119 protein-coding genes, 4 tRNA genes and 1 rRNA gene are annotated in these 110,870 nt (G+C 58.8%); 88 read left to right on the forward strand and 36 right to left on the reverse strand.

Going from position 1 to position 110,870, the window contains the following annotated elements; all coding sequences use genetic code 11:
* From rrf to bfr, 50 genes are all read left to right on the forward strand, one after another.
* Positions 1-80: ribosomal RNA gene (gene rrf, locus HF257_RS33800) — 5S ribosomal RNA — on the forward strand; the annotation flags it as partial.
* A 166-nt stretch (positions 81-246) separates the two neighbouring features.
* Positions 247-1,206 (forward strand): bifunctional biotin--[acetyl-CoA-carboxylase] ligase/biotin operon repressor BirA, encoded by a 960-nt coding sequence (gene birA, locus HF257_RS21560; RefSeq protein ID WP_185710873.1) that lies wholly within the window; start codon positions 247-249, stop codon positions 1,204-1,206.
* On the forward strand, positions 1,196-1,945 hold the full coding sequence (locus HF257_RS21565; RefSeq protein WP_185710874.1) for a pantothenate kinase: 750 nt from the start codon (positions 1,196-1,198) through the stop codon (positions 1,943-1,945). The genes birA and HF257_RS21565 overlap by 11 nt, the downstream gene beginning before the upstream one ends.
* A 7-nt stretch (positions 1,946-1,952) precedes the next feature.
* A complete protein-coding gene (locus HF257_RS21570) occupies positions 1,953-2,399 on the forward strand; it encodes a hypothetical protein (protein WP_185710875.1) in 447 nt (148 codons plus the stop codon).
* Positions 2,400-2,541: 142 nt separating this feature from the next.
* Positions 2,542-2,626: transfer RNA gene (locus HF257_RS21575), tRNA-Tyr, on the forward strand.
* A gap of 24 nt (positions 2,627-2,650) precedes the next feature.
* Positions 2,651-2,724 (forward strand) — tRNA-Gly (locus HF257_RS21580).
* 26 nt (positions 2,725-2,750) lie between these two features.
* Positions 2,751-2,826: transfer RNA gene (locus HF257_RS21585), tRNA-Thr, on the forward strand.
* Positions 2,827-2,987: 161 nt separating this feature from the next.
* Positions 2,988-3,063: transfer RNA gene (locus HF257_RS21590), tRNA-Trp, on the forward strand.
* Positions 3,064-3,108: 45 nt separating this feature from the next.
* Positions 3,109-3,477 carry a preprotein translocase subunit SecE gene (gene secE / locus HF257_RS21595; RefSeq protein WP_185710876.1) on the forward strand — a complete coding sequence of 123 codons (369 nt, stop codon included), beginning with the start codon at positions 3,109-3,111 and terminating at the stop codon, positions 3,475-3,477.
* Positions 3,478-3,486: 9 nt separating this feature from the next.
* Positions 3,487-4,020, forward strand: a complete 534-nt coding sequence (gene nusG / locus HF257_RS21600) for a transcription termination/antitermination protein NusG (protein ID WP_003176436.1) — start codon at positions 3,487-3,489, stop codon at positions 4,018-4,020.
* Between the two features lie 117 nt (positions 4,021-4,137).
* Positions 4,138-4,569: a 50S ribosomal protein L11 gene (rplK, locus tag HF257_RS21605; protein ID WP_003176435.1), complete on the forward strand. Its 432-nt coding sequence runs from the start codon at positions 4,138-4,140 to the stop codon at positions 4,567-4,569.
* Positions 4,569-5,264 carry a 50S ribosomal protein L1 gene (gene rplA, locus HF257_RS21610; RefSeq protein ID WP_003232403.1) on the forward strand — a complete coding sequence of 232 codons (696 nt, stop codon included), beginning with the start codon at positions 4,569-4,571 and terminating at the stop codon, positions 5,262-5,264. Before rplK ends, rplA begins: the two co-directional genes overlap by 1 nt.
* A 199-nt stretch (positions 5,265-5,463) precedes the next feature.
* Entirely contained in the window at positions 5,464-5,964 is a 501-nt protein-coding gene (rplJ, locus tag HF257_RS21615) for a 50S ribosomal protein L10 (RefSeq protein WP_016969477.1), read from the forward strand.
* 78 nt (positions 5,965-6,042) lie between these two features.
* Entirely contained in the window at positions 6,043-6,408 is a 366-nt protein-coding gene (gene rplL, locus HF257_RS21620; protein ID WP_016969476.1) for a 50S ribosomal protein L7/L12, read from the forward strand.
* Positions 6,409-6,627: 219 nt separating this feature from the next.
* Entirely contained in the window at positions 6,628-10,701 is a 4,074-nt protein-coding gene (rpoB, locus tag HF257_RS21625) for a DNA-directed RNA polymerase subunit beta (protein ID WP_185710877.1), read from the forward strand.
* A 64-nt stretch (positions 10,702-10,765) separates the two neighbouring features.
* Positions 10,766-14,965 carry a DNA-directed RNA polymerase subunit beta' gene (rpoC, locus tag HF257_RS21630; RefSeq protein ID WP_185710878.1) on the forward strand — a complete coding sequence of 1,400 codons (4,200 nt, stop codon included), beginning with the start codon at positions 10,766-10,768 and terminating at the stop codon, positions 14,963-14,965.
* A 216-nt stretch (positions 14,966-15,181) separates the two neighbouring features.
* On the forward strand, positions 15,182-15,553 hold the full coding sequence (rpsL, locus tag HF257_RS21635; protein WP_002555494.1) for a 30S ribosomal protein S12: 372 nt from the start codon (positions 15,182-15,184) through the stop codon (positions 15,551-15,553).
* 118 nt (positions 15,554-15,671) lie between these two features.
* Entirely contained in the window at positions 15,672-16,142 is a 471-nt protein-coding gene (gene rpsG, locus HF257_RS21640; protein ID WP_002555493.1) for a 30S ribosomal protein S7, read from the forward strand.
* Between the two features lie 30 nt (positions 16,143-16,172).
* Entirely contained in the window at positions 16,173-18,278 is a 2,106-nt protein-coding gene (fusA, locus tag HF257_RS21645; protein WP_185710879.1) for an elongation factor G, read from the forward strand.
* Between the two features lie 30 nt (positions 18,279-18,308).
* The gene (tuf, locus tag HF257_RS21650; RefSeq protein ID WP_135291761.1) at positions 18,309-19,502 is read left to right on the forward strand and encodes an elongation factor Tu; all 1,194 of its coding nucleotides are present in this window, start codon (positions 18,309-18,311) and stop codon (positions 19,500-19,502) included.
* A gap of 158 nt (positions 19,503-19,660) precedes the next feature.
* The gene (gene rpsJ, locus HF257_RS21655; protein WP_003186070.1) at positions 19,661-19,972 is read left to right on the forward strand and encodes a 30S ribosomal protein S10; all 312 of its coding nucleotides are present in this window, start codon (positions 19,661-19,663) and stop codon (positions 19,970-19,972) included.
* Between the two features lie 81 nt (positions 19,973-20,053).
* Positions 20,054-20,689, forward strand: coding sequence for a 50S ribosomal protein L3 (gene rplC / locus HF257_RS21660; RefSeq protein WP_003194649.1), 636 nt, complete (start codon positions 20,054-20,056; stop codon positions 20,687-20,689).
* 12 nt (positions 20,690-20,701) lie between these two features.
* Complete coding sequence (rplD, locus tag HF257_RS21665; RefSeq protein WP_003176424.1) at positions 20,702-21,304, forward strand: 50S ribosomal protein L4; 603 nt, start codon at positions 20,702-20,704, stop codon at positions 21,302-21,304.
* Positions 21,301-21,600: a 50S ribosomal protein L23 gene (rplW, locus tag HF257_RS21670; RefSeq protein ID WP_002555488.1), complete on the forward strand. Its 300-nt coding sequence runs from the start codon at positions 21,301-21,303 to the stop codon at positions 21,598-21,600. Before rplD ends, rplW begins: the two co-directional genes overlap by 4 nt.
* 14 nt (positions 21,601-21,614) lie before the next feature.
* Positions 21,615-22,439, forward strand: a complete 825-nt coding sequence (gene rplB, locus HF257_RS21675) for a 50S ribosomal protein L2 (protein ID WP_003186055.1) — start codon at positions 21,615-21,617, stop codon at positions 22,437-22,439.
* Positions 22,440-22,455: 16 nt separating this feature from the next.
* Complete coding sequence (gene rpsS, locus HF257_RS21680) at positions 22,456-22,731, forward strand: 30S ribosomal protein S19 (RefSeq protein ID WP_002555486.1); 276 nt, start codon at positions 22,456-22,458, stop codon at positions 22,729-22,731.
* Positions 22,732-22,742: 11 nt separating this feature from the next.
* The gene (rplV, locus tag HF257_RS21685) at positions 22,743-23,075 is read left to right on the forward strand and encodes a 50S ribosomal protein L22 (protein WP_003103908.1); all 333 of its coding nucleotides are present in this window, start codon (positions 22,743-22,745) and stop codon (positions 23,073-23,075) included.
* A 13-nt stretch (positions 23,076-23,088) separates the two neighbouring features.
* Complete coding sequence (gene rpsC, locus HF257_RS21690) at positions 23,089-23,775, forward strand: 30S ribosomal protein S3 (protein WP_003176422.1); 687 nt, start codon at positions 23,089-23,091, stop codon at positions 23,773-23,775.
* A 12-nt stretch (positions 23,776-23,787) separates the two neighbouring features.
* A complete protein-coding gene (gene rplP / locus HF257_RS21695) occupies positions 23,788-24,201 on the forward strand; it encodes a 50S ribosomal protein L16 (RefSeq protein ID WP_003176421.1) in 414 nt (137 codons plus the stop codon).
* Positions 24,201-24,392: a 50S ribosomal protein L29 gene (gene rpmC, locus HF257_RS21700; protein WP_002555481.1), complete on the forward strand. Its 192-nt coding sequence runs from the start codon at positions 24,201-24,203 to the stop codon at positions 24,390-24,392. Before rplP ends, rpmC begins: the two co-directional genes overlap by 1 nt.
* A gap of 2 nt (positions 24,393-24,394) precedes the next feature.
* The gene (rpsQ, locus tag HF257_RS21705) at positions 24,395-24,661 is read left to right on the forward strand and encodes a 30S ribosomal protein S17 (RefSeq protein ID WP_003176419.1); all 267 of its coding nucleotides are present in this window, start codon (positions 24,395-24,397) and stop codon (positions 24,659-24,661) included.
* A gap of 23 nt (positions 24,662-24,684) precedes the next feature.
* On the forward strand, positions 24,685-25,053 hold the full coding sequence (gene rplN / locus HF257_RS21710; protein WP_002555479.1) for a 50S ribosomal protein L14: 369 nt from the start codon (positions 24,685-24,687) through the stop codon (positions 25,051-25,053).
* Between the two features lie 11 nt (positions 25,054-25,064).
* Positions 25,065-25,379 carry a 50S ribosomal protein L24 gene (rplX, locus tag HF257_RS21715; RefSeq protein WP_007896770.1) on the forward strand — a complete coding sequence of 105 codons (315 nt, stop codon included), beginning with the start codon at positions 25,065-25,067 and terminating at the stop codon, positions 25,377-25,379.
* A gap of 22 nt (positions 25,380-25,401) precedes the next feature.
* Positions 25,402-25,941: a 50S ribosomal protein L5 gene (rplE, locus tag HF257_RS21720; protein ID WP_003194642.1), complete on the forward strand. Its 540-nt coding sequence runs from the start codon at positions 25,402-25,404 to the stop codon at positions 25,939-25,941.
* Between the two features lie 13 nt (positions 25,942-25,954).
* A complete protein-coding gene (gene rpsN, locus HF257_RS21725; RefSeq protein ID WP_003176414.1) occupies positions 25,955-26,260 on the forward strand; it encodes a 30S ribosomal protein S14 in 306 nt (101 codons plus the stop codon).
* 206 nt (positions 26,261-26,466) lie between these two features.
* A complete protein-coding gene (gene rpsH / locus HF257_RS21730) occupies positions 26,467-26,859 on the forward strand; it encodes a 30S ribosomal protein S8 (RefSeq protein ID WP_010566853.1) in 393 nt (130 codons plus the stop codon).
* 12 nt (positions 26,860-26,871) lie between these two features.
* On the forward strand, positions 26,872-27,405 hold the full coding sequence (rplF, locus tag HF257_RS21735) for a 50S ribosomal protein L6 (RefSeq protein ID WP_003176412.1): 534 nt from the start codon (positions 26,872-26,874) through the stop codon (positions 27,403-27,405).
* Positions 27,406-27,415: 10 nt separating this feature from the next.
* Positions 27,416-27,766, forward strand: a complete 351-nt coding sequence (gene rplR, locus HF257_RS21740) for a 50S ribosomal protein L18 (RefSeq protein ID WP_003186037.1) — start codon at positions 27,416-27,418, stop codon at positions 27,764-27,766.
* Positions 27,767-27,769: 3 nt separating this feature from the next.
* Complete coding sequence (rpsE, locus tag HF257_RS21745; RefSeq protein ID WP_003176409.1) at positions 27,770-28,270, forward strand: 30S ribosomal protein S5; 501 nt, start codon at positions 27,770-27,772, stop codon at positions 28,268-28,270.
* 2 nt (positions 28,271-28,272) lie between these two features.
* Positions 28,273-28,449: a 50S ribosomal protein L30 gene (gene rpmD / locus HF257_RS21750; RefSeq protein WP_003186033.1), complete on the forward strand. Its 177-nt coding sequence runs from the start codon at positions 28,273-28,275 to the stop codon at positions 28,447-28,449.
* A 3-nt stretch (positions 28,450-28,452) separates the two neighbouring features.
* On the forward strand, positions 28,453-28,890 hold the full coding sequence (gene rplO, locus HF257_RS21755; RefSeq protein WP_003176407.1) for a 50S ribosomal protein L15: 438 nt from the start codon (positions 28,453-28,455) through the stop codon (positions 28,888-28,890).
* Positions 28,891-30,219, forward strand: coding sequence for a preprotein translocase subunit SecY (gene secY, locus HF257_RS21760; RefSeq protein ID WP_185710880.1), 1,329 nt, complete (start codon positions 28,891-28,893; stop codon positions 30,217-30,219).
* Positions 30,220-30,247: 28 nt separating this feature from the next.
* Entirely contained in the window at positions 30,248-30,364 is a 117-nt protein-coding gene (gene rpmJ, locus HF257_RS21765; RefSeq protein WP_002555468.1) for a 50S ribosomal protein L36, read from the forward strand.
* Positions 30,365-30,493: 129 nt separating this feature from the next.
* Positions 30,494-30,850 carry a 30S ribosomal protein S13 gene (rpsM, locus tag HF257_RS21770; RefSeq protein WP_003194635.1) on the forward strand — a complete coding sequence of 119 codons (357 nt, stop codon included), beginning with the start codon at positions 30,494-30,496 and terminating at the stop codon, positions 30,848-30,850.
* A gap of 30 nt (positions 30,851-30,880) precedes the next feature.
* Positions 30,881-31,270, forward strand: a complete 390-nt coding sequence (gene rpsK / locus HF257_RS21775) for a 30S ribosomal protein S11 (protein ID WP_002555466.1) — start codon at positions 30,881-30,883, stop codon at positions 31,268-31,270.
* Between the two features lie 18 nt (positions 31,271-31,288).
* Positions 31,289-31,909 (forward strand): 30S ribosomal protein S4, encoded by a 621-nt coding sequence (gene rpsD, locus HF257_RS21780; RefSeq protein WP_003176404.1) that lies wholly within the window; start codon positions 31,289-31,291, stop codon positions 31,907-31,909.
* A 22-nt stretch (positions 31,910-31,931) separates the two neighbouring features.
* Entirely contained in the window at positions 31,932-32,933 is a 1,002-nt protein-coding gene (locus HF257_RS21785) for a DNA-directed RNA polymerase subunit alpha (RefSeq protein WP_003176403.1), read from the forward strand.
* Positions 32,934-32,974: 41 nt separating this feature from the next.
* Complete coding sequence (rplQ, locus tag HF257_RS21790; protein WP_003176402.1) at positions 32,975-33,361, forward strand: 50S ribosomal protein L17; 387 nt, start codon at positions 32,975-32,977, stop codon at positions 33,359-33,361.
* A gap of 238 nt (positions 33,362-33,599) precedes the next feature.
* Positions 33,600-35,048 carry a catalase gene (locus HF257_RS21795; RefSeq protein WP_185710881.1) on the forward strand — a complete coding sequence of 483 codons (1,449 nt, stop codon included), beginning with the start codon at positions 33,600-33,602 and terminating at the stop codon, positions 35,046-35,048.
* 154 nt (positions 35,049-35,202) lie between these two features.
* The gene (gene bfr / locus HF257_RS21800; protein WP_017736661.1) at positions 35,203-35,667 is read left to right on the forward strand and encodes a bacterioferritin; all 465 of its coding nucleotides are present in this window, start codon (positions 35,203-35,205) and stop codon (positions 35,665-35,667) included.
* A 65-nt stretch (positions 35,668-35,732) separates the two neighbouring features.
* Here bfr and uvrA read toward each other — a convergent pair whose 3' ends face one another.
* The gene (gene uvrA / locus HF257_RS21805; protein ID WP_185710882.1) at positions 35,733-38,567 is read right to left on the reverse strand and encodes an excinuclease ABC subunit UvrA; all 2,835 of its coding nucleotides are present in this window, start codon (positions 38,565-38,567) and stop codon (positions 35,733-35,735) included.
* Positions 38,568-38,745: 178 nt separating this feature from the next.
* Here uvrA and HF257_RS21810 point away from each other — a divergent pair, with 178 nt between their 5' ends.
* On the forward strand, positions 38,746-40,140 hold the full coding sequence (locus HF257_RS21810; protein ID WP_185710883.1) for an MFS transporter: 1,395 nt from the start codon (positions 38,746-38,748) through the stop codon (positions 40,138-40,140).
* Positions 40,141-40,149: 9 nt separating this feature from the next.
* Positions 40,150-40,665, forward strand: a complete 516-nt coding sequence (locus HF257_RS21815; RefSeq protein ID WP_003232445.1) for a single-stranded DNA-binding protein — start codon at positions 40,150-40,152, stop codon at positions 40,663-40,665.
* Between the two features lie 66 nt (positions 40,666-40,731).
* On the opposite strand, the gene HF257_RS21820 is transcribed toward HF257_RS21815, so the two are convergent.
* Entirely contained in the window at positions 40,732-41,640 is a 909-nt protein-coding gene (locus tag HF257_RS21820; protein ID WP_185708666.1) for a LysR family transcriptional regulator, read from the reverse strand.
* 103 nt (positions 41,641-41,743) lie between these two features.
* On the opposite strand from HF257_RS21820, the gene tam reads away from it, so the two are divergent.
* Positions 41,744-42,505 carry a trans-aconitate 2-methyltransferase gene (tam, locus tag HF257_RS21825; RefSeq protein WP_185708665.1) on the forward strand — a complete coding sequence of 254 codons (762 nt, stop codon included), beginning with the start codon at positions 41,744-41,746 and terminating at the stop codon, positions 42,503-42,505.
* Between the two features lie 21 nt (positions 42,506-42,526).
* Here tam and HF257_RS21830 read toward each other — a convergent pair whose 3' ends face one another.
* Positions 42,527-43,087, reverse strand: a complete 561-nt coding sequence (locus HF257_RS21830; RefSeq protein WP_185708664.1) for a cysteine hydrolase family protein — start codon at positions 43,085-43,087, stop codon at positions 42,527-42,529.
* Positions 43,088-43,184: 97 nt separating this feature from the next.
* Between HF257_RS21830 and HF257_RS21835 the strand changes: the two genes are divergently transcribed.
* From HF257_RS21835 to HF257_RS21845, 3 genes are all read left to right on the forward strand, one after another.
* Positions 43,185-44,144: a GlxA family transcriptional regulator gene (locus tag HF257_RS21835; protein WP_185708663.1), complete on the forward strand. Its 960-nt coding sequence runs from the start codon at positions 43,185-43,187 to the stop codon at positions 44,142-44,144.
* A gap of 172 nt (positions 44,145-44,316) precedes the next feature.
* Positions 44,317-45,426 (forward strand): DUF3182 family protein, encoded by a 1,110-nt coding sequence (locus HF257_RS21840; RefSeq protein WP_185708662.1) that lies wholly within the window; start codon positions 44,317-44,319, stop codon positions 45,424-45,426.
* Positions 45,416-46,171: an alpha/beta hydrolase family protein gene (locus HF257_RS21845; protein ID WP_185708661.1), complete on the forward strand. Its 756-nt coding sequence runs from the start codon at positions 45,416-45,418 to the stop codon at positions 46,169-46,171. Before HF257_RS21840 ends, HF257_RS21845 begins: the two co-directional genes overlap by 11 nt.
* Positions 46,172-46,283: 112 nt before the next feature.
* Here HF257_RS21845 and HF257_RS21850 read toward each other — a convergent pair whose 3' ends face one another.
* The 3 genes from HF257_RS21850 to HF257_RS21860 are packed head-to-tail and all read right to left on the reverse strand — an operon-like array spanning position 46,284 to position 49,259.
* A complete protein-coding gene (locus HF257_RS21850) occupies positions 46,284-47,231 on the reverse strand; it encodes a lysylphosphatidylglycerol synthase domain-containing protein (protein ID WP_185708660.1) in 948 nt (315 codons plus the stop codon).
* Positions 47,221-48,483, reverse strand: a complete 1,263-nt coding sequence (clsB, locus tag HF257_RS21855; RefSeq protein WP_185708659.1) for a cardiolipin synthase ClsB — start codon at positions 48,481-48,483, stop codon at positions 47,221-47,223. The genes HF257_RS21850 and clsB overlap by 11 nt, the downstream gene beginning before the upstream one ends.
* Positions 48,480-49,259, reverse strand: coding sequence for an endonuclease/exonuclease/phosphatase family protein (locus tag HF257_RS21860; protein WP_185708658.1), 780 nt, complete (start codon positions 49,257-49,259; stop codon positions 48,480-48,482). Before HF257_RS21860 ends, clsB begins: the two co-directional genes overlap by 4 nt.
* Before the next feature lie 290 nt (positions 49,260-49,549).
* Here HF257_RS21860 and HF257_RS21865 point away from each other — a divergent pair, with 290 nt between their 5' ends.
* The 5 genes from HF257_RS21865 to HF257_RS21885 all read left to right on the forward strand — a co-directional run bounded on the left by HF257_RS21865 (position 49,550) and on the right by HF257_RS21885 (position 56,520).
* Complete coding sequence (locus HF257_RS21865; RefSeq protein WP_185708657.1) at positions 49,550-50,992, forward strand: OmpA family protein; 1,443 nt, start codon at positions 49,550-49,552, stop codon at positions 50,990-50,992.
* Between the two features lie 18 nt (positions 50,993-51,010).
* Positions 51,011-52,576, forward strand: coding sequence for a hypothetical protein (locus HF257_RS21870; RefSeq protein ID WP_185708656.1), 1,566 nt, complete (start codon positions 51,011-51,013; stop codon positions 52,574-52,576).
* Positions 52,577-53,407: a hypothetical protein gene (locus tag HF257_RS21875; RefSeq protein WP_185708655.1), complete on the forward strand. Its 831-nt coding sequence runs from the start codon at positions 52,577-52,579 to the stop codon at positions 53,405-53,407. It abuts the gene before it with no gap.
* A 59-nt stretch (positions 53,408-53,466) separates the two neighbouring features.
* Entirely contained in the window at positions 53,467-55,548 is a 2,082-nt protein-coding gene (locus HF257_RS21880; RefSeq protein ID WP_185708654.1) for a mechanosensitive ion channel family protein, read from the forward strand.
* 87 nt (positions 55,549-55,635) lie between these two features.
* Positions 55,636-56,520 carry a sugar nucleotide-binding protein gene (locus tag HF257_RS21885; protein ID WP_185708653.1) on the forward strand — a complete coding sequence of 295 codons (885 nt, stop codon included), beginning with the start codon at positions 55,636-55,638 and terminating at the stop codon, positions 56,518-56,520.
* A gap of 136 nt (positions 56,521-56,656) precedes the next feature.
* Here the strand turns inward: HF257_RS21885 and HF257_RS21890 are convergent, their stop codons facing one another.
* The 5 genes from HF257_RS21890 to HF257_RS21910 all read right to left on the reverse strand — a co-directional run bounded on the left by HF257_RS21890 (position 56,657) and on the right by HF257_RS21910 (position 60,557).
* Complete coding sequence (locus HF257_RS21890; RefSeq protein ID WP_185708652.1) at positions 56,657-57,355, reverse strand: OmpW/AlkL family protein; 699 nt, start codon at positions 57,353-57,355, stop codon at positions 56,657-56,659.
* Positions 57,356-57,449: 94 nt separating this feature from the next.
* Positions 57,450-57,962, reverse strand: a complete 513-nt coding sequence (locus HF257_RS21895) for a DUF3299 domain-containing protein (RefSeq protein ID WP_185708651.1) — start codon at positions 57,960-57,962, stop codon at positions 57,450-57,452.
* An 11-nt stretch (positions 57,963-57,973) separates the two neighbouring features.
* The gene (locus tag HF257_RS21900) at positions 57,974-59,239 is read right to left on the reverse strand and encodes an ABC transporter permease (RefSeq protein ID WP_010206853.1); all 1,266 of its coding nucleotides are present in this window, start codon (positions 59,237-59,239) and stop codon (positions 57,974-57,976) included.
* A gap of 1 nt (position 59,240) precedes the next feature.
* Positions 59,241-59,951 (reverse strand): ABC transporter ATP-binding protein, encoded by a 711-nt coding sequence (locus HF257_RS21905; protein WP_185708650.1) that lies wholly within the window; start codon positions 59,949-59,951, stop codon positions 59,241-59,243.
* Between the two features lie 6 nt (positions 59,952-59,957).
* Positions 59,958-60,557 carry a DUF2796 domain-containing protein gene (locus HF257_RS21910; RefSeq protein WP_185708649.1) on the reverse strand — a complete coding sequence of 200 codons (600 nt, stop codon included), beginning with the start codon at positions 60,555-60,557 and terminating at the stop codon, positions 59,958-59,960.
* A 131-nt stretch (positions 60,558-60,688) separates the two neighbouring features.
* Here HF257_RS21910 and HF257_RS21915 point away from each other — a divergent pair, with 131 nt between their 5' ends.
* Positions 60,689-61,030 carry a hypothetical protein gene (locus tag HF257_RS21915; protein WP_185708648.1) on the forward strand — a complete coding sequence of 114 codons (342 nt, stop codon included), beginning with the start codon at positions 60,689-60,691 and terminating at the stop codon, positions 61,028-61,030.
* Here the strand turns inward: HF257_RS21915 and trxA are convergent.
* The 4 genes from trxA to HF257_RS21935 form a co-directional block, all read right to left on the reverse strand.
* The gene (trxA, locus tag HF257_RS21920; RefSeq protein ID WP_185708647.1) at positions 61,027-61,899 is read right to left on the reverse strand and encodes a thioredoxin; all 873 of its coding nucleotides are present in this window, start codon (positions 61,897-61,899) and stop codon (positions 61,027-61,029) included. The two genes, HF257_RS21915 and trxA, sit on opposite strands and share 4 nt — an antisense overlap.
* A gap of 73 nt (positions 61,900-61,972) precedes the next feature.
* The gene (locus HF257_RS21925; RefSeq protein WP_332872226.1) at positions 61,973-63,181 is read right to left on the reverse strand and encodes an Abi family protein; all 1,209 of its coding nucleotides are present in this window, start codon (positions 63,179-63,181) and stop codon (positions 61,973-61,975) included.
* 55 nt (positions 63,182-63,236) lie between these two features.
* Positions 63,237-63,890, reverse strand: a complete 654-nt coding sequence (locus HF257_RS21930; RefSeq protein ID WP_185708646.1) for a class I SAM-dependent methyltransferase — start codon at positions 63,888-63,890, stop codon at positions 63,237-63,239.
* Positions 63,887-64,342, reverse strand: a complete 456-nt coding sequence (locus HF257_RS21935) for a YbaY family lipoprotein (protein ID WP_185708645.1) — start codon at positions 64,340-64,342, stop codon at positions 63,887-63,889. The genes HF257_RS21930 and HF257_RS21935 overlap by 4 nt, the downstream gene beginning before the upstream one ends.
* 138 nt (positions 64,343-64,480) lie before the next feature.
* Between HF257_RS21935 and nrdR the strand changes: the two genes are divergently transcribed.
* From nrdR to HF257_RS21990, 11 genes are all read left to right on the forward strand, one after another.
* On the forward strand, positions 64,481-64,945 hold the full coding sequence (gene nrdR, locus HF257_RS21940; protein ID WP_185708644.1) for a transcriptional regulator NrdR: 465 nt from the start codon (positions 64,481-64,483) through the stop codon (positions 64,943-64,945).
* A complete protein-coding gene (ribD, locus tag HF257_RS21945) occupies positions 64,942-66,078 on the forward strand; it encodes a bifunctional diaminohydroxyphosphoribosylaminopyrimidine deaminase/5-amino-6-(5-phosphoribosylamino)uracil reductase RibD (protein ID WP_185708643.1) in 1,137 nt (378 codons plus the stop codon). The genes nrdR and ribD overlap by 4 nt, the downstream gene beginning before the upstream one ends.
* 48 nt (positions 66,079-66,126) lie before the next feature.
* Positions 66,127-66,789 carry a riboflavin synthase gene (locus HF257_RS21950; RefSeq protein WP_185708642.1) on the forward strand — a complete coding sequence of 221 codons (663 nt, stop codon included), beginning with the start codon at positions 66,127-66,129 and terminating at the stop codon, positions 66,787-66,789.
* A 15-nt stretch (positions 66,790-66,804) separates the two neighbouring features.
* Positions 66,805-67,896 (forward strand): bifunctional 3,4-dihydroxy-2-butanone-4-phosphate synthase/GTP cyclohydrolase II, encoded by a 1,092-nt coding sequence (gene ribBA, locus HF257_RS21955; protein WP_185708641.1) that lies wholly within the window; start codon positions 66,805-66,807, stop codon positions 67,894-67,896.
* Positions 67,897-67,984: 88 nt separating this feature from the next.
* Positions 67,985-68,461: a 6,7-dimethyl-8-ribityllumazine synthase gene (gene ribH / locus HF257_RS21960; RefSeq protein WP_003176356.1), complete on the forward strand. Its 477-nt coding sequence runs from the start codon at positions 67,985-67,987 to the stop codon at positions 68,459-68,461.
* A complete protein-coding gene (gene nusB, locus HF257_RS21965) occupies positions 68,458-68,958 on the forward strand; it encodes a transcription antitermination factor NusB (protein WP_010206836.1) in 501 nt (166 codons plus the stop codon). Before ribH ends, nusB begins: the two co-directional genes overlap by 4 nt.
* An 18-nt stretch (positions 68,959-68,976) precedes the next feature.
* Positions 68,977-69,942 carry a thiamine-phosphate kinase gene (gene thiL / locus HF257_RS21970; protein ID WP_185708640.1) on the forward strand — a complete coding sequence of 322 codons (966 nt, stop codon included), beginning with the start codon at positions 68,977-68,979 and terminating at the stop codon, positions 69,940-69,942.
* Positions 69,943-69,996: 54 nt separating this feature from the next.
* A complete protein-coding gene (locus HF257_RS21975) occupies positions 69,997-70,725 on the forward strand; it encodes a substrate-binding periplasmic protein (RefSeq protein ID WP_185708639.1) in 729 nt (242 codons plus the stop codon).
* Positions 70,726-70,854: 129 nt separating this feature from the next.
* Complete coding sequence (gene ribA, locus HF257_RS21980) at positions 70,855-71,472, forward strand: GTP cyclohydrolase II (protein WP_185708638.1); 618 nt, start codon at positions 70,855-70,857, stop codon at positions 71,470-71,472.
* Positions 71,469-71,888, forward strand: coding sequence for an MFS transporter (locus tag HF257_RS21985; protein WP_185708637.1), 420 nt, complete (start codon positions 71,469-71,471; stop codon positions 71,886-71,888). The genes ribA and HF257_RS21985 overlap by 4 nt, the downstream gene beginning before the upstream one ends.
* On the forward strand, positions 71,885-72,673 hold the full coding sequence (locus HF257_RS21990; protein ID WP_185708636.1) for a cobalamin-binding protein: 789 nt from the start codon (positions 71,885-71,887) through the stop codon (positions 72,671-72,673). Before HF257_RS21985 ends, HF257_RS21990 begins: the two co-directional genes overlap by 4 nt.
* 156 nt (positions 72,674-72,829) lie before the next feature.
* Here the strand turns inward: HF257_RS21990 and dxs are convergent, their stop codons facing one another.
* From dxs to exaC, 16 genes are all read right to left on the reverse strand, one after another.
* Positions 72,830-74,728: a 1-deoxy-D-xylulose-5-phosphate synthase gene (dxs, locus tag HF257_RS21995; RefSeq protein ID WP_185708635.1), complete on the reverse strand. Its 1,899-nt coding sequence runs from the start codon at positions 74,726-74,728 to the stop codon at positions 72,830-72,832.
* A gap of 110 nt (positions 74,729-74,838) precedes the next feature.
* Positions 74,839-75,726, reverse strand: coding sequence for a (2E,6E)-farnesyl diphosphate synthase (gene ispA, locus HF257_RS22000; protein ID WP_185708634.1), 888 nt, complete (start codon positions 75,724-75,726; stop codon positions 74,839-74,841).
* Complete coding sequence (locus tag HF257_RS22005) at positions 75,723-75,965, reverse strand: exodeoxyribonuclease VII small subunit (protein WP_003176346.1); 243 nt, start codon at positions 75,963-75,965, stop codon at positions 75,723-75,725. The genes ispA and HF257_RS22005 overlap by 4 nt, the downstream gene beginning before the upstream one ends.
* A 170-nt stretch (positions 75,966-76,135) precedes the next feature.
* A complete protein-coding gene (locus tag HF257_RS22010; protein ID WP_185708633.1) occupies positions 76,136-78,559 on the reverse strand; it encodes a TonB-dependent siderophore receptor in 2,424 nt (807 codons plus the stop codon).
* 103 nt (positions 78,560-78,662) lie between these two features.
* Positions 78,663-79,595: a FecR family protein gene (locus HF257_RS22015; protein ID WP_185708632.1), complete on the reverse strand. Its 933-nt coding sequence runs from the start codon at positions 79,593-79,595 to the stop codon at positions 78,663-78,665.
* Positions 79,592-80,101, reverse strand: coding sequence for an RNA polymerase sigma factor (locus HF257_RS22020; protein WP_185708631.1), 510 nt, complete (start codon positions 80,099-80,101; stop codon positions 79,592-79,594). The genes HF257_RS22015 and HF257_RS22020 overlap by 4 nt, the downstream gene beginning before the upstream one ends.
* A 266-nt stretch (positions 80,102-80,367) precedes the next feature.
* A complete protein-coding gene (gene ycaC / locus HF257_RS22025; protein ID WP_122486070.1) occupies positions 80,368-81,000 on the reverse strand; it encodes an isochorismate family cysteine hydrolase YcaC in 633 nt (210 codons plus the stop codon).
* 429 nt (positions 81,001-81,429) lie between these two features.
* On the reverse strand, positions 81,430-82,203 hold the full coding sequence (locus HF257_RS22030) for a LexA family transcriptional regulator (RefSeq protein ID WP_185708688.1): 774 nt from the start codon (positions 82,201-82,203) through the stop codon (positions 81,430-81,432).
* A 213-nt stretch (positions 82,204-82,416) separates the two neighbouring features.
* Positions 82,417-82,944 carry an inorganic diphosphatase gene (ppa, locus tag HF257_RS22035; RefSeq protein WP_003219382.1) on the reverse strand — a complete coding sequence of 176 codons (528 nt, stop codon included), beginning with the start codon at positions 82,942-82,944 and terminating at the stop codon, positions 82,417-82,419.
* A gap of 109 nt (positions 82,945-83,053) precedes the next feature.
* Positions 83,054-83,869, reverse strand: a complete 816-nt coding sequence (locus tag HF257_RS22040; RefSeq protein WP_185708630.1) for a M90 family metallopeptidase — start codon at positions 83,867-83,869, stop codon at positions 83,054-83,056.
* A 6-nt stretch (positions 83,870-83,875) separates the two neighbouring features.
* Entirely contained in the window at positions 83,876-84,532 is a 657-nt protein-coding gene (locus HF257_RS22045; RefSeq protein ID WP_016978561.1) for a DedA family protein, read from the reverse strand.
* Between the two features lie 304 nt (positions 84,533-84,836).
* Positions 84,837-85,295: a GNAT family N-acetyltransferase gene (locus tag HF257_RS22050; protein WP_017735604.1), complete on the reverse strand. Its 459-nt coding sequence runs from the start codon at positions 85,293-85,295 to the stop codon at positions 84,837-84,839.
* Between the two features lie 92 nt (positions 85,296-85,387).
* The gene (eutC, locus tag HF257_RS22055) at positions 85,388-86,221 is read right to left on the reverse strand and encodes an ethanolamine ammonia-lyase subunit EutC (RefSeq protein WP_185708629.1); all 834 of its coding nucleotides are present in this window, start codon (positions 86,219-86,221) and stop codon (positions 85,388-85,390) included.
* Positions 86,218-87,612, reverse strand: coding sequence for an ethanolamine ammonia-lyase subunit EutB (locus HF257_RS22060; RefSeq protein WP_185708628.1), 1,395 nt, complete (start codon positions 87,610-87,612; stop codon positions 86,218-86,220). The genes eutC and HF257_RS22060 overlap by 4 nt, the downstream gene beginning before the upstream one ends.
* Positions 87,613-87,665: 53 nt before the next feature.
* Positions 87,666-89,099 (reverse strand): ethanolamine permease, encoded by a 1,434-nt coding sequence (gene eat, locus HF257_RS22065; RefSeq protein WP_185708627.1) that lies wholly within the window; start codon positions 89,097-89,099, stop codon positions 87,666-87,668.
* Between the two features lie 208 nt (positions 89,100-89,307).
* Complete coding sequence (gene exaC, locus HF257_RS22070) at positions 89,308-90,828, reverse strand: acetaldehyde dehydrogenase ExaC (RefSeq protein WP_185708626.1); 1,521 nt, start codon at positions 90,826-90,828, stop codon at positions 89,308-89,310.
* A gap of 272 nt (positions 90,829-91,100) precedes the next feature.
* Between exaC and HF257_RS22075 the strand changes: the two genes are divergently transcribed.
* Genes HF257_RS22075 through HF257_RS22090 form a run of 4 tightly spaced genes read left to right on the forward strand, consistent with a single transcriptional unit; the run spans position 91,101 to position 95,318 of the window.
* A complete protein-coding gene (locus HF257_RS22075; protein ID WP_185708625.1) occupies positions 91,101-93,008 on the forward strand; it encodes a sigma-54-dependent Fis family transcriptional regulator in 1,908 nt (635 codons plus the stop codon).
* Positions 93,009-93,065: 57 nt separating this feature from the next.
* Positions 93,066-94,415: a UDP-N-acetylmuramate:L-alanyl-gamma-D-glutamyl-meso-diaminopimelate ligase gene (mpl, locus tag HF257_RS22080; protein ID WP_185708624.1), complete on the forward strand. Its 1,350-nt coding sequence runs from the start codon at positions 93,066-93,068 to the stop codon at positions 94,413-94,415.
* Positions 94,412-95,041 carry a flavin prenyltransferase UbiX gene (gene ubiX / locus HF257_RS22085; protein WP_185708623.1) on the forward strand — a complete coding sequence of 210 codons (630 nt, stop codon included), beginning with the start codon at positions 94,412-94,414 and terminating at the stop codon, positions 95,039-95,041. The genes mpl and ubiX overlap by 4 nt, the downstream gene beginning before the upstream one ends.
* Complete coding sequence (locus tag HF257_RS22090) at positions 95,034-95,318, forward strand: YceK/YidQ family lipoprotein (RefSeq protein ID WP_185708622.1); 285 nt, start codon at positions 95,034-95,036, stop codon at positions 95,316-95,318. Before ubiX ends, HF257_RS22090 begins: the two co-directional genes overlap by 8 nt.
* Positions 95,319-95,467: 149 nt before the next feature.
* Here the strand turns inward: HF257_RS22090 and HF257_RS22095 are convergent, their stop codons facing one another.
* From HF257_RS22095 to HF257_RS22105, 3 genes are all read right to left on the reverse strand, one after another.
* On the reverse strand, positions 95,468-96,109 hold the full coding sequence (locus HF257_RS22095; protein WP_176998542.1) for an oxidoreductase: 642 nt from the start codon (positions 96,107-96,109) through the stop codon (positions 95,468-95,470).
* Positions 96,110-96,138: 29 nt separating this feature from the next.
* The gene (locus tag HF257_RS22100) at positions 96,139-97,857 is read right to left on the reverse strand and encodes a C13 family peptidase (RefSeq protein ID WP_185708621.1); all 1,719 of its coding nucleotides are present in this window, start codon (positions 97,855-97,857) and stop codon (positions 96,139-96,141) included.
* 104 nt (positions 97,858-97,961) lie between these two features.
* Positions 97,962-98,417, reverse strand: a complete 456-nt coding sequence (locus tag HF257_RS22105) for a MaoC family dehydratase (RefSeq protein WP_185708620.1) — start codon at positions 98,415-98,417, stop codon at positions 97,962-97,964.
* Between the two features lie 186 nt (positions 98,418-98,603).
* Here HF257_RS22105 and HF257_RS22110 point away from each other — a divergent pair, with 186 nt between their 5' ends.
* From HF257_RS22110 to HF257_RS22120, 3 genes are read left to right on the forward strand one after another with little or no spacing between them, the layout of a single operon-like run.
* Entirely contained in the window at positions 98,604-98,957 is a 354-nt protein-coding gene (locus HF257_RS22110; protein WP_185708619.1) for a CidA/LrgA family protein, read from the forward strand.
* The gene (locus tag HF257_RS22115; protein ID WP_185708618.1) at positions 98,954-99,670 is read left to right on the forward strand and encodes an LrgB family protein; all 717 of its coding nucleotides are present in this window, start codon (positions 98,954-98,956) and stop codon (positions 99,668-99,670) included. Before HF257_RS22110 ends, HF257_RS22115 begins: the two co-directional genes overlap by 4 nt.
* A gap of 21 nt (positions 99,671-99,691) precedes the next feature.
* On the forward strand, positions 99,692-100,282 hold the full coding sequence (locus tag HF257_RS22120) for an LON peptidase substrate-binding domain-containing protein (protein ID WP_185708617.1): 591 nt from the start codon (positions 99,692-99,694) through the stop codon (positions 100,280-100,282).
* Here the strand turns inward: HF257_RS22120 and HF257_RS22125 are convergent.
* Together HF257_RS22125 and HF257_RS22130 are read right to left on the reverse strand one after the other, a co-directional pair.
* The gene (locus HF257_RS22125) at positions 100,279-101,595 is read right to left on the reverse strand and encodes a bifunctional DedA family/phosphatase PAP2 family protein (protein ID WP_185708616.1); all 1,317 of its coding nucleotides are present in this window, start codon (positions 101,593-101,595) and stop codon (positions 100,279-100,281) included. The two genes, HF257_RS22120 and HF257_RS22125, sit on opposite strands and share 4 nt — an antisense overlap.
* Positions 101,596-101,809: 214 nt before the next feature.
* Positions 101,810-102,493, reverse strand: coding sequence for a DNA-3-methyladenine glycosylase (locus tag HF257_RS22130; RefSeq protein WP_185708615.1), 684 nt, complete (start codon positions 102,491-102,493; stop codon positions 101,810-101,812).
* A gap of 175 nt (positions 102,494-102,668) precedes the next feature.
* On the opposite strand from HF257_RS22130, the gene HF257_RS22135 reads away from it, so the two are divergent.
* From HF257_RS22135 to HF257_RS22170, 8 genes are all read left to right on the forward strand, one after another.
* Positions 102,669-103,934 carry a glutamate-5-semialdehyde dehydrogenase gene (locus tag HF257_RS22135; protein WP_185708614.1) on the forward strand — a complete coding sequence of 422 codons (1,266 nt, stop codon included), beginning with the start codon at positions 102,669-102,671 and terminating at the stop codon, positions 103,932-103,934.
* The gene (gene nadD / locus HF257_RS22140) at positions 103,934-104,578 is read left to right on the forward strand and encodes a nicotinate-nucleotide adenylyltransferase (protein ID WP_185708613.1); all 645 of its coding nucleotides are present in this window, start codon (positions 103,934-103,936) and stop codon (positions 104,576-104,578) included. Before HF257_RS22135 ends, nadD begins: the two co-directional genes overlap by 1 nt.
* Before the next feature lie 69 nt (positions 104,579-104,647).
* Complete coding sequence (gene rsfS, locus HF257_RS22145) at positions 104,648-105,142, forward strand: ribosome silencing factor (RefSeq protein WP_003237041.1); 495 nt, start codon at positions 104,648-104,650, stop codon at positions 105,140-105,142.
* Between the two features lie 9 nt (positions 105,143-105,151).
* The gene (rlmH, locus tag HF257_RS22150) at positions 105,152-105,619 is read left to right on the forward strand and encodes a 23S rRNA (pseudouridine(1915)-N(3))-methyltransferase RlmH (RefSeq protein ID WP_003176297.1); all 468 of its coding nucleotides are present in this window, start codon (positions 105,152-105,154) and stop codon (positions 105,617-105,619) included.
* Between the two features lie 15 nt (positions 105,620-105,634).
* The gene (gene mrdA / locus HF257_RS22155) at positions 105,635-107,533 is read left to right on the forward strand and encodes a penicillin-binding protein 2 (protein ID WP_185708612.1); all 1,899 of its coding nucleotides are present in this window, start codon (positions 105,635-105,637) and stop codon (positions 107,531-107,533) included.
* A 31-nt stretch (positions 107,534-107,564) separates the two neighbouring features.
* Positions 107,565-108,668 (forward strand): rod shape-determining protein RodA, encoded by a 1,104-nt coding sequence (gene rodA, locus HF257_RS22160; protein ID WP_174244894.1) that lies wholly within the window; start codon positions 107,565-107,567, stop codon positions 108,666-108,668.
* Between the two features lie 17 nt (positions 108,669-108,685).
* Positions 108,686-109,696, forward strand: a complete 1,011-nt coding sequence (mltB, locus tag HF257_RS22165) for a lytic murein transglycosylase B (RefSeq protein WP_185708611.1) — start codon at positions 108,686-108,688, stop codon at positions 109,694-109,696.
* On the forward strand, positions 109,696-110,691 hold the full coding sequence (locus HF257_RS22170; RefSeq protein WP_185708610.1) for a septal ring lytic transglycosylase RlpA family protein: 996 nt from the start codon (positions 109,696-109,698) through the stop codon (positions 110,689-110,691). The genes mltB and HF257_RS22170 overlap by 1 nt, the downstream gene beginning before the upstream one ends.
* Positions 110,692-110,870 lie beyond the last annotated feature (179 nt).

Below are 110,870 nucleotides of genomic sequence, written 5' to 3' on the forward strand. Positions count from 1 at the left end.
ATCCCGAACTCAGCAGTGAAACGATGCATCGCCGATGGTAGTGTGGGGTTTCCCCATGTGAGAGTAGGTCATCGTCAAGATTAAATTCCAGAACCCCTGATTGCTAACGCAGTCAGGGGTTTTGTTTTGGGCGATCGAAAAGCGTCTGCAGTAATCGTTTCTTCCTACACAGCCAAAGTCTAGCCTTTCTATGCAATGGCCTTGCGCATGGCTATCATGCCTGCCTCATTGTGAGGCGATACTTGTATGCTGACGTTGTTAAATCTACTAAAAGACGGCCGATTCCATTCTGGAGAAGCGCTTGGCGCCGCCTTGGGCGTCAGTCGTAGTGCTGTGTGGAAGCAGCTCCAGCATATTGAGGCAGAGTTGAATTTGCCTATCCATAAAGTCCGAGGAAAGGGCTATCAGCTTGCATCGCCATTAGTATTTTTGAATGCTGAGGCAATTGCATCGAATGCGCCTGCTTTGCCATGGCCTGCTCATATTTCCGACACTATTGACTCCACCAATGCTGAAGCCTTGCGTCTAGTTGACGCAGGTTGCGTACCGCCGTTTCTGGTGCTCGCGGAGCAGCAGACAGCGGGAAGGGGAAGGCGAGGTCGTAAATGGGTCAGTCCATTCGCGCAAAATGTGTACTACAGCCTCGTGTTGCGTATCGAAGGTGGTTTGCGGCAGCTGGAAGGGCTAAGTCTCGTGGTTGGGCTTGCGGTCATGCACGCCCTCCGTGACTTAGGTGTGCAAGGTGCTGCATTGAAGTGGCCTAACGATGTGTTGGTCGGGAATAAAAAAATTGCCGGTATCTTGCTGGAGTTGGTAGGAGATCCCGCTGATATTTGCCACGTTGTCCTTGGGGTTGGTGTCAATGTGAACATGCAGAAGGCGGAGGACGTTGATCAGCAATGGACTTCGGTTTGGCTTGAGACGGGCTTTGCAATTGACCGCAATCATCTGGTCGCGCAACTGGGTGTGCAGTTGCAAGACTATCTGAGTCGACATAAAACCGGTGGTTTCGCCGCGCTCCAGGAGGAGTGGGAACAGAATCACCTTTGGCAGGGGCGGGCTGTATCGCTAATCGCGGGAGCCAACCAGATTGACGGTGATGTACTGGGTGTCGATCATCAAGGCGCGTTGCGTTTGAGTGTTGATGGTGTCGAAAAAATATACAGCGGTGGAGAGTTAAGCCTGAGGTTGCGTGATGATTCTTGAGCTCGACTGTGGGAACAGTTTTATCAAATGGCGCGTGCTTGAGGTTGATGGCGCGCCTGCCTCCTCAGAAGGTGTCGTTAGTTCGGATGCTGCATTGATTGATGGCTTGATCGCCCTTCCTGGATTGTTGCTTACGCGTTGCCGATTGGTCAGTGTCAGGGCGCAGGAGGAGACGGAGCAGTTGGTTGAGGCCCTGGTGAGTGCTTTTGGGGTTTCTGTGTCCTGCGCGGTATCTGCGCGAGAAATGGCCGGCGTGCGTAATGGCTATGATGACTTTGAGCGTCTAGGGCTGGATCGCTGGCTGGCGATGTTGGGTGGGTATAAGTTGGCGTCTGGTGCTTGCCTGGTCCTGGATTTCGGCACGGCGGCAACTGCAGATTTTATTGCTGCCGACGGCGAGCACCTGGGGGGCTTCATCTGCCCGGGATTGCCGCTCATGCGCAATCAGTTGCGTACGCATACCCGGAAGATACGCTACGACGATGCGGCGGCTGAGCGAGCGCTGGAGCGCCTCTTGCCTGGTCATACAACCGTCGAAGCTGTCGAGCGAGGCTGTACTTTGATGTTGAGAGGGTTTGTGTTGACTCAGCTCGAGCTGGCTCGAAGCTACTGGGGGGATGATTTTACTGTTTTCCTGACCGGTGGCGATGCTGATTTGGTATCTGCGGCTGTGCCGCAGGCTCGAATTGTTCCTGACCTGGTTTTCGTTGGATTGGCGATGGCCTGCCCTTTGTTCTGAGGTTCTTATGCGCTGGCTGTTTTTGCTTTTACTCGTTCTGAATGTCTTCTACTACATATGGCATCAGCAAGAAGCGCCGTTGCGTGCCAAAGATGTCACGCCGCTTAGTCTCTACAAGGGTTCTCAGCAAGATATACGCCTTCTGAGTGAGTCGTCTGACGCGGTTGCCCGTAGGGAGCGTGCCAAGGCCTCTGATGGGCAAAATACCTGTCTATATATCGGTGGCTTTACTGATCAGCGTCAGGCACTGTCTGTCGAGCAGCGTCTTACCAGTTTGGATATCAAGGCCAAGGTTCTGTTGCTGAACACGACTGACGCTTCGGGTTATTGGCTTCGTGTGGCCCCTGAAAGCAGGCGCCTGGCTGATGATCTGCCCTTTGAAAACCTTGCTAAGGAATTCAATGAGTTAAAACATAAAATAATGTTGTGCGAAGGCGTTGCAACTCTCGAATAGTTTGCATAGAATGGCGCCCGCTCCGCAGTGATGACCAAGTAGGTCAGCAGCGCGAAGCAATCGTCAATGCAGCTAACCTCATAATTTAAATGAGAAAATGCTTGACAGAAGGTCGGCGTGATGTAAAATGCCGGCTCGCTTAGGAGGGGTTCCCGAGCGGCCAAAGGGATCAGACTGTAAATCTGACGTCTACGACTTCGAAGGTTCGAATCCTTCCCCCTCCACCATTTTTAGCGTGAGCTGCAAGCTCCGCGGGTATAGTTTAGTGGTAGAACCTCAGCCTTCCAAGCTGATGATGCGGGTTCGATTCCCGCTACCCGCTCCAAGTTTGCAGGTTGTGCAAGGTGTTTCGCTCTTGTAGCTCAGTTGGTAGAGCACACCCTTGGTAAGGGTGAGGTCAGCGGTTCAAATCCGCTCAAGAGCTCCATATAACAAGGCAGATATGAAAATATCTGCCTTTGTTTTAACAGCTGCCTCGGCTTGATGGTGTTGTGTCCGGTGTTGAAGTCGGGCGATTTCAAGTCTCTGGGGGTTGGTTGTTGTAAAGTCTTTTTCAGGCCTGCATAATGGTCGGCCTGATTTTGTTTTAGGTCAGTAGCTCAATTGGCAGAGCGACGGTCTCCAAAACCGTAGGTTGGGGGTTCGATTCCCTCCTGACCTGCCAGATTCACGTGGTGTATCTGGCTTTCTTTTCACAGGATCTTCATAGATGACTCCTAAGGCTGAAGCTCAAAGCTCTCGTTTCGATCTGGTTAAGTGGCTCGCAGTAGTCGCTTTGGTGGTCGTAGGCGTTGTTGGCAATCAGTACTATTCTGCTTCGCCGATCCTGTACCGTGTGCTCGCTTTGCTTGTCATTGCTGCTGTAGCTGCTTTTGTAGGCCTGCAGACCGCTAAAGGCAAGTCGTTCGCGGTCCTGGTAAAGGAAGCTCGCACCGAAATTCGTAAAGTCGTTTGGCCGACTCGCCAAGAAACCACGCAGACCACATTGATTGTGGTGGCTGTTGTTCTGGTTATGGCGTTGCTGTTGTGGGGGCTTGATTCCCTGCTCGGCTGGCTTGTTTCCTTGATTGTTGGCTAAGGGTGTCCCGTGGCTAAGCGTTGGTACGTTGTGCATGCTTACTCGGGTTACGAGAAGCATGTTATGCGCTCTTTGCTGGAGCGCGTAAAGCTGGCTGGCATGGAAGATGGCTTCGGCGAAATTCTGGTTCCCACTGAAGAAGTGGTTGAAATGCGGAATGGCCAGAAGCGTAAAAGTGAGCGTAAATTCTTCCCTGGCTATGTGCTGGTTCAGATGGACATGAATGAAGGTACTTGGCACTTGGTCAAGGACACTCCTCGTGTCATGGGTTTTATCGGCGGTACTGCTGATAAGCCCGCTCCTATCACTGACAAAGAAGCAGAAGCAATTTTGCGTCGTGTTGCTGATGGTAGTGACAAGCCTAAGCCGAAGACGTTGTTCGAGCCGGGCGAGGTTGTTCGTGTCACAGATGGTCCGTTTGCTGATTTTAACGGTACTGTCGAAGAAGTTAACTACGAAAAGAGCCGGATCCAAGTGGCGGTGCTCATTTTCGGTCGCTCTACTCCGGTAGAGTTGGAGTTCAGCCAGGTCGAAAAGGTCTAGCTGATCAAGCATCCCAACCCCACAGCCTTAGGCTGTGGGGTTTTGTCGTCACTGGGATAAACGCGCAAGTAACCGGGGAGCCTCTCGAGGCGTTTGAACCCGTAATTGGAGTGCCTCATGGCCAAGAAGATTACCGCTTACATCAAGCTGCAAGTGAAGGCCGCTCAGGCCAACCCAAGTCCACCCGTCGGCCCAGCACTGGGTCAGCACGGCGTGAACATCATGGAATTCTGCAAGGCCTTCAACGCCCGTACTCAGGGTCTTGAGCCAGGTCTGCCGACTCCAGTGATCATCACTGTATACAGCGACCGTAGCTTCACTTTCGAAACCAAGTCGACCCCGGCTTCGGTTCTGCTGAAGAAAGCTGCTGGTCTGACTAGCGGTTCCGCTCGTCCTAACACCGTTAAGGTTGGCACCGTGACTCGTGCTCAGCTGGAAGAAATCGCGAAAACCAAAAACGCGGATCTGACTGCAGCTGATATGGATGCAGCCGTGCGTACCATCGCCGGTTCTGCTCGTAGCATGGGCCTTAACGTGGAGGGTGTGTAATGGCTAAGCTGACCAAGCGCCAAAAGGCTATCGCCGGCAAAATCGAAGCAGGCAAGGCCTACAACTTTGTAGACGCTGCTGCCCTGCTGACCGAGCTGTCGACTGTCAAGTTCAGCGAGTCCGTTGACGTTGCTGTAAACCTGGGCGTAGACCCACGTAAATCCGACCAGGTCGTTCGTAGCGCTACTGTGCTGCCACACGGTACTGGCAAGACTGTACGTGTAGCTGTCTTCACCCAAGGCCCGGCAGCTGAAGCTGCTCTGGCCGCTGGCGCTGATCGCGTTGGCATGGACGACCTGGCTGCCGAAATGAAAGGCGGCGACCTGAACTATGACGTAGTTATTGCTTCCCCGGATGCAATGCGCGTTGTAGGTCAGTTGGGTCAGATCCTCGGTCCACGTGGTCTGATGCCTAACCCTAAAGTCGGCACCGTAACGCCAGACGTAGCTACCGCGGTTAAAAACGCCAAGGCTGGTCAGGTTCGTTATCGCACCGACAAAAACGGCATCATTCACACCTCCGTTGGCAAAGTCGGCTTCGACGCCGTCAAGCTGAAGGAAAACGTTGAAGCCCTGATCGCTGACCTGAAGCGTATCAAGCCAGCTTCCTCGAAAGGTATCTACGTCAAGCGCGTTACCCTGAGCACCACTATGGGCCCAGGTCTGGTCATCGACCAAGGCTCGCTGGACGTATAAGGCACAGATTGGCGTGAGAGATTGCGCCAGTTGAAAAAATTGGGGTCCCTGCCTGGCGGGGGCTATCCAAGACCGTAGGCGACGCAAGTCTTAAACCTCAAGCCTACGCAGATGGTGCTCCCGGTTCCTTACCGAATCAGACACCAAAACGACATCCGGCTCCGGCCAGATGAAACGGTAACAAGCAGGAGTTAAACCCGTGGCAATTAATCTCGAAGACAAGAAGGCCATCGTCGCTGAAGTCAACGAGGCTGCCAAAGCTGCTCTGTCCGCTGTCGTGGCTGATGCCCGTGGTGTGACAGTAGGCGCTATGACCGGACTCCGTAAAGAGGCTCGTGAAGCTGGCGTATACGTACGTGTTGTACGTAACACCCTGCTCAAGCGCGCTGTTGCTGACACTGAATACAGTGTCCTCAACGACGTGTTCACCGGCCCGACTCTGATCGCGTTCTCCAAAGAACATCCAGGCGCTGCTGCCCGTTTGTTCAAAGAGTTCGCCAAGAGTCAGGATAAGTTCGAGATCAAGGCAGCTGCGTTCGAGGGCAAGTTCCTCGCAGCTAACCAAATCGACGTACTGGCAACACTGCCGACCCGCGACGAAGCCATTTCGCAGCTGATGAGCGTGATTCAAGGCGCTACCAGCAAGCTGGCTCGTACTCTGGCCGCAGTTCGCGAGCAAAAAGAAGCTGCCGCAGCCTAAGGCTGAGCAACTTCTCTCGCGTATTTTTGTTTATTTCGATGGCCGAGTAGGCCGTCCCCCAATTCAGGAAATACAGCAATGTCTATCTCCCAAGACGATATCCTCAACGCCGTAGCTGAAATGTCGGTTCTGCAGGTTGTTGAGCTGATCAAAGCTTTCGAAGAAAAATTCGGCGTTTCCGCTGCCGCTGCTTCCGCTGGCCCAGCTGCTGCTGCTGCCGTTGTTGAAGAGCAAACCGAATTCAACGTCATGCTGACCGAAGCTGGCGAGAAGAAAGTAAACGTGATCAAGGCAGTACGTGAACTGACCGGTCTGGGCCTGAAAGAAGCCAAGGCTGTAGTTGACGGCGCTCCTGCCCTGGTTCTGGAAGCTGTTGCCAAAGACGCAGCTGACAAAGCCAAAGCAGTACTGGAAGAAGCAGGCGCTAAAGTCGAGCTGAAGTAAGCATCGACCTTGCGTCTCCAGCCCAAGCGTTAAGCTGAAGGCTGATGGCTGGTGGCTCTTGCCACCGGCCTTTTTCCGTTCTTGGCTGTCGACTCGGTCGCCGCCATTAACGTGCTGTAGCCACCCGATGCGGTGGTGCAAACCATGGGGTTTGCGAGATTTTCTGGCTGCTCCCGTCGGAGGGGCCAAACAAGCAGGTGACCAAGCTGGGGAACGCTGATGGCTTACTCATATACTGAGAAAAAACGTATCCGCAAGGACTTTAGCAAGTTGCCGGACGTCATGGATGTCCCGTACCTTCTGGCTATCCAGCTGGATTCGTATCGTGAATTCTTGCAGGCGGGAGCGACCAAAGATCAGTTCCGCGACGTGGGCCTGCATGCGGCCTTCAAATCCGTTTTCCCGATCATCAGCTACTCCGGCAATGCTGCGCTGGAGTACGTGGGTTATCGCCTGGGCGAACCGGCATTTGATGTCAAAGAATGCGTGTTGCGCGGTGTTACGTACGCCGTACCTTTGCGGGTAAAAGTCCGCCTGATCATTTTCGACAAAGAATCGTCGAACAAAGCGATCAAGGACATCAAAGAGCAAGAAGTCTACATGGGTGAAATCCCACTGATGACTGAAAACGGTACCTTCGTTATCAACGGTACCGAGCGTGTTATCGTTTCCCAGCTGCACCGTTCCCCGGGCGTGTTCTTCGACCACGACCGCGGCAAGACGCACAGCTCCGGTAAACTCCTGTACTCCGCGCGGATCATTCCGTACCGCGGTTCGTGGTTGGACTTCGAGTTCGACCCGAAAGACTGCGTGTTCGTGCGTATCGACCGTCGTCGCAAGCTGCCGGCCTCGGTACTGCTGCGCGCGCTCGGCTATACCACTGAGCAAGTGCTGGACGCCTTCTACACCACCAACGTATTCAGCCTGAAGGATGAAACCCTCAAGCTGGAGCTGATTGCATCGCGTCTGCGTGGTGAAATTGCCGTCTTGGACATCCAGGATGAAAAAGGCAAGGTCATTGTTGAGGCTGGTCGTCGTATTACTGCGCGCCACATCAACCAGATCGAAAAAGCCGGTATCAAAGAGCTGGAAGTACCTCTGGACTACGTCCTGGGTCGTACTACCGCCAAGGTCATCGTTCACCCGGCCACAGGCGAAATCCTGGCTGAGTGCAACACCGAGCTGAACACCGAGATCCTGGCGAAAATCGCCAAGGCCCAGGTTGTTCGCATCGAGACCCTGTACACCAACGATATCGACTGCGGTCCGTTCGTCTCTGACACCTTGAAGATCGACTCCACCAGCAACCAATTGGAAGCGCTGGTCGAGATCTATCGCATGATGCGTCCAGGCGAGCCGCCAACCAAAGACGCTGCCGAGACCCTGTTCAACAACCTGTTCTTCAGCCCTGAGCGCTATGACCTGTCTGCGGTCGGCCGGATGAAGTTCAACCGTCGTATCGGTCGCACCGAGATCGAAGGTTCGGGCGTGCTGTGCAAGGAAGACATCGTTGCGGTACTGAAGACCCTGGTCGACATCCGTAACGGCAAAGGCATCGTCGATGACATCGACCACCTGGGTAACCGTCGTGTTCGCTGCGTAGGCGAAATGGCCGAGAACCAGTTCCGCGTTGGCCTGGTACGTGTTGAGCGTGCGGTCAAAGAGCGTCTGTCGATGGCTGAAAGCGAAGGCCTGATGCCGCAAGACCTGATCAACGCCAAGCCAGTGGCTGCGGCGGTGAAAGAGTTCTTCGGTTCCAGCCAGCTCTCGCAGTTCATGGACCAGAACAACCCGCTCTCCGAGATCACCCACAAGCGCCGTGTATCCGCACTGGGCCCGGGCGGTCTGACCCGTGAGCGTGCAGGCTTTGAAGTTCGTGACGTACACCCGACGCACTACGGCCGTGTTTGCCCGATCGAAACGCCGGAAGGTCCGAACATTGGTCTGATCAACTCCCTGGCCGCCTATGCGCGCACCAACCAGTATGGCTTCCTCGAGAGCCCGTACCGTGTGGTGAAAGACGCTCTGGTCACCGACGAGATCGTATTCCTGTCCGCCATCGAAGAAGCTGATCACGTGATCGCTCAGGCTTCGGCCACGATGAACGACAAGAAAGTCCTGATCGACGAGCTGGTAGCTGTTCGTCACTTGAACGAGTTCACCGTCAAGGCGCCGGAAGACGTCACCTTGATGGACGTATCGCCGAAGCAGGTAGTTTCGGTTGCTGCGTCGCTGATCCCGTTCCTGGAGCACGACGACGCCAACCGTGCGTTGATGGGTTCCAACATGCAGCGTCAAGCTGTACCAACCCTGCGCGCTGACAAGCCGCTGGTAGGTACCGGCATGGAGCGTAACGTAGCCCGTGACTCCGGCGTTTGCGTCGTGGCTCGTCGTGGCGGCGTGATCGACTCCGTTGATGCCAGCCGTATCGTGGTTCGTGTTGCCGATGACGAAGTTGAAACTGGCGAAGCCGGTGTCGACATCTACAACCTGACCAAATACACCCGCTCGAACCAGAACACCTGCATCAACCAGCGTCCGCTGGTGAGCAAGGGTGATCGCGTTCAGCGCAGCGACATCATGGCTGACGGCCCGTCCACCGATATGGGTGAGCTGGCTCTGGGTCAGAACATGCGCATCGCGTTCATGGCATGGAACGGCTTCAACTTCGAAGACTCCATCTGCCTCTCCGAGCGTGTTGTTCAAGAAGACCGTTTCACCACGATCCACATTCAGGAACTGACCTGTGTGGCTCGTGACACCAAGCTTGGGCCAGAGGAAATCACTGCAGACATCCCGAACGTGGGTGAAGCTGCACTGAACAAACTGGACGAAGCCGGTATCGTTTACGTAGGTGCTGAAGTAGGCGCAGGCGACATTCTGGTAGGTAAGGTCACTCCGAAAGGCGAGACCCAACTGACTCCGGAAGAAAAACTGCTGCGTGCCATCTTCGGTGAAAAAGCCAGCGACGTTAAAGACACCTCCCTGCGCGTGCCTACTGGCACCAAAGGTACTGTCATCGACGTACAGGTCTTCACCCGTGACGGCGTTGAGCGTGATGCTCGTGCACTGTCCATCGAGAAGACCCAGCTCGACGAGATCCGTAAGGACCTGAACGAAGAGTTCCGTATCGTTGAAGGCGCGACCTTCGAACGTCTGCGTTCCGCTCTGGTAGGCCACAAGGCTGAAGGCGGCGCAGGTCTGAAGAAAGGTCAGGACATCACCGACGAAATCCTCGACGGTCTTGAGCACGGCCAGTGGTTCAAACTGCGCATGGCTGAAGACGCTCTTAACGAGCAGCTCGAGAAGGCGCAGGCCTACATCGTTGATCGCCGCCGTCTGCTGGACGACAAGTTCGAAGACAAGAAGCGCAAACTGCAGCAGGGCGATGACCTGGCTCCAGGCGTGCTGAAAATCGTCAAGGTTTACCTGGCAATCCGTCGTCGCATCCAGCCGGGCGACAAGATGGCCGGTCGTCACGGTAACAAAGGTGTGGTCTCCGTGATCATGCCGGTTGAAGACATGCCGCACGATGCCAATGGCACCCCGGTCGACGTCGTCCTCAACCCGTTGGGCGTACCTTCGCGTATGAACGTTGGTCAGATCCTCGAAACCCACCTGGGCCTTGCGGCTAAAGGTCTGGGCGAGAAGATCAACCGTATGATCGAAGAGCAGCGCAAGGTTGCTGACCTGCGTAAGTTCCTGCACGAGATCTACAACGAGATCGGCGGTCGCAACGAAGAGCTGGACACCTTCTCCGACCAGGAAATCCTGGATCTGGCGAAGAACCTGCGCGGCGGCGTTCCAATGGCTACCCCGGTGTTCGACGGTGCCAAGGAAAGCGAAATCAAGGCCATGCTGAAACTGGCAGACCTGCCAGAAAGCGGCCAGATGCAGCTGTTCGACGGCCGTACCGGCAACAAGTTTGAGCGCCCGGTTACTGTTGGCTACATGTACATGCTGAAGCTGAACCACTTGGTAGACGACAAGATGCACGCTCGTTCTACCGGTTCGTACAGCCTGGTTACCCAGCAGCCGCTGGGTGGTAAGGCTCAGTTCGGTGGTCAGCGTTTCGGGGAGATGGAGGTCTGGGCACTGGAAGCATACGGTGCTGCTTACACTCTGCAAGAAATGCTCACAGTGAAGTCGGACGATGTGAACGGTCGGACCAAGATGTACAAAAACATCGTGGACGGCGATCACCGTATGGAGCCGGGCATGCCCGAGTCCTTCAACGTGTTGATCAAAGAAATTCGTTCCCTCGGCATCGATATCGATCTGGAAACCGAATAACACGTGACGCGAATCGAGAGCGGGGCTGTTTAGCCCGCTCTCTGCTCCGCCAGGAGGAAAGGCCTTGAAAGACCTACTGAATTTGCTGAAAAACCAGGGTCAAGTCGAAGAGTTCGACGCCATCCGTATTGGATTGGCATCGCCTGAGATGATCCGTTCGTGGTCGTTCGGTGAAGTTAAAAAACCGGAAACCATCAACTACCGTACGTTCAAACCCGAGCGTGACGGCCTGTTCTGCGCCAAGATCTTTGGCCCGGTAAAGGATTACGAGTGCCTGTGCGGTAAGTACAAGCGCTTGAAGCACCGTGGTGTGATCTGCGAGAAGTGCGGCGTTGAAGTTGCGCTGGCTAAAGTTCGTCGTGAGCGCATGGCGCACATCGAACTGGCTTCGCCGGTTGCCCACATCTGGTTCCTGAAATCGCTGCCGTCCCGTATCGGCTTGCTGATGGACATGACCCTGCGTGATATCGAACGCGTTCTCTACTTCGAGAGCTATGTCGTTATCGATCCAGGCATGACCACCCTTGAAAAAGGTCAGTTGCTGAACGACGAGCAGTACTTCGAAGCGCTGGAAGAATTCGGTGACGATTTCGATGCCCGTATGGGTGCCGAGGCTGTCCGCGAACTGCTGCACGCTATCGACCTGGAGCACGAGATTGGCCGCCTGCGCGAAGAGATTCCGCAAACCAACTCCGAAACCAAGATCAAGAAGCTGTCCAAGCGTCTGAAGTTGATGGAAGCCTTCCAGGGCTCCGGAAACTTGCCAGAGTGGATGGTGCTGACCGTTCTGCCGGTTCTGCCGCCAGACCTGCGTCCGCTGGTACCGTTGGACGGTGGTCGTTTTGCGACGTCCGACCTCAACGACCTGTACCGCCGCGTGATCAACCGTAACAACCGCTTGAAGCGCCTGCTTGACCTGTCCGCTCCGGACATCATCGTGCGCAACGAAAAGCGTATGTTGCAAGAAGCTGTCGATGCCTTGCTCGACAACGGCCGTCGTGGCCGCGCTATTACCGGTTCGAACAAGCGTCCTCTGAAATCCTTGGCTGACATGATCAAGGGTAAGCAAGGTCGTTTCCGTCAGAACTTGCTCGGTAAGCGTGTTGACTACTCCGGTCGTTCGGTTATTACCGTAGGCCCGACCCTGCGTCTGCACCAGTGCGGTCTGCCTAAGAAGATGGCACTTGAACTGTTCAAGCCATTCATCTTCGGCAAGCTGGAAATGCGCGGTCTCGCGACCACGATCAAAGCGGCCAAGAAAATGGTCGAGCGCGAACTGCCAGAGGTTTGGGACGTTCTCGCTGAAGTGATCCGCGAACACCCGGTTCTCCTCAACCGTGCGCCGACCCTTCACCGTCTGGGTATCCAAGCGTTTGAACCGGTACTGATCGAAGGTAAGGCTATCCAGCTGCACCCTCTGGTCTGTGCTGCGTACAACGCCGACTTCGACGGCGACCAAATGGCCGTGCACGTACCGCTGACACTGGAAGCCCAGTTGGAAGCGCGTGCGTTGATGATGTCGACCAACAACATCCTGTCGCCAGCCAACGGTGAGCCAATCATCGTTCCGTCGCAGGACGTTGTATTGGGTCTGTACTACATGACGCGTGAAGCGATCAACGCCAAAGGCGAAGGTCGTGTGTTCGCTGACCTGCAAGAAGTTGACCGTGTGTTCCGTGCTGGCGAAGCCGCACTGCACGCCAAGGTCAAAGTGCGGATCAACGAAACCGTCAACGACCGTGATGGCGGCAGCGTGAGCGGCACCCGTATCGTCGACACCACTGTCGGTCGTGCGCTGCTGTATCAAGTTGTACCAAAAGGTCTGTCGTACGACGTCGTCAACCTGCCAATGAAGAAAAAGGCGATCTCCAAGCTGATCAACCAGTGCTACCGCGTGGTTGGTTTGAAAGAGACCGTGATCTTCGCTGACCAGTTGATGTACACCGGTTTTGCTTATTCGACCATCTCCGGCGTTTCCATCGGTGTTAACGACTTCGTTATCCCGGATGAAAAAGCCCGCATCATCAACGCTGCTACTGATGAAGTGAAAGAGATCGAAAGCCAGTACGCCTCCGGCCTGGTAACCCAGGGCGAGAAGTACAACAAGGTAATCGACCTTTGGTCGAAGGCGAACGACGAAGTTTCCAAGGCGATGATGGCCAACCTCTCGAAAGAGAAAGTCATCGACCGTCACGGCGTGGAAGTCGATCAAGAGTCCTTCAACTCGATGTACATGATGGCCGACTCGGGCGCACGGGGTTCTGCTGCGCAGATCCGTCAGCTCGCCGGTATGCGTGGCCTGATGGCCAAGCCGGACGGCTCCATCATCGAAACGCCGATCACTGCGAACTTCCGTGAAGGTTTGAGCGTACTTCAGTACTTCATCTCTACTCACGGTGCTCGTAAAGGCCTTGCGGATACCGCGTTGAAAACCGCTAACTCCGGTTACCTGACTCGTCGTCTGGTAGACGTTGCACAAGATCTGGTTGTAACCGAGATCGATTGCGGCACCGAGCACGGCCTGCTGATGACTCCGCACATTGAAGGCGGGGACGTTGTAGAGCCGCTGGGTGAGCGCGTATTGGGTCGTGTTATTGCCCGTGACGTATTCAAGCCAGGTACCGAGGAAGTTATCGTTCCTGCCGGCACTCTGGTTGACGAGAAGTGGGTCGAGTTCATCGAACTCAACAGCATCGACGAAGTGATCGTTCGCTCGCCGATCAGCTGCGAAACCCGCTACGGCATTTGCGCCAAGTGCTACGGCCGTGACTTGGCTCGTGGTCACCAGGTGAACATCGGTGAAGCGGTCGGCGTTATCGCTGCCCAGTCCATCGGTGAGCCGGGTACCCAGCTGACCATGCGTACGTTCCACATCGGTGGTGCGGCAAGCCGGACCTCCGCAGCCGACAGCGTTCAGGTGAAGAACGGCGGTACCGTCCGCCTGCACAACCTGAAGCACGTTGAGCGAGTGGATGGCCACCTGGTTGCTGTGTCTCGTTCCGGTGAGCTGGCAATCGCTGATGACTACGGTCGTGAGCGTGAGCGTTACAAGCTGCCGTACGGTGCTGTGATCTCGGTTAAAGAAGGTGACAAGGTCGACGCTGGCGCAATAGTGGCCAAGTGGGATCCGCACACCCACCCAATCGTTACCGAAATGAAAGGTACCGTGACCTACGTGGGTATGGAAGAAGGCATCACGATCAAGCGTCAGACTGACGAATTGACCGGTATGACCAACATTGAAGTACTCGACGCGAAAGATCGTCCAGCTGCCGGTAAAGACATCCGTCCTGCCGTGAAGATGGTTGATGACAACGGCAAGGATCTGTTGCTGCCAGGCACTGACGTAATCGCTCAGTACTTCCTGCCAGCCAACGCCCTGGTCGGTGTAGCGGATGGTGCGAAGATCGCGATCGGTGATGTTATCGCGCGTATCCCGCAAGAAACTTCGAAGACCCGTGACATCACCGGTGGTCTGCCGCGTGTTGCCGACTTGTTCGAAGCTCGTCGTCCGAAAGAAGCGTCGATTCTGGCTGAAGTCAGCGGCACCATCGCGTTCGGTAAAGAGACCAAGGGCAAGCGCCGTCTGGTCATTACCCCGAACGACGGTACCGATCCGTATGAAGAGCTGATTCCGAAGTGGCGTCACCTGAACGTGTTCGAAGGCGAACAGGTAAACCGCGGCGAAGTTATCTCCGACGGTCCAAGCGATCCACACGACATCCTGCGTTTGCTGGGTGTGAGTGCGCTGGCCAAGTACATTGTTAACGAGATCCAGGACGTTTACCGCCTGCAAGGCGTGAAGATCAACGATAAACACATCGAGACCATCCTGCGTCAGATGCTGCGTAAAGTTGAAATCGCTGAGTCTGGCGATTCCAGCTTCATCAAGGGCGACCAGATGGAACTGACTCACGTGCTGGTGGAAAACGAGCGCCTGACGAACGAAGAGAAATTCGTTTCCAAGTTCACTCGCGTGCTGCTGGGTATCACCAAGGCGTCGTTGTCCACTGAGTCGTTCATCTCGGCGGCCTCCTTCCAGGAGACCACTCGCGTACTGACCGAAGCAGCGGTAACCGGCAAGCGCGACTACCTGCGCGGCCTGAAAGAAAACGTAGTTGTGGGTCGTTTGATCCCGGCAGGTACCGGTTTGGCCTACCACAGCGAGCGCAAGCGCCGCCGTGATGCAGACAAGCCGCTGCGCGTAAGCGCCAGTGAAGTGGAAGCTGCACTGACCGAAGCGCTGAACTCAAGCGGTAACTGAGTTCTGCGATAAATAAGTCTGGGCCCTGGCAGCCCCATTCGTCGGATCGAGGCAGTTTTGTCCCGGTTCGACGAGAGGGGAGGTCGGGGCCTTGCCTTGACTGGGGACAAGATCCTCTTTAGACTCTTGTACCCCTAAATTTGGCGGGAATTCGTTCCTGCCATTTTGCTTTTCTTGCAAGACAATAGCGTCGCAAGACAACAGTGGAGCTAGTAGATGGCAACTATCAACCAGCTGGTACGTCAGCCGCGTAAGCGTATCGTCGAGAAATCCGACGTACCTGCGCTGCAGAACTGCCCGCAACGTCGTGGCGTATGCACCCGTGTGTATACCACTACGCCGAAAAAACCTAACTCGGCACTGCGTAAAGTATGCCGTGTGCGCCTGACCAACGGTTTCGAGGTTTCCTCGTACATCGGTGGTGAAGGTCACAACCTGCAAGAACACAGCGTGGTACTGATCCGTGGCGGTCGTGTAAAAGACTTGCCAGGTGTTCGTTACCACACCGTACGCGGCTCCTTGGATACTTCCGGCGTTAAAGGTCGTAACCAGGGTCGTTCGAAGTACGGTACCAAGAAGCCTAAGTAGTAGCGGCTTTTTGTAAAACTGAATCATCTTATTTTCTGAGTCGATAAGAGTAAGGTCGGAGGCGTCCCGAAAGGGCACCGATTCCGAGCGAACCTGAAGACCGTTTGAGGGCTTATCCATGCCAAGAAGACGCGTAGCAGCCAAGCGCGAAGTGCTTGACGATCCAAAATACGGAAGCCAAATCCTGGCCAAGTTCATGAACCACGTGATGGAAAGCGGCAAGAAAGCCGTTGCCGAGCGTATCGTTTATGGCGCGCTGGAAAAGGTTAAAGAACGCAAGAACAGCGACCCCCTGGAAATCTTCGAGAAAGCTCTCGACGCCATCGCTCCGCTGGTCGAAGTGAAGTCGCGCCGTGTAGGCGGTGCTACTTACCAGGTTCCGGTTGAAGTTCGCCCGTCCCGTCGTAACGCTCTGGCAATGCGCTGGTTGGTAGACTTCGCCCGTAAGCGCGGCGAGAAGTCTATGGCTCTGCGTTTGGCTGGCGAACTGTTGGACGCTGCTGAAGGTAAAGGTGCTGCTGTTAAGAAGCGTGAAGACGTGCACCGTATGGCTGAAGCTAACAAAGCTTTCTCGCACTACCGCTTCTAATTTTAGCTTCACTAATTTTGCGAGGGCTTTATGGCTCGTACTACTCCGATTAGCCGCTACCGTAACATCGGTATCGTCGCTCACGTGGATGCTGGTAAAACCACCACCACCGAGCGCGTACTGTTTTACACCGGCAAAAGTCACAAAATGGGCGAGGTGCATGACGGCGCCGCGACCACAGACTGGATGGTTCAGGAGCAGGAGCGTGGTATTACCATTACTTCTGCTGCTATTACCGCCTTCTGGAAAGGTTCCGAGAAGCAGTACAAAGATGAGCACCGCTTCAACGTAATCGATACCCCGGGCCACGTAGACTTCACCATTGAAGTAGAACGTTCCCTGCGCGTACTCGATGGCGCTGTCGTTGTGTTCTGCGGTACCTCGGGTGTTGAGCCTCAGTCGGAAACCGTATGGCGTCAAGCCAACAAGTACGGCGTTCCACGTCTTGTTTACGTAAACAAGATGGACCGTGCTGGTGCCAACTTCCTGCGCGTGATCGGTCAGATCAAGCAGCGTCTGGGTCACACTCCGGTGCCAATCCAATTGGCCATCGGTTCCGAAGACAACTTCCAAGGTCAGATCGATCTGATCAACATGGAAGCGGTCTACTGGAATGACGCCGACAAGGGTATGGTTCCTGTTCGCAAGCCTATCCCTGCCGAGCTTCAAGAGCTGGCTGACGAGTGGCGCAACAACATGGTTGAGGCTGCTGCCGAAGCCAACGAAGAGCTGATGAACAAGTACCTCGAAGGTGAAGAACTCACCAACGTGGAAATCAAGGCCGCTCTGCGTCAGCGTACTATCGCTGGTGAAATCGTCTTGGCTGTTTGCGGTTCTTCCTTCAAGAACAAGGGTGTTCCCCTGGTTCTCGACGCCGTTATCGACTTCCTGCCTGCTCCAACCGACATTCCTGCTATCAAGGGTACCAACCCTGATAACGAGGAAGAAGAGATGGAGCGTCATGCTGACGACAGCGAGCCGTTCTCGGCTCTGGCGTTCAAGATCGCTACCGACCCATTCGTGGGTACTTTGACCTTCGTCCGTGTTTACTCGGGCGTGTTGGCATCCGGCGACGGCGTGATCAACTCGGTTAAAGGCAAGAAAGAGCGCGTGGGTCGTATGGTGCAAATGCACGCAAACGCCCGTGAAGAGATCAAGGAAGTACGCGCTGGTGACATCGCGGCCCTGATCGGCATGAAGGACGTCACCACTGGTGAAACCTTATGCGACGCTGCCAAGCCAATCATCCTGGTTCGTATGGACTTCCCGGAGCCGGTTATCTCGGTTGCCGTTGAGCCTAAGACCAAGGATGACCAGGAAAAAATGGGTATCGCTCTGGGCAAGCTTGCTCAGGAAGATCCATCTTTCCGCGTTAAAACTGATGAAGAGACTGGTCAGACGATCATCTCCGGCATGGGCGAGTTGCACCTGGACATCCTGGTTGATCGGATGCGCCGTGAGTTCAACGTCGAAGCCAACATCGGTAAGCCTCAGGTTTCCTATCGTGAGCGCATCACGAAGAACTGTGAAATCGAAGGCAAGTTCGTTCGTCAGTCCGGCGGTCGTGGTCAGTTCGGTCACTGCTGGATCCGTTTTGCTCCTGCTGACGAAGGTCAGGAAGGTCTGCAATTCGTGAACGAAGTAGTTGGTGGTGTGGTTCCTAAGGAATACATCCCGGCTATCCAGAAGGGCATCGAAGAGCAGATGAAGAACGGTGTTGTTGCCGGCTATCCGCTGATCGGCCTGAAAGCAACCGTTTTTGACGGTTCTTACCACGACGTCGACTCCAACGAGATGGCGTTTAAGGTGGCTGCCTCCATGGCAACCAAGCAACTGGCCCAGAAGGGCGGTGGTGAGTTGCTTGAGCCGATCATGGCGGTAGAAGTTGTTACACCTGAAGACTATATGGGTGATGTCATGGGCGACCTTAACCGTCGTCGCGGCATGATCTTGGGTATGGAAGACACGGTTTCCGGCAAAGTGATTCGCGCCGAGGTTCCGTTGGGTGAGATGTTCGGTTATGCGACCGACGTTCGCTCCATGTCCCAGGGTCGCGCAAGCTACTCTATGGAATTCAAAAAATACAACACAGCTCCGGCGCACATCGCTGAAACTGTATCCAAAAAACAAGGCTGATTCAGTCCTTTAGGCAAGGAGTTAATTGTCGTGGCTAAAGAAAAATTTGATCGTTCCCTACCGCACGTAAACGTTGGCACTATCGGCCACGTTGACCACGGTAAAACCACTCTGACCGCAGCTCTGACTCGCGTCTGCTCCGAAGTTTTCGGTTCCGCAGTCGTTGATTTCGATAAAATCGACAGCGCTCCAGAAGAAAAAGCTCGTGGTATCACCATCAACACCGCGCACGTAGAGTACAACTCTTCGATTCGTCACTACGCTCACGTTGACTGCCCAGGTCACGCTGACTACGTGAAGAACATGATCACTGGTGCTGCCCAGATGGACGGCGCGATCCTGGTTTGCTCGGCTGCCGATGGTCCGATGCCACAGACTCGTGAGCACATCCTGCTGTCCCGTCAGGTAGGCGTTCCGTACATCGTGGTTTTCCTGAACAAGGCTGACCTGGTAGACGACGCTGAGCTGCTGGAACTGGTTGAGATGGAAGTGCGCGATCTGCTGAGCACTTACGACTTCCCAGGCGACGACACTCCGATCATCATCGGTTCTGCTCGTATGGCTCTGGAAGGCAAAGACGACAACGAAATGGGTACCACCGCTGTTAAGCGTCTGGTAGAAACTCTGGACAGCTACATCCCAGAGCCAGTTCGTCTGACTGACAAGCCGTTCCTGATGCCAATCGAAGACGTATTCTCGATCTCTGGTCGTGGTACCGTTGTTACCGGTCGTATCGAGCGCGGTATCGTTCGCGTTCAAGATCCGCTGGAAATCGTTGGTCTGCGTGACACCACCACCACCACCTGCACCGGTGTTGAAATGTTCCGCAAACTGCTCGACGAAGGTCGTGCTGGCGAGAACTGCGGCGTTCTGCTGCGTGGTACCAAGCGTGACGACGTTGAGCGTGGCCAGGTTCTGGTTAAGCCAGGTTCGGTTAAGCCGCACACCAAGTTCACCGCAGAAGTTTACGTTCTGAGCAAAGAAGAAGGCGGTCGTCACACTCCGTTCTTCAAAGGCTACCGTCCTCAGTTCTACTTCCGTACTACTGACGTGACTGGTAACTGCCAGCTGCCAGAAGGCGTTGAAATGGTAATGCCAGGCGATAACATCCAAATGGAAGTTACCCTGATCAAAACCATCGCAATGGAAGACGGTCTGCGCTTCGCTATCCGTGAAGGCGGCCGTACCGTTGGTGCTGGTGTTGTAGCTAAAATCATCGAGTAATTATCTCTTTTGAGATAGCTCGGTTTTTTGAGAAGGCCCCCGCTTAGCGGGGGCCTTTTTTATTGGGTTGACACCTATCTGGGGCGTCTATAGAATTGCGCCTCCTTTTAACGGGCGTATTGCGCTCGCTGGGAATAGCAGCCGGAGTCTGAAATCCAATGCAAAATCAGCAAATCCGTATCAGGTTGAAGGCTTTTGACCATCGCCTGATCGACCAATCCACCCAGGAAATCGTGGAAACCGCGAAACGTACTGGTGCTCAAGTGCGTGGTCCAATTCCACTGCCTACCCGTAAAGAGCGGTTCACCGTTCTGGTCTCTCCGCACGTCAACAAAGACGCGCGTGACCAGTACGAGATCCGTACTCATAAGCGCGTACTGGACATCGTCCAGCCAACGGATAAAACCGTTGATGCACTTATGAAGCTTGATCTGGCGGCCGGTGTGGAAGTACAGATCAGCCTCGGCTAAGACTTGGGTCTTAGTCGTGTAACGCTCTGAAATGGGCGGCCATAGCGGGTGAAAGCCCCGTACACTCATGAGGTTTACAACATGACTATTGGTGTAGTCGGTCGTAAATGCGGTATGACCCGTATTTTCACCGAAGAAGGTGTCTCCATTCCGGTCACGGTCATTGAGATCGAGCCGAATCGCGTCACCCAGTTCAAAACTGAAGAAACCGATGGCTATCGTGCAGTGCAAGTCACTGTCGGCGAGCGTCGTGCTTCGCGTGTGACTGCTGCTCAAGCAGGTCACTTCGCTAAAGCAAACGTTGCAGCTGGTCGCACTGTTATGGAGTTCCGTCTTGAAGATGGCGACTACCAGGCTGGCGATCTGATCAACGCTGAAATCTTTGCCGCTGGTCAACTGGTTGATGTAACCGGTCAGTCCAAGGGTAAAGGCTTCCAGGGTACGATCAAGCGTTGGAATTTCCGTGGCCAAGACAACACTCACGGTAACTCCGTTTCCCACCGCGTCCCGGGCTCTATTGGCCAGTGCCAGACTCCTGGTCGTGTATTCAAGGGCAAAAAAATGTCCGGTCATATGGGCGCTGAGCGCGTGACCGTGCAGTCCCTCGAAGTAGTGCGCGTCGACGCTGAACGCAATCTGTTGTTGGTCAAGGGTGCTGTTCCTGGCGCTACTGGCGGCAACCTGGTTGTACGTCCAGCGGCCAAGGCTCGCGGTTAAGGGGAAGCTGACATGCAATTAAATGTAAATGACGCTCAAGCGATCGAAGTTTCCGAACTGACATTTGGCGGCGAATTCAACGAGACGCTGGTTCACCAAGCAGTCGTGGCCTACATGGCCGGCGGCCGTCAAGGTAGCAAGCAGCAAAAGACCCGTTCCGACGTACGTGGTGGCGGTAAGCGCCCTTGGCGTCAGAAAGGCACTGGCCGTGCTCGTGCCGGTACTATCCGTAGCCCAATCTGGCGTGGCGGCGGTACCACTTTCGCAGCTCGTCCACAGGATCACTCTCAGAAGCTCAACAAGAAGATGTATCGCGCAGCTCTGCGCTCCATCCTTGCTGAACTCGTGCGTACTGATCGTCTGGTCGTGGTTCAGGACTTCGCTGTTGAAAGTCCAAAAACCAAAGATCTGCTGGGCAAACTGAACAACATGAGCCTGACCGATGTTTTGATCGTGTCTGAAGCTGTTGATCAGAACCTGTACCTGGCTGCTCGCAACCTGCCACACGTTGATGTGCGTGACGTGCAAGGTTCCGATCCAGTTAGTCTGATCGCATACGACAAGGTGTTGATCACCGTGTCGGCCGTGAAGAAATTCGAGGAGCTGCTGGGATGAACCAGGAACGCGTATTTAAAGTTCTGCTTGGCCCGCACGTTTCCGAAAAGGCTACGGTTCTGGCTGACAAGAAAGGCCAGTTCGTTTTCAAGGTTGCAACTGACGCAACCAAGCTGGAAATCAAGAAGGCCGTCGAAAGCCTGTTCAGCGTGAAAGTAGAGCGTGTTACTACCCTGAATGTTCTGGGTAAGAGCAAGCGCACTGCTCGCGGTCTGGGCAAGCGTAATGACTGGAAGAAGGCAGTTATCTCCCTTCAGCCAGGCCAAGATCTCGATTTCAGCAGCAGTGCTGAGTAAGGAAGGGGTGCATCATGGCAATCGTTAAATGCAAACCGACTTCCCCTGGCCGCCGTTTTGTGGTCAAGGTGGTCAACCAGGAGCTGCATAAAGGCGCTCCTCACGCACCGCTGCTCGAGAAAAAATCGAAGTCTGGTGGTCGTAACAACAATGGTCGTATTACCACTCGTCACATCGGTGGTGGCCATAAGCAGCATTATCGTCTGGTCGACTTCCGTCGCAACGACAAAGATGGCATCGCTGCCACTGTCGAGCGTATCGAATACGATCCAAACCGTACTGCTCACATCGCTCTGCTGCTGTACGCAGATGGCGAGCGTCGCTACATCATCGCCCCTAAAGGCGTGAGCGCTGGCGACCAGCTGATCGCAGGTGCCCTGGCACCGATCAAGCCGGGCAACGCTCTGCAACTGCGTAACATTCCAGTTGGTAGCACCGTACACGGCATCGAATTGAAGCCAGGTAAAGGCGCGCAAATCGCTCGTTCTGCTGGTGCTTCGGCTCAGCTGATCGCTCGTGAAGGTGTCTACGTGACCCTGCGTCTGCGTTCTGGTGAGATGCGTAAAGTGCTGGCTGAATGCCGCGCGACCCTGGGCGAAGTCTCGAACTCCGAGCACAGCCTGCGTTCGCTGGGTAAAGCTGGTGCCAAACGCTGGCGTGGCGTTCGCCCAACCGTTCGTGGTGTTGCCATGAACCCGGTTGACCACCCACACGGTGGTGGTGAAGGTCGTACCTCTGGTGGTCGTCATCCGGTATCGCCATGGGGCTTCCCGACTAAGGGCGCGAAGACTCGTGGTAATAAGCGTACCGACAAAATGATCGTCCGTCGTCGCAAGTAAATAGAGGGATACGACAGTGCCACGTTCTCTGAAAAAAGGTCCTTTTATTGATCTTCACCTACTGAAGAAGATCGAAGTGGCGGCGGAAAAGAACGATCGCAAACCAGTTAAGACCTGGTCGCGTCGTTCGATGATCCTGCCACAAATGGTCGGTCTGACCATCGCAGTACACAACGGTCGTCAACACGTCCCAGTTCTCGTTAACGAAGACATGGTCGGCCACAAACTGGGCGAGTTTGCCGGTACCCGCACTTATCGTGGGCACGTGGCAGACAAGAAAGCCAAGCGTTAAGGGGTTAGGAAATGGAAGTAGCCGCTAAGTTGTCGGGCGCTCGAATCTCCGCCCAGAAAGCCCGCTTGGTCGCCGACCAGATCCGCGGGAAGAAGGTGGGCGAAGCGCTCAACCTGTTGGCTTTCAGCAGTAAGAAAGCCGCCGAGATCATGAAGAAAGTGCTGGAGTCGGCCGTAGCCAACGCCGAGCATAACGAAGGCGCAGACGTTGATGACCTGAAGGTCAGCACCGTTTTCGTCAACGAAGGGCGTTCGCTGAAGCGCATCATGCCACGTGCCAAAGGCCGTGCTGATCGCATCGTCAAGCGGTCTTGCCATATCACTGTCAAGGTTGCTGACAAGTAACGGAGTCGAAGAGATGGGTCAGAAAGTACATCCCATTGGCATTCGCCTGGGAATCGTCAAGGAGCACACCTCCGTCTGGTACGCAGACGGTCGGACTTATGCGGACTACTTGTTCGCTGATCTGAAGGTGCGTGAGTATCTCCAAGACAAACTAAAAAGCGCGTCCGTAAGCCGTATCGATATCCATCGTCCGGCCCAAACTGCACGTATCACCATCCACACCGCTCGTCCAGGTATCGTTATCGGGAAGAAAGGTGAAGATGTTGAGAAACTGCGTCAGGACCTGACCAAGCAAATGGGTGTGCCTGTGCACATCAATATCGAAGAGATCCGTAAGCCGGAGCTCGACGGTATGCTGGTTGCGCAGAGCGTAGCTCAGCAGCTGGAGCGTCGCGTAATGTTCCGTCGCGCTATGAAACGCGCCGTACAGAACGCCATGCGCATTGGTGCCAAAGGCATCAAAATCCAAGTGAGCGGTCGTCTCGGCGGTGCTGAAATCGCACGTACTGAATGGTATCGCGAAGGTCGTGTGCCACTGCACACCCTGCGTGCCGACATCGACTATGCCAACTACGAAGCTCACACCACTTACGGTGTGATCGGTGTAAAGGTTTGGATCTTCAAAGGCGAAGTAATTGGTGGTCGCCAAGAAGAACTGAAACCACAAGCACCAGCGCCTCGTAAAAAAGCTGCTAAGTAAGGGGTACGCCAAATGTTGCAACCTAAGCGTACGAAGTTCCGCAAGCAGATGACAGGCCACAACCGTGGTCTGGCTCAGCGCGGTAGCAAAGTCAGCTTCGGCGAGTTCGCGCTGAAGTCTGTAGCTCGTGGTCGTCTCACCGCTCGTCAGATCGAGTCAGCGCGTCGTGCTCTGACCCGTCACGTAAAACGTGGCGGCAAGATCTGGATCCGTGTATTCCCGGACAAGCCGATCTCCAAGAAGCCTCTCGAAGTGCGGATGGGTAAAGGTAAGGGTAACGTGGAATACTGGGTAGCCCAGATTCAGCCAGGCAAAGTCCTGTATGAAATCGAGGGTGTTTCTGAAGAGCTGGCGCGTGAGGCTTTCGCCCTGGCTGCTGCAAAGCTGCCGCTCGCCACCTCCTTTGTTAAACGGACGGTGATGTGATGAAAGCGAATGAACTTCGTGAAAAATCCGCACAGCAGCTGAACGAGCAACTGCTCGGCTTGCTGCGCGACCAGTTCAATCTGCGTATGCAGAAAGCAACTGGCCAGTTGGGGCAGTCTCATCTGCTCTCGCAAGTTAAGCGTGACATCGCTCGCGTGAAGACTGTGCTCAACCAGCAGGCAGGTAAGTGATCATGGCTGAAGCCGAAAAGACTGTCCGTACGCTGACTGGCCGTGTTGTCAGCGACAAGATGGACAAAACCATCACCGTTTTGATCGAGCGTCGCGTTAAGCACCCGATCTACGGTAAATATGTTAAGCGTTCGACTAAGCTGCACGCGCACGACGAAACCAATCAGTGCCACATCGGCGACAAGGTCACTATTCGTGAAACTCGTCCGCTGGCCAAGACCAAGTCTTGGGCACTGGTTGATGTTCTCGAACGCGCTGTGGAAGTCTAAGGACTAGGGGTCGGAGAAATTATATGATTCAGACTCAATCCATGCTCGATGTGGCCGATAACAGCGGCGCTCGCCGTGTTATGTGCATCAAGGTGCTGGGTGGCTCCCATCGTCGTTACGCTGGTATCGGTGACATCATCAAAGTTACCGTCAAGGAAGCAATTCCTCGCGGTAAAGTGAAAAAAGGCCAAGTGATGACTGCTGTTGTAGTCCGCACTCGTCACGGCGTACGTCGTGCTGATGGCTCCATTATCCGCTTTGATGGCAACGCTGCTGTTCTTCTGAACAACAAGCAAGAGCCGATCGGCACCCGTATCTTTGGGCCAGTGACCCGTGAACTTCGTACTGAGAAGTTCATGAAGATCGTCTCGCTCGCCCCAGAAGTGCTGTAAGGAGATCCGACATGCAAAAGATTCGTCGTGACGACGAGATCATCGTGATCGCCGGCAAAGACAAAGGTAAGCGCGGTAAGGTGCTGAAGGTTCTCGCTGATGACCGTCTGGTCGTTGGTGGTCTGAACCTGGTCAAGCGTCATACCAAGCCTAACCCGATGTCGGGCGTACAGGGCGGTATCGTCGAGAAAGAAGCGCCACTGCACGCTTCTAACGTCGCCATCTTCAACGGCGAAACCAACAAGGCTGACCGCGTTGGTTTCAAAGTAGAAGACGGTAAGAAAATTCGTGTCTTCAAGTCGACCCAAAAAGCGGTTGATGCTTGAACACTGCTAGGTAGATAAGACCATGGCACGACTACAAGAGATTTACCGGAAGGAAATCGCCCCCAAGCTTAAGGAAGAACTTAAGCTCGGGAACGTGATGGAAGTTCCGCGCGTCACCAAAATCACCCTGAACATGGGTCTGGGCGAAGCGATCGGCGACAAAAAAGTCATCGAGCACGCTGTTGCTGACCTGGAAAAGATCACCGGCCAGAAAGTCGTTGTGACCTACGCTCGGAAATCCATCGCTGGCTTTAAAGTCCGTGAAGGTTGGCCGATCGGCGTCAAAGTGACCCTGCGCCGTGAGCGTATGTACGAATTCCTGGATCGTCTGCTGTCGATCTCCCTGCCTCGGGTCCGCGACTTCCGCGGCCTGAATGCCAAGTCCTTCGATGGTCGTGGTAACTACAGCATGGGCGTGAAAGAGCAGATCATCTTCCCGGAAATCGACTACGACAAGATCGATGCTCTCCGCGGTCTGGACATCACCCTGACCACCACTGCCAAGAACGATGATGAAGGTCGCGCCCTGTTGCGTGCTTTCAAATTCCCGTTCCGCAACTGATTGGAGTAGGACCATGGCCAAGATGAGCATGAAAAACCGCGAGCTGAAGCGTCAGCTCACGGTTGCCAAGTACGCCAAGAAGCGTGCAGCACTGAAAGCAATCATCGTTGATCTGAACGCAAGTCCAGAAGCGCGTTGGGAAGCTACAGTAGCTCTGCAGAAGCAGCCACGTGACGCAAGCGCTTCGCGCATGCGTAACCGCTGCCGCCTGACCGGTCGTCCACACGGCGTTTACCGCAAGTTCGGCCTCGGCCGTAACAAACTGCGTGAAGCGGCAATGCGTGGTGACGTACCAGGTCTGGTTAAAGCCAGCTGGTAAGTACTTTCGAAGTCCAGGTGGTTGGTATTGAAAGATAACGACCGCCGGTGACCTTGAATCTGGAACAAGCCCCTTTTGGGGCTTGTTTCATTTCCGGAGTGTGTCTAAAATACGCGGCTCGCCTGAGCCCGTGTTTTTTACCCGGAGATTCTCGGCGACATATGTAGCCGCAAGGCTAATTTTTTTGTATTAGGAGCGTCTAGCCCATGAGTATGCAGGACCCGTTAGCGGACATGCTAACTCGTATCCGTAATGCCCAGATGGCTGAAAAGTCCGTCGTAAGCATGCCATCTTCCAAGTTGAAGGTGGCTGTTGCCAAAGTCCTGAAAGACGAAGGCTACATTGCGGGTTATCAGATCAGCAGCGAAACCAAGCCACTGCTGTCCATCGAGCTGAAGTACTTCGAAGGCCGTTCGGTCATCGAGGAAGTGAAGCGCGTTAGCCGTCCAGGCCTGCGTCAGTACAAGTCCGCTGAAGATCTGCCGAAAGTTCGTGGCGGTCTGGGCGTGTCTATCGTCTCCACCAACAAAGGTGTGATGACGGATCGTGCTGCGCGCGCTGCCGGTGTCGGCGGCGAAGTTCTTTGCACTGTGTTCTAAGGGGGGATAAGCATGTCTCGCGTCGCTAAGAACCCCGTTAAGCTGCCAGCCGGTGTCGAAGTCAAATTCGCAGGCCAACAGCTTTCGGTGAAGGGTGCCAAGGGTACTCTTGAACTGAACATCCATTCGTCCGTTGAGATCGTTGAAGAAGCTGGTGAGCTGCGTTTCGCTGCTCGCAATGGCGATCAACAAACTCGCGCAATGGCCGGTACCACGCGTGCGTTGGTAAACAACATGGTCCAAGGCGTAAGCCAAGGCTTCGAGCGTAAGCTCCAGCTGGTCGGTGTTGGTTACAAAGCGCAAGCAAAAGGCACGGTTTTGAACCTGGCCCTTGGCTTCTCGCACCCAGTGGATTACGAACTGCCGGAAGGCATCACCGCTGAGACCCCTAGCCAGACCGATATCCTGATCAAGGGCATCGACAAGCAACTGGTAGGTCAAGTGGCTGCTGAGATCCGCGACTTCCGTCCACCAGAGCCGTACAAAGGCAAAGGTGTGCGCTACGCGGACGAAGTCGTCCGTCGTAAAGAAGCCAAGAAGAAGTAGGGCATAGCAAATGACCGACAAAAAAGTTACTCGACTGCGTCGCGCTCGCAAAGCACGCCTGAAAATGCACGAACTCGAAGTCGTGCGTCTCTGCGTGTTCCGCTCGTCGCAGCACATCTACGCCCAGGTCATCTCGGCCGACGGCAACAAAGTCCTGGCAAGCGCCTCGACTTTGGATAAAGAACTGCGTGATGGTGCCACTGGCAACATCGACGCGGCCACTAAGGTTGGCCAGCTGGTCGCTACGCGTGCTAAGGCCGCTGGCGTCTCGCAAGTGGCTTTCGACCGCTCTGGCTTCAAGTACCACGGTCGCGTGAAAGCGCTGGCTGATGCTGCTCGTGAAGCTGGGCTGGAGTTCTAAGTTATGTCAAATAACGACCAAAAGCGCGACGAAGGCTACATTGAGAAGCTGGTTCAAGTTAACCGCGTAGCCAAAACCGTTAAAGGCGGCCGTATCTTCACTTTCACCGCGTTGACCGTGGTTGGTGATGGTAAAGGCCGTGTTGGCTTCGGCCGTGGCAAGTCGCGTGAAGTGCCTGCTGCGATCCAGAAGGCAATGGAAGCTGCTCGTCGCAACATGATCCAAGTTGATCTGAACGGCACCACCCTGCAGTACGCAATGAAGTCCGCTCATGGCGCTTCGAAGGTGTACATGCAGCCTGCTTCTGAAGGTACCGGTATCATCGCTGGCGGCGCTATGCGTGCTGTCCTCGAAGTTGCTGGCGTTCAGAACGTTCTGGCCAAGTGCTACGGCTCGACTAACCCGGTAAACGTGGTTCACGCCACTTTCAAAGGTTTGAAAGCTATGCAATCTCCTGAGTCCATCGCTGCTAAGCGTGGTCTGACTGTCAAGGAGATCTTCTGATCATGGCTACCGTTAAAGTAACGCTGATCAAAAGCATGACCGGCCGCATTCCTAACCACAAACTGTGCGTTAAAGGTTTGGGTCTGCGTCGCATCGGTCACACTGTAGAAGTCCTGGATACTCCCGAGAATCGCGGGATGATCAACAAGGCTTACTACATGTTGCGTGTAGAGGGTTAATCGATGAAACTCAATGATCTGAGTCCAGCGCCGGGTTCCCGTCGCGAAAAGCATCGTCCGGGCCGTGGTATCGGTAGCGGTTTGGGTAAGACTGGTGGCCGTGGCCACAAAGGTCAAACCTCCCGTTCCGGTGGCACCATTGCTCCAGGCTTTGAAGGCGGTCAACAGCCGCTGCATCGTCGCCTGCCTAAGTTCGGTTTCGTTTCCCTGAAAGCCATGGATCGCGCAGAAGTGCGTCTGTCCGAGCTGGCTAAAGTGGAAGGCGACATCGTTACTGTGCAGACCCTGAAAGATGCCAACGTGATCAACGTCAACGTACAGCGTGTGAAAATCATGCTGTCCGGTGAAGTGACTCGCGCTGTCACTATCGGCAAGGGAATCGGCGCCACCAAAGGTGCGCGTTCGGCTATCGAAGCAGCTGGCGGCAAGTTCGAGGAATAAATGGCTAAGCAAGGTGCTCTCTCAGCGCTCGGCAAAGGCGGTATGTCTGAACTTTGGGCTCGTCTGCGTTTTCTGTTCCTGGCGATTATCGTCTACCGAATAGGCGCACACATCCCGGTTCCAGGTATCAACCCGGACCGACTCGCAGACCTGTTTCGACAGAATGAGGGGACCATTCTTAGCTTGTTCAACATGTTTTCCGGCGGCGCGCTGGAACGGATGAGCATCTTTGCACTGGGGATCATGCCGTACATTTCGGCATCGATCATCATGCAGTTGATGACCGCCGTCAGCCCGCAGCTGGAGCAGTTGAAGAAGGAAGGTGAAGCTGGCCGTCGCAAGATTAGCCAGTACACCCGCTACGGCACTGTCGTCCTCGCCCTGGTTCAAGCTATCGGCATGTCCGTTGGCCTGGCAGGGCAGGGCGTTGCGTTCACTGGTGACTTTGGCTTCCATTTCGTCGCGGTATCCACGTTTGTGGCTGGTGCGATGTTCATGATGTGGCTGGGTGAGCAGATTACTGAGCGTGGTGTTGGTAACGGTATCTCGATGTTGATTTTCGCAGGTATCGTCGCCGGTCTTCCGAGAGCAATTGGGCAGTCTTTCGAGTCTGCGCGTCAGGGTGATATCAATATCTTCGCTCTGGTTGCCATCGGTTTGCTGGCAGTAGCGATTATCGGTTTTGTGGTGTTCATTGAGCGTGGTCAGCGTCGTATTGCTGTTCACTACGCCAAGCGTCAGCAGGGCCGTAAGGTCTTTGCTGCGCAGACCAGCCACTTGCCGCTGAAAGTGAATATGGCCGGTGTTATCCCGGCAATTTTCGCGAGCAGCATTTTGCTGTTTCCGGCTTCGTTGGGTACCTGGTTTGGTCAGTCTGAGAATTTGGGCTGGCTGCAGGACCTCTCTCAGTCGATCGCTCCTGGTCAGCCGTTGAATATTCTGCTGTTTAGTGCAGGGATTATTTTCTTCTGCTTCTTCTATACGGCGTTGATGTTCAATCCGAAAGACGTAGCGGAAAACCTGAAGAAGTCCGGTGCCTTTATTCCGGGCATCCGTCCAGGTGAGCAGTCTGCGCGCTACATTGATGGCGTTCTGACTCGTTTGACCCTGTTCGGTGCTCTATATATGACGGCCGTGTGCTTGCTGCCCCAGTTCCTGGTGGTTGCAGCAAACGTTCCGTTCTACCTTGGCGGGACCTCGTTGCTGATCGTGGTCGTGGTTGTGATGGACTTCATGTCCCAAGTACAATCGCACCTCGTTTCGCACCAGTACGAATCCCTGATGAAGAAAGCCAACCTGAAGGGCTACGGCAGCGGCATGTTGCGCTGAGTACCCCATAAGGTTCGAGGAGTTGGTGATGAAAGTTCGTGCATCGGTGAAAAAGCTGTGCCGTAACTGCAAGATTATTCGCCGCGAAGGTGTTGTTCGAGTAATTTGCAGCGCGGAACCGCGTCACAAACAGCGCCAAGGCTGAGTGTGATCCGCTTGAAGCCCGGCAGCTAGTGCGCTGCCGGGTTGATTATTTGTTATTACAGCGATATTATCTCGCGCCCTATTTCTTGGCTTCCGGGGCGTAGGTAGCTGTCAATTGGAGTCCCACTGAATGGCCCGTATTGCAGGCGTTAACATTCCAGATAACAAGCACACTGTTATCTCGCTGACCTACATCTATGGTGTTGGTCGCACTACTGCGCAGAAAATTTGCGCAGTTGCTGGGGTAAACCCAGCCGCTAAGATCAAGGATCTGAGCGACGAGCAGATTGAACAGCTGCGTGGCGAAGTGGCGAAGTTCACCACTGAAGGTGACCTGCGTCGCGAAATCAACATGAAAATCAAGCGTTTGATGGACCTCGGTTGCTATCGCGGTCTGCGTCATCGTCGTGGTCTTCCAGTACGCGGTCAGCGTACCAAGACTAACGCGCGTACCCGTAAAGGTCCGCGTAAGCCGATCCGCAAGTAATCGCCCCAGCGAATCGACAGGAAAATTATCATGGCAAAACCTGCTGCTCGTCCTCGTAAAAAAGTTAAAAAGACAGTGGTTGATGGCATCGCCCACATCCATGCTTCTTTTAACAACACCATCGTGACCATCACCGACCGTCAAGGTAACGCGCTTTCTTGGGCTACCTCCGGTGGTTCGGGTTTCCGCGGTTCCCGCAAGTCCACCCCGTTTGCTGCTCAAGTAGCTGCTGAACGTGCTGGTCAAGCTGCGCTGGAATATGGCCTGAAAAACCTCGACGTTAACGTCAAAGGTCCAGGTCCAGGTCGTGAGTCTGCTGTCCGTGCTTTGAACGGCTGTGGCTATAAGATCGCCAGCATCACCGACGTGACGCCAATCCCGCACAACGGGTGCCGTCCGCCGAAGAAGCGCCGCGTGTAATCCAGGAGATTGTAAAGAATGGCTCGTTACATTGGTCCAAAATGCAAACTCGCTCGTCGCGAAGGCACCGATCTCTTCCTGAAGAGCGGCGTGCGCGCGATCGAATCGAAGTGCAACATTGAAGCAGCACCTGGTATCCACGGCCAACGCCGCGGTCGCCAGTCCGACTACGGCACCCAACTGCGTGAAAAGCAGAAGGTCCGTCGTATCTACGGCGTTCTCGAGCGTCAGTTCAGCGGCTACTACAAAGAAGCTGCTGGCAAGAAAGGTGCAACTGGTGAAAACCTGCTGCAACTGCTCGAATGCCGTCTGGACAACGTTGTATACCGTATGGGCTTTGGTTCTACTCGTGCCGAATCCCGTCAGCTGGTATCGCACAAGTCGATCAGCGTTAACGGTCAGACCGTAAACGTTCCGTCCTACCAGGTTCGTGCTGGTGACGTGGTCGCAGTTCGCGAGAAAGCAAAAAACCAACTTCGCATTGTCCAAGCTCTCGATCTGTGTGCCCAACGTGGCCGCGTAGAATGGGTAGAAGTAGACACTGAGAAGAAGTCGGGCGTTTTCAAGAACGTTCCTGCTCGCAGTGATCTGTCCGCCGACATCAACGAAAGCCTGATTGTCGAGCTCTACTCCAAGTAAGGGCTAGAAAATAGGTGCATCCATGCAGATTTCGGTAAATGAGTTCCTGACACCCCGCCACATTGATGTGCAGGTTGTCAGTCCAACCCGCGCCAAGATCACTCTCGAGCCTCTCGAGCGTGGTTTTGGCCACACCCTGGGCAACGCGCTGCGCCGCATCCTGTTGTCCTCAATGCCCGGCTGTGCAGTAGTCGAGGCCGAGATTGACGGTGTGCTCCACGAGTACAGCGCCATCGAAGGTGTACAGGAAGACGTAATTGAAATCCTGTTGAACCTTAAAGGTCTGGCTATCAAGCTGCACGGCCGTGACGAAGTTACGCTGACCTTGTCGAAGAAGGGTTCGGGGGTGGTTACCGCTGCCGATATTCAGCTGGATCATGATGTCGAGATCGTTAACCCCGATCACGTAATCGCTAACCTGGCGTCTAACGGCGCCCTGAACATGAAGCTCACCGTAGCTCGTGGTCGTGGTTATGAACCGGCCGACTCGCGTCAGAGCGATGAAGACGAAAGCCGCAGCATTGGTCGCTTGCAGCTTGACTCTTCGTTCAGCCCGGTTCGCCGTATCGCATACGTGGTGGAAAACGCCCGTGTCGAACAGCGTACTAACCTGGACAAGCTGGTTATTGATCTGGAAACCAACGGTACTCTGGATCCTGAAGAGGCTATCCGCCGCGCTGCAACCATTCTGCAACAGCAGTTGGCTGCGTTCGTCGACCTCAAAGGTGACAGCGAACCAGTGGTAATCGAGCAGGAAGACGAGATCGATCCGATCCTGCTTCGCCCGGTTGACGATCTGGAACTGACTGTACGTTCGGCTAACTGCCTTAAGGCGGAAAACATTTACTACATCGGCGACCTGATTCAGCGTACCGAAGTAGAACTGTTGAAGACTCCGAACCTGGGCAAGAAATCCTTGACTGAAATCAAGGACGTTCTGGCCTCCCGCGGTCTGTCCCTCGGCATGCGCCTCGACAACTGGCCGCCTGCAAGTCTTAAGAAGGACGACAAGGCGACTGCCTGATCGTCGTAATCACCGAACGTGAGTTTGGTAAGGAATGAACCATGCGTCATCGTAAAAGTGGTCGTCACCTGAGCCGTACCAGCTCGCACCGCAAGGCCATGTTCCAAAACATGGCGGTGTCGCTGTTCGAGCACGAGCTGATCAAAACTACACTGCCGAAAGCTAAAGAACTGCGTCGCGTTGCTGAGCCGCTGATCACTTTGGCCAAGACAGACAGTCTGGCTAACCGCCGTCTGGCTTTCGACCGTACTCGTTCGAAAGCTATCGTTGGTAAGCTCTTCAACGACCTGGGCAAGCGTTACGCTACCCGTGAGGGTGGCTACCTGCGCATCCTCAAGTGCGGTTTCCGCGCTGGCGACAACGCGCCTATGGCGTACGTCGAGTTGGTTGATCGTGCTACTGCCGGCGAAGCTGTAAGCGCCGAGTAAGACGACAGTCTGCAACGAAGAACCGGGCCTAGTGCCCGGTTTTTTGTGCGCGTTAAAAAAGCGTCATCTGCACAAGTTTCCCAGGGTAGTGCTCATCACTATAGGTGTTGGAGTTATTGGTAGTAATTTTCTATTGATGTCCGCAATTTAATGAATTTGTGGGTGTCATGTTCATGATCAATACTCTCCACCAAGCCGACTAGCCGGCAGTTCCAAGTCCGACCTGAGGAATATTCACATGAGCCAGAACAAAATCCTTACTACCGCCAGCGGTGCGCCCGTTGCGGATAACCAGAATTCGCGTTCCGCAGGCCCGCGTGGCCCGTTGCTGCTCGACGACTTTCATCTGATCGAGAAGCTTGCTCACTTCAACCGTGAAAACATCCCTGAACGTCGCGTGCACGCCAAGGGTTCAGGCGCTTACGGTACCTTCACGGTCACCCAAGACATCACCCCCTACACCAGCGCGAAACTGTTTGAGTCCGTGGGTAAACAAACTCCGACCTTTCTTCGATTCTCCACCGTAGGCGGCGAGCGCGGTTCTGCTGATACAGAGCGTGACCCGCGTGGCTTCGCGTTGAAGTTCTACACCGAAGAAGGCAACTGGGACATCGTGGGTAACAATACCCCTGTGTTCTTTATTCGTGACCCGCTCAAGTTTCCAGACTTCATCCACACTCAAAAGCGCCTGCCGCAAAGCAACCTGAAAAGCGCGCAGATGATGTGGGACTTCTGGTCGCACTCTCCAGAGGCGCTGCACCAGGTCACGATCCTGTTTTCGGACCGTGGCATCCCTGATGGTTACCGTCACATGCACGGCTTCGGCAGCCACACCTACAGCCTGATCAACGCCAAGGGCGAGCGTCACTGGGTAAAGTGGCACTACAAGACCAAACAAGGCATCAAGAACTTGGCGCCGGCTGAGGCAGCACGCCTGGCAGGTACCGATCCGGATTACGCGCAGCGCGATCTGTTTGGGGCCATCGAGCGCGGTGATTTCCCGAAATGGCGTGTCTGCATCCAGATCATGACGGAGGCCCAGGCTAATGCTCACTACGAGAATCCGTTCGACGTGACCAAGACTTGGTCGCAGAAGGAATTCCCGTTGATTGAGGTTGGCGAGTTGGAACTCAACCGCAATCCACAGAACTACTTCGCTGAAGTCGAACAAGCCGCATTCGGCCCAAGCAACATGGTCCCAGGCGTTGGCCTGTCGCCAGACCGCATGCTGCAGGGTCGTGTGTTTGCCTACGCAGATGCGCACCGCTACCGCGTCGGCACCAACCACCAGCAATTGCCGGTGAATGCCCCTCGTAGCCCAGTGCACAGCTATCAGCGCGACGGTTCGATGGCATTCGGTAGCAACGGTGGTGCAGCGCCCAACTACGAGCCAAACAGCTACGCCGATGCGCCGAAGCAGGCGCCACAGTACGCAGAACCGGCTCTGGCTCTCAGCGGCGCCGCCGATCGCTACGATCATCGCGAAGACACCGACTACTACAGCCACGCGGGTGCACTGTTCCGCTTGATGAATGATGAGCAGAAAGCGTTGCTCACCAACAACATCGCAGGTGCCATGTCAGGTGTTACCAGCGACGTGGTTCAGCGCCAGTTGGCACACTTCTACAAGGCAGACCCGGCTTATGGAGAAGCAATCGCAAAGGCACTGGGTGTATCGCTTAACTGACTCTAAACGATAAGCAGAACCGCCCTCATTTGGGCGGTTTTTGCGTTATTTCAGCTACTTTTCTCAGAAAATCTTCACTTTTCTGCCGTCGATCCCGTGACCTCCGAGTCATCATGGTTCAAACTAAGACTTTCAAGCAGGGAGATGTAGGGCGATGCAAGGTCACCCCGACGTAATCGATTACCTCAACACGTTGCTGACGGGCGAACTGGCAGCTCGTGACCAATATTTCATCCATTCGCGCATGTACGAAGACTGGGGCTTTACTGAGCTCTACGAGCGTATCAATCATGAAATGGAAGAAGAGGCACAGCACGCTGACGCACTGATGCGCCGTATCCTGATGCTCGAAGGCACGCCACGTATGCGTCCTGACGACCTGGACACCGGCACCACGGTGCCTGAGATGCTCGCCAGCGACTTGCGGTTGGAATACAAGGTCCGTGCTGCGCTCTGCAAGGGCATCGAGCTCTGTGAGAAGCACAATGACTATGTCACCCGCGAGATCCTGCGTGTGCAGTTGAACGACACTGAAGAAGATCACACCTACTGGCTGGAAAAGCAGCTAGGCCTGATCAAGCTGGTGGGTCTGGAGAATTACCTGCAATCGCAGTTCTGATTCCCGGTCACGAAAAAGCCCCTGTCACTGGAAGGTGACAGGGGCTTTTTATTGGGCCCGATAACTCAGGCCCGGTCGCGTTCCAACAACGGTTTCAAGTAGTAACCGGTATGGGACTGCGGCATTTCGGAGACCTGCTCCGGCGTTCCCACCGCGATGATCTGGCCACCTTTGGAACCCCCTTCAGGTCCCAGGTCCACCAGCCAATCGGCGGTCTTGATCACGTCCAGGTTGTGCTCGATCACCACCACGGTGTTGCCGTGGTCACGTAGTCGGTGCAACACGTCCAGCAGTTGCTGGATATCCGCGAAGTGCAGGCCGGTCGTTGGCTCGTCGAGGATATACAGGGTCTTGCCAGTATCGCGCTTGGACAGCTCACGCGACAACTTCACCCGTTGTGCTTCACCGCCGGAGAGCGTGGTCGCCGATTGCCCCAACTTGATATAAGACAGGCCCACATCCATCAACGTTTGCAGCTTGCGCGCCAGCGCCGGAACCGCGTCGAAGAACACCCGCGCTTCCTCGATGGTCATCTCCAGTGTTTCGTGGATGCTCTTGCCCTTGTACTTGATCTCCAGGGTTTCGCGGTTATAGCGCTTGCTCTTGCACACATCGCACGGCACGTAGATGTCCGGCAGGAAGTGCATCTCGACCTTGATCAAACCGTCGCCCTGGCATGCTTCGCAGCGACCGCCCTTGACGTTGAACGAGAACCGGCCCGGTCCGTAGCCCCGCGAGCGGGACTCCGGCACGCCAGCGAACAGTTCGCGGATGGGGGTGAACAGTCCGGTATATGTCGCCGGGTTGGAGCGCGGTGTGCGGCCAATCGGGCTTTGGTCGATATCGACCACTTTGTCCAGATGCTCCAGGCCCTTGATGCTGTCGTGCGCCGCAGCTTCCAGGGTGGTCGCGCCGTTCAAGGCGGTGGCACTCAATGGGAACAGCGTGTTGTTGATCAGTGTGGACTTGCCTGAGCCGGAAACACCGGTCACGCAAGTGAGCAGGCCCAGCGGGATTTCCAAATCGACATTGCGCAAGTTGTTGCCACGCGCACCCTTGAGGTGCAGTGCCAGCTTCTTGTTGCGCGGTGTACGCTTGGCCGGCACCTCGATTTTCACGCGACCGGACAGGTACTTGCCGGTCAGGGAGTCTGGATGCGCCATGACTTCTGCCGGCGTGCCCTCGGCAACAATATGCCCTCCATGCACACCCGCACCCGGTCCGATATCGACGACGTAATCCGCCAGGCGAATCGCGTCTTCGTCATGCTCGACCACGATCACGGTGTTGCCGATATCCCGCAGGTGTTTCAGCGTACCCAGCAAGCGATCGTTGTCCCGCTGGTGCAAACCAATCGATGGCTCATCGAGGATGTACAACACGCCCACAAGACCGGCACCAATCTGGCTGGCCAAGCGAATACGCTGCGCCTCCCCGCCAGACAATGTGTCCGCGCTTCGATCCAGCGACAGGTAGTCCAGGCCGACGTTAACCAGGAACTGCAGCCGCTCGCGAATTTCCTTGAGGATCTTGTCAGCGATTTCTCCGCGACGCCCGGTGAGCTTGAGTACGCCAAAGTACTCGCACGCATCACCAATCGGCAGGTTGGTCACTGCCGGCAGAGTCTTCTCGCCAACCCACACATGCCGCGCCTCACGACGCAGGCGAGTGCCCCGGCAATCTGGGCACGGTTGAGTGCTGAGGAATTTTGCCAACTCTTCGCGCACGCTCGCCGATTCGGTTTCGCGATAGCGACGCTCCAGGTTCGGCACGATGCCTTCGAATGGGTGTGAGCGTTTAACGATATCGCCACGGTCGTTCAGGTATTTGAAGTCGACGTTTTGCGAGCCGCTGCCGTGGAGGATGACTTTTTGCTGATCCGCCGGTAGCTGGTTGAACGGTACTTCGAGGCTGAACTTATAGTGGGAAGCCAATGATCCCAGCATCTGGAAGTAATAGACGTTGCGCCTGTCCCAGCCGCGTATCGCCCCCTCCGCCAATGTCAGCTCGCCATTGACCAGCCGCTTGACGTCGAAGAACTGTTTAACCCCCAGGCCATCGCAGGTCGGGCAAGCACCGGCCGGGTTGTTAAAGGAAAACAGCTTGGGTTCCAGTTCGCTGATGGCATGGCCGCAGATGGGGCAGGCGAAGCGCGCCGAGAAGATGATTTCTTCCCCGGGCTCGTCATCCATCGGTGCTACCAGCGCGATACCGTCCGCCAACTTCAAAGCAGTCTCGAAAGATTCCGCCAGGCGCTGTTGCAGGTCTGCCCGCACCTTGAAGCGGTCGACCACCACGTCAATCGTGTGCTTCTTCTGCTTGTCGAGTTTCGGCGCCTCATCCAGCTCATACAGCTTGCCGTTGATGCGCGCGCGCACAAAACCTTGCGCACGCAGCTCTTCAAAGACGGAAAGGTGTTCACCCTTGCGCTCGCGAATCACCGGCGCCAGTAGCATCAACTTGGCACCTTCCGGCTGGGCCAGCACCAGGTCGACCATCTGGCTGACGGTCTGGGCTTCCAGCGGAATATCGTGGTCCGGGCAACGCGGAATACCCACGCGCGCATACAGCAAGCGCAGGTAGTCGTAGATCTCGGTGATGGTACCCACGGTGGAACGTGGGTTATGGGAGGTCGACTTCTGCTCGATGGAGATAGCCGGCGACAGGCCTTCGATGGTGTCGACGTCGGGCTTTTCCATCATCGACAGGAACTGGCGGGCATAGGCCGACAGCGACTCCACATAGCGACGCTGGCCTTCGGCGTACAGCGTGTCGAACGCCAGGGACGATTTGCCGGACCCGGACAAGCCGGTGATGACGATCAGCTTGTCCCGGGGCAGGGTCAGGTCGATGTTCTTCAGGTTGTGGGTTCTAGCCCCACGAATCAGGATCTTGTCCAAGATGGCCTCGCACGGCGGGCGTAAATAATGCAGGAGTATACGGCTAAAGACTGGATGAATATACACTGTCAAAGTGCCGGGTGCAGCCTTACATGAAAGCTGCGCGGCAAAGCGCCGCATATACCCTCTCAATCGATGGGACTGGTAGAATCGCCGCCGGTTCACACGAGGTTTTTCCATGCACGATCCCCACAGCGAACGCATGAGTAGCGGCGAGACCCGAGCGGCAAGCGGTCTGGCCCTGGTGTTCGCCTTCCGTATGCTTGGCATGTTCATGGTGTTGCCGGTACTGGCGACCTATGGGATGGACCTCGCAGGCGCAACCCCCGCGTTGATCGGCCTGGCCATTGGCGCCTATGGCCTGACCCAGGCGCTATTCCAGATTCCGTTCGGGATCATCTCCGACCGTATTGGCCGCCGCCCGGTGATTTACCTCGGGCTGATCGTATTTGCGCTGGGGAGTGTGCTCGCGGCTCAATCGGATTCGATCTGGGGCGTGATTGCCGGTCGCGTCCTGCAGGGCGCCGGTGCGATTTCCGCCGCCGTCATGGCGTTGCTGTCGGACCTCACCCGTGAACAGCACCGCACCAAGGCCATGGCCATGATCGGCATGACCATCGGGTTGTCGTTTGCGGTGGCGATGGTGGTCGGGCCGCTCCTGACTCGTGCATTCGGCCTGCATGGTTTGTTCCTGGCCACCGGCGGCATGGCGCTGTTCGGCATTGTGATCGTCGCCTTTATGGTGCCGCGCTCCACCGGCACGCTGCAGCACCGTGAGTCCGGCGTTGCGCGCAAGGCATTGTTGCCGACGCTCAAGCACCCCGACCTGCTGCGCCTGGATTTAGGTATCTTTGTGTTGCACGCAATGCTGATGTGCAGCTTCGTCGCCTTGCCCTTGGCGCTGGTTGAAAAAGCCGGCCTGCCCAAGGAGCAGCACTGGTGGGTCTACCTCACTGCCTTGTTGATTTCGTTCTTCGCCATGATCCCGTTCATCATCTACGGCGAAAAGAAACGCAAAATGAAACGAGTTCTGTTGGGCGCCGTCGCGACGCTGATGCTCACTGAGCTATTCTTCTGGCAGTTCGGCGACAGCCTGCGGGCGCTGGTAATAGGTACGGTGGTGTTCTTCACTGCATTCAATTTGCTTGAGGCTTCGCTGCCTTCGCTGATCAGTAAAGTTTCACCGGCCGGTGGCAAGGGAACGGCGATGGGGGTGTATTCCACCAGCCAATTCCTGGGTTCTGCACTGGGCGGCATCATGGGTGGCTGGATGTTCCAGCATGGCGGTTTGTCGGTTGTCTTCCTGGGATGCGCAGGTCTGGCTGCCCTCTGGCTAGCCTTTGCTGTTACCATGCGCGAACCTCCCTATGTAACGAGCCTGCGTTTGCCGTTATCGCCTGAAGCGATCCGCGAAGCCGGTCTGGTCGAGCGCCTTAAGGCCGTTATTGGGGTTACCGATGCCGTGGTTGTCGCTGAAGAAGCCGCCATCTACATCAAATTGGACACCGAATTATTGGATCGCGCGACGCTCGAGCAACTGGTCAACCCAGTGCCGACAGCGCGCCCAGCCTAGGAGAACGTTATGGCCCGTGGGGTTAACAAAGTCATATTGGTCGGTACATGCGGCCAGGATCCCGAAGTTCGCTACTTGCCTAACGGTAACGCCGTGACCAACCTGAGTCTGGCGACCAGCGAGCAGTGGACCGACAAGCAGACTGGCCAGAAGGTCGAGAAAACCGAATGGCACCGTGTGTCGATGTTCGGCAAGGTTGCAGAGATCGCCGGTGAGTACCTGCGCAAAGGTTCGCAGGTGTACATCGAAGGCAAGCTGCAAACCCGTGAGTGGGAAAAAGACGGCATCAAGCGTTACACCACCGAAATCGTGGTCGACATGCAAGGCACCATGCAACTGCTGGGCGGCCGTCCACAGGGCGACCAACAAGGCCAGGGCGGCATGTCCAACTCGGCGCCGCGTCCACAGCAGTCCCGCCCACAGCCAAGCCAGCAGCCACAGCGTGAGTCGCGTCCAGCGCCACAACAGGCCGCTCCGCAACCGGCTCCGGATTTCGACAGCTTTGATGACGATATCCCGTTCTAAGGTCCAAGGCCTGGAACGAGCAAACCCCCGATGGCCCACGCCTCGGGGGTTTTTTATTACCCGTGATCAGGCGTCTGTCGACGCTGCCGTCACCACCATCTCCTTGAACCTGCGCAGCACCGCCGAGCCGTCGTCGATTCGCGTTGCCAGGTGCAGTGGCGCCACCAGGCTTTGGCACTCGCTGAGTTCGCGGTAGACGATGCCGTCTCCGCGCAGCCGTTGCATGGACGCCGGTACGATGGACACGCCAAGGCCCGCGGCCACCAGGCTCAAGGTTGCTGTCATGCGGGGCGCTTCCTGCACCACTTGCGGACTGAACCCCGCTTCGCGGCACGCCACCAGAATTGCGTCATACAACCCCAGGCCCACGCGACGGCGATAAAGCACGAAGGCTTCAGTGGCTAAGGCCGCGAGGGGCAGGGGCGAGCCTGAGTCGAGTGCGAGCGGATGATCGGTCGGCAGTGCCAGCAACATCGGCTCCACCAGAATGGGTTCGTCCTGCAATGACTGCGTTCCGCTGAGCGGCGAGCGGATAAACGCCGCGTCGAGCTTCTCGTGCACCAAGGCGTCCAGCAGTTCGCCGGTACCGGCTTCCTCCAGCACCACCGTCACGCCGACAAAGGTCTCGCGAAATAGCCGTAACACGCTAGGGACAAACGGATGCAGCGCGGCAGAACTGGTAAAGCCGATTGCCAGCCGCCCGCGCTCTCCCCGAGCTGCGCGGCGCACTACGTCGGCGACGCTATCCACCTGGGCGAGAATGCCCCGCGCTTCTTCCAGCAAAGCCTGCCCGGCGGTGGTCGGACGTACGCCTCGGGGCAAGCGTTCCATCAGTGCAACGCCGAGTTCGGCTTCCAGGCTTTGCAGCATCCGCGTCAACGGTGGTTGTTGCATTCCAAGCCGCTCAGCTGCGCGGGTGATATAGCCTTCCTCTGCGATGGCAACGAAGGCTTTGAGCTGGCGAATTTCCAGCATTGGCATACTTTCCTAGTATGGGAGGTGGCCAATCCTGGCATTTGTTCTCATGGGTAACAAGATTTAGGCTGTAGCCAACCTCTAAAAAAGAAGGAAAGCGGTGATGACCTGGTCAGCCAAGCAATACACGATGTTTGAACAACAACGCACTCGTCCCGTCCGTGACCTGGTCGCGGCCATCCCGAATACCGAGGTGCACACCGCTGTCGACCTGGGATGTGGCCCCGGCAACTCCACCGAAGTACTCGCCGAACGCTTCCCGCAGGCGCACGTGATCGGCATGGACAGCTCCGATGACATGTTGGTCGACGCGCGTAAACGCCTGCCAGCGCTGAGTTTCGAATTGGCGGACATCGGCGCCTGGAACCCCGCGCAGCCGTTCGATGTGATCCTCGCCAATGCGTCCCTGCAATGGCTGCCGAATCACGCCACGCTTTACCCGCACCTGGTCAATCAACTGACGCCGGGCGGCACGCTGGCGGTGCAAACCCCAGACAACCTTGACGAGCCCGCGCACCGGCTTGCCCGCGAAGTCGCGGCCGACGGTCCATGGGCTGCCAAGATCGGCGCCGTCAAACACAATGAACGCCACACCGCCAGCTACTACTACGAGTTGCTGAGCAAGCACTGCAGCACCGTCGACGTGTGGCGTACCACGTACCTGCACCCGCTGGCGGATCACGCTGCGGTGGTGGAGTGGTTCAAGGCATCGGCCCTTAGGCCGTTTCTTGCACCGTTGACCGACAGCGAAAAGGCCGACTTCCTACAGGAGTACCACGCGCGGATCAGCCAGGCCTACCCAGCCCTGGCTGATGGCACCGTGTTGCTGCCCTTCCCGCGGCTGTTCATCATCGCGACTCGCTAAACACGGGCGCTCAAGTGGCGGTCATGCCGCCGCTTGTGCCTTCAAATATTCGTCCGCCGACACCACGCCCGCATACCCGAACGCCAGCGATGCCATATACGCCCCGTGTACCTGCGCCGCTGGAATCACCTGCCCGTTGAACTCCAGATCCCGAGTGGCGCACGCGTCATGGATCACCGTGACCTTGTAGCCCAGGTCTGCCGCCGCCCGCACCACGCCATCGATACACATGTGGCTCATGCTGCCGACCACCACCAATTCGGTGATGCTGCGTTGTTCCAGCAGGGCACGCAGGTTGGTTTCGCGAAACGCATTCACGAAGTGTTTAAGTACCACCGGCTCGCTGCCCTCATTCAACACCTTGCTGTGCAGATGCGCACCGGCGGAGCCTGGGGTGAAGAACGGCGCATCGTCGGACGTAAATTCGTGGCGCACATGAATGACCGCATCCCCGGTCTGGCGAAACGCTTGCAGCACCTTGGCAGCCTTGTCGGCTGCGGCTTCCACGCCGTCGAGTGGCCACTTGCCCTGGGGGAAGTAGTCGTTCTGGATATCGATTAGGATGAGCGCTTGCTTGGCCATGTGTATTGCCTCGTGATGGGTTGATGGGGGCCAGTATCTTAGCTGGCGCCTGCACCGGGGATTGGCTGCACCGACAATAACAGGGGGAAAACTGACAATGGCCGTCGTTGAGTTGGGCGTGTTGATTTACCAGGGGGCGCAATTGGCCGCCGTGCATGGCTTGACCGACTTGTTTGGCGTGGCCAACCGAATCGCCGCCGAGCATCAATCAGCACAACTGCCACTGCTGCGCGTCAGTCATTGGCAGGTGGACGCCACTGGCCAACCTGCGCGCGTGTTTGACAGCCACCCCGGGCCCGATCAATCGATGATGGCGGTGTTAGTGCCTCCCTCGATTGGCGAGTTCACCGAAGAACAAGCGCCCCCCGCGCTGCTGGAATGGATTCGCCTACAGCACGCGGCGGGCACGGTACTGGGCGGCGTGTGCATCGGCTCGATCATGCTGGCGCGCAGCGGCTTGTTGGACGGGCGCAGCGCGACCACGCATTGGTCCTCCGCCAAGTCCTTTGCCACGCGCTACCCGGCCGTAAGGTTGGAGGCGGATAAACCCATTGTGGATGATGGCGACCTGATTACCACCGCCGGCCTCATGGCCTGGTCCGAATTGGGCCTGCGCCTGGTGGATCGCTTGATGGGCCCCAGCATCGCTGCCGGCACCGCGCGTTTCCTGGTGATCGAACACAGCGACAGTGCCAGCCAGTGCGGCAGCAACTTTGCGCCGATTCTCGGGCACGGAGACGCCGCGATTCTCAAGGTTCAGCACTGGCTACAGGCCAGCGGCGCGGTGGATGTTTCGGTTGCCGCGATGGCCCAGGAGGCAGGACTGGAAGAGCGCACCTTCCTACGACGCTTCCGTAATGCCACGGGTTTGAAACCGACCGAATACTGCCAGCACTTGAGGGTAGGAAAGGCCCGGCAGATGCTCGAATTCACCAACGGCACCATCGACCATATTGCCTGGACCGTGGGCTATCAGGACCCCAGTGCCTTCCGCGCGACCTTCAAGAAAATCACGGGGCTGGCGCCGAGTGATTACCGCAGTCGATTTGGCGTTTGAATCGTGCAGAACACAGCCGACCAACGGCGGTGTCGTGCAGAATAAAACAGGCCAACTGCCACCGTTTATTCCATAACCACCTGACTTTAACTGTGATTGCTACCTCCCGCGTCTTGGCCTGATCCCTGCAATCGTTGCCCTACACACATAGCATGATGCTAAAGGGGGATGCATGACCCCGACTCAAGGCAAGAAACGCGTGGTTGCCCACTCCATGCGCGACACCGCACCGCTGCACGAGACGGAAACCAATCGCGCCCTGGCGCGCTGGCTGGCGCAGATCCTGGGACTCAAGTTCGCTGGTCGCTACGACGCTGATCTGCACGCGGGGCGTGAGCTGTACCTTTTGCCTACGCAAACCTTGGTCGGGCCCGCCCAGGCACGCGCGTTTCATATCCAGGGTCCGGACGACCTGTGGGGCGGTTACGTCGATCACGATTTCATCGCGACCAAAGCCATCAGTCACGAGCTACTCAGCCCAGAGGCGAGCGCTCCTGAAGGATGGTCGCCGGTGTTCTGCAAGCGTGTTCGAAACGTCGTGTTGGATGGCCTGACCGTGTTCGCGCTGGAGGATGCGCGGCCGGCTGCTATGCGCTTGCTCGAAAACGGCCCCATCCGTCTAAAGCCCGTGCACGCCTGCGCGGGGCGCGGTCAGGAAGTGATCCTCAGCCTCGATGAATTCGACGCGCTACTGGCGCGTCCCAACGCTGCGAGTCTGTTCAACGAGGGCGTGGTGCTGGAGCAAGATCTGCATGACGTGGTTACTCACAGTGTCGGCCAAAGTTTCATCGGCGATCATGTGATCAGCTATTGCGGCGAACAATACCTGACGCAGGACGCACAGGGGGAAGAGGTCTACGGGGGTTCCAATTTGCTGGTGGTACCCGGTTACTACGAGGACTTGCTCAAGCTCAACTTGTCCGATGACGTGCGCCAAGCCATTCAACAAGCCCAAGTCTTTGACGCTGCCGCCGACGAAGCCTACCCCGGTTTCTACGCCTCACGACGCAACTACGACATCGCCCAAGGCCTGGATAGCAAAGGCCAACGCCGTAGCGGTGTACTCGAACAGTCCTGGCGCATGGGCGGCGCCAGCAGCGCGGAAGTCGCGGCGCTGCAAAGTTTTATCAATAACCCTGGCCTGCAAGCGATCCGCGTGTCTTCGGTGGAAACCTACGTCGACCAGGCACTGCCTGCCGACGCCATCGAGGTATACCGGGGGCCAGCGGAAAACAGCGACTTTCTTCTCAAGTACGTGACGGTCAACTCTTATGACGGCTAGAAGCGAAAGCATTGCGATCGATATCGACGACGAACAGATGAGTGGCACCTTCCTCAGCCCAAAATCCAAAGTGCCGGGGGTGTTGTTCGTGCACGGTTGGGGCGGGAGCCAGGAGCGTGACCTTGAACGCGCCAAAGGTATTGCCGGTCTGGGTTGCGTGTGCCTGACCTTCGACCTTCGCGGGCACGCAGGCAACGGAATTCCACTGTCCCGCGTCACCCGTGAAGACAACTTGCGTGATCTGCTGGCGGCCTACGATCGGCTGTTGTCTCACCCGGCCATCGACACCTCGGCGGTTGCGGTAGTCGGCACTAGCTACGGCGGTTATCTGGCGGCGATCCTCACTTCACTGCGCCCGGTGCGCTGGCTCGCGCTGCGGGTGCCAGCGCTGTACCGCGACCAGGAATGGCTCAAGCCCAAGCGCGATCTGGATAAGGTCGACTTGATGGAATACCGCAGCACCCTGGTTCACGCCGAGACCAACCGCGCACTGCATGCGTGTGCGAAATTCACCGGGGATGTATTGATCGTTGAATCGGAAACCGACGATCACGTGCCACACGCCACCATCATGAGCTACCGCGCCGCGTGTCAGCAGACGCATTCGCTGACTCACCGCATCATCGATGGTGCTGACCATTCATTGAGCGACCCCGTTTCACAGCAGGCCTATACCTCAATCCTTGTGGATTGGATTACCGAGATGGTGGTGGGTGAACGGTTGAGCATCATTCAGTCCCAATAATCTGGGTGCCCTTTAAGCCGTCTTCGCGAGCAAGCCCGCTCCCACATTTGAAATGCATTCCAAATGTGGGAGCGGGCTTGCTCGCGAAGGCGCTTAACCAGTCAACACAGCCTTAAGCCGGTGCCTTCTTAACCCGCAACGCCTTGGCTTTCGCCTCCACTGCGAGGTACATCACCAGCGCAATCAGCAGCGGCAAAATAAAGTAGATCGCTCGATAGGCAATCAACCCCGCCAGTAAGCTGCCGCGCGATGCCTCATGCTGCAACAGTCCAATAAACACGGCTTCAAGCACCCCAAGCCCGGCAGGGATATGAGTGACCACCCCGGCAATCGCGCTGATCAACAGCACCCCCAGCACCAGCGGATAGTCCAGCTTGGCCGGCAGCAGGGTGAAGATCACCGCGGCCATCAGCGACCAGTTCAATGCGCCCAGCGCCAACTGCAAACACGCCATGCGCAACGACGGCAAGTTGATCTCGATGCCGCGAATCGACCAGGCGCGTTTTTTCGAAAATTGGCAGGCGGCCAGGTAACCCAGGCTAACCATCACCAGCAACGCGCCGATGCCCTGCAAGGCGCTGCTGCTGACTTTCCAGCCCGGCGGCATCGTCACCAGGCCGCTGCTGAAAATCACCCCCGCCAATGCCATGTAGCCGAACCAATTGGTGGCCAGGCTCAGGCCGAGGATCTTGGCGATATTGCCGGTGCTTACCCCCAGCCGTGAGTACAACCGATAGCGCATGGCGATGCCGCCCACCCACGCACTCAGGTTGAGGTTGAACGCATAACTGATGATCCCCACCGGCAGGATCTGCTTCCATCCCAGGTCCTGGCGGATGTAGGTGCGGCCGATCAAATCGAAGCTGGCGTAGACAAGAAAACTGCACAACGTCACTGCGCCCGCGATCAGCAACGTGCGCACTTTGAAATCGCCAAGCGTCTGCACCACCTCACTCCAGTCGATACGCCGGGCGAGCAGAGTGAACAGTACGATCAACGCCAGGAAGAACACGATGGTCAGCGGTTTCTTCCAACGCTGGAAGCGGGTTTCAGAGGTCATGGGCCTGGCTCTCGAAAGGCTTCAAGCGCGGCTTGTGGGCGGGCAGCCAACCGGTCAGCGCAGGGAAATGGCGCATCACATGAAACACCAGGAAACCCACGGTCAGTCGCCACAGCCACAAGCGCGGCGTGCGGTTTTCCGGCATGGTCTGGCAGTGGGTGTTGGCGAGGATGTCCAGGCGCTCGTAGAGCTGCTGGTTGAACGCCCGGTCGCGAATCAACACATTGGCTTCCAGGTTCAACGACAGGCTCAAAGGGTCCAGGTTACTCGACCCCACGGTGCTCCACTCGTCGTCCACCAGGGCGACCTTGCCGTGCAGCGGGCGCTGGCAATATTCGTGGATCACCACGCCGTCCTTGAGCAGATAGTCATACAGCATGCGCGCCGCAAGCTTGGCCAGCAGCACGTCCGGTTGACCTTGCATGATCAGTTGCACGTGTACCCCACGGCGCGCGGCGTTGCGAATTTCCCGCAGCAGTCGGTAGCCGGGGAAGAAGTAGGCGTTGGCGATCACCACGCGTTTTTGCGCTTTGCTCAGCGCGTGGATATACGCCTCTTCGATGTCATCGCGGTGCTGCACGTTGTCGCGGTAGATCAGTCGCACGAGGCCATCGGCGTTGTCGGTCGACCACAATGGCGGGCGCTGCTGGCGTCGTCGCCAACCACGCCGCGTGCGCACCTGGCGACCGCTTTGCGCCAAGGCGAAATGGTGCAGGTCGGCCACCGCCGGGCCCGTCACCTGTACCGCATAATCCTGTTTGGCTTCGGGGCCGAAATCCCCGAGGTGATCGGCAGAAAAATTGATCCCGCCGATAAACGCCACCGTGGCATCCACCACCACAATCTTGCGGTGCAGGCGGCGAAACCAGTTGGTACGAACCCCCAGGGTCTTGGATGCCGGATCAAACATCTGCACCGTGACCCCCGCCTGCGCCAGCTCGCCGAGAAACGAGGGGCTCAGCTCTCCGCACCCAAAACCATCCAGGCTGACGACCACGTTCACGCCACGTTGTGCGGCCTCGATCAAAATGCGCTGCAGTGCGTGCCCAACCTTGTCTTCGAAGAGGATAAAGGTCTCCAGCAGAATCTCGCGCTGTGCCACGCGCAGCGCATCGAACACACGCGGGAAATACGCTTCGCCATTCTCCAGCAACTCGATCTGGTTTCCGCTCTGCCAGCCGTAATCCAGGTCACGGGCCTTGGCGTCATCCGGTGGCTGGTCGGTGGCGATGTGCTCTACGGCGATGTTCATAGCTCGACCTCCACTGACAGCGGCACATGATCCGAGAGGTGGGACCACGGCCGAGTAGTCAGCACGCGTGGGTTGTGCACCTTCAGGTTGCGCACATAAATGCGGTCCAGCGGCAGCAACGGCAACCGCGCGGGGAAGGTTCGCGCGGGTTTGCCAGCGGTTTCGACGAACACTTCCCTGAGACCGCTTTGACTCAGGTCGGCGCGTTGGCGCCAGTCGTTGAAATCGCCGGCGACCACCAAGGGCGCATCGGCCGGAATCTCGCGGATACGCTGTTCAAGCAAGCGCAATTGCTGTTGGCGGTGCACCTCGCGCAAACCCAGGTGAATGCAGATGGCATGCACTTCCTGCCCGCTGCCCGGCAGGCGCAGTACGCAATGCAGCAGGCCACGGCTTTCGTGACCGCTTTGGGAGATGTCGAGATTGTCGTAGCGTACGATCTGGAATTTCGACAGCAACGCGTTGCCGTGGTCGCCGTGGGGATAGACCGCGTTACGCCCATAGGCGAACTGCGGCCAGATGCTGTCGGCGAGAAATTCGTACTGCGGCATGTTCGGCCAGTCGCTGTAGCGCTGGGGATGGCGCTCATGGGTGCCGTGGATTTCCTGCAAAAACACCATGTCGGCGCCCACACTGCGCACCGCTTCACGCAGCTCGGGCAGGATGAAACGCCGATTCAGGGCGGTGAAACCCTTGTGGATATTGACCGTCAGCACCGTGAAGCGAGTGATGGCGACGCTGGGGGCGATGGGCACCCAGTCGGGAATCGCAGCCATGGTGACTCCTTTCAAGAGGGTGGGGGATGACCCCCGTTTATGGCTGACTGTGATTTTTGACGGAAAGTTTCCAGCGTCCTACAGACGGTTCTCGGGTCCGAGAGCGCCGGCTAAAGGCAATAAAGAGTTACAAGTGGTATTGAAATGACATCACTGACGTGATCCAATTCCGCGCGATCTGTTCTCAATCAAATGATTTTTCAGGGCCTGTTCATGGATGATGCCGCTGACACTTTTCTTGTGTCGGCAGTGGGGTCGGCGGCTCTTTTATAAAGGCCGGAACCCACCACGTGAATACTTCCCTTACCCGAAAAATCAGCCTGCTTGCCGGCGCAATCGCCCTGAGTGGCTGCGCGACGCTTAACGATGCGGGCAAAAACTACGGAACCGCCATTGGCTGTGCCGGTGGCGCCATTCTGGGCGCTGGCTTGACGTATGCCATCACCGGCGATGCCAAAAAGGCCGTCGTCGGTGGCGGTGTGGGCGCCGCCGCGGGGTGTGTGGCCGGCAACTTGTGGCAGAACCGCTTGCAGGAACTGGAGCGTGTGGCCAAGGAAGAGAACCTGAATATTCAGGTGCAAACCTTGCAAAGCCAGGAAGTGGCCACCGGTAATGCACGTGCGCCGGCACCGACTGACGCGGGCATCGTCGCGCAAGTTCAGGACGAAGGCATGTTCGCCACCGGCAGCGCGCAATTGAGCGCCGATGGCCAGCGCCAAGTGCGCAAGCTGGCGGCCGCCTTTGCACCCAAGCCGGGGCAGAATTCCCAGGCCGCGATCCTAGTGGTGGGACACACCGACGCCACCGGCAGCGCGGCCACCAACCAGCGTCTGTCCGAACAACGTGCCCGTGCCGTGGCATCGATCCTGGCCGAGCAGGGCGTTGCCCCGCAGCGCATGTTCTTTCAAGGCGCGGGGGCTTCGCGTCCGATCGCCGATAACAGCGACACCCAGCAGCGGGGCAAGAACCGTCGGGTGGAAATCGTCGAGGTGACCGACCGCACTATGCTGGTCAAGCGCGTCAATGCCGAACAGAACAACACCAAGTACCTGGCACACGGCACCTCGACCGAGCCTGCGCGTACCGGGACCAGCACTGCCAAGAGCAAACCTGCCACTGCGGCCAAGCCTGGCGTCGAGAGCAAGCCTGCCGACCCAGGCACCGCCCTGGTGGATTTCGGCGGCCAGCCGGCCAGCGACACCCGCTGGACGATGGGCCAAGCCATTGCGCCGAAAAAGGCCGGGTTTGCCCTGGTCTCCAGTGCACAAGCCAGCGACTTGCCGTCCAGCAGTTGTGAAGCGGACCGTCCGCGTGAAAGCGGCAAGGTGTTCAACCTCGCCAGCGGCCAGGCGCTCGATACCCAAACCACCACCGAATACTTGCCGGGCTACAACAACCGCGTGTGGGCCAACCTGGTCAATGGCCATCTGGTGACGTTGTCTCCGGTCTCGATCCTGCGCGACGGCGCGAGCGTCGACCGCCAACCCTTCATCGAAGTGGTCAAGGGCTACGACCAGGGCAATCGCAAGTCGATCAAAAGCAAAGCCGTGGCCAACACCTATGAAGGTGAGGACTTGGTGCTGTATCGGGTCTTCACCCAAGACCCCAAGGCGCCGGTGTCGTGCATCGACGTCGTGTTCAGCAAGAAAAATTCCGAAGCCACGGACGGTGCGTTGTTCTACTCCCGTACTCGTGAAGCTTTCACCACCCGTTTCGTGCCGATTCGCGCGTAAGACTCAAGGAAATACACCATGGAAGAGTTCAGCTTCAATGCGCTGACGGCCCTGCTCTGGGCCAACAAGTTGATCACCGGGCTGGTGATTTCCACGCTGCTGGCGGCCATCCTGATCCAGGCGTACTGGGACAAAGTGGGCTACTTCGTGATGCGCGTGTGGCACGGTGTGCCGCTGATCGGCAAGGTGGCGCGTCTGTCCAAGCAAAGCCTGATGCTTGATTCCCACGGCTGGCCGAAATCGGAAAGCGAGCTGTGCGACGCGTACTACTCGCGCTATGAAAAGATCGGCGCGAAAGACGTCGATTTCTTTAACAAAAGTGAATCCTACCTGCGCACCATCGGTGAGCGCGGCCGTCGCGAACGGCCGTTCTGGGTGTTTGCGCTGATCTTCATGTTGATCATGTTCGAGGCCGTGGGTTTTGCCTACGTGCTGGTGCCGTTCATCAACCAGAACCTGTCGGCCAATGACCAAAGCTGGATGGGGTGGTTGTTCGCCTTCCTGCTGGCTGTTGCCTCGGCGATCCTGGCCGAAGTGACTGGCCGCGCCGTGCATAAAAACGCCCTGATCAGCAAGGCGCGCCACTGGTGGGAAAACGATCCGGAAGCAGATCGCCCGTCCCAGCTCAAGGAACTGCCGGGCATTGGCATCAAAGACACCGACAGCGACAAGGACGGCAAGGATTACAGCCGCATCCTGGCGCGCATCAACACCAACCACACGGTGACGCCGAGCCGTGGCTGGATGATCACCACCGGTATCTGGATTGCGATCATTGCGATCGCCGCGTTCGGCATCCGCACCATGCAGCTCAAGAGCATCGAGACCGAAATGGTCGGCAGTCCGCATGCGTTTGCCCAGCAGAACTACGAGTCTGCCAGCCCGTTTGAATTGCCGGCCGATTCGGCGGCGATCAACGATCAAGCCGACAAACAAACCCTGACAGACAAGATGGACGCGATTCGCAAAGCGTCGCTGATTACCTTCATCGTCCTGTCGGTGATCTATATCGCGATTCAGATCACCAGCATCTGGCTGGCGTCGATCTTCGGTTTTGCCGGTGTGGAATCCAAGACGGCCTGGGAGCACACCCACAAGTTCTCCAGCGGCGAGGCCCTGGAAAACTGGATGCAGAGCCAGCGCGTGGAAATTGCTTCGCATGCCGATCACAAACTGAGCAAGTTGCAGCTCAAACTGGCCGGTCGCTCGACCACCAATGCCCAGCAGCAGGCGGCGTTGACCAGTGCGCACAATCGCAACTTCGAAACGTACCTGGAGCGCAAGCAGTCGATGCCGGGTACTCCGAAAGCGGCGGCCAAACCCGTCACTGCACCGGCTGCTCCAATTGCATCGGCGGCTCCGGTTGTGGCTGAGGTGGTTGCCCCTGTCGTCGCGCCGGTTGAAGCCCCCGCACCTGCCGCTGCGCCTGCCAACCTCGACGCCCTGCGCAGCAAGGACCTCACGGCCTTCAGCGAAGAGCAGTTGGCGACCATCAGCCGCGCCAAGGGCCACGCACTGGAAGACGTGCTGGCGCTGCGGGCTGAACAGCAGTTGCTCAAAGACTTCGACGCGACAGGTGCCTGAATGAATATCCCGCGGCTTTTCTGCGCTTTGCTGTTGACGCCGTTGTTGGCGGTGGCCGGTGAGCGCAACGACATCCCGGACTGCTACGCGTACGCCAAGGTCGGTGAGTATCGTCCGGCGCACAGTGGCAGAGAGCTGACGGTGATCATCGACCAGACGATCCCGATGCCCGAGGTGATCCAGAAAGCCACCTGGGCCCAGGTGCAGCGCTTCGTACAGCCGGGCGACAAGGTGCGGCTGTACAGTTTCTCGGCATTTGTACCCGGGCAGTTCATGCAACTGCGCTTCGCCGGTGAGCTCAATCAGGGCATCGATGACAAGGTACGCAATAACGTAGGCATGCAGTCACTGCGTACTTTCGATACGTGCCTGACCGAGCAGCGCAGTTTCTTCAACAAGACCTTGGGCAAGGTGTTCGTGACCACGTTGCGCGAAGCCTCCGAGGACATCGCCCGTAGCGAGATCTTTCATTCGCTGCGTGAGATCGGCAACGACCTGGGCCAGCAACCGGCGCAGGAACGGGTGGTGTTGTTGGTGTCCGACATGCTCGAAAACAGTGATTTCGGCAGTTTCTACGCCAACCACCGGATTCGTGACCTGCAGCCGGCCGCTGAACTCAAACGAGTCGCAGACAAGGGCTTGTTCGCCGATCTGCAAGGCGCGCGGGTGTATGTTGTAGGGGCTGCGCTGGTGACCAAGGACATCAAGCAGGCCTATCGCTCGGGCAAGACTATCCAGGCGTTGGAAGACTTCTGGAAAGGCTGGTTCGCCGGTTCCAACGCGCAGTTGGTGGCGTTTGGTGCGCCGAGCCTGAATGTCGACCTGAAGTGAACGATCGCAGTTAAAACCCGTCAGTTCCTTACAGACCCTTCTGTAAGGAGCCCGGTGTTTTGCGCAATCTCAAGACTGCATTACTGCTGGCTGCGCTGCTGTTATTCGGCAGCGGCGCACTGCAAGCCGCGACTGCAGCGGCACCTGAACCCGCCGCGAAACCTGAGTTGTTGGTAGAGGGTGGCCTGCTCGGGGCCATTAGCTCCAGCATCGACGATGTGCAGGACAAACTCGACCTCAACCAGAACCTCATCGATGCCTGGCGCTTGCGCGCCGACCGGGCGGCGGATGAGGTCGGGCGGCTGGTCGACCAGACTTCCGAGCGCTCGCCATGGAGCGTGGCTGGCGACTTCCTGCTGTTGTCCGGTGTGTGGATCGGCGCCTTTGCCGTGTTGACCCTGCTAGGGCGCTTTCTTGTGCAACGCTTGAGCCGGGGCGGGTTTGTCGCGCAGCGCCAACGCTTGCGGGCGGTGCTTGGCTACGTGGTGCCCTACACGATTCCTGCGTTGATTTGCCTTCCGCTTACGCTGTCAGCCAGTCACTTTCTTGCGACGTCGGTGGGGCGTGCGCTGGCGCTGTGTTTTGCCTACGCCACCAGCAGCGGTATCTTTTCCACGTCGATGCTGTTGTGCGTCATCGTCATGTTCAACGTCGGCCACAAGCGTCCGGCGGTACAGATTATTCGCGACTACTGCCCCAAGCCGCTGTTCCTGATTGGCTTCCTCGCCGCCCTGAGCGATGCGCTGACCAGCCCGCAGATTGCCCGTCAACTGGGTGGCAATATCACCAGCAGTATCGCGGTGTTTACCGGGCTGTTTGCGGCGGTGATCTTTGGGGTGTTGGTGGTGCGCCTGCGCCGCCCGGTAGCCCATCTGATACGTAATAGACCGTTGGCCCAACGCCTCAAACACCCGGCGTTGCAACAGTCGCTGCGGGTGTTTTCCGGGCTGTGGTACTGGCCGATCCTGCTGATGGTGCTGGTCTCGGCAATCAACCTGATCGGCGCCGGCGACGATAACCAGAAAGCCCTGCGTTGCGCGCTGTTTACCACCATTTTGCTGATCGGCACGGTGTTCCTCAGCACTGTGCTGCAGCACCTGTTCAAGTCCCGCAGCCAAGTGGCGATCCAGCGCAGCAGTGCCTACAAGGAACGTTTCCTGAGCCTGTTGCACGCGATTCTGCGCATCGTCATGGCCATCGCGTTTATCGAGATTCTCGGGCGGATCTGGGGTGTGTCGCTGTTCGAGTTTGCCCAGCGCAATTCGGTGGGCCGGGCGATCAGCGACTCCCTCAGCAGCATCGGCCTGATCCTGCTGATGACCTGGTTGTTCTGGGTGGTGCTCGACACGGCGATCCAGGAAGCGCTGAAACCGCCGGTGAACAAGCGCTCCAACCGCCAACCGAGCACTCGGGTAAAAACCATCCTGCCGCTGGTGCGTAACGCGGTGAAGATCATCCTCGTGGTGATCTGTGCGATCACCACCATGGCCAACCTGGGGATCAACGTCGCGCCACTGCTGGCGGGTGCCGGTGTGGTCGGCTTGGCCATCGGCTTTGGCTCGCAGCAATTGGTGCAGGACGTGATCACCGGTTTGTTCATCATCATCGAAGACACCTTGTCCATCGGCGACTGGGTGGTGCTCGACTCCGGCCATGCTGGCACCGTCGAAGGCCTGACCATTCGCACCTTGCGCCTGCGTGACGGCAAAGGCTTTGTGCACTCGGTGCCGTTTGGGCAGATCAAGGCGGTCACCAACCAGTCGCGGCAATTTGCCTATGCGTTCTTCTCGGTGCAGTTCACCTATGACACCGATGTGGACAAGGCCGTGGAGCTGATTCGCGAGGCGGGGCAGTCGATCCGTGACGACGTGTTCCTCAAATACAACCTGCAGGGGCCGCTGGAGGTGTTCGGCGTCGACAAGATGGACCTCAACGGCGTGGTGCTCACGGCGCAGTTCCGCACCGTGTCGGGCGGGCAATACGCGGTAAGCCGTGCGTTTAACCAACGGCTGAAAAAGCTTGTGGATAACTGTGACGAGGTGCAGTTCGCGCAGACTTATCCACAGCAGGTCCTGGTGCCTGCGCGAGTGCCCCTCGAGCATGAACCTGCGGAGGCGGGCGCGAAGATAGTTAATCCGTGACGGTTGCGCTACAAACCCGCAAAATGCAACGATTCTGGCAAATACTTAAATAGCCATCGTTCCAAACTGACCGGGCCTGCTCAATCTATGCGAATGCGCCTTATGTTACTGGGCGGCGGGAATGCCCTCGGGCAGGCGCTGATTCGCCTCGGTGCAGAGGAAGACATCGGTTTCCTCGCACCCAAACCGCCCCAAGACGGCTGGGATGCCGCGAGCCTCACCCAATTGCTCGACGACACCCGTCCCGATGCGTTGATCAATCTCGCCTACTATTTCGACTGGTTCCAGGCCGAAACCGTCAGCGAGACCCGGCTGGCTGCGCAAGAGTTCGCCATCGAACGCCTGGCCGAGCTCTGCCAACACCACACCATCACCTTGCTGCAACCGTCCAGCTACCGCGTGTTCGATGGCTCCCGTGCCACCGCCTACAGCGAGAAGGACGAGCCGGTGCCCCTGGGCCTGCGCGGCCAGGCGCTATGGCGGATCGAGCAAAGCGTACGCGCCACCTGCCCGCAACACGTACTGCTGCGGTTTGGCTGGTTGCTGGATGACAGTGTCGACGGCACCCTGGGCCGCTTCCTGGCGCGGGCCGAGAGGCCGGATGAGTTGCTGATGGCGGATGACCGTCGCGGCAACCCGACGCCGGTCGACGATGCGGCACGGGTGATCATCTCGGTGCTCAAGCAGCTTGATTGCGCGGCGCCGTTGTGGGGCACCTACCATTACGCCGGCCAAGAGGCGACTACACCGTTGGCGCTGGGCCAGGCGATCCTCACAGAAGCGCGCAGCTATCACCCGCTGGCGATCGAATCCCCTACCGCCCAGGCCCATGCGGCACGGCCGGATGCCAGCGATGAGCCGCAGCACGCGGTGTTAGCGTGTAAGAAAATCCTGCACACCTTTGGCATCAAGCCACGGGCATGGCGGGCGGGGTTGCCGGCGTTGCTGGATCGCTTCTACCGGCATACCTGAAGAAATAGAGATCCAAATGTGGGAGCGGGCTTGCTCGCGAAGGCGGAGTGTCAGTCAACAGATTCATTGACTGAACCACCGCTTTCGCGAGCAAGCCCGCTCCCACACTGGTTTTATGCTGCTGGTTAGATCTGGGTTAGAACTTGTAACCGATACCCACCATGTAGACCATCGGGTCCACGTCCACATTGACCTTGGCGCGAGTGCCTTGGCCCAGCGCGTTGTTGTCCACGGTGGCCTTGGTGCTGATGTCGATGTAGCGCGCCTGGGCGTTGATCATCCACTTGTCGTTGATCATGTAGTCCGCGCCGATCTGTGCGGCCCAGCCCCAGGAGTTCTCAGCCTTGAAGTTGCTGAAACCTTCGCCCTGTGCGCGGCTGCCGACGTGTTCGTCGTAGATCCAGGTGTAGTTGATACCGGCGCCCACGTACGGTTGGAAAGCGGACTTGTTGTCCAGCGGGTAGTACACGACGCTCAGGGTTGGCGGCAGGTGTTTCAGGGTGCCGAGCTTACCGTTGGCGGCGCCGAGGGCGGTGCCCTTGATCTTCACGTCATGCTCGAACGGCGTGGCCGCCAGCAGTTCGATACCCACGTGATTGGTGAGCATGTAGGCGAAGTTCAGGCCCAGTTGGGTGTCGCTGCTCATGGTCGCCTTACCGCCCAGGTTGGTGCCCGCCAAAGGGCCCTGGTCAACCTTGACGTGGCCGCTGTCGGCCTTCGGGTTAACGGTGATCGCGCCCGCGCGAACCAGAATGTCGCCCGCTTCGTGAGCGTATGCGACTGGGGCGACGAGGGCTAGCGCGAAGAGGGACGCGCCGAGCAGAGACTTGTTCATGGGAGCTCCAAAGGACGTTTAAAAGTTGTACGTCCAATGGTAAAGATCGTTCCATTCGGTCTTTTGACTCAGCTCAATGAAAGGGCGATCAGCGCTATTCCGGCAGTTCGTAGATGTAAATCTTGTCGGCATCCATCTGGTAACCGGCATCGGCCAGTTCGCTGCTGGACGGTTTGACCTGCAGCGCGCCTTCGATCCAATACGGCTGGTACAGCTCATCGAGTTTCACCCCGACTTCGCTTTTGACATGCACGATTTGGTTCGACGGTGGCGGTGGCACATGGATGCAGGCGCCGAAATACGGCACCAGCAAAAACTCTGTGGTGCGCCCGTTTTCACCCACCTCCAGCGGCACGATATACCCCGGCAGGCGGATGTGCTGGCCATCAAGACCTTGCACCACCGGTGCGTGTGGCATCTCCTGCTTGGCTGGCGGCGCCGATTCCAATGCGCCGGCGATACCGGACAGGTCATGCAACGGTTGCATGTTCGGCACTTCCGGCATGGCATCCGGTGGGATCAGTTCCGACCAAGTCAGCTCCTTGGGCTCGGCGGCCCAGGCGGGCAGGGCGACCAGCAGAAACAGTGCAACGAGTGCGCGACGCATCAAAGCCTTCCTCATAAACGTATGGACAGGCCGTCGGCCAGGGATTGTCGATAGGCGCGCCACGCGGGCACGCTGCCCATCAACAACGCTGCGGCCAGGATACCGGCGAGCAGCGTCCATTCATATTCGCTGGGCCACGACATCGGCAAGTCCAGACCGTAGTTGGCCTGCAAATACCCGCGCGAAGCGGCGATGCACACGTAAAGCAACCCTACGCCCGCCACCACGCCGGAGAGCGCGAGGGCGAAGGCCTCGAAGATCAGCAACGTTGCGATATGCCACGGACGCGCGCCTACCGAGCGCAGGATCGCCATCTCGCGGCGGCGTTCGTTGAGGCTGGTAAGGATCGCCGTGAGCATGCCGATCAGGCCGGTCAGCACCACGAACAGCGAGATCACGAACAGCGCTTTTTCGGCGGTGCCCATCATGCTCCACAGCTCTTGCAGTGCCACGCCCGGCAGGATCGCCAGCATCGGCTCGCCACGGAACTCGTTGATTTCCCGCTGCAGGGCGAAGGTGGAAATCTTGTTGTTCAGGCCGAGCATGAACGCGGTGATGGCCTGCGGCGTGAGGTCCATATTGCGCGCCTGATCGGCACTGATACGGCCTTTGCCCTGGGCGGGCACCCCGTTGTGCCAGTCGATATGGATCGCTTCCATGCCGCCCAGGCTGATATGCAGCGTGCGGTCCACCGGCGTGCCGGTACGCTTGAGAATGCCGACCACGGTGAACGGTTTGTCATCGTGCTTGACCAGGCTGACTACCGCCACGCCGTGGGCCAGCACCAGCTTGTCGCCCAGCTTATAGTGCAGCGCGTCGGCGACTTCGGCACCGAGCACCACTTCGAACGGGTCGGTGGCGAAGGCACGACCGCTGGCCAGTTCGAGGTTCTGCTTGCGGCCGTACTGGTAGTGCTCGAAATACGATTCGTTGGTGCCCATCACCCGGTAGCCGCGATGCGAGTCGCCGAGGGAAATCGGGATCGCCCATTTCACCTGCGGGCTGGCGGCAAAATGCTCGAAGCTGTCCCAGCGGATGTTGTTGGTAGCATTGCCGATGCGAAACACCGAATACAACAGCAGGTTCACCGAGCCGGAGCGGGCGCCGACGATCAGGTCGGTGCCGCTGATGGTGCTGGCGAAACTGTTGCGCGCCTCGACGCGCACGCGCTCCACTGCCAACAGCAGGCACACCGACAGGGCAATGGCGAACGCGGTGAGGATCGCGGTAAAGCGGCGGTTAGCCAGGCTGGCCATGGCTAGACGAAACAGATACATCTCAAACCTCTGCGGGCGTGGCGGCGCGATTGAGTTCGGCCAGCGACAGGTTGCGGTCGAACAACGGCGCCAGGCTCTGGTCATGGCTGACGAACAACAGGCTGGCGCCGGCCTCACGGCATTCGGCGAACAACAGCTGAATGAAGGCTTCGCGAGCGTCGTAGTCCAGGGCTGATGTGGGTTCGTCGGCGATCACCAATTCCGGCTGGCCGATCAACGCACGGGCAGCGGCCACACGTTGCTGCTGGCCGATGGAGAGCGAATCGGCACGGCGTTCCAGCAAGTCTTTATCTTTCAAACCCAGGTGCGCGAGCAAGGTTGCGGCGGCCTGGTCGACACTGCCGTGGCGTTGCTTGGCGCGTTGCGCACGCAATTTGGAAAAGTGGCACGGCAACTCGACGTTCTCGCGCACCGACAGGAACGGCAGCAGGTTGAACTGCTGGAAGATATAGCCGGTGTGGTCGACACGGAACCGGTCGCGGGCACCGGCCGAGAGTTCGGTCAGTTCCTGGCCGAGCAGGCGGATGCTGCCTTGGCTGGGCTTCTGCACACCGCCCAGCAGCCCCAGCAGCGTGGTTTTGCCACTGCCGCTCGGGCCTTTGAGAAACAGGGTTTCCCCCGCGTCCAGGCGGAACGCGGGGATGTCCAGCAACTGTGGGTGACCGGGCCAGTTGAAGCCCAGGTCAGACAGTTCAATCAGTGCTTGGGTCATGGGAACTCAGAATTTCAGGGTGGCTGCTGTGGCCGTCGCTTCAACACCTTGCTGGCCGCTCGGGCCGATCAGTTGTACCTGAATTTTCTGGGTGGCGGGGAAGGTCTTGAACACCTGGGTCAGGTCGAGGTTGCTCAGCGCAGTCGGCGTGGCGCAGGTGAACTGGTAGTGGGCGTGGATTTCGCTGTGGTCGTGATGGTGCTCGTGGGCGCCGTCTTTGGCGTCGTGATCGTGGTCATCATCATCGTCATGGTCGGCTTCGGGTTTGTCACCGAACAGCGGGCTGTTGAGTTCCTGGCTGCTGACTACGCAACCGGCGCCTTTGGGCAGGTTGAACAGGGCCAGGGGGTTCTCGAGCTGTTTGCGTGCGGCAGCAACCTTGGCTTTATCGGCCGGGGTGGTGGCCAGGTGTTCGAAGCCCACCAGGTTCATCGCCGGGCTGTCCAGCTCCAGCTCCAGGGCCTGGCCGTCGAGTACGGCATTGAGGCGCCCGACACCATGTTCGTGGGCACCAAGGCTGCCGTGCTCATGTTCATGCTCATCGGCGGCGTGGGCAATGGCGAGTGGCAGCAGGGCAAACGGCAAAGCAAGCAACAGACGGCGCATGAGAAGGCTCCAGAACATGAAGGTTTTGTTATGTGATCTTATAACAATAGTTCGCAGAGTTTGACCGCCCGCTTGGCGTTGCGCAAGCCGCATGGGAGCATGCCTGTCAGAAATGTGCAGGAGGAAGGACGATGTTGAGAATTCGTGGAACCGTCGGCGACCTGCCGGTGGACTTGACCGTGGAGCTGGACGACGGTGATTGGGCGCGCCTGGGTGCGCAGTTGCAGGCTGCGCCAGTGCCCAGCGCACCGGCGGTGGTGCCGGCCAAGCAGGATGAGGACCTGTGGCAGAACGCCCAGGACCTACTGCGCAAAGCCGGGCAACTCAGCGGGCTGGAATTACTGGACCAGTTGGAGGGTTTGGCCGGTGATGCCTCGGCGGGCAAGCGCCTGTTGGTGCGCCTGCGCCATAGCGCCAAGGTGAAAGTGGCCAGCGGCGGGGATACGCCGCTGTACAGCTGGATCGGCGATTAGTACAACGCAGCGAACAGCTTGCGGCGGTACACCGTGACCAGCGGGTGGTCATTGCCCAGCAACTCGAACACCTGCAGCAACGTCTTGTGGGGCAGGCCTTCGCTGTAGCTGCGGTTGCGGATAAACAACTTGAGCAAACCTTCCAGCGCCGCATCGTACTGCTGGCGCGCCAGTTGCTGGATGCTCAGTTGATAGGCCGCTTCATCGTCTTGCGGGTTTTGCGCCAGACGGCTTTTCAAGTCGGCAGCGTCCGGCAGGTCGGCAGCCTGACGCAGAAAGGTGATCTGCGCCTTGGCGCCGGCGAGTGCGGCTTTGTGCTCGTCGCTCTTCACGGCGTCGAGCACGGCCTGGGCTTCGCCCAACTCACCACGTTCGGCCAGGCAGCGTGCATACAGGATCAGCGCCGCAGCGTTGGTGTTGTCCTCGCCGAGCAAGGCCACCAGCACCGCCTCGGCATCGCTGATGCGACCGTCAGCAAACAATGCTTGCGCCTGCTCCAACGGGTCCGCCGCCGCCGGTGGTGGCATCTGTACATGCGGCTCCAACATCGCCCGAACCGCCGACTCCGGCTGCGCCCCGGCAAATCCGTCCACCGGCTGGCCATCCTTGAACAGCACCACCGTCGGCAGGCTGCGAATACCAAAGCGCGCGACGATATCCTGTTCGGCCTCGCAATCGACCTTGGCCAATAGCAGCTCGCCCTGATAACTCTCGGCAACCTGCGCCAGCAACGGCATCAACGCCTTGCACGGCGCACACCACTCGGCCCAGAAATCCACCAGCACAGGTTTGTGAAACGAATTCTCGATCACCGCCTGGTCGAACGTGGCAGTGGTGACATCGAAGATATACGGCGTGGGCTCACTCATGGGGCGTCTCGAATAAAGCGGGAATGGGGGGAACTATAAGGGCTGGCGAGTGCTATCGGAAGCGGCTTGGCGTTTACGCGCGAGGCCTGTGCCAAAACGGATCTTGATACCAGTCCAGAGGAAAGCCCATCGCCTTCAGGCTGACTTCGGGAAACTCATGGAGCAGTTGATATAGGCGTTGACCCCAGCAAGTGTGTGGACTTACTTGATGCATCAAGTGATTGAGAATGCACAGCACTGCAAAAATTCGAGTATGTGGCCCAGGCGCGGAGAGATGTACCGGCCATGGGAAGTTAGCTTTTTTAGGTAGTTCGGGGCGAATGCCCAGCTCTCGGTTCCACATCCGAGAGTGGTGAGCGCACATGTTTCGGATAGTGGTCAGGGTGTGCAGCCACGACTGCATTAAGGGCGCGGCAAGCCCGAGGCGCTTGGCAATTGCTTTTTTATCTGAGTCTCTGGCGAGTCCTTTATACAGATGGGACAAGTCGCCTAGCGTCAATTCCTCCAACATGGCCCAGCCAGGCATCAGAGGAGGGTGGGAATACTCCGTTGGGTAATGGCGGGCATAGTTTTCTTTCGCTCTGTGGCGTTTAAGATAATCTTTTCTTTCGTCATCGGTGTGCAGCCTGTCGATGCGCTCGCATTTGCGCTGGTAGTCACGCGTTGCGTTGGACTGTTTGGCCAGCAATGTTGTCAGCAGTCGCTGATGATTGAACGTCGGATGGAACATCTGTGGGTTTATGTACCAATGGCAGCCTTGGGTAGGCCCCATGTGGTTGCTGATACCCGCGCGCGATGCAATTTCGACTCTTTCGATTGCATCCATGGTCAGTAGACGAAGACGGCGATCAAAGTCGTAGAGGTGGGTTAATTGACGAAACTGGCTACCTTCCCGGAACCGATGATCGATATCTTCCGGAAGTTGGAAGGGGCGCATGTAGGGGCTCAAGCGGAAGAAGCTAACTGATTGTAAAAAGGACGCGGCCCGCGCTTCATTTTGAATGCGCAGCCCGCGACGCTTGAGCAGTTCCAATTGAGCGGGAACGTCAATGGCGGGCTTGGTGAATGTCCTCATGCCGCAAAAGTACCGGGCATAAAAAACCCGCACAATTTGTGCTTGGTTACTGACGCAACCAGAGGCATGGCGGGTGTATTGCCGCAGAGGGTAGGCAGCTGTCCGTCTTTTTGCAAGGCCTTTAGGTGGCCAGCTATCGGCGAAACTATTTGGAAATGCATGCTGGTCAATTGTCCAAGCCGCGTGCGGAAGGAGGGCATTTTCCACCGCCTTTCGTTGCCTGTCCCAGCTATGGTATTGCCAGAAATTTGTAACGTACCGCTCAGCGCCGCGAATGGTACAGGCTCACCTTGCGAAACTCCCAAGGCTCGGCCAGGTCTGGCAAGGTCAGCGCATCGAGGATCTCCAACCGTTGGTAATCCGCATGCTGAAAGTCCCGCACGCGCGAGTCCGCTACCAAGGCTTCACGGCCACGGGTAAGGAATTGATCCAGCAACGGCAGGTTGGCGCGGTCGTAGAGTACGTCCGCCACCAGGATCAGGTCGAAGCGGTCGGCTTCGGCGAAAAAGTCCGCTGAATAGCCCAGCTCTACGCCGTTAAGCTCGGCATTGGCCCGGCACGATGCCAATGCCAGTGGGTCAAGATCGCAGGCCACCACTTCCAGCGCGCCAGCCTTCACGGCGGCGATACCGGCCACGCCCGAACCTGCGCCAAAATCCAGCACGCGCTTGCCGGCGACCCACTCGGGGTTGGCCGCCAGGTAGCGCGCCAGCGCCAGGCCGCTGGCCCAGCAAAAGCTCCAATACGGTGGTTCGTGCAGGATGCGCCGGGTTTCTTCGGGGCTGAAGGCGCGGTCCATGTTGTCCGCATCCAGCAGCCACAACGACAACGCGGTGCCCGGCAGCGGGCAGGGCACCAGGTGGGCGTCGCCGATCAGTTCGCTCAGCGCTGCCTGCAGGTCCAGCGGTGGCGTCATGGTGCGGGAACGAGTTGCAGGGGGCCGGTCGATTGGGTGATCGCCTGAGTGATACGCACGGCGGGCAGGTGCAGGATCAACTGGCCGGACTGGCTGGCGCGGCCGCGCAACTCGACCCGCGCACCGGCCGGGAAGGCCTCGGGGTTGAAGCGCAGGCGGAAGGCCAGGGGTTGGCCGTTACCGGTCAGTACGCTGCTGGCGAGCAGTTGTTGCGGGCGCGAACGGTCGTCGATGACCAGCAGCGCCAGCTCGACTTCGGCGGCGGCGGGTACGCCGTTGAGGGTACCGCTGATTTCACGTTGATACGCCGGCAACGGGCCGAGGTCTTCGATCCCAGGGATTTTTTTCTCCTGGGCGGGCGTTGGTTGCGGGGTGGCGGGTTTGGGGGCTTCGCTGCTGCAGGCGACCAGAACACTGAACAGGGCGAGCAAAACAAGTGGTCGTAACTGCATGTACGGCTCCAGAAAGGGCAAAATCCGTGACTTGAAATAAAGAAACATATAAGCCTGCCTATATACCGTAAAGGCTATGGCTTGTCTTGCGACGGGGATGCGCTACCATGGCCCTCCCTTTTTTTGTTGCCTGCCACCATGCACTGTCCCTTCTGCGGTGCCAACGACACCAAGGTCATTGACTCGCGTCTGGTCGCCGAGGGCGATCAAGTGCGTCGCCGGCGCGAATGCCTGGCCTGCGGTGAACGTTTCACCACCTTCGAAACCGCCGAACTGGTATTGCCACGGCTGATCAAGTCCGACGGCAGCCGCCAACCCTTCGACGAAGAAAAACTGCGCGCCGGTATGCAGCGTGCCCTGGAAAAGCGCCCGGTGAGCGTCGAGCGCCTGGAAGCGGCGCTGGTGCATATCAAGCACAAGCTGCGGGCGACCGGTGAGCGCGAGGTCAAGAGCCTGGTGGTTGGAGAGTTGGTGATGGGCGAGCTGCAAAAGCTCGACGAAGTCGCCTATATCCGTTTCGCCTCGGTGTATCGACGTTTCCAGGACCTCAATGAGTTCCGCGAAGAAATCGACCGCCTGGCCCGAGAGCCTGCCAAACAATGAACCCACCGTCCGCCGAACAAGCTGTCCTCGACGCCCATTACATGGCGCGTGCCCTCGAACTGGCGCGCAAAGGCCTGTACACCACCCACCCCAACCCACGGGTCGGCTGCGTGATCGTGCGTGATGGGCAGATTGTCGGCGAAGGCTGGCATGAGCGCACCGGCGAACCCCATGCCGAGCCGAATGCCCTGCGCGCCGCAGGCGACAAGGCCCGTGGCGCCACGGTGTACGTGACCCTCGAACCGTGCAGCCACCATGGCCGTACGCCTCCCTGCGCCGATGCACTGGTGAGTGCCGGTGTGGCGCGGGTTGTGGCAGGCATGCAGGACCCGAACCCGGAAGTAGCGGGGCGCGGCATGCAACGTTTGGCCCAGGCCGGAATCGAGATTCGCAGCGGAGTGCTGGAAAGTGAGGCGCGGGCACTGAACCCCGGCTTCCTCAAACGCATGGAACACGGCCTGCCGTTTGTGCGGGTCAAGTTGGCGATGAGCCTGGACGGTCGCACCGCGATGGCCAGCGGCGAAAGCCAATGGATCACCGGCCCCGCCGCTCGTGCCGCCGTGCAGCGCCTGCGTGCCGAGGCCAGCGTGGTGCTGACCGGCGCCGACACGGTGCTAGCCGATGGTGCGCGTCTTACCGTGCGCGCCGCTGAGCTGGGCCTGGACGCCGAAACCACGGCCCTGGCCATGTCGCGTCCGCCGTTGCGGGTGCTGATCGACGGTCGCCTGCGGGTGCCGCTTAACGCGCCGTTCTTCAAGGCGGGTCCTGCATTGGTGATCACCTGCGTCACCCCGGAAAACCAGTTTCCCCGTGGCCCCGAATGCCTGGTGGTGCCGGGCGTTGAAGGTCAAGTGGATCTGCGCTCGGCCTTGGTTGCCCTGGCGGCCCGTGGCGTCAACGAGGTGTTGGTGGAAGCCGGCCCGAGTCTCGCCGGTGCCTTTGCCCAGCAAGGCCTGGTGGACGAGTACGTGATTTTCATTGCCGGCAAGTTCCTCGGCTCCGCCGCGCGGCCTTTGCTCGATTGGCCGCTTGAGAAACTGGCGGACGCCCCCCAACTCAAGATCACCGAAATGCGCGCTGTGGGCGACGACTGGCGAGTCACTGCCGTCCCGGTATCACCAGCGAGCGTATAATTCTGACCGGGCGCTCAAGAGCCCCGTACCGTTTTCCAGGAGAAGGCCATGTTCACCGGCATCATCGAATCCATCGGCAGCATTCGTGCAATGACCCCAAAAGGCGGCGACGTTCGCCTGTCGGTTGAAACCGGCAAGCTCGACCTCGGCGACGTCAAGTTGGGCGACAGCATCGCTATCAACGGCGTTTGCCTGACCGTCATCGAGTTGCCGGGCAACGGCTTTGCCGCCGACGTCAGCCGGGAAACCCTGGACTGCACCGCGATGAACGATCTTGCGGCCGGCAGCCCGGTGAACCTGGAAAAAGCCCTGACCCCCACCACCCGTTTGGGCGGACACCTGGTCAGCGGTCACGTCGATGGCGTCGGCGAAGTCGTTTCCCGCAGCGAAAACGCACGTGCCGTGGAGTTCCGCATTCGCGCCCCCAAAGAGCTGGCCAAGTACATCGCCCACAAAGGCTCGATCACCGTCGATGGCACCAGCCTCACCGTGAACGCCGTAAATGGCGCCGAATTTGAACTGACCATCATTCCCCACACCCTCAGCGAAACCATCATGGCCTCGTACCAGCCAGGTCGCCGGGTGAACCTGGAAGTCGACTTGCTTGCCCGTTACCTGGAGCGCCTGCTGTTGGGCGATAAGGCCGCAGAGCCAACATCTGGGAACATCACTGAAAGTTTTCTGGCCGCTAACGGCTACCTGAAATCCTGACCAAGGGGGTGCCGCGTGGCGCTCAATAGCATCGAAGAACTGGTTGAAGACATCCGCCAAGGCAAGATGGTCATCCTGATGGATGACGAAGACCGCGAGAACGAAGGCGACATCATCATGGCCGCCGAGGCCTGCCAGCCTGAGCACATCAACTTCATGGCCAAGCACGCCCGTGGGCTGATCTGCATGCCCATGAGCCGCGAGCGTTGCGAGCTGCTCAAGCTGCCGTTGATGGCGCCGCGCAATGGCTCGGGTTTCGGCACCAAGTTCACGGTTTCTATCGAAGCAACCACCGGCGTCACCACCGGTATTTCTGCCGCTGATCGCGCGCGCACCGTGCAAGCGGCTGCCGCCAAGGACGCCAAGGCCGAAGATATTGTGAGCCCAGGCCACATCTTCCCGCTGATGGCCCAACCGGGCGGCACCCTGGCCCGTGCTGGCCACACCGAAGCTGCCTGCGACCTGGCGCGCATGGCCGGTTTCGAGCCGAGCGGCGTGATCTGCGAAGTGATGAACGACGACGGCACCATGGCCCGTCGCCCTGAGCTGGAAACCTTTGCGGCCGAACACAACATCAAGATCGGCACCATTGCCGACCTGATTCACTACCGTATGATCCACGAACGTACCGTTCAGCGGATTGCCGAGCAGCCACTGGACAGCGAACTGGGCCAATTCAATTTGGTGACCTACCGTGATTCAGTGGAAGGCGACGTGCACATGGCCCTGACCCTGGGCACCATTTGTGCTGATGAACCGACCCTGGTACGTGTGCACAACATGGACCCGCTGCGCGACCTGCTGATGGTCAAGCAACCGGGCCGTTGGAGCCTGCGAGCCGCCATGGCTGCGGTTTCCGAGGCGGGCAGCGGTGTGGTGCTGTTGCTCGGCCATCCGCTGGATGGCGACGTGTTGCTGGCGCATATCCGCGAAACCGCCGACCACGCGCCGGTGAAAAAACCGACCACCTACAGCATCGTCGGTGCCGGTTCGCAGATCCTGCGTGACCTCGGTGTGCGCAAAATGCGCCTGATGAGTGCACCGATGAAATTTAATGCGATATCCGGTTTCGATCTGGAAGTTGTAGAATACGTGCCCTCCGAATAAAGGCCGGCGATTCTTGCCCCTTGTTCGCGGTTAAATCATCACTAAGGGACGCACTTTTCGCGTCCCGGCTCTTTAAGAGATTTGTCGAATGACCCTGAAGACCATCGAAGGTACCTTCATCGCCCCCAAAGGCCGCTACGCCCTGGTGGTTGGCCGCTTCAACAGCTTCGTCGTTGAAAGCCTGGTAAGCGGTGCCGTGGACGCCCTGGTTCGCCACGGTGTGAGCGAAAGCGACATCACCATTATCCGTGCCCCTGGCGCCTTCGAAATTCCACTGGTTGCGCAAAAAGTTGCTCAACAGGGTGAATACGCGGCGATCATCGCCCTGGGCGCGGTCATTCGTGGCGGTACTCCGCACTTCGAATACGTGGCCGGCGAATGCACCAAGGGCCTGGCCCAGGTGTCCATGGAGTTCGGCGTGCCAGTCGCTTTCGGCGTACTGACCGTTGATTCCATCGAGCAAGCCATCGAGCGTTCCGGCACCAAGGCCGGTAACAAAGGTGCTGAAGCTGCCCTGTCCGCCCTGGAAATGGTCAGCCTGCTGTCGCAGTTGGAGGCCAAGTGATTTCCGACGAGAGCGACAACTTCAACCCGCGTGAGCCACGTCCAGCCGATGCTGGCAAGCCATCGAAGAACGAGAAGCGTCGCGCTGCTCGTCAGTTGGCGACCCAGGCGCTGTACCAGCGTCACCTGGCGGGTGCGTCGTTGAACGAAATCGAAGCGCAGTTTCGCGTCGACAACGATTTCACCTTTGCTGACCTGCCGTATTTCCACGACATCCTGCACGGCGTGCATGCTCACCTGACCGAGATCGATACAGCCCTGGCACCTTGCCTGGACCTGACCATCGAAGAACTGGACCCGGTTGAGCTGTGCGTCATGCGCCTGTCGGCCTGGGAACTGCTCTATCGCGTCGACGTGCCGTACCGCGTAGTGATCAACGAAGGCATCGAACTGGCGAAAGTCTACGGTTCGACCGACGGTCACAAGTTCGTCAACGGCGTGCTCGACAAGCTGGCCCCGCGCCTGCGTGAAGCCGAAGTGAAGGCGTACAAGCGCTAATCTGCGCTTGAACCTTTGATGGGCGAGTTCGAACTGATCCGCAAATACTTCGCCGCCGCGCCTTGTGCGCAGGGCGGCGAAGGTATTGCCCTGGGGATCGGCGACGACTGCGCCTTGCTGGCGCTCCCCGCTGGGGAGCAGTTGGCGGTTTCCACCGATACCTTGGTGGCCGGGGTGCATTTTTCCGACCCCTGCGACCCGTTCCTGCTCGGCCAGCGCTCGTTGGCCGTTGCGGTAAGCGACCTGGCCGCCATGGGCGCCCATCCTCTCGCGTTTACCCTTGCTCTCACCACGCCGACGGTCGATGCCGATTGGTTGCAACGCTATGCCCTGGGTTTGAATGTCATGGCGCAAGGCTGTGGCGTCGTCCTGGTGGGCGGCGACACCACGCGAGGCCCGCTTAGCCTGACCATGACCGTGTTCGGTCGTGTGCCCGCTGGGCAGGCATTGACGCGCAGCGGTGCGCAAGCGGGTGACCTGCTGTGCGTGGGGGGCGAATTGGGCAATGCCGCTGGCGCCTTGCCGCTGGTATTGGGCCAACGCACGGCCGATGCAGCCATCGCCGAGCCACTGCTGGCGCACTACTGGTCGCCGCAGCCGCAGTTGGCCCTCGGGCTGGCGTTGCGGGGCAAGGCGACGTCTGCGATGGATATCTCCGACGGGCTCCTGGCCGATTGCGGGCATATCGCCAAGGCCTCGGCTGTCAGCTTGTTGATCGAGCGCCAGCAGTTGCCATTGTCCAAGGCCTTGCTGGCGTTTGTGGGGGATGACCAGGCGCGTGTGGCGGCCCTAAGCGGTGGCGACGACTACGTGCTGGCGTTCACTCTGCCGCCTGCCGAGTTGGCGCCGTTGCTGGCCGCTGGTTGGCCGGTCCATGTGATTGGCCGGGTCGAAGCGGGGCAGGGCGTAACGCTGCTCGACGCCAATGGGCAAGACATCACGCCGGCCATTCTCGGCTATCAGCATTTTCGCGAAACGCCGTAAACCGGCGACCTGCGCTACCCTCTATACGATCTTCACGGAGTAGGAGGCTGTCCCATGGATGTGCGCGGCTGGTTTTTGGTAGTGCTGTGCGCCTTCACATCCCTGGCGCACGCCGATGAGGTGTCGGTGGTTCCCGGCAAGGTCCTATTGGCCAGCGAGGCCTGGGATGATTACACCAACCCCGACGGTCGCGGGCTGGCCTGGGACGTGCTGCGCAAGGTCTTCGAACCGGCCGGAATCACACTGCAAACCCGCTCCGAGCCTTACACGCGCTCGGTCGGCTTAGCCCAGCGCGGCGAGGTCGATGGCTGGGTTGGTTCCTATCGCGATGAGGCCAAGGGTGTGCTTTACCCTCATTGGAACTTCGATTCCGATCACATCTACGCCCTTGGCCTGGCCAGTACGCCCGCGCCGACGATAGCTACGCTCGGCAATTATCGTTTGGCTTGGGTGCGTGGCTACAAGTACGAGGACTACCTGCCCAATGTGCACCGCTTCAACCAGATCGAACGCCGTGATGGCATCCTGCCGATGCTTCGACATGCCCGCGCCGACTTTTATATCGATGCCTTGACCGAAGCCCGTGAAGTCCTTGGGCAAGCGGATGATCCCTCGACGTTCAAGCTGACCCATATCGCCGAACTGCCGCTGTACGTGGGGTTTGCCGATAATGAACGGGGGCGGGGTTTAATGGAGGTGTTCGACCAGCGCATGGCGGTCCTGGTGAAAAATGGTGAGTTGAAGCCGATTTTCGAACACTGGAATCAGCCCTATCCGTTCTGACCTGCATAGAACCGGGACGAAGGCCAATCGAACACATTGATCTTTATCAGCGATAATTCAGCTTAAGCGTCTGTAGGAACGTGCTGTTACAATGGCCGCCTTTGTAAAAACTGAAATCAGGAGCACACGGTGCCCGTCGTTTTCGTCGCCGCTTCCAAGCTGCCTACCCCTTTTGCCACGTTCACCATGAACGGCTTTCTTGAAGAAGCCACCGGCCGCGAGCACGTCGTGCTCAGCCTGGGCGATATCACCGATGGCGCACCGGTGCTGGGTCGCGTGCACTCCGAGTGCCTGACCGGTGATGCACTGTTCAGCCAGCGTTGCGACTGCGGTTCGCAACTGGAAGCCGCCATGCGCGCCATCGCCCGTGAAGGCCGTGGCGTGTTGTTGTACCTGCGTCAGGAAGGCCGCGGCATTGGCCTGATGAACAAGATTCGCGCCTACGAGCTGCAAGATGGCGGCGCGGACACCGTCGAAGCCAACGAGCGCCTGGGCTTCGCCGCTGATCAGCGTGACTACGCGATCTGCCTGCCTATGCTTGAACACCTCGGCGTCAAATCCCTGCGTTTGATGACCAACAACCCGCGCAAGGTCAAAGCCTTGACCGACATGGGTATCACCGTGGCCGAGCGCGTGCCGCTGCACACCGGGCACAACCCGCACAACAAGCTCTACCTGGCCACCAAGGCCAGCAAGCTCGACCACATGATGGGCAATGAGCATCAGGGCGAGGTCGACCGCGCGTGACCCGAGGCCAGGTGAAACGGCGACTGTCCTTCAACTGGTGGCAGTACCTGGCCCTGGCGTTGCTTCCCCTGTTTGTGATCAATCTGGTATTCGGCCAAGCCGAATCCCTGCTGCCAGTGTTGGCCATGCCGTTCTTTATCGCCGGCGTGGCCTCGATGTTTCTTAGCCTGCGTCACTTCAACGGCTACAAACACGCGTTGATCGCCACCTCCAAAGCCCTCGATACCCCCGAAGAACCGGCTGCCTGGATTACCCTGGCGGCCCGTCGACGTGCGGCGTTGCTGATCGCTGCTATTCCTGCCTGGATTGGCGCGCTGGCGGTGTTCGTAGGGTTGGAAGCCGTGCCGCTGTGCTTGCTGGCGCTGTCGACCCTGGTGTTGTTCTACCTCTACCGCATCCCCCGTCAACTGGGATGATGCGCCGCTGGCTGGCCGTTCTGCTGATGGCATCGAGTGCTCAGGCATGGGCGGTTGAGCGCGTGGTCAGCCTCGCGCCGTCTCTTTCCGAAATCGTGGCTGAACTGGGCGCTGCCGACCTGTTGGTGGGTGTGCTTGATGGTGGCGAGCGGCCGCCGGAACTGGCACAGGTGCCGTCAGTTGGGCACTACGGCCAACTGGACATGGAGCGCCTGCTCAGTCTCAAGCCCGACCTGATCCTGCTCTGGCCCAGCAGTGTCGGCCCGGCCCAGCGCGAGCAGTTGCAGCGTTTGAACATCCCCATTTACGTCGCCGAACCCCATAGCCTTGAACAGCTCACTACCCATGTCCAGGCCATCGCCGAGCAATTGGAGCGCGCTGATGCCGGCCGGCTGTTGGCCGCGCAGTTGCGCCAGCGCCTGGCCGAACTGCGCCAGCGTTATCAGCGGGCGCAGCCGCTGCGGGTGTTCTATCAAGTGTGGAACCAGCCGCTGTACACCGTGGGCGGTGGGCAGATCATCAGTGATGCGCTGAGTGTATGCGGCGGGCGCAATGTGTTTGACGACCTCAAGTTACCCGCGCCGCAGGTGAGTATTGAGTCGGTGTTGCAGCGTGATCCCGAGGTAATTCTTGTCGGTGATCAAGCGCAGATGGAGGCTTGGAAAGCCTGGCCAATGATGGCGCCGCGAGTGCGATTAGTGCCGGATAAAGGCGTGGAGCGGCCTAGTGGGCAGATGGTGGAGGCGGTGGCGAGGTTGTGTCAGGTGATATCGCCGAACCGCTGACACCGAGCCAGCTTGAATTGTGTACGCGGTCAAAAATGTGGGAGCGAGCTTGCTCGCGAATACGATGTGTCAGCTACAGAGAAGCTGACTGATACACCGTCTTCGCGAGCAAGCCCGCTCCCACATTTTAGTTCCGGTTTCTGTCGGAATATCGGGCTACAGGCCCAGCAGCGCCATGCGCTCGCGCACCGATGCTTCGATCCCGGCTTCGTCCAGCCCACACTCAGCCAGCATCTGCGTCGGCTTCGCATGTTCGACATACGCGTCCGGCAAGCCCAGATGCAGCACTGACTTGAGGATGTTCTCCCGCGCCAGGAACTCACTGACCGCCGCACCGGCGCCACCCATGATGGCATTCTCTTCGATGGTCACCAGCAGTCCGTGGCTGCCGGCGATCTCGCGCACGAGTGCTTCATCCAGTGGTTTGACGAAACGCATGTCGACCACGGTGGCGTCGATCTTCTCGGCGACCTTCAAGGCTTCGGCCAATTGCACGCCAAACACCAGGAACGCCGTCTTGCTGCCTTGGCGACGCACGATGCCCTTGCCGATTTCGATAGGCGACAGGTCCTTCTCGATCAGCGCATTCGGGCCATTACCGCGCGGGTAACGCACGGCGGCCGGGCCGTTGTACAGGTGGCCGGTGCTGAGCATCTTGCGCAGTTCGTTCTCGTCGCTCGGCGTCATCACCAGCATGCCGGGGATGCAGCGCAGGTAGGAGAGATCGAAGCTGCCGGCGTGGGTTGGGCCGTCCTCGCCCACCAGGCCAGCACGGTCGATGGCGAACAATACGTCGAGGTTCTGCACCGCCACGTCATGCACCAACTGGTCATAACCGCGCTGCAGGAACGTGGAGTAAATCGCCACCACGGGCTTGGCACCTTCACAGGCCATGCCGGCTGCAAAGGTCACCGCGTGTTGCTCGGCAATCGCTACGTCGAAGTAACGCAGTGGGAAACGCTCACTGAACGCCACCAGGTCGGAGCCTTCCTTCATCGCCGGGGTGATGCCCACCAGACGCGGGTCGGCGGCGGCCATGTCGCACAGCCATTCGCCGAACACCCCTGAATACTTCGGCCCGCTGGCTTTTTTCGGCGCAGCGGCGGGGGCGTCCACGGGTTCCAGCTTGGTGATGGCGTGGTAGCCAATCGGGTCGACTTCCGCCGGGGCGAAACCTTTGCCCTTTTTGGTGACGATGTGCAGGAACTGCGGGCCCTTGAGGTCACGCATGTTGCGCAGCGTGGCGATCAGGGTGGGCAGGTCGTGGCCGTCGATAGGGCCGATGTAGTTCCAACCCAGCTCTTCGAACAGGGTGCCGGGCACCAGCATGCCCTTGGCATATTCTTCGGTGCGACGGGCAATTTCCCACGCGCCAGGCAGACGCGAGAGCACCTTCTTGCTGCCTTCGCGCATGCTGGCGTAGGTACGGCTAGAGAGGATTTTTGCCAGGTAATTGGACAGGCCACCGACGTTGCGCGAGATCGACATGTCGTTGTCGTTGAGGATCACCAACATGTTGGCGTTCACTTCCGGCGCATGGTTCAGCGCTTCGAAGGCCATGCCGGCGGTCAGCGCGCCGTCACCGATCACCGCAATCGCCTTGCGATCACTGCCTTGCAGGCGGGCGGCAATCGCCATGCCCAGCGCTGCACTGATGGAAGTGCTGGAGTGGCCGACGCCAAAGGTGTCGTACTCGCTCTCGGAGCGGCGCGGGAAGGCGGCAATGCCGTCCTTTTGGCGCAGCGTGCCCATTTGCTCGCGACGACCCGTGAGGATCTTGTGCGGATACGCCTGATGGCCCACGTCCCACACCAGCCGGTCGTCCGGGGTGTCGAACACGTAATGCAGGGCGATAGTCAGCTCGATGACGCCCAGGCCGGCGCCGAAATGCCCACCGGTCTGGCCGACCGTGTAGAGCAATTCCAGGCGCAACTCATCGGCCAGGGTTTCCAGCTCGGCTTCACCCAGACGGCGCAGGCCGACCGGCGTGACAGCGCGGTCGAGCAGGGGCGTGGACGGGCGCTTGCGGGGAATCTCTTGAAACGTCGTGGGCATCAGGCGAATCGTTATAGGTATAGAAGAGGCGGCAGTTTACCTCAAGCATTGCAAACTGCCCACGCAGAGCGCCGAACTTGGCTGATATGCGGCCGTAAAGGCCGCCGTTATCAGTGCCGGCGTTCGACGATATACCGCGCCAGGTCCCGCAGCGGCTCGGCCGCCGCGTCGAAAGGTCGCAGGGCGTCCAGGGCTTGATCGCGCAGTTCCAGGGCGTACGCCTTGGCCGCGTCCAGCCCGAGCAATGCAGGATAAGTCGGTTTGTCCCGTGCGATATCGGCACCCTGGCGTTTACCCAGGGTGGCGGTATCACTTTCCACGTCGAGAATGTCGTCCTGCACCTGGAAGGCCAGGCCGATGGCGCGGGAGTAGGTGTTCAGCGCGGCCAGCTGTGCAGCTTCGGCGCGGCCACTGGCCAGGGCGCCCAACTGTACGGCGGCTTCGATCAGCGCGCCGGTCTTGTGGCGGTGCATGTATTCCAGGGCTTTTTGATCAAGTTTTTGGCCGACCGATCCCAAGTCGATGGCCTGGCCGCCAACCATGCCGGCAGGGCCCGCAGCCACTGCCAGGGCGGTAACCATGCGCAAGCGAACCTCGGCGTTGACGCAGCTCAATGTCGGGTCCAGCAATGCGCTGAACGCCAGGCTTTGCAGGCCGTCACCGGCCAGGATCGCGCAGGCTTCGTCGAAGGCTTTATGGGTAGTGGGCTGGCCGCGACGCAAGTCGTCGTCGTCCATCGCCGGCAAATCGTCATGCACTAGGGAATAAGCGTGGATCAACTCCACCGCGCACGCCGCACCATTGGCCTGCTCGGCCGGTGCGCCCAGCGCTTCGCACGCGGCATACGCCAACAATGGACGCACGCGCTTGCCGCCATTCATCACGCTGTAGCGCATGGCTTCGTAAAGACGCTTGAGTTCGGGGCTTGGCGCAACAAACAAGGGTTCCAACGCCGCATTGACCCGGGCTTGGCTACTGGCCTGATACGCGTCGATCATTCCGGCTGTTCCGCATCGAAAGGTTCTTCGGCCAATTCCCCGTCACGTTCCAGCAGCACCTGCACCTTCTGCTCCGCCTGCGCTAACGCGCTCTGGCAGTCGCGAGTCAGGCCGATGCCTTGCTCAAACGCTGTCAACGAGTCTTCCAGCGACAACTCGCCGTTCTCCAGACGCTCGACCAGGGTTTGCAGGTCGGCGAGGGATTGTTCGAAATCGAGTGCAACTTTTTTGCGGGCCATGGCGGCTATTCCGGTAGACGGTAAACCGGCGGGACACTAGCAGACATGGGGATTCTGGGCAAATGAGCGGGGGTGGTCTAAGAAGAGCGTGAGCCGAATAAATGAATTATTCGGCTCACAAAATGAGCCGATTGCTCACGCTATTCGGCTCACTACTCTTTCAGACTTTGTTAAAAATCGTACTTGAAACCCGTCATCACATTACGCGGCGCCCCATAAACCCCGGCGCTGGTGGTGGTGAAGTATTCCTTGTCGAACACGTTGTTGAGGTTCACCGACGCTGAGAGGTTTGGGGTGATCTGGTAACGCGCCAACAGGTTGGCCACGGCGTAGCTGTCTTGGGTGTAGTACTTCAAATCGAAGCCGGTTTTGCTCTGCCAGTTGAATCCGCCGCCAACCGTCAGTTTGTCCAGCGGGCCGGACAGGCGGTACGTGGTGAACATCTTTACGCTGTGGCGAGGGATTTGCGTGGCAATGCGCTGGTCATCCGCGTCGGTGCTGACGCTGTAGGTGTAACCCCCGGCGACGTTCCAACCCTGGGCCAGTTCGCCGTTGAGCTCCAGTTCCACGCCCTGGGTAGTGGTGCCTTGCACCGCTTTGTACGCTTGGAAACTGGTGGGTGTCAGGTTATTGCCGTCAGGTTGCGACAGGTTGTCCTGCTCAAGTTTGAACAATGCCAGGCTCGCGTTGAGCATGTCGTCATTGAAGCTGCCCTTGACCCCGAGTTCATAGCCGGTGCCCTCAAGCGGCGCCAGGTAGGAACCGGTCACGGTCTGGTCGCTTTGTGGGCTGAAGATCTTGGTGTAGCTGGCGTACACCGACCAGATGTCGCTGAGGTCGTAAACGATCCCGCCGTACGGGATGAACACGCCGTTTTCTTCACGATTCAAATGGATGTCGTCGTAACCTGCTGCGGTGTAGGTCACGTCATCAGTTTGCTTCCAATTGATCAGGCGTCCGCCCAGGATCAGGCTGGTGGCGTCATTCAGGTGCCAGCGTGAGGTGAGGTAGGCCGAGTACTGGTTTTCCTTGAAGTCCTCTTCGCCTTTTTTCTCGAAATTGGGCTTGGGCGCGTTGCCGTCCCAGTCGTAGACAGGCCCGATGCTGCCGTCGTAACCGCCGCGCATCCAGCCGCCGTAATCCGGCGCGTTGGTGTTGCGGATCTGCGACAGCTGCACGCCTGCGATCAGTTCATGTTCGCGCCCCAGCAGTTCAAAGGGGCCGGTGACATAGACGTCAATTGCGTTCTGCTTAGGGTTACCCTTGAATTTATTGGGCAGCACGGCAGCGCCGAGCCCGGTGGCGGGGTCGATGTCGCCGTACAGGTAGCTGATCGCCGAGTCGTATTGATTGTCGGTGTGGGTGAAATCGAGCTTGGCGCTCCAGCCGTTATCGAACTGATGCTCCAGGGATGCGAAGTAGCTGGTCTGGTCGTGGTCGTAGAACGACCAATCGGTGGCGGTGTTGAACGAGCGCTTGAAGTCTGTGCGCCCCCCGGCACTGCCGAACAGTGGAAAACCGCTGCGAGGCGGCGCGTGGGTGTGCACGGTCTGGTAGCTGAAGCCCAGGGTCAACAGGGTGCTTTCGCTCAGATCAAACTCACTGATGCCGTAGACCAGGTTGGTGTCCTGTTTATAGCGGTCGACCCAGGAGTGCTGGTTTTTATAATCCAGCACCATGCGCCCGCGGATGTTGCCGGCATCGTTCAGCGGGCCGGAGACGTCCACCGACGTGCCGTAGCGATCCCAGGTGCCGGCTTCGCCGCTGATACTGGCTTGAGGCGTGGCGGTAGGGCGCTTGCGGATCAGGTTGATGGTGGCGGACGGTTGGCCCATGCCGCTGATCAGGCCAGTCGCGCCGCGCACCACTTCAACCCGGTCGTACATGGCGGTGTTCTGGGTGTAGTTGTCCATGCGCGACGAGGTAGGTACACCGTCGACCTCAAAGTTGCTGATAGCGAAACCGCGCGAATAATAAGCGTCGGAGTCGGCGCCCTGGCCTTCGCGTACCACCGTGATACCGGATGTGGCCTCCATCGTGTCCGTCAGGTTCGACAGCTTCTGGTCGGCGATGCGTTGTTGGGTGATCACCGTCACGGACTGCGGGGTTTCCTTGAGCGCAATGTTCAGCCGGTTGGAACTGCTGGACGATTGCGTGGTGTAGGAACCGGTGCCTTCGGTGATGGATCCGGGCGCCTTGCCGGAAATACTCACGGCCGACAGTTGCAGGGTATCGCCGGTTGCAGCCGGGATATCGATCACGAAACTGCTGGCATTGGGCTGGCTGTAACGGGCGCTGGTGCCGCTGGTGAGGATGCTCAAAGCTTGCTGTGGCGTATGTTCGCCACTTAGTGCCGTGGAGCGCAGGCCGGCGGCTTGCGTCGCGTCATAGATAATCTGGTAGCCGCTTTGTTGGGCGAACTGGTCCAGCGCATCGGTCAACGATTGTGCAGCGATATTGAAATTCAAACGCTGACCGCTTGCCTCGCTCGCCGCAGGCGTTGCGGCCTGGGCAAACGACAGCGGCAAGCCGACGGCCATCAAGGTGACCGCCAGCGGTAAGTATTTGAACCCCGTGACTTGTGAATAGTGCATACATCCTCCCCCGAGTTACAAATGATAATGCTTCCTAAGTGCGGGGTAAGACGCAGCAGGCATCCAAATTACCGTGAGAGGCGTAAATAATTTTTCGAGGCAGTCAGCCGCGCACGATCAGCACTCGACGGGTGAGGGAGGTAGTGCGCAATTTCTGCGCACTGATCAACGCGTCGACGGCACTGTCGATTTGCTGGAGGTTGAAGCTGGCGCTGATGGGGCGTTGCGCGGCCTGGTCGTCGAGCCATATGACCCGGCCGCCCTGGTAGCGCATCAACTCGTCGAGGACGTCCCGCAGCGGCGCATTGCGCACCCGCAGTTGGCCGTCGCGCCACGCTAGCAGGCGGTCGGCGTCGACAGCGATAGGTGGCTGGATCTGGCCGTCAATGACCTTGAGTTGTTCACCCGGTTTCAGCGGTTGATGCTGCCCGCCGGCCATCACTTCGACCTGGCCGCGCAACAGCGTGACTTCATCCTGGTTCGAACCGTGGCTGACCGAAAACGCGGTGCCCAATACCTGAACCCGCGAGTTGCCAGCACGTACTACAAACGGCCGGCCATCGTGGCTCACGTCCAGAAACACTCGACCTCGCAGCAAGTTTACGCGGCGTTCATTGCTGTTGAGCGTGATATCGACGGCGCTGTCGCTGTCCAGATGCAGACGCGATCCGTCGGCCAAGGTGATGTCCTGCTGCCGCCCCGTGGCGGTGGCGTAATCACTGCCCCAGGTGCTCATCGGTGGCGTCATCAGCATCACCGTCGCGAAGGCCAGCACCAGGCAGGCCGCCGCTGCGTAGGTCGCCCGTCGCGACAGTGGGCGTCGCCGCTCAGTGCGCCGCACAGCGTGGGCTGGGCGCTCGAGCAATGTCCAGAGTGTCTCTACGTTCTGGTAGGCATTGGCATTGAGCGGTTCCGCGCGCCACAACTCAAACGCGTTGCGCTGTTGGGCGCTGACATTGTCGGCACGCAGACGCGTCCACCAATCCAGCGCTTGCTGATCACGTTCGGACGGCGAGGGGTTTGGCTGATTGTTCATCGGGACTCGTTGGCGTGCAGGACAGCGGCGCAATGGGCCATGGCCTTGTTCAAATGCCGCTCCACTGCACGGGCATCCAGGCCCAGCCGAGTGGCGATCTCCTTGTAACTCAACTGCTCAACCCGAGCCAGCAGAAACACCTCACGGGTAGGCGAGGGTAGCCCATCAATCAAGCGCTGCAAATGCTCAAGGGTGTTGCCGGCAATCGCGCTGTTCTGTGGGTCGGCGTCACCGGCCAGCGCCTGCAGTTCCTGCTCATCGCTGACACCGCGTACGCGATTACGCCGAGCGTGGTCGATGCTCAGGTTGTTGGCGATCCGGTACAGGAAGGCGCGAACGTTGCCGATCTTGGCGACCTCGCTGTTCATCAGGCGGATGAACGCGTCCTGCAGCAGATCGTTAGCGGTTTCGCGGCAATTGACCCGGCGAGTGAGGTAGGCCAGGAGTTCACTACGATGCCGGCGGTAGAGCGGGCCGAGGTTGCGGTTGCCAGGGTCGTCGGACATGGCGGGGGCGCCGCTCTGGGAAGTAGGGGAGTGCGATGTTAGTGGTAATGAGAAGTTGTCGCAAGAACGTCAGGTATTCAAGACGCACTCACCCTGAGCGGTTTTAACTGTGCTTCAAACGCCTGCAATCCAGAATGCATCGTCTGCAAATGGGCTATTTGGGTTCTGAAAATGGGGTTTTCAGGGTTGGGGGTGCTGTATGGGGGGCGTCAAGTCACAACAAAGAGCCTGCTTTTCAGGGCAGGCTTATTGGGCGAGGTGGTCTATTAGTCTTTACGAGCGGTAAGCGCCGAATAACCATTCATCAAGTTGCGATAGTTCGGAATCCGCTGGGACAGCAAGTTGCCCAGCCCTTCAATATCGTTGCGCCAGTCGCGATGTAGCTCACAGGCCACCGAGAACCAGTTCATCATCTGTGCGCCGGCCTGAGTCATGCGACTCCACGCCGCCTGCTGCACCGTGGTGTTGAACGTGCCCGACGCATCGGTCACCACGAACACATCAAACCCTTCTGCCAACGCCGACAGTGTCGGGAACGCCACGCACACATCCGTGACCACACCCGCAATGATGATCTGCTTACGGCCCGTGGCCTTGATCGCCTTGACGAAGTCTTCGTTGTCCCACGCGTTGATCTGGCCAGGTCGAGCGATGTACGGCGCGTCTGGGAACATCTCTTTCAGCTCAGGAACCAGCGGGCCATTCGGGCCTTGTTCGAAGCTGGTGGTGAGGATGGTCGGCAGTTCGAAGAACTTGGCCAGGTCGGCCAGGGCGAGCACGTTGTTCTTGAACTCGTTGGGGGAGAAGTCCTGGACCAGTGAGATCAGGCCGGTTTGGTGGTCGACCAGCAGGACTACGGCGTCGTCTTTGTTGAGGCGGTTGTAGGTTGGAGTGCTCATGGTTGAATCCTTTTTTTGTTTAGGTTGGTTGGGCGTTGTGTTCAACATGGGCATAGGTTAATGGTGGATTGGAGAGGGATAAATCAGGCGGGACGAGTCTTACTGTCAACTGTGGAAGGACAATGAGGGTTTGCGGTTTGTGCAGCAGCTTGTTGCATAGTCAAAGGAGAGTGAATCGAGGTGCGTCAGAGGGGAGTGGGGTGTCAGTGCTTGTTTTTCAGGCATTAAAAAGCCGGCTTGTGGCCGGCTTCTCGGGGACTGCTTCAGCTTGTTTTTGACAAGCCTCACCAGCCTTCAAATCGCTCAACCCACGTTGCGTCAGGCTGAATAAAAGGGGCATCAGCGGGAACTCCTCCGCATCGCCGAGCAGGGTGAATAGCGTTAAGCCACCCCCTGCCAAATGTGCGGCGCATGATACCCACATTCACCTCAAATGCCCACCTCCGGATCCGATTTAGAGCCTTCCCAGCTCAATAGATGCTCATCCAGCGGGACGGGCGGCCGGCGGTTATTCAGTGTGGACCACCAGAACACCCAGCCCACGATCTGGACGCTTTGTTCGAAGCGCTCTTCGTGTGTCAGGTACTCGTCCGGGTGTTCACTGGCGTTATGGCTGCGCAGTCGCAAACCACCTCCAGGGCGGTTGTACAGGTATTTGATGCGCAGCATGCCGCCATGTTCGACGGCGTAGATTTCGCCGTCGATGATTTGGGTGCGGCCTCGGTCTATGGCGAGGGTGGCGCCTTGTTGAATGATGTCGATCATGCTGTTGTCGACCATGTAGGCGCCCAATGCACGGTCGGGGTTTACGTTAAGGGTTTCGAATGTGTGCCGGGAGATGCGGATGCGCTCGGCTGAGGTGAACGTGAAGTGGAGGGGGATCTCCACGTCTATTTTTTCCGGGTGACAGGCCGGGCCTGTGAGGTATTTGCCGCTTTCTTCGCGGGTAGGGAGTCCTTTCCTGGTATCAGGGCCTTCCAACATGAAGTTGGCCGGTGGGTGTTTGGGACCTTCGCCGGTGCGTAGCCAACGACTGGAGATACACAGTAGTTCTGCGATCTCATTGAGTCGGCCCATGGGTACACCGCGTTTGAACCAGTTGTTCACGTGTTGAGGCGTGACGCCGCGGTTCTTGGCGAAGTCGGAGGCGGAAAGATGAACTTCCCTAAGTAGTGCTTTTAAACGATCACCTGATGTATTCATAAACGCAGAGTTTACTGGCCGGAAAAACAAATCAAATAAACTATGCGTTGAATTGCGGGTGTAGGTTTTTGCTGTGTTGTGGCCTGATTTTTCAACTTTCTTGCATGAATAAACATTTAGTGTTGTTAGTTGAACTTGGTGTTTAATTTTCCCTATAAAAAGCCCCGAATAATCGGGGCTCTCTTTTATTGCCGAGGCAATGAGTAGCAAGTATCAGCCTTTGTAGGCAGCCACCGACTTCAGGATCTCGGCACGGGCGGCGTCTGCGTTACCCCAACCGTCGATCTTCACCCATTTGCCTTTTTCGAGGTCTTTGTAGTTCTCGAAGAAGTGCTTGATCTGTTCCAGCAGCAGTGGCGGCAGGTCGGTGTATTCCTTCACGTCAACGTACAGCTGGGACAGCTTGTCGTGAGGTACCGCGATAACTTTGGCATCGCCGCCGCCGTCGTCGGTCATGTTCAGGATGCCGACTGGGCGGGCACGGATAACCGAACCTGGGGTAACTGGGTATGGGGTTACAACCAGCACGTCGAGGGGGTCGCCGTCGTCAGCCAGGGTGTTAGGGATAAAACCGTAGTTGGCCGGGTAGAACATCGGGGTGGCCATGAAACGGTCAACGAACAGGCAGTCGCTGTCTTTGTCGATTTCGTATTTGATCGGCGCGTGGTTGGCCGGAATCTCGATGGCGACGTAGATGTCGTTCGGCAGGTCTTTGCCAGCCGGAATCTTGCTGTAGCTCATTGGGCGTTGCCCCCGTTAATTGGCCAAGAAACTTGGCCGGATTGGCCTAAAAGTGGCGGCGATTATAGGCACATTCCGCCGCCGATGCCATGCGCCAGACGTCGTACGGTTATTCGCCTTGCGGCTGATAACGCGGGTCGTGCGCCTGCAGTTGGTTCAGGCGGGCCAGAGGATCCTGGCGATAAAAGAGGCTGAGCTGGGCGTACACCTGTGGATAACTATTGACCAACAAATCCGGGGCGCTGAAAAAATATTCGCTGGTGACCGCAAAGAATTCCGCCGGATTTTCGGCGGCGTAGGGGTCTATCTCCGTCTCGGCATCCGGGTTGGCGTCCAGTTGGCGATTGAGGTCGTCGTAGGCGCTCTGCATCACGCTGGCCCACTCTTGCACGCGCATGTCGTGGTGCAGCGGTGGCAGGCCGTTGGCGTCACCGTTGAGCATGTCGAGCTTGTGCGCCAGTTCGTGGATGACCAGGTTGTAGCCTTCCCACTGTCCGCTTGCCAGCACGCCGGGCCACGCAAGAATCACCGGACCTTGTTGCCAGGCTTCGCCGCTGTGTTCGCCGTCCCATTCGTGCTCGATGCCGCTGCTGTCGCGGTGGCGCTGGGGGCTGAGGAAGTCGTCGGGGTACAGCACGATTTCGTGGAAGCCCTGGTACCAATCAAGGTCGCCCAGATTCATCAGCGGCAACTGCGCCTGGGCGGCGAGCAGCAGGCGTTGTTCCTGGTGCAGTTCGACGCCGGGCAAAGCGGTGAGGTGCTTTTCATTGAGGAACACCACGCAGGCTTCACGCAGCCACTGGTCCTGCTCGGCGCTGATGCCATCGAGGAAGGTCAGGTGGTGGCGCACCCGTTGCCAAGTGTCATCGGCAATCGGGTGCTTGGCCAGCAGGCGCCGGCGACGCCAGGCGCTGAGGGACCACATCGCGGTTTACTGCGGCTTGGCTTCGGAGGAGGTGCGGCCAAAGCGGCTGCGGAATACGCCAATGATCATCGGCACCAGCGACAGCAGGATGATAAACACCACCAGCAGCGACAGGTTTTTCTTGATGAACGGCACGTTACCGAAGAAGTAACCCAGGGTCACCAGGCCACCCACCCAAAGAATGGTGCCGAACACGCTGAACCCGAAAAAGCGCGGGTAAGGCATTTTAGCGATGCCAGCAACAAAAGGTGCGAACGTGCGCAGGATCGGCAGGAAACGCGCCAGGGTGACGGTTTTGCCGCCGTGCTTGTCGTAGAAGTCGTGGGTTTTTTGCAGGTAGTCGCGGCGGAAGATTTTTGAGTTCGGGTTGCTGAACAAGCGCTCTCCGGCTGTTCGCCCGATGACATAGTTGGTGCTGTCTCCGAGAATCGCCGCCAACATTAACAGGCCCCCCAGCAAGACCGGGTCCATGCCGCCGCCTGCAGCCACTGCGCCGGCGATAAATAGCAACGAATCACCCGGCAGGAACGGCATGACCACCAGGCCGGTTTCACAAAAAATAACCAGAAACAGAATGGCGTAGATCCACGGACCGTAATTGGTAACCAGCAGGTCGAGGTACACGTCGAGATGCAGGATAAGGTCGAGCGGGTTGAAATCCATGGATGGCACCTGTGTGGATGGCCCGGCTCAGCAGGCCTGTGCGGAAGCTCGGGTGAAGAAGGCTACGAGTGTATGCCGCATTTCTTACAACCCTGAAAGGTCCGCATTATACGGATTGAGAGGTGAAAAGCGTGTTGGTTTTGTAGCGAGGGATGTCGTGCGAATGCTTGGCGCACGCGATCTAAATGTGGGAGCGGGCTTGCTCGCGAATGCGGTGGGTCAGCAACAGGTGTGTTGACTGACACGCCGCTTTCGCGAGCAAGCCCGCTCCCACTAGGGATTTGCGGTGTTTGGACGATTGGGGTCAGTCTTCGCTGATCGGCAACACGTAGTTCTTGAACTCCGTATCTTCACGAAACCCGATCGACTCATAGGTCTTCTGCGCCACTTCATTGTCACTGCTGGTCGATACTCGCAGCCGCACTGCGTGGGTTTCCTTGGCCATTTTCTTCGCAGTGCGCATCAGGTTGTCCGCCACCAATTGCCGGCGAGCGTCTTCGGCCACGTAGATGTCATTGAGGATCCACACACGCTTGAGTGACAGCGAGGAAAAGCTCGGGTACAGCTGGCAAAAACCGAGCAGTTTCTTGTCGTCGTCATCCGCCAGCGCCAGGTAGATCACCGACTCCTTGCGGCGCAGGCGCTTTTCCAGAAAGGCCCGCGACGAGTCCGGGAAGGGCAGGGCCCCGTAGAACTCGCGGTATTTGACGAACAACGGGGTCAGCAGGTCCAGGTGTTCCAGGGTCGCTTGAGTAATCCGCATGTCAGGCCTCAACTTCCAAATGGGGGATGACCACACAAGCGGCCGTGACTCGATGCTGCCTAAAGGCGCGAAAAAGCGCAATCGTGCAGCTATCAGTCATTCGGTGGGCTGAGCAGGAAATTCCCTTTCATCAGGTCTGGATCATCGGATTCGATCGTCTGGACCTGCGCCTCATCCTTGAGATTGACCCCCGACAGCTGCCGACGACACGCCTCTCGCATCAAGTACAGCAAACGATGGGCCGCCATGCCATAACTCAAGCCTTCCAAGCGCACATTGGAGATGCAGTTGCGATAGGCATCGGTGAGGCCAACCATGGGGTTGTAGGTGAAATACAGCCCCAGACTGTCCGGCGAACTGAGCCCCGGCCGTTCGCCGATCAGGATCACGGTCATCTTGGCGCCGAGCAATTGCCCGATTTCGTCCGCCACGGCCACGCGGCCCTGTTCCACCAGCATCACCGGTGACAGCGACCAACCGTCTGCGCTGCTCTGTTCCTCCAGGCGCGTCAGGAACGGCAGGGTGTGCTTATGCACCGCCAAGGCCGACAGGCCGTCAGCCACCACGACCGCCAAGTCCACACCGCCAGGTTTGGCCGAAGCGTGATCGCGCAGCAATTGGGCAGACTCATCACTCAGGCGCCGCCCCAGGTCGGGGCGTTGCAGGTACATATGACGGTCCGTCGCGGCACTGTGCAGCAACAGACTCTCGCGGCCCCGCTCGGCCAGTTGGCTGCTGATGCCCGCATGGTCGAACGGCAGGTGCACCGCATCGCGTGCCTGGGCGTGGGCGAACTGGAAGTCCAGTTGCGCGTGGGTGGGAATGCTGGTGCCAGTGCGGCCCAGAGCAATGCGCGCCGGGGTCAGGCGGCGCAGTTCCAGCCACGGGTTGTCAGGTAGGTCGAGTTCCACGGGCGGCTCCTTCATCCCAATTGCGCCAAGGCTTGGCGAAATGCCGGTGGCAGGCTGTTGCCGAAGTGCACCTTGCCGTCGGCTTGCGTGAAGATGCCCATTTTCGCCAGCCATTGTTCAAACTCGGGTGCGGGTTTCAAACCCAATGTTTGTCGGGCGTACAAGGCATCGTGGAACGAGGTGGTCTGGTAGTTGAGCATGATGTCGTCGGAGCCGGGGATACCCATGATGAAGTTGATCCCGGCCACGCCGAGCAAGGTCAGCAGGGTGTCCATGTCGTCCTGGTCGGCTTCGGCATGGTTGGTGTAGCAGATGTCGCAGCCCATCGGCACGCCCAGCAATTTGCCGCAGAAGTGGTCTTCGAGGCCGGCGCGGATGATCTGTTTGCCGTTGTACAGGTACTCGGGGCCGATAAAGCCCACAACAGTGTTCACCAGGAACGGCTTGAAGTGCCGGGCGACTGCATAGGCGCGGGTTTCGCAGGTTTGCTGGTCGACGCCAAAATGCGCGTTGGCCGACAAGGCGCTGCCCTGGCCGGTTTCGAAATACATCAAGTTCTGGCCCAATGTGCCGCGATTGAGGCTCAAGCCCGCCTCGTAACCTTCCTGCAGCACGTTCAGGTTGATACCGAAACTGGCGTTGGCCGCTTCGGTACCGGCAATCGACTGGAACACCAGGTCCAACGGCACGCCACGGTTGATCGCCTCGATGGAGGTGGTGACGTGAGTCAGCACACAGGCTTGGGTCGGGATCTCATAGCGCTGGATGATCGCATCGAGCATTTCCAGCATTGCGCAGATCGACGCGATGCTGTCGGTGGCCGGGTTGATGCCGATCATGGCATCGCCATTGCCATAGAGCAGGCCGTCGAGAATGCTGGCGGCGATACCGGCCGGTTCGTCGGTAGGATGGTTGGGCTGCAGGCGTGTAGATAAACGTCCGCGTAGGCCCATGGTGCCGCGAAATTGCGTGACCACGCGGATCTTTTGCGCCACCAGTACCAGGTCCTGTACGCGCATGATCTTGGAGACGGCAGCGGCCATCTCGGGTGTCAGACCTGGCGCCAGCGTCCGTAGGCTGTGTTCATCGGCCGCATCGCTGAGCAGCCAGTCACGCAGGCCGCCCACGGTCAGGTGGCTGACCACGGCAAACGCTTGCTTGTCGTGGGTGTCGATGATCAGCCGGGTGACTTCATCGCTTTCATAAGGGATGAGCGCTTCCTCAAGAAAGTGCTTGAGCGGGATGTTCGCCAACGCCATCTGCGCGGCCACCCGTTCGCCGTCGTTCTGCGCGGCGACACCGGCGAGGAAATCCCCGGAACGTGCGGGGCTGGCCTTGGCCATCACGTCCTTGAGGCTGTCGAAGCGGTAGGTGTGTGCACCCACCGCGTGGGAAAAGCTTGCCATACAGTGTCTCCTTGACGACGCAAGCAACGGCCTGCGTCGAGGTTTTCGGCATTTCAGTGCAAGGCGGCCTCTGCGGCCTGGATCGCCGCGAACTCCTCTTCAGGCGTGCCTGCTACCAAGTGATGCCGGCTGTAGAAAGCAAAGTAAGCAATTAATACTCCATAGATGATCGCCGCGCCAATCACCACGCGCGGGTCCACCAAAAAGCCCGCCACCACGGCCACGCAGGCCAGTACCAAGGCAATCCCGGAAGTGAAGATGCCGCCCGGCGTACGGTACGGACGGTCCATTTTGGGGCGTCGGATGCGCAAGGTGATGTGCGCGGCCATCATCAGCACGTAGGAAATGGTCGCGCCAAACACTGCTACCAAGATCAGCAAGTCGCCCTGACCGGTCAGCGACAGGCCAAAACCGATGATGCCGGGGATCACCAGCGCCAGTACGGGAGCCTTGCTTTTGTTGGTCTGGGACAATTTACGCGGCAGGTAGCCCGCGCGGGACAGTGCAAAGATCTGTCGGGAATAGGCATAGATAATCGAGAAAAAGCTCGCGATCAGGCCTGCCAAACCGACCAGGTTGACGAAACTGCCCATCCATGTTGAGCCGCCGTAGGACAACGCCAGTGCTTCCACCAACGGGTTGCCGGACTTGATCAGTGCGTAAGTGCCGGCGCCGCCCGGTGCAATCACCAGGATCAGCAGGGCAAAACTGGTCAGCACCACAATCGCGCCAATCAGGCCGCGGGGCAGGTCGCGTTTCGGGTTCTTGGTTTCTTCGGCGGCCAGGGGCACGCCCTCTACCGCCAGGAAAAACCAGATGGCATAGGGAATTGCTGCCCATACGCCGACGTACCCGAACGGCAGGAAGGTGCTGGCGCCCTTGGCCTCAGTCACCGGAATGTCCAGCAAGTTGGCGACATTGAAGTGCGGCACCATCGCCACCAGGAACACGCCCAGGGCAATGGCGGCGACGGCGGTGATCACAAACATCAGCTTCAGCGCTTCACCGACGCCAAAGATATGGATGCCGATAAAGATGATGTAGAACGCCAAGTAGATCATCCAGCCACCGATGCCAAACAACGACTCGCAGTAGGCGCCGATAAACACGGCGATGGCAGCGGGAGCGATGGCGTATTCGATCAGGATCGCGGTGCCCGTGAGGAATCCGCCCCAAGGCCCAAAGGCGCTGCGGGCAAAGCCGTAACCGCCGCCGGCAGTGGGGATCATGGAAGACAGTTCGGCCAGCGAAAAACACATGCACAAGTACATGGTGGCCATCAGCAAAGTGGCAAGGAACATACCGCCCCAGCCACCTTGGGCCAGGCCGAAGTTCCAGCCGGCGTAGTCGCCAGAGATTACATAGGCGACGCCAAGGCCCACTAATAGCACCCAGCCGGCGGCGCCTTTTTTAAGTTCGCGTTGTTGGAAGTATTGGGAATCGACTTTTTCGAAGTCGACGGAAGATCCAGTCGGTTCGCTAGGCATGGGGAAGTACCGTCCGTTGTTATTGTTTTAAGTCGGCATCTTTGTGCCGAATGAAATTCGCAAGTACTTATGGACATCTAAGTGTGGGAGCGGGCTTGCTCGCGAATGCGGTGCATCAGTTGATGAGTCTGTAACTGATGCACCGCATTCGCGAGCAAGCCCGCTCCCACATTTTTAATTGCATTTCAAATGTGGGGGCGGGTGTTAGTTAGAAAAAGCCCAGCGGATTAATGTCGTAGCTCACCAACAAGTTTTTAGTCTGCTGGTAATGATCCAACATCATCTTGTGGGTCTCACGGCCCACACCGGACTTCTTGTAACCACCGAACGCGGCATGCGCCGGGTACAGGTGGTAGCAGTTGGTCCATACGCGGCCCGCCTTGATCGCCCGGCCCATGCGATAGGCACGGTTGATATCACGGGTCCATACGCCGGCACCCAGGCCGAACTCGGTGTCGTTGGCGATCGCCAGGGCTTCAGCTTCGTCCTTGAAGGTGGTGATGCTCACGACCGGGCCGAAGATTTCTTCCTGGAACACGCGCATTTCGTTGGTGCCCTTGAGCAGGGTCGGCTGGATGTAATAGCCGCCAGCCATGTCACCGGTGAGCTTCTCGACCTTGCCGCCGGTGAGCAGTTGCGCGCCTTCGCCTTTGGCGATTTCCAGGTAGGACAGGATCTTATCGAACTGCTGCTCGGACGCCTGGGCGCCGACCATGGTGTCGGTGTCCAGCGGGTCGCCGCGTTTGATCGATTCGATCTTCTTCATCACCACTTTCATGAAGTCGTCGTAGATCGACTCTTCCACCAGGGCGCGGGAAGGGCAGGTGCACACTTCGCCCTGGTTGAAGAACGCCAGCACCAAGCCTTCAGCAGCTTTCTCGATAAAGGTCGGTTCGGCCTTCATGATGTCGGCGAAGAAGATGTTCGGCGACTTGCCACCCAGCTCAACGGTGGACGGAATAATGTTCTCGGCTGCCGCGTGCATGATGTGCGAGCCCACTGGCGTGGAGCCGGTAAAGGCGATCTTGGCGATACGCTTGCTGGTGGCCAGCGCTTCGCCGGCTTCTTTGCCGAAACCTTGCACCACGTTCAGCACGCCTGGTGGCAACAGGTCGCCGATGACTTCCAGCAGCACGGTGATGCCCAGCGGCGTTTGTTCGGCGGGCTTTAGCACCACGCAGTTACCGGCGGCCAGGGCCGGTGCGAGTTTCCACGCAGCCATCAGAATCGGGAAGTTCCACGGAATGATCTGGCCGACCACGCCCAGCGGCTCGTGGAAGTGATAGGACGCGGTGTGTTCGTTGATTTCGGCGCTGGTGCCTTCCTGGGCACGGATGCAGCCGGCGAAGTAGCGGAAGTGGTCGGCGGCCAGTGGGATGTCGGCGTTCAGGGTTTCACGCACGGCCTTGCCGTTGTCCCAGGTCTCGGTGATGGCCAGCAGTTCGAGGTTCTGTTCGATACGGTCGGCGATTTTCAGCAGGACCAGCGAGCGGTCCTGCGCCGAGGTCTTGCCCCAGGCGTCCGCGGCGGCGTGGGCGGCGTCCAGCGCCTTGTCGATGTCTTTGGCAGTGGAACGCGGGAATTCGGCGATAGCCTTGCCGTTGACCGGCGAGGTGTTGGTGAAATAGTTGCCATCGACCGGCGCAACGAATTCGCCACCGATGTAGTTGCCGTATTTGGCCTTGAACGAAACGATGGCGCCTTCAGTACCGGGGTGTGCGTAACGCATGGTGGGTATCTCCTGGCTCTTATGTTTATTGGGAGTGCAGCGCGGCAAGCGCATATAAAGCGTAGAGCAAAGGTTGGGCCACTGCTTTGAGACCCAGTGAAATCAAGGGGTTGGGCTTTGTTGCAAAGCGTTGCTGTGGCAGGTCTGACACAGGCGGTGTGACAGTTTGTGCCATAAACGAGACAGCCTGTGACCGGTGGGTCTGGCCGGGATTGCATCTGTCGGGTGCCTGGGGGATGCTGGGGGTTCTCACGCAGGGAGAATAATAAGAAATGCACAACGATCATTTCAGTCGCCATGCCCAGCAGGTCCTCACCGTGGCTCATGGCCGCGACCCATCGAGTGACCCGTCTATCGCCCGCTCCTGGCTGCGTTGCCTGGAGGACTACCACCTCGATCCTGCGCAAACCATTGCCCCCACCGTGCTTGAACACGGTCGCCTGCTAGAAAGCCGCGAGCGCCTGCAACAAGTGCTGCACATCGCCGGCAGCGAAATGAACAGCCTGCACCAACAATTGTCCGGCGCGGGCCACGCGGTGCTGCTCACCGATGCCCGTGGCGTGATCCTCAACTGTGTTACCGCGCCTTCCGAGCGCAAGATCTTCGAGCGCGCCGGGTTGTGGCTGGGCGCCGATTGGAGTGAGGCATGCGAGGGCACCAACGGCATCGGCACCTGCCTGGTGGAGCGCCAGTCTTTGACCATTCATCGCGATGAGCATTTTCGCGGGCGCCATACCGGGCTGACGTGCTCGGCGAGCCCGGTGTTCGACCCTCATGGCGACCTGCTGGCGGTGCTGGATGTGTCTTCGGCGCGCGAAGCGGTGTCGCGCCAGAGCCAGTTCCACACCATGGCACTGGTGAACCTGTCGGCGAAGATGATCGAGAGTTGCTACTTCTTGCGTCACTTTGAAAACCACTGGCTGCTGCGCTTTCACCTGCAGGCAGAGTCGGTGGGCCTGTTCAGCGAAGGCCTGCTGGCGTTCGACGGTGAAGGGCGGGTTTGCGCGGTGAACCAGAGCGCGCTGAACCTGTTGGGGCAAATGCGCGGCGGTTTGCTCGGGCAGCCGGTGGAGGCGTTTTTCGAATGCTCGCTGGACCAATTGCTCGGCCGTGCCAGCGCCAATGCCACTGCCAGTTGGCCTTTGCGCACCCGTGATGGCCGCCAGTTGTTCGCCGCCTTGCGGGGCCAGGCGCGTAGCGTTCCCGCCGCCATCGCCAAATCGGTTGCGGTGGAACGGCCGCGCCTACCCGGCATCTGCTTGGGCGACCCGGCGCTGCAACAGGGGTTTAGCAAGGCGCTACGGGTATTCGAGCGCGATGTGCCGTTGCTGATCAACGGCGAAACCGGCTGCGGCAAAGAGGCGTTCGCCAAGGCCGTGCACCTGGCCAGCCAGCGCGCCGACAAGGCGTTCGTCGCGCTCAACTGTGCGGCCATCCCGGAGAGCTTGATTGAGAGTGAACTGTTCGGCTATCGCGGCGGCAGCTTTACCGGTGCCCGCAAGGAAGGCATGCAAGGCAAATTGCAGCAGGCCGACGGTGGCACCTTGTTCCTCGATGAAATCGGCGATATGCCCCTGGCCCTGCAAACCCGTCTATTAAGGGTGTTGGAGGATCGCTTGGTCGTGCCCATCGGCGGTGAGCCCCAGGCGGTCAACGTCAGAATTATCAGCGCTACCCACCGCAATTTGCTGGAGCGCGTGCAGGACGGCAGCTTTCGCGAGGACCTGTACTACCGACTCAATGGCTTGGAAGTCGGGTTGCCGCCCTTGCGCGAGCGCAGTGATAAATCCCAATTGCTGGACTTTCTGCTGGCACAGGAGGCCAACGGCGAGACCGTCTCCCTTGATCCGGCGGCGCGTGGCGCACTGCTGGCATTTGCCTGGCCTGGGAATGTGCGCCAACTGCGCACGGTACTGCGCACGCTGGTGGCGTTGTGCGATGAAGGGCGTATAGCGTTGCACGATTTGCCCGCGCTGATCCGCCAGGCTCGGCCGGCCGCCAACAGTGACGCCAAACCGCTGGAGTCGCCGCTGGACGATGCCGAGCGTTTGGCTCTGCTTGCGGTGCTGGAGCAACAACGCTGGCATATGAGCCACACGGCGGAGCAGTTGGGGGTCAGCCGCAACACGCTGTACCGCAAGCTGCGCAGACACGGCATTGCACGTCACGCCTTCAGCTAAAGGGTGCGATTTTCGCCCCCCTGCGCTAACCTGCCTCGATGTTTTACGAGGTCGACTATGCACATTCATATTCTCGGTATTTGCGGCACGTTCATGGGCTCGATGGCGGTCCTGGCCAAAGAACTCGGTCACCATGTGACGGGCTCGGACGCCAATGTTTACCCGCCGATGAGCACGCAGCTCCAGGCTCAGGGCATTGAACTGACCCAAGGCTACGACCCGTCGCAGTTCGACCCGGTCCCGGACCTGGTGGTGATCGGCAATGCCATGGTGCGTGGTAACCCCGCGGTCGAATACGTACTCAACAAAGGTTTGCCTTATGTGTCTGGCCCGCAATGGCTGGCGGACCATGTGCTACAAGGCCGCTGGGTACTGGCGGTCGCCGGCACCCACGGCAAAACCACCACCAGCAGCATGCTGGCCTGGGTGCTGGAACATGCCGGCATGAGCCCGGGTTTCCTGATCGGCGGCGTTCCGCAGAATTTCTCGGTGTCGGCGCGCCTGGGCGATACGCCGTTCTTTGTGATCGAGGCGGATGAATACGACAGCGCCTTCTTCGACAAACGCTCCAAGTTCGTTCACTACCGTCCGCGTACGGCGATCCTGAACAACCTTGAGTTCGATCACGCTGACATCTTCCCCGACTTGCCCGCCATCGAACGGCAGTTCCACCATTTAGTGCGCACCATTCCGAGCGAAGGCCTGGTCATTCACCCGACCACCGAGGCTGCCTTGCAACGCGTGATCGAGATGGGCTGCTGGACCCCGGTTCAAACCACCGGCACAGGCGGGCAGTGGCAGGTCAAGTTGCTCAGTGAAGACGGTTCCAAATTTGAAGTGCTGTTTGAAGGCGAAGCTCAAGGCATCGTCGACTGGGACATGACTGGCCAGCACAACGTTGCCAATGCCTTGGTCACCCTGGCCGCTGCACGGCATGTGGGCGTGGTGCCGTCGATGGGCATTGCCGCGTTGAGCGCGTTCAAGAGTGTGAAGCGGCGCATGGAAAAGGTCGCCGATGTGAACGGGATTACCATCTACGACGACTTTGCCCACCACCCAACCGCGATTGCTACTACGTTGGATGGGTTGCGCAAGCGCGTGGGCGATGCGCCGATCATTGCGATTGTCGAGCCGCGTTCCAACTCCATGAAGCTCGGTGCCCACCGCGATGGCCTGCCGGAAAGCGTCAACGATGCCGATCAGGTGGTCTGGTACGCACCGGCCAACCTGGGCTGGGACCTGCCGGGGATTGCCGCGTTGTGCACCATTCCATCCAAGGTCTGCGACTCTATCGACGGCATCATCGAACACGTCAAGCAACAGGCCACACCTGGCACCCACGTGGTCGTGATGAGCAACGGCGGCTTCGGCGGCCTGCACGGCAAACTGGCCGAGGCGCTGAAATGAGCGGGCCGGAGCGCGTCACCTTGGCGATGACCGGCGCGTCGGGCGCGCCTTATGGCTTGCGCCTGCTGGATTGCCTGGTGCGCGAAGAGCGCGAAGTGCACTTCCTGATTTCCAAGGCCGCGCAGTTGGTGATGGCCACCGAGACCGATGTGGCGCTGCCGGCCAAAGTGCAGATGATGCAGGCGTTCCTCACCGAGTACACCGGTGCGGCGGCGGGGCAGATCAAGGTTTACGGTAAAGAGGATTGGATGTCACCGGTCGCCTCGGGCTCGGGCGCGCCGGCGGCGATGGTGGTGGTGCCGTGTTCTACCGGCACGTTGTCGGCGATAGCCACCGGCGCCTGCAATAACCTCATCGAGCGTGCGGCCGACGTGACCTTGAAGGAGCGCCGCCAGCTGATCCTGGTACCGCGCGAAGCGCCGTATTCGAGCATTCACTTGGAGCACATGCTCAAGCTGTCGAACATGGGCGTGACGATCCTGCCGGCGTCACCGGGGTTCTATCACCAGCCGCAGACCATCGATGACCTAGTGGACTTTGTGGTGGCGCGCATTCTCAACCTGCTCAATATCCCCCAGGACATGCTGCCGCGCTGGGGCGAGCACCATTTGAGCAGTGATGAATAAAGTCCTGTTGATGCTGATGGCGCTGCAACTGGCAGGTTGTGCCACTGCACGTACGTTGGATGCGGCGCAGCCGGGCGCGCCAGTTGTGTACGCCGGCACGCGGCTGGATCTGTATGCGATAAACGGTGGTTGCTGCGCCAAGGACCGTTTTGGCGCCGAGGCCCCGAGCTATCCCCATGTGGACCTGCCGGCCAGTGCGTTGCTCGACACGCTGCTGTTGCCGTTGTCGGTGTTGACGGTGCTTGGGGTCGGGTTTAACGCGACGGGTGGGCTTTAACCTGAATTTCGATAGCCGCACAAAACCAATGTGGGAGCGGGCTTGCTCGCGAATGCGGTGTGTCAGTCGATACATGGATTGACTGATACACCGCATTCGCGAGCAAGCCCGCTCCCACATTTGGATCTCTGCCAGGTCGTTAAATCGGGTTATTTACCGAGCTTGCGCAACTCGTCCGACTCCACCACCCGTACCCCATCCTGCTCTTCCAGCGCCAGGCGCCACATGGCTCGGGCCAGTTCGCACACTTCAATGCCACGGTACTTGCCGGGAATCAGTTTCGACAGTGGCCCGGCCAGTTGTTCGGCGAGGCGCGGTTCCAGCCGTTCACCGAGCAGCAGGGAGGGTCGAACGATGGTCAGTTGTGGCCAGTCCTGAGCCTTGAGGGCCTGTTCCATTTCGCCTTTGACCCGGTTGTAGAAGATCGAGGATTTCGGGTCGGCGCCGATCGCGCTGATCACGATCAGGTGCCGTGCGCCCATTTCGCGCGCGCGCTTGGCGAAGGCCACGACCATGTCCAGGTCAACGGCACGGAACGCCGCCTCCGAGCCCGCTTGTTTGATGGTGGTCCCGAGGCAACAGAAGGCAATATCCACTCGCCCACTCAGTTGCGGCAGGAAAACTGCCGGGTCCCCCACCGGGTTTTCCAGGTGCGGGTGTTCGGCCAATGGCTTGCGGCTAGGCGCCAGTACGCGAGTCACCGTTGGTTCGTTGAGCAGGCGGTCGAGCAGGTGTTCGCCGGTCAGGCCGGAGGCGCCAGCGAGCAGGATGTGCTGAGGTGTCAGGTACATGGTGTTTCCCCCTTGTTACACGTTACAGCTTAGTTGCCTTTGGCTTCCTTGCTATTCATTGAGACGCTTTCGAGCGCCTTTCGTGCCTGCTGCTTGCGTAATAATTGCCAATGGGCGATCACACCCTTGGGGGCCCAGATTTGCGGCTCGGAGGCTTCGAAGTTGTCCGCCTGTTCGCGTTCGGCCACGTGCAGTTGTGCCAGTTTGAAGGCTTGCTGCAGGTCGTCGGTCTGGTTGAAGGCTTGGGCGAAGAGGGCGTCGCCGAAGTAGGTGAAGTCAGCTTCCTCGGAGCAACCGAAGGACACACGGTCAGCGCGGGAAGCGGTCATGATCAGGGTGTGTTCGTCCTTGAGCGCCGGGATAAAACCGCCAGAGTAGCAGGCGGAAATCACGATGATCTTGTCGCGGTTTTTCAGCGGCGCGAGCACGGCGGCCAGTTCGTCGGCGGGCAGGTCGGCCAGCTCCATGCGCGGCTGGTCCAGCACCAGTTCGTGTTCGTGGGTGCCGTGGCTGGTCATATAAATGAACACCAGGTCTTCAGGCCCGGTGCGCTCGGCCAGGGTTTGCACGGCGCGGCGCAGGCTTTCGCGTGTGGCCAGGGGGCGATCGGCGATATGGTCGCGATGGTTGACCAGGCGAATCTGCCCGCGCGCACCAAAGCGGGTGGCGAGCATGTTGCTGACGTAATCGGCTTCGCGCAGGAACACGCTTTGTTTGCCGTCGCCGGCCAGCACCAGGGTGTACAGCTCCACGCCGGAAGTGGACGGCGGCACCGCGGCGAGCGCGGCATCCAGCAAGCGGCCTTGGGCGAGTACGCCGATTTCCAGTGGGTCGGGCAGCAGCTTGCCATCGGCGTCACGCACGCGCATGCCATTGACCCAGGTGCCGGCCTGCACGGTGCCATCGGTGAGCACCAACGTGCCACGGCCCTGATAGCTGTCGCTGTCGAATCCGCCTATATAGAAGCTGCCGTCGGTGAGGTTCAGGCGGCCTTCGCCGGTAAAGCGCCAGTCGCTGAATTGGCCGACGTAATGGCTGCCGTCCACACCGATCAACTCGCCTTTGCCGCTAAGAGCACCTTCCTTGAACTGGCCGATCCATACATCGCCGTCGGCGTTTTCATAGCGGCCTTTACCGTTGAGCTGGTTCTGTTTGAACTGGCCGACATAGATGTCGCCGTCGGCACTGTTGAACGTGCCGTTGCCTTCCAGTTGGCCATCGACAAAGTGGCCGCTGAACTGGTTGCCACTGTCGTCGTTGCGCTGGCCTTCGCCATTTGGCTTGCCGTGGGCGAATTGGCCCTGGTATTGACTACCATCGGCCAATTCCAGGCGACCGAGGCCGGAATACTGGTCGTCCTTGAACTCGCCGCGATAGGTCATCTGCCCCTCTTTGAGGGTGCCTTCGCCGTTGCGCCGACCGTTCTTGAAACCGCCCACATAGTGGCTGCCCGCCGTGGTCAGGCTGCCTTGGCCATCGAACAGACCCTGCTGGAACTGGCCTTTATAGACTTCGCCGTTGCTGCCATGCCATTCGCCCTGGCCGTGCCACTGGCCCTTGTCGAACTGGCCGGCGTACCAACTGCCGTTGGGGTAGTCCACGCGACCCTGGCCTTGCAGCAAGCCATTGACCACATCGCCCCGGTAACGGCCACCGTCGGGCAGGCGCGCATCGGGCGGCAACAGCGATTCGCCGTCTCCGCAAGCGGTGAGCAACAGGGCAAGGGCAAGGGGAGCGAGTGGGCGCATAGCGGGATCCGGATAATTGAGCGCCGAGTATGCCGCAGCTGCGAGATTCATACATAAATTTACATACGCTGTGGTGAGGATTTAGCCCTCACCACAGGGAAGGCTTACACGAAGCAGAGTGACAGTGACTCGGCAATGTAGGCGGGTTTTTCCTGGCCGTCGATTTCCAGGGTACACACGGCTTTGAGCAGCCACTGCCCGGGTTTCTTCTCGGTGGCTTCGGTCAGGCTGACGTGCAGTCGCACCCTGGAGTCGACCTTTACCGGCTGGATAAAACGCACGCTGTCCAGGCCGTAGTTGACGGCCATCTTCAAGCCCTCGGGCATGATCAGGATGTCTTCAATCAGCTTTGGAATGAGTGACAGCGACAGAAACCCATGGGCGATGGTGCCGCCAAACGGGGTTTGCGCGGCCTTGACCGGGTCAACGTGGATGAACTGATGATCGCCAGTGGCTTCCGCGAACAGGTTGATGCGCGCCTGGTCGATGGTGAGCCAATCGGAACGTCCCAGTTCCTTGCCGACATAATCTTTGAGCTGCGCTACAGGTACATAGGGCATTGCGTCTCTCCTTGGTTCATCGGTTTGTCCCCTCTCTTGAAGGAGCGGTATTTTTGTGGGCTACAGAGAACCAATGTAGATCATCATGGGCAACGGGCTCGGTCAACCCACCATGCTTTTGGCGAATGCCGGTGCATAGGGCGGGCATGCTTATAATGCCGACACGCTTAAAGGGGGAGAGAACGGATGCTGTTACGCGGTCTGACATGGCTGGTGCTGTTCCAATTGATCGGCACGGCGATCAACCATTTGCTGCTGCCGATATTGCCAGGGCCGATTATCGGGTTGCTGCTGATGCTCGGTTTCTTGATATGGAATGGCGAAGTCGGCGAGCCTCTGAGCCTGGCGGCTAGCAGCCTGTTGCGTTACTTGCCTTTGCTGCTGGTGCCGCCTGCGGTGGGCGTAATGGTGTACGCCAAGGACATTGCTGCAGACTTCTGGGCCATCGTCGGCGCGCTGGTGTTGTCGTTGGTGATTGCCATGGGCTTTGTCGGCGTGCTGATGCAGCAGATGGTCAAGCGCAAGGAGAAGGATCAATGATCTTCGACTGGTACGGCGCGTGGACGGCAGTCATTCATCACCCGTTGTTCGGCATCGGCATCACCCTTGGCGCTTATCAGCTGGTGCTGGCGGGGTTCGAGAAAACCCGCTGGATTTTCCTGCAGCCGGTGCTGGTTTCCATGCTGCTGGTGATCGGCATTTTGCTCACCTGCGGCCTCAGTTACGCTGAATACCGCAAGAGCACTGAAATCATGAGCATCCTGCTGGGGCCTGCGACGGTCGCCCTGGCCGTGCCGCTTTATCTGAACCTGCGGCGCATTCGCCAATTGTTTTGGCCGATTTTTACTACGCTGGTGATAGGCGGTGTATTGGCCACCGGCCTGTGCGTGTTGCTGGGCTGGTGGTTCGGCGCCGAACACATGATGCTCATGACCATGGCGCCCAAGTCAGTGACCTCGCCGATTGCCATGTTGGTGGCCGAGCAGATCGGTGGTGTTGCCGCGTTGGCAGCCGTGTTTGTGCTGATCACCGGGGTGATCGGCGCGATGATCGGCCCGGCGTACTTGTCGCGTCTGGGCGTGCACAGTCCCGAGGCGCGCGGCATGGCGCTGGGCATGACGGCCCACGCCGTCGGCACCTCGGTGGCGCTGCAGGAAAGTGAAGAGTGCGGCGCCTTTGCGGCGCTGGCCATGAGTTTGATGGGCGTGGCCACGGCGGTGTTCCTGCCGCTGGCTGTGTCGGTGATCGTTTAAACCGGGTTTAAGGAAACCTCTATGAGTCTGGCGCTGTTCCCGCTCAACACCGTGCTGTTCCCTGGCTGCACCCTCGACTTGCAACTGTTTGAGGCGCGCTACCTGGACATGGTCGCCCGTTGCATGAAGAAAGGTGAAAGCTTCGGTGTGGTGTGCATCTTCGAAGGCCAGGAGGCGGGCGATGCGCCGGAGGGCTACGCATTGATCGGCTGTGAAGCGTTGATCCGCGACTTCAAGCAGCAGGACAACGGCCTGCTGGGGATTCGCGTCGAAGGCGGGCGCAGGTTCCGTGTGCGCGATGCGGGTGTGCAGAAGGACCAATTGCTGGTGGCGCAAGTGCAATGGCTCGAAGAAATGCCGGATCAGCCGCTCGAAGAAGAGGACGCCGACCTGCTGGCGCTGCTCCAGGCGCTGGCCGAACACCCCATGGTTGCGTCGTTGGACATGGACGCCCACGCCGACGGGCAGCAAGCCCTGGGCAATCAGCTGGCGTATCTGTTGCCCTTCACTGAGGCCGACAAGGTCGACCTGCTGCAACTTGACGATCCCCAGCAGCGCCTGGATGCGATCCAGATGTTGCTCGATGAGTTGCAGGGCGAGTTGTTCACTTAATAGGCATACCGCAACAGGGCATGGTCGCTGCCGGTCAGCGCGATGAAACTGAGCACTGCCACCACAACAGGCAGCAGCAGCCACCAGGTTTTTCGTGGCAGCGGTGGCAGTGGGCTGCGATGTTGGAAGGCTGTCAGGCTGAATGCGCACACCGTCATTGCCAGTAGCGTGCCCGCCAGGATGTCAGTGGGCCAGTGCGCGCCGAGGTACACCCGCGACAGTGCAATAAACGCGGCGGGGATGCAGCCCAGCAGCAGCCAGGTCATGCGCAGGCGCGTGGGCTGACTGCAACCAGCCAGCACCGCCAGCGCCAGGAAAAATGCAAAAGAGCCTGAGGCATGACCACTGGGCATGCTGAAACTGGTCAGTGGGTCCGTAAGAATTTCCGGGCGGCCACGAGCGAAAAACAGCTTGGTCCCAGTGTTGATCACCGCCGCACCCGCCAGCGTGGCGCCGACAAACAGCGCGTGGCGCCATTGCCGCGCCAGCAACAGCAGGCCCGTGAATACGGCACTGGCAACGAACATTTTCTTGAACTCGCCCAGTTGGGTAATCCGCACCATCACTTCGTCCAACCAAGGGCTGCGGTGCTCTTGCACCAGGGCGCTCAAGCCCTGATCAAAGTCATTGAGGTGCGGGTAGCCAATAAACAGTGCAATCAATAGCGTCAGGCTGGCGCAGCCTACCCATAACGTCGCACGACGATGGCCACGCAGGCTGCTGTTCAAGCTCAGCCCCAGCAGCACGGCAATTGAGGCCGCGACAATCCCCGCTTCCGGCCAGAAGCCTTCCGGCAACGGCAGGCGGAACGCAGCGCCGGTCGCCCAGCCCGGTAGCAGGTAAGCCACCGACCAACCAGCGGCAGCCAGGATGCTCACAGCGGCGAAACGCGGGAAGGGCATGTCGCACATCCCGGCCACCATGGGCAGCATGGGGCGCAAAGGGCCGATGAAGCGTCCTACCAAAAGGCTGGCGATGCCGTACTTATGGAAGTAGGTTTCTGCGCCGTTCATCCATTCCGGGTGATGGCGCAGGCCTGGCAGGCGCCGGATGTTCTGGTGGAAGTGTCGGCCAAGGTAGTAGGAAACGCCGTCACCCAGCAGGCCGCCGAGAAAACCCAGCAGCAGCGTTTCGCTCAAGGACAACGCGCCGCTACCGGCCAGCGCGGCAATGGCAAACAGCAACACCGTGCCGGGCACGATCAACCCGGCAATGGCCAGGCATTCCACGCATGCGACGATAAACACCGCTACCGCCAGCCATTGGGGGTTCAGGGTCAGCCAGCCGGTAATGCTATCGAGCCATTGGCCCATAAATTCAACTCCATCTTTTTTCGGCTTGCGCGCTTGGTAATGCAAAGCCCGAAACACTGAAGATCAAACTGTGGGAGCGGGCTTGCTCGCGAAAGCGGTTTATAAGTTGATAAATTCGGTGGCTGATCCACCGCTTTCGCGAGCAAGCCCGCTCCCACATTGGATCTGCTGTGCCACAGGATTTGTGTTCAGCTGGAATAACTGTCCAGTCCGTTCAAATCAAAAAATAGTCCCGGCCTTCGACTTGGCCCCGACGCAGCGGGTTCCGTGTGCAGTAAGGCGCGTAGCCGGCATCTACAAAGCGATACATCAAATGCTCGTCGCGCCCGCTCGGGATGCCCAGGCGGGTGGTCTGGATAATCTGTGTGGGTCTCTGTCCGACATCCTCGACATAGAGCAATTCCTGATCAAAGCGCTTGGCATCCCACATCGGCACTTTCAAACCCAAGGCTTTACACAGCAGCGTCTGGCCTGCACACAGCTTTTGCGACGGGCGAGGGTGGCCATTGGTATCCGGGTTGTTCAGCAGCATCTGCGCCAGGCTGGCCGGGCCGGACAAATCATCGACCCAGGGATAGGCCGATTTGATCAGCACGGCGTTGCCCGGCCCCTGAGCACTGAAGTTCAGTGAGTCACCGCCACGGGCGTAGTACATGTAGATGTGGCCACCATCCAGAAACAAAGCCTTACGCTTTTCTGTGTAGCCGAGCGAGGCGTGGCTGCCTTTTTCGGCCACGTAATAGGCTTCGGTTTCAATAATTCGCGCCGAAAGCCAGATTTCGCCGACACGATGGCGTATGACTTTTCCGAGTAATTCTCGCGCAAGAATTTGCGCATCGCGGTCGAAAAAGCTGTCGGGCAGGGCACTTGCGGGAAGTTGGGGCGCTGAACTTGGCATGGCGGTCAGGGGTTGATACGGCTAAATGTGACGGAATAATAACAACTCCCACCTTAATTACCGCTGAACCCTATGTTTTTACAGTTCATTTCGACCATCCGCCCCTCACCGCTGTCAGTCGAGCGGCGTCACAGCTATAATCTGCCGCTTTCCTCCCTGCCAAGACTCCCTGACCATGACTGAGTCCGTTCTTGACTACATGACCCGCCTGGGTCGCGCTGCCCGTCAGGCCTCGCGGTTGATCGCCCGTGCGAGCACCGCGCAGAAGAACCGTGCCTTGCTGGCGGCCGCCGACGCTCTGGATGCTTCGCGCTCCGAGCTCACCGCCGCCAACGAACTGGACCTGGCCAACGGCCGTGCCAATGGCCTGGAGCCAGCCCTGCTGGACCGCCTGGCGCTGACCCCGGCACGTATCGACGACATGATCGAAGGCCTGCGTCAGGTAGCCAAGCTGCCTGACCCCATCGGTGAAATCCGCGATATGCGCTACCTGCCGTCGGGCATCCAGGTCGGCAAGATGCGCGTGCCGCTGGGCGTGATCGGCATCATCTATGAGTCGCGCCCGAACGTGACCATCGACGCCGCGAGCCTGTGCCTCAAGTCCGGCAACGCCACCATCCTGCGTGGCGGTTCCGAGGCGATCAATTCCAACCGTGCCATTGCCGCGTGCATCCAGCAGGGCCTGGCCGTGGCCGAGTTGCCTGCCGAAGTGGTGCAAGTGGTGGAAACCACTGACCGCGCTGCCGTTGGCGCGCTGATTACCATGCCGGAATTTGTCGACGTGATCGTGCCGCGCGGTGGCAAGAGCTTGATCGAACGCGTGAGCCGTGATGCCAAGGTGCCGGTGATCAAGCACCTGGACGGCGTTTGCCACGTGTACATCGACATCGCCGCCGACATCGACAAGGCGATCCGCATCGCCGACAACGCCAAGACCCACCGCTATGCCCCGTGCAACACCATGGAAACCCTGCTGGTGCACGCAGGCATTGCCGAGCGCGTGCTGCCGCCGCTGGCTGCCATCTACCGTGACAAAGGTGTGGAATTGCGTGGTTGCGAGCGTACTCGTGCGTTGCTGGGCGCGGACGTGATCGAAGCGACCGAGCTGGATTGGTACACCGAATACACGGCGCCGATCCTGTCGATCAAGATTGTCGACGACCTGGACGAGGCCATCGAGCACATCAACACCTACGGCTCCAAGCACACCGATGCCATTGTCTCCGAGCATTTCAGCGATGCGCGGCGTTTCCTCAACGAAGTGGATTCCGCTTCGGTGATGATCAACGCCTCGACGCGCTTTGCCGATGGCTTCGAGTACGGCCTGGGGGCGGAGATCGGTATCTCCACCGACAAGCTGCATGCACGCGGCCCGGTTGGCCTGGAAGGCCTGACCAGCGAGAAGTACGTAGTGTTCGGCGACGGTCACGTGCGCACTTGATGGCTAAACGCATCGGGCTGCTCGGCGGTACCTTCGACCCCGTGCACATTGGCCATTTGCGCAGTGCTCTGGAAGTTGCGGATGCGCTCGCGCTGGATGAACTGCGCGTGATGCCCAACGCCCGGCCGCCCCATCGCGATACGCCGCAGGTATCGCCGCAACAACGCCTGGAAATGGTGCGCTTGGCGGTGGAAGGCATCGCGCCGCTGGTGGTGGACGACCACGAACTCAAGCGTGATAAACCGTCCTACACTGTCGATACCCTGGAAGTGATGCGCGCTGAAATGGCCGCAGACGACCAGTTGTTTCTGCTTTTGGGCTGGGACGCATTTTGCGGCCTGCCCTCTTGGCATCGCTGGGAAGAACTCCTCCAGCATTGCCACATCCTGGTTTTGCAACGCCCGGATGCCGACAGCGAACCGCCGGATGCCTTGCGCAACCTGCTGGCCGCGCGGTCGGTAAGTGACCCCTTGGCCCTGACCGGACCGAGCGGGAATATTGCATTCGTCTGGCAGACCCCGCTTGCGGTGTCCGCCACCCAGATCCGTCAACTGCTGGCCAGCGGTAAGTCGGTACGTTTCCTGGTGCCTGACGCGGTCCTGGCCTACATCGATGCGCACGGGCTTTACCGTGCGTCGAACTGAAAAGGCGCGCTTGAACGCACGAACAGTCGTGCAGCGAGCGCCCGAACATACGAGCAAAACGAGTTTTATATGACGAACAAAGACGTAAGCAAAGTTAAGCGCAAAGGCACCTTCAAAAGCGCCCCGCTGCCAGTAGAAGCCCACGTTGGCCCTGAGCTGGCTGGCGAAGAGCTGGTTAAAGTCGCCGTGGCTGCCCTGGAAGACGTTAAAGCCCAGGACATCCAGGTGCTGGACGTGCGCGACAAGCAGAGCATCACCGACTACATGATCATCGCCACCGGTACTTCGAACCGCCAGATCGGCGCGATGCTGGACAAGGTCCGTGAAGCCGTCAAAGCCCAAGGCGTGAAGCCGCTGGGTGAAGAAGGCAAGGGCGACAGCGACTGGGTGCTGCTGGACATGGATGACGTGATCGTTCACATGATGACCTCCAACGCTCGCCAGTTCTACGACCTGGAGCGTCTGTGGAAAGGCGCCGAGCAGAGCCGTGCCGCTGACGGCAAGCACCACAGCCCGGAAGTGGGCCACGCGCACTTCGACAAGCTCAACAAAGACCAGGAATAAGGAACGGCTGTGCGCCTGCGTCTGATTGCTGTCGGTTCACGCATGCCCAAGTGGGTGGAAGAAGGCTGGCACGAGTATGCCAAGCGTCTGCCCGCTGAGCTGTCGCTGGAACTGGTAGAGATTCCGCTCAACACCCGGGGCAAGAATGCCGATGTGGCGCGCTTTATCCGTCAGGAAGGCGAAGCCATGTTGGCCAAGGTCGGCCCCAACGAGCGCATCGTCACCCTTGAAGTGCACGGTAAACCCTGGAGCACCGAGCAATTGGCGGTGGAACTGGATCGCTGGCGCCTGGACTCGCGTACGGTCAACTTCATGGTTGGCGGCCCCGAAGGGTTGGCGCCGGAAGTCTGCGCGCGCGCCGATCAGCGCTGGTCGCTGTCGGCGCTGACGTTGCCGCACCCGTTGGTAAGGATCCTGATCGGTGAACAGCTGTATCGCGCCTGGACAGTTCTGTCCGGGCACCCTTACCACAAATAATCTGCGCCCCTCCCGATGACCCAGCCGATCCGCATCAAGGACCACGAGAAAGACGCACGTCTGGTACGCGCTCGTGTCGTGTTTGGTGCCGTTCTGGTGGTGGTCCTGCTCGGGGTGCTGATTGCCCGACTGTATTTCCTGCAGGTGATCCAGTACGACTATCACTCCACATTGTCGGAAAACAACCGGGTGCACGTGCAGCCGATTCCACCGACCCGTGGGTTGATTTTCGACCGTAATGGCGTAGTGGTCGCGGACAACCGGCCCAGCTTCAGCTTGAGCATGACCCGCGAGCGCTCCGGTGACTGGCAGCAGATCCTCGATGTGATCGTCGAGGTGCTGCAACTGACACCAGAAGACCGAGTGGTCTTCGAGAGACGCATGAAACAGGGGCGTCGGCCATTTGAGCCGGTGCCAATCCTGTTTGAGCTGACCGAAGAGCAGATCGCGCGGATCGCGGTGAACCAGTTCCGGTTACCGGGTGTGGAAGTGGTGGCGCAGCTGGTGCGGCACTATCCGCAAGGCCCGCACTTTGCTCACTCTGTCGGCTACATGGGGCGGATCAACGAGAAAGAGCTGAAAAGCCTCGACCCGGTGAACTACAGCGGCACGCATCACATCGGCAAGACCGGCGTGGAGCGTTTCTACGAGCCCGAACTGCATGGTCAGGTGGGTTACGAGGAAGTCGAGACCAACGCTCGCGGTCGTGTATTGCGGGTGCTCAAACGGACTGACCCGGTGCCGGGCAAAGATATCGTGCTGAGCCTGGACATCAAGTTGCAGGAAGCAGCCGAAATGGCCCTGGGCGGCCGTCGGGGCGCGGTGGTTGCGCTGGACCCGAGCACCGGTGAAGTACTGGCCATGGTCAGCCAGCCTAGCTTTGACCCCAACCTGTTCGTCACTGGTATCAGCTTCAAGGCTTACGCCGAGTTGCGTGATTCGATCGATCGGCCGCTGTTCAACCGCGTATTGCGCGGGCTGTATCCACCGGGCTCGACCATCAAGCCAGCGGTGGCAATTGCCGGCCTGGACGCGGGCGTGGTCACGGCCTCCAGCCGAGTGTTCGACCCGGGCTACTACATGCTGCCCAACTACGATCACAAATACCGTAACTGGAACCGCACCGGTGACGGCTATGTCGACTTGGACACCGCGATCATGCGCTCCAACGACACCTATTTTTACGACCTGGCGCACAAGCTGGGCATTGACCGCCTGTCTGCCTATATGGGCAAGTTCGGCCTTGGCCAGAAAGTCTCCCTGGACATGTTCGAAGAGTCTCCTGGCCTGATGCCATCGCGGGAATGGAAGCGTGCGACTCGCCGCCAGGCCTGGTTCCCGGGCGAGACCCTGATCCTCGGGATCGGTCAGGGCTATATGCAGGCCACTCCGTTGCAACTGGCCCAGGCCACTGCGTTGGTGGCCAATAAAGGCATCTGGAACCGTCCGCACCTGGCCAAGACCATCGAGGGCGAGAAGCCCCTGGATGAAAACCCGATCCCCGACATCGTGCTGCGCGACCCGTCCGACTGGACCAAGGTCAACCACGGCATGCAGCAAGTGATGCACGGTGCCCGGGGCACCGCACGCAAAGCGGCCATCGGCGCGCAATACCGGATTGCCGGCAAGAGCGGTACCGCCCAGGTTGTCGCGATCAAGCAGGGCGAAAAATACGACCGCACCAAGGTCCAGGAGCGCCACCGCGACCACGCCTTGTTTGTCGGCTTCGCGCCGGCGGATGACCCGAAAATCGTGGTGGCGGTAATGGTCGAGAACGGTGAGTCCGGTTCCGGCGTTGCTGCTCCTGTGGTGCGCCAGGTGATGGACGCCTGGTTGTTGGCCGACGACGGCAGGCTCAAGCCCGAATATGGCGGCCCCCCTTCAAGCACCGAGGTTACGGCCAGTGAAGAGTAATTTTGACCGCATCCTCTCCAGCGAGGATGTGATGCGTCGCCGTGCGACGTTGCTGCAGCGCATGCACATCGATGGCCCGCTGTTGATCCTGCTGCTGACCCTGGCAGCCGGCAGCCTGTTCGTCCTTTATTCCGCCAGCGGCAAGAACTGGGACCTGCTGATCAAGCAAGCTTCCTCGTTCGGCCTGGGCCTGTTGTCGATGGTGGTGATTGCCCAGCTGGAGCCACGCTTCATGGCGCGTTGGGTGCCGCTGGGGTATGTCGCTGGCGTATTGCTGCTGGTGGTGGTGGACGTAATGGGCCACAACGCCATGGGCGCGACCCGTTGGATCAACATTCCGGGGGTGATTCGCTTCCAGCCGTCGGAATTCATGAAGATCCTGATGCCGGCGACGATTGCCTGGTACCTGTCCAAGCGCACCTTGCCGCCGCAGCTCAAGCACGTGGGGATCAGCCTGATCCTGATCGGCATACCGTTCATCCTTATCGTGCGCCAGCCGGACCTTGGCACCTCGTTGCTGATTCTCGCCGGCGGTGCGTTCGTGCTGTTCATGGGGGGCTTGCGCTGGCGCTGGATCCTCAGCGTGCTTGCCGCCGCCGTACCCGTGGCCGTGGCCATGTGGTTCTTCTTTATGCATGACTACCAGAAGCAGCGGATCCTCACGTTCCTTGACCCGGAAAGCGACCCGCTGGGCACTGGTTGGAACATTATCCAGTCCAAGGCGGCCATCGGTTCCGGCGGCGTATTTGGCAAGGGCTGGCTGCTGGGCACTCAGTCGCACCTGGACTTCCTGCCGGAAAGCCACACCGACTTCATTATTGCGGTGATGGGCGAAGAGTTCGGCCTGGTGGGCATTTGCGCGCTGCTGCTGATCTACCTGCTGTTGATTGGTCGGGGCCTGGTGATTACCGCCCAGGCGCAGACGCTGTTCGGCAAACTGCTGGCCGGCGCCTTGACCATGACGTTTTTTGTTTACGTTTTCGTCAACATCGGTATGGTCAGTGGCCTGCTGCCGGTGGTTGGGGTGCCGTTGCCATTCATTAGCTACGGCGGAACTTCGCTGGTGACATTGCTGTCAGCGTTTGGGGTTTTGATGTCGATTCATACGCATCGCAAATGGATCGCACAGGTTTGAATAAGGTGAAGATGTCAATGCAAGTAATGCGCGGCTGGGCGACTCGGCATGCGTCCTGGATGGGCCTGATTGGCCTGCTGGGCGCGACGCAAGAGGCGCAGGCCGGTGACTACGATGGTTCACCCCAGGTCGCCGAATTTGTCGGTGAAATGACCCGCGACTACGGTTTCGCCGGTGAACAACTGATGGGCGTGTTCCGCGAGGCGCAGCGCAAGCAGGCGATCCTCGATGCGATTTCCCGCCCGGCCGAGCGCGTGAAGCAGTGGAAGGAATATCGCCCGATGTTCCTTACCGACGCCCGCGTGGCGCGGGGTGTGGATTTCTGGCGCCAGCATGAGGCAGTGCTGGCCCGCGCCGAGCAGGAATACGGCGTACCGGCCCAGGTGATTGTCGCGATCATTGGCATCGAAACCTTCTACGGACGCAATACTGGCAGCTATCGGGTGATCGACGCATTGTCGACCCTGGGCTTCGATTACCCGCCGCGCGCCGAATTCTTCCGCAAGGAGCTGCGCGAGTTCCTGTTGCTGGCCCGCGAAGAACAGGTCGATCCGCTGACCCTCAAGGGCTCCTACGCCGGTGCGATGGGCTTGCCGCAGTTCATGCCTAGCAGCTTCCGCGCTTACGCGGTGGACTTTGACGGTGACGGCCACATCAACATCTGGAGCAACCCGGATGATGCCATCGGCAGTGTGGCCAGCTACTTCAAGCGCCATGGCTGGGTCGCCGGCGAACCGGTGGTGGTTCGCGCCGATGTCAGCGGTGATCGAGCCGATGAAGGCTTGACCCAGGGCATCGAGCCGGTCAAGACGGTCGGGGAGTTGCGGGCGCTGGGCTGGTCGGGTCAGAATGCGCCACGCGATGACATGCCGGTGACGGCGTTCCGTCTCGAAGGCGAAAACGGCCCGGAATACTGGATGGGCCTGAAGAATTTCTACGCAATCACGCGTTATAACCGCAGTGTGATGTACGCCATGGCCGTGCATCAGCTGTCAGACATGCTGGTCCAAGCACGGGGCACCAAGTAATGCGGGTATCGTCGATCAAAAATCCGCTCAAGCTGGTGGCGTTTGCCGCGTTGTCCCTGCTGGTCGTCAGTTGTTCCACCAGCCGTGGTCCGGCGCAGAAGGGCGGGACCGCTGTGCGTTCCCAACCGGGCCTGGACATCAACCGCGCCCACAAAGACGGCGCGCCGTGGTGGGATGTGGACGTCTCGAAAATTCCGGATGCCACGCCGACCCTGCACACCGGAGCCTACAAGGCCAACCCGTATACCGTGCTGGGCAAGACCTACTTCCCGCTGCAGGAATCCAAGACCTATGTCCAGTCGGGCACGGCGTCCTGGTACGGCACCAAGTTCCATGGCCAGAACACCGCCAACGGCGAAGTGTATGACCTGTACGGCATGAGCGCTGCGCACAAGACCCTGCCGCTGCCCAGCTATGTACGCGTAACCAACCTGGACAACAACCGCACCGTGATCCTGCGGGTCAACGACCGTGGGCCGTTCTACTCGGACCGCATCATCGACTTGTCCTACGCGGCGGCGAAGAAACTCGGCTACGCCGAAACCGGTACCGCGCGGGTCAAGGTCGAAGGCATCGACCCGGCGCAATATTGGGCCCAGCGTGGCAAACCGGCGCCGTTGATGCTCAACGAGCCGCAAACCCCGCAGCCGCAAGTGACGGCGTCGGCAGGCAAGATCGAACAGTGGACGCCGCCGCCGGCACAGCACGCGCCGGATACGGTGGTGGTGCCCCATGCAGCACCGGGTGCTTCCATGGCCGGTGGGCAATACCTGCAGGTTGGCGCATTTGCCAACCCGGATGCGGCAGAGCTGCTAAGGTCGAAGCTCAGCGGCATGGTCAACGCGCCGGTGTTCATCAGTTCCATCGTGCGTAACCAGCAGACTCTGCACCGTGTACGTATGGGGCCGATTGGCTCACCAAGCGAAGTCGCACAAGTGCAGAACAGCGTGCGCCTGGCCAACCTGGGACAACCCAGTGTGGTCACCGCCGAATAACAAAAGATTGAAGGTTCAGGCCTGAACGTGGGCTTGAACCGGGGTTGTTGGCTCGTTGAACAATAAAAACCCAGGGGCAAGGGGTGAGCGGGCAACCGAACACGCGACAGTCTGGAAGCGGGCTGTCTGAATAGTTTTGCCCGCGAGGGCAAGTTTCCATAAGCAATTTCGAGAGACGG

This window comes from Pseudomonas cremoris (assembly GCF_014230465.1).

What these genes read in the sequence shown, in the direction of transcription:
- birA (WP_185710873.1), top strand. Translation starts at nt 247, where the DNA reads ATGCTGACGTTGTTAAATCTACTAAAAGACGGCCGATTCCATTCTGGA.
- HF257_RS21565 (WP_185710874.1), top strand. Translation starts at nt 1,196, where the DNA reads ATGATTCTTGAGCTCGACTGTGGGAACAGTTTTATCAAATGGCGCGTG.
- HF257_RS21570 (WP_185710875.1), top strand. Translation starts at nt 1,953, where the DNA reads ATGCGCTGGCTGTTTTTGCTTTTACTCGTTCTGAATGTCTTCTACTAC.
- secE (WP_185710876.1), top strand. Translation starts at nt 3,109, where the DNA reads ATGACTCCTAAGGCTGAAGCTCAAAGCTCTCGTTTCGATCTGGTTAAG.
- rplK (WP_003176435.1), top strand. Translation starts at nt 4,138, where the DNA reads ATGGCCAAGAAGATTACCGCTTACATCAAGCTGCAAGTGAAGGCCGCT.
- rplA (WP_003232403.1), top strand. Translation starts at nt 4,569, where the DNA reads ATGGCTAAGCTGACCAAGCGCCAAAAGGCTATCGCCGGCAAAATCGAA.
- rplL (WP_016969476.1), top strand. Translation starts at nt 6,043, where the DNA reads ATGTCTATCTCCCAAGACGATATCCTCAACGCCGTAGCTGAAATGTCG.
- rpoB (WP_185710877.1), top strand. Translation starts at nt 6,628, where the DNA reads ATGGCTTACTCATATACTGAGAAAAAACGTATCCGCAAGGACTTTAGC.
- rpsL (WP_002555494.1), top strand. Translation starts at nt 15,182, where the DNA reads ATGGCAACTATCAACCAGCTGGTACGTCAGCCGCGTAAGCGTATCGTC.
- rpsG (WP_002555493.1), top strand. Translation starts at nt 15,672, where the DNA reads ATGCCAAGAAGACGCGTAGCAGCCAAGCGCGAAGTGCTTGACGATCCA.
- fusA (WP_185710879.1), top strand. Translation starts at nt 16,173, where the DNA reads ATGGCTCGTACTACTCCGATTAGCCGCTACCGTAACATCGGTATCGTC.
- rpsJ (WP_003186070.1), top strand. Translation starts at nt 19,661, where the DNA reads ATGCAAAATCAGCAAATCCGTATCAGGTTGAAGGCTTTTGACCATCGC.
- rplC (WP_003194649.1), top strand. Translation starts at nt 20,054, where the DNA reads ATGACTATTGGTGTAGTCGGTCGTAAATGCGGTATGACCCGTATTTTC.
- rplD (WP_003176424.1), top strand. Translation starts at nt 20,702, where the DNA reads ATGCAATTAAATGTAAATGACGCTCAAGCGATCGAAGTTTCCGAACTG.
- rplW (WP_002555488.1), top strand. Translation starts at nt 21,301, where the DNA reads ATGAACCAGGAACGCGTATTTAAAGTTCTGCTTGGCCCGCACGTTTCC.
- rplB (WP_003186055.1), top strand. Translation starts at nt 21,615, where the DNA reads ATGGCAATCGTTAAATGCAAACCGACTTCCCCTGGCCGCCGTTTTGTG.
- rplV (WP_003103908.1), top strand. Translation starts at nt 22,743, where the DNA reads ATGGAAGTAGCCGCTAAGTTGTCGGGCGCTCGAATCTCCGCCCAGAAA.
- rpsC (WP_003176422.1), top strand. Translation starts at nt 23,089, where the DNA reads ATGGGTCAGAAAGTACATCCCATTGGCATTCGCCTGGGAATCGTCAAG.
- rplP (WP_003176421.1), top strand. Translation starts at nt 23,788, where the DNA reads ATGTTGCAACCTAAGCGTACGAAGTTCCGCAAGCAGATGACAGGCCAC.
- rpmC (WP_002555481.1), top strand. Translation starts at nt 24,201, where the DNA reads ATGAAAGCGAATGAACTTCGTGAAAAATCCGCACAGCAGCTGAACGAG.
- rpsQ (WP_003176419.1), top strand. Translation starts at nt 24,395, where the DNA reads ATGGCTGAAGCCGAAAAGACTGTCCGTACGCTGACTGGCCGTGTTGTC.
- rplN (WP_002555479.1), top strand. Translation starts at nt 24,685, where the DNA reads ATGATTCAGACTCAATCCATGCTCGATGTGGCCGATAACAGCGGCGCT.
- rplX (WP_007896770.1), top strand. Translation starts at nt 25,065, where the DNA reads ATGCAAAAGATTCGTCGTGACGACGAGATCATCGTGATCGCCGGCAAA.
- rplE (WP_003194642.1), top strand. Translation starts at nt 25,402, where the DNA reads ATGGCACGACTACAAGAGATTTACCGGAAGGAAATCGCCCCCAAGCTT.
- rpsN (WP_003176414.1), top strand. Translation starts at nt 25,955, where the DNA reads ATGGCCAAGATGAGCATGAAAAACCGCGAGCTGAAGCGTCAGCTCACG.
- rpsH (WP_010566853.1), top strand. Translation starts at nt 26,467, where the DNA reads ATGAGTATGCAGGACCCGTTAGCGGACATGCTAACTCGTATCCGTAAT.
- rplF (WP_003176412.1), top strand. Translation starts at nt 26,872, where the DNA reads ATGTCTCGCGTCGCTAAGAACCCCGTTAAGCTGCCAGCCGGTGTCGAA.
- rplR (WP_003186037.1), top strand. Translation starts at nt 27,416, where the DNA reads ATGACCGACAAAAAAGTTACTCGACTGCGTCGCGCTCGCAAAGCACGC.
- rpsE (WP_003176409.1), top strand. Translation starts at nt 27,770, where the DNA reads ATGTCAAATAACGACCAAAAGCGCGACGAAGGCTACATTGAGAAGCTG.
- rpmD (WP_003186033.1), top strand. Translation starts at nt 28,273, where the DNA reads ATGGCTACCGTTAAAGTAACGCTGATCAAAAGCATGACCGGCCGCATT.
- rplO (WP_003176407.1), top strand. Translation starts at nt 28,453, where the DNA reads ATGAAACTCAATGATCTGAGTCCAGCGCCGGGTTCCCGTCGCGAAAAG.
- secY (WP_185710880.1), top strand. Translation starts at nt 28,891, where the DNA reads ATGGCTAAGCAAGGTGCTCTCTCAGCGCTCGGCAAAGGCGGTATGTCT.
- rpmJ (WP_002555468.1), top strand. Translation starts at nt 30,248, where the DNA reads ATGAAAGTTCGTGCATCGGTGAAAAAGCTGTGCCGTAACTGCAAGATT.
- rpsM (WP_003194635.1), top strand. Translation starts at nt 30,494, where the DNA reads ATGGCCCGTATTGCAGGCGTTAACATTCCAGATAACAAGCACACTGTT.
- rpsK (WP_002555466.1), top strand. Translation starts at nt 30,881, where the DNA reads ATGGCAAAACCTGCTGCTCGTCCTCGTAAAAAAGTTAAAAAGACAGTG.
- rpsD (WP_003176404.1), top strand. Translation starts at nt 31,289, where the DNA reads ATGGCTCGTTACATTGGTCCAAAATGCAAACTCGCTCGTCGCGAAGGC.
- HF257_RS21785 (WP_003176403.1), top strand. Translation starts at nt 31,932, where the DNA reads ATGCAGATTTCGGTAAATGAGTTCCTGACACCCCGCCACATTGATGTG.
- rplQ (WP_003176402.1), top strand. Translation starts at nt 32,975, where the DNA reads ATGCGTCATCGTAAAAGTGGTCGTCACCTGAGCCGTACCAGCTCGCAC.
- HF257_RS21795 (WP_185710881.1), top strand. Translation starts at nt 33,600, where the DNA reads ATGAGCCAGAACAAAATCCTTACTACCGCCAGCGGTGCGCCCGTTGCG.
- bfr (WP_017736661.1), top strand. Translation starts at nt 35,203, where the DNA reads ATGCAAGGTCACCCCGACGTAATCGATTACCTCAACACGTTGCTGACG.
- HF257_RS21810 (WP_185710883.1), top strand. Translation starts at nt 38,746, where the DNA reads ATGCACGATCCCCACAGCGAACGCATGAGTAGCGGCGAGACCCGAGCG.
- HF257_RS21815 (WP_003232445.1), top strand. Translation starts at nt 40,150, where the DNA reads ATGGCCCGTGGGGTTAACAAAGTCATATTGGTCGGTACATGCGGCCAG.
- HF257_RS21820 (WP_185708666.1), bottom strand. Translation starts at nt 41,640, where the DNA reads ATGCTGGAAATTCGCCAGCTCAAAGCCTTCGTTGCCATCGCAGAGGAA.
- tam (WP_185708665.1), top strand. Translation starts at nt 41,744, where the DNA reads ATGACCTGGTCAGCCAAGCAATACACGATGTTTGAACAACAACGCACT.
- HF257_RS21830 (WP_185708664.1), bottom strand. Translation starts at nt 43,087, where the DNA reads ATGGCCAAGCAAGCGCTCATCCTAATCGATATCCAGAACGACTACTTC.
- HF257_RS21835 (WP_185708663.1), top strand. Translation starts at nt 43,185, where the DNA reads ATGGCCGTCGTTGAGTTGGGCGTGTTGATTTACCAGGGGGCGCAATTG.
- HF257_RS21840 (WP_185708662.1), top strand. Translation starts at nt 44,317, where the DNA reads ATGACCCCGACTCAAGGCAAGAAACGCGTGGTTGCCCACTCCATGCGC.
- HF257_RS21845 (WP_185708661.1), top strand. Translation starts at nt 45,416, where the DNA reads ATGACGGCTAGAAGCGAAAGCATTGCGATCGATATCGACGACGAACAG.
- HF257_RS21850 (WP_185708660.1), bottom strand. Translation starts at nt 47,231, where the DNA reads ATGACCTCTGAAACCCGCTTCCAGCGTTGGAAGAAACCGCTGACCATC.
- clsB (WP_185708659.1), bottom strand. Translation starts at nt 48,483, where the DNA reads ATGAACATCGCCGTAGAGCACATCGCCACCGACCAGCCACCGGATGAC.
- HF257_RS21860 (WP_185708658.1), bottom strand. Translation starts at nt 49,259, where the DNA reads ATGGCTGCGATTCCCGACTGGGTGCCCATCGCCCCCAGCGTCGCCATC.
- HF257_RS21870 (WP_185708656.1), top strand. Translation starts at nt 51,011, where the DNA reads ATGGAAGAGTTCAGCTTCAATGCGCTGACGGCCCTGCTCTGGGCCAAC.
- HF257_RS21875 (WP_185708655.1), top strand. Translation starts at nt 52,577, where the DNA reads ATGAATATCCCGCGGCTTTTCTGCGCTTTGCTGTTGACGCCGTTGTTG.
- HF257_RS21885 (WP_185708653.1), top strand. Translation starts at nt 55,636, where the DNA reads ATGCGAATGCGCCTTATGTTACTGGGCGGCGGGAATGCCCTCGGGCAG.
- HF257_RS21890 (WP_185708652.1), bottom strand. Translation starts at nt 57,355, where the DNA reads ATGAACAAGTCTCTGCTCGGCGCGTCCCTCTTCGCGCTAGCCCTCGTC.
- HF257_RS21895 (WP_185708651.1), bottom strand. Translation starts at nt 57,962, where the DNA reads ATGCGTCGCGCACTCGTTGCACTGTTTCTGCTGGTCGCCCTGCCCGCC.
- HF257_RS21900 (WP_010206853.1), bottom strand. Translation starts at nt 59,239, where the DNA reads ATGTATCTGTTTCGTCTAGCCATGGCCAGCCTGGCTAACCGCCGCTTT.
- HF257_RS21905 (WP_185708650.1), bottom strand. Translation starts at nt 59,951, where the DNA reads ATGACCCAAGCACTGATTGAACTGTCTGACCTGGGCTTCAACTGGCCC.
- HF257_RS21910 (WP_185708649.1), bottom strand. Translation starts at nt 60,557, where the DNA reads ATGCGCCGTCTGTTGCTTGCTTTGCCGTTTGCCCTGCTGCCACTCGCC.
- HF257_RS21915 (WP_185708648.1), top strand. Translation starts at nt 60,689, where the DNA reads ATGTTGAGAATTCGTGGAACCGTCGGCGACCTGCCGGTGGACTTGACC.
- trxA (WP_185708647.1), bottom strand. Translation starts at nt 61,899, where the DNA reads ATGAGTGAGCCCACGCCGTATATCTTCGATGTCACCACTGCCACGTTC.
- HF257_RS21930 (WP_185708646.1), bottom strand. Translation starts at nt 63,890, where the DNA reads ATGACGCCACCGCTGGACCTGCAGGCAGCGCTGAGCGAACTGATCGGC.
- HF257_RS21935 (WP_185708645.1), bottom strand. Translation starts at nt 64,342, where the DNA reads ATGCAGTTACGACCACTTGTTTTGCTCGCCCTGTTCAGTGTTCTGGTC.
- nrdR (WP_185708644.1), top strand. Translation starts at nt 64,481, where the DNA reads ATGCACTGTCCCTTCTGCGGTGCCAACGACACCAAGGTCATTGACTCG.
- ribD (WP_185708643.1), top strand. Translation starts at nt 64,942, where the DNA reads ATGAACCCACCGTCCGCCGAACAAGCTGTCCTCGACGCCCATTACATG.
- HF257_RS21950 (WP_185708642.1), top strand. Translation starts at nt 66,127, where the DNA reads ATGTTCACCGGCATCATCGAATCCATCGGCAGCATTCGTGCAATGACC.
- ribH (WP_003176356.1), top strand. Translation starts at nt 67,985, where the DNA reads ATGACCCTGAAGACCATCGAAGGTACCTTCATCGCCCCCAAAGGCCGC.
- thiL (WP_185708640.1), top strand. Translation starts at nt 68,977, where the DNA reads ATGGGCGAGTTCGAACTGATCCGCAAATACTTCGCCGCCGCGCCTTGT.
- HF257_RS21975 (WP_185708639.1), top strand. Translation starts at nt 69,997, where the DNA reads ATGGATGTGCGCGGCTGGTTTTTGGTAGTGCTGTGCGCCTTCACATCC.
- HF257_RS21990 (WP_185708636.1), top strand. Translation starts at nt 71,885, where the DNA reads ATGATGCGCCGCTGGCTGGCCGTTCTGCTGATGGCATCGAGTGCTCAG.
- dxs (WP_185708635.1), bottom strand. Translation starts at nt 74,728, where the DNA reads ATGCCCACGACGTTTCAAGAGATTCCCCGCAAGCGCCCGTCCACGCCC.
- ispA (WP_185708634.1), bottom strand. Translation starts at nt 75,726, where the DNA reads ATGATCGACGCGTATCAGGCCAGTAGCCAAGCCCGGGTCAATGCGGCG.
- HF257_RS22005 (WP_003176346.1), bottom strand. Translation starts at nt 75,965, where the DNA reads ATGGCCCGCAAAAAAGTTGCACTCGATTTCGAACAATCCCTCGCCGAC.
- HF257_RS22010 (WP_185708633.1), bottom strand. Translation starts at nt 78,559, where the DNA reads ATGCACTATTCACAAGTCACGGGGTTCAAATACTTACCGCTGGCGGTC.
- HF257_RS22015 (WP_185708632.1), bottom strand. Translation starts at nt 79,595, where the DNA reads ATGAACAATCAGCCAAACCCCTCGCCGTCCGAACGTGATCAGCAAGCG.
- HF257_RS22020 (WP_185708631.1), bottom strand. Translation starts at nt 80,101, where the DNA reads ATGTCCGACGACCCTGGCAACCGCAACCTCGGCCCGCTCTACCGCCGG.
- ycaC (WP_122486070.1), bottom strand. Translation starts at nt 81,000, where the DNA reads ATGAGCACTCCAACCTACAACCGCCTCAACAAAGACGACGCCGTAGTC.
- HF257_RS22030 (WP_185708688.1), bottom strand. Translation starts at nt 82,203, where the DNA reads ATGAATACATCAGGTGATCGTTTAAAAGCACTACTTAGGGAAGTTCAT.
- ppa (WP_003219382.1), bottom strand. Translation starts at nt 82,944, where the DNA reads ATGAGCTACAGCAAGATTCCGGCTGGCAAAGACCTGCCGAACGACATC.
- HF257_RS22040 (WP_185708630.1), bottom strand. Translation starts at nt 83,869, where the DNA reads ATGTGGTCCCTCAGCGCCTGGCGTCGCCGGCGCCTGCTGGCCAAGCAC.
- HF257_RS22045 (WP_016978561.1), bottom strand. Translation starts at nt 84,532, where the DNA reads ATGGATTTCAACCCGCTCGACCTTATCCTGCATCTCGACGTGTACCTC.
- HF257_RS22050 (WP_017735604.1), bottom strand. Translation starts at nt 85,295, where the DNA reads ATGCGGATTACTCAAGCGACCCTGGAACACCTGGACCTGCTGACCCCG.
- eutC (WP_185708629.1), bottom strand. Translation starts at nt 86,221, where the DNA reads ATGAAGGAGCCGCCCGTGGAACTCGACCTACCTGACAACCCGTGGCTG.
- HF257_RS22060 (WP_185708628.1), bottom strand. Translation starts at nt 87,612, where the DNA reads ATGGCAAGCTTTTCCCACGCGGTGGGTGCACACACCTACCGCTTCGAC.
- eat (WP_185708627.1), bottom strand. Translation starts at nt 89,099, where the DNA reads ATGCCTAGCGAACCGACTGGATCTTCCGTCGACTTCGAAAAAGTCGAT.
- exaC (WP_185708626.1), bottom strand. Translation starts at nt 90,828, where the DNA reads ATGCGTTACGCACACCCCGGTACTGAAGGCGCCATCGTTTCGTTCAAG.
- HF257_RS22075 (WP_185708625.1), top strand. Translation starts at nt 91,101, where the DNA reads ATGCACAACGATCATTTCAGTCGCCATGCCCAGCAGGTCCTCACCGTG.
- mpl (WP_185708624.1), top strand. Translation starts at nt 93,066, where the DNA reads ATGCACATTCATATTCTCGGTATTTGCGGCACGTTCATGGGCTCGATG.
- ubiX (WP_185708623.1), top strand. Translation starts at nt 94,412, where the DNA reads ATGAGCGGGCCGGAGCGCGTCACCTTGGCGATGACCGGCGCGTCGGGC.
- HF257_RS22090 (WP_185708622.1), top strand. Translation starts at nt 95,034, where the DNA reads ATGAATAAAGTCCTGTTGATGCTGATGGCGCTGCAACTGGCAGGTTGT.
- HF257_RS22095 (WP_176998542.1), bottom strand. Translation starts at nt 96,109, where the DNA reads ATGTACCTGACACCTCAGCACATCCTGCTCGCTGGCGCCTCCGGCCTG.
- HF257_RS22100 (WP_185708621.1), bottom strand. Translation starts at nt 97,857, where the DNA reads ATGCGCCCACTCGCTCCCCTTGCCCTTGCCCTGTTGCTCACCGCTTGC.
- HF257_RS22105 (WP_185708620.1), bottom strand. Translation starts at nt 98,417, where the DNA reads ATGCCCTATGTACCTGTAGCGCAGCTCAAAGATTATGTCGGCAAGGAA.
- HF257_RS22110 (WP_185708619.1), top strand. Translation starts at nt 98,604, where the DNA reads ATGCTGTTACGCGGTCTGACATGGCTGGTGCTGTTCCAATTGATCGGC.
- HF257_RS22115 (WP_185708618.1), top strand. Translation starts at nt 98,954, where the DNA reads ATGATCTTCGACTGGTACGGCGCGTGGACGGCAGTCATTCATCACCCG.
- HF257_RS22120 (WP_185708617.1), top strand. Translation starts at nt 99,692, where the DNA reads ATGAGTCTGGCGCTGTTCCCGCTCAACACCGTGCTGTTCCCTGGCTGC.
- HF257_RS22125 (WP_185708616.1), bottom strand. Translation starts at nt 101,595, where the DNA reads ATGGGCCAATGGCTCGATAGCATTACCGGCTGGCTGACCCTGAACCCC.
- HF257_RS22130 (WP_185708615.1), bottom strand. Translation starts at nt 102,493, where the DNA reads ATGCCAAGTTCAGCGCCCCAACTTCCCGCAAGTGCCCTGCCCGACAGC.
- HF257_RS22135 (WP_185708614.1), top strand. Translation starts at nt 102,669, where the DNA reads ATGACTGAGTCCGTTCTTGACTACATGACCCGCCTGGGTCGCGCTGCC.
- nadD (WP_185708613.1), top strand. Translation starts at nt 103,934, where the DNA reads ATGGCTAAACGCATCGGGCTGCTCGGCGGTACCTTCGACCCCGTGCAC.
- rsfS (WP_003237041.1), top strand. Translation starts at nt 104,648, where the DNA reads ATGACGAACAAAGACGTAAGCAAAGTTAAGCGCAAAGGCACCTTCAAA.
- mrdA (WP_185708612.1), top strand. Translation starts at nt 105,635, where the DNA reads ATGACCCAGCCGATCCGCATCAAGGACCACGAGAAAGACGCACGTCTG.
- rodA (WP_174244894.1), top strand. Translation starts at nt 107,565, where the DNA reads ATGCGTCGCCGTGCGACGTTGCTGCAGCGCATGCACATCGATGGCCCG.
- mltB (WP_185708611.1), top strand. Translation starts at nt 108,686, where the DNA reads ATGCAAGTAATGCGCGGCTGGGCGACTCGGCATGCGTCCTGGATGGGC.
- HF257_RS22170 (WP_185708610.1), top strand. Translation starts at nt 109,696, where the DNA reads ATGCGGGTATCGTCGATCAAAAATCCGCTCAAGCTGGTGGCGTTTGCC.